This is a genomic window from uncultured Neglectibacter sp. (assembly GCA_937958185.1).
Lineage (GTDB): Bacteria > Bacillota > Clostridia > Oscillospirales > Acutalibacteraceae > Acutalibacter.
In genome coordinates, this window is the sequence record CALFFN010000013.1 from 55,523 (window position 1) to 148,038 (window position 92,516).

The 92,516-nt window shown below is 51.1% G+C and carries 89 protein-coding genes, 5 tRNA genes, 1 riboswitch and 1 other annotated feature (1 of these 96 cut by a window edge); of the genes, 59 read left to right on the plus strand and 35 right to left on the minus strand.

Features of this window, described 5'->3' with window-relative positions:
• From AB8996_RS03765 to AB8996_RS03830, 14 genes are all read left to right on the plus strand, one after another.
• Nucleotides 1–486 carry the 3' portion of a YicC/YloC family endoribonuclease gene (locus tag AB8996_RS03765; protein ID WP_369297635.1) on the plus strand. The gene continues 393 nt to the left of window position 1, outside the view, so the window shows 486 of its 879 coding nt (coding positions 394–879); its start codon lies beyond the left edge, outside the window; its stop codon occupies nt 484–486.
• 10 nt (nt 487–496) lie between these two features.
• Nucleotides 497–763, plus strand: a complete 267-nt coding sequence (locus AB8996_RS03770) for a DUF370 domain-containing protein (RefSeq protein WP_369297636.1) — start codon at nt 497–499, stop codon at nt 761–763.
• An 18-nt stretch (nt 764–781) separates the two neighbouring features.
• Nucleotides 782–1,402 carry a guanylate kinase gene (gmk, locus tag AB8996_RS03775; RefSeq protein WP_369297637.1) on the plus strand — a complete coding sequence of 207 codons (621 nt, stop codon included), beginning with the start codon at nt 782–784 and terminating at the stop codon, nt 1,400–1,402.
• Nucleotides 1,386–1,595, plus strand: coding sequence for a DNA-directed RNA polymerase subunit omega (locus AB8996_RS03780; protein WP_369297638.1), 210 nt, complete (start codon nt 1,386–1,388; stop codon nt 1,593–1,595). The genes gmk and AB8996_RS03780 overlap by 17 nt, the downstream gene beginning before the upstream one ends.
• Complete coding sequence (gene priA / locus AB8996_RS03785; RefSeq protein ID WP_369297639.1) at nt 1,588–4,038, plus strand: primosomal protein N'; 2,451 nt, start codon at nt 1,588–1,590, stop codon at nt 4,036–4,038. Before AB8996_RS03780 ends, priA begins: the two co-directional genes overlap by 8 nt.
• A gap of 28 nt (nt 4,039–4,066) precedes the next feature.
• Complete coding sequence (gene def / locus AB8996_RS03790) at nt 4,067–4,558, plus strand: peptide deformylase (protein WP_369297640.1); 492 nt, start codon at nt 4,067–4,069, stop codon at nt 4,556–4,558.
• Between the two features lie 3 nt (nt 4,559–4,561).
• Complete coding sequence (fmt, locus tag AB8996_RS03795) at nt 4,562–5,482, plus strand: methionyl-tRNA formyltransferase (RefSeq protein WP_369297641.1); 921 nt, start codon at nt 4,562–4,564, stop codon at nt 5,480–5,482.
• 18 nt (nt 5,483–5,500) lie between these two features.
• Nucleotides 5,501–6,829 carry a 16S rRNA (cytosine(967)-C(5))-methyltransferase RsmB gene (rsmB, locus tag AB8996_RS03800; RefSeq protein WP_369297642.1) on the plus strand — a complete coding sequence of 443 codons (1,329 nt, stop codon included), beginning with the start codon at nt 5,501–5,503 and terminating at the stop codon, nt 6,827–6,829.
• A gap of 25 nt (nt 6,830–6,854) precedes the next feature.
• Entirely contained in the window at nt 6,855–7,901 is a 1,047-nt protein-coding gene (rlmN, locus tag AB8996_RS03805) for a 23S rRNA (adenine(2503)-C(2))-methyltransferase RlmN (protein WP_369297643.1), read from the plus strand.
• Nucleotides 7,891–8,628 carry a Stp1/IreP family PP2C-type Ser/Thr phosphatase gene (locus AB8996_RS03810; RefSeq protein ID WP_369297644.1) on the plus strand — a complete coding sequence of 246 codons (738 nt, stop codon included), beginning with the start codon at nt 7,891–7,893 and terminating at the stop codon, nt 8,626–8,628. Before rlmN ends, AB8996_RS03810 begins: the two co-directional genes overlap by 11 nt.
• 62 nt (nt 8,629–8,690) lie before the next feature.
• Nucleotides 8,691–10,721, plus strand: a complete 2,031-nt coding sequence (pknB, locus tag AB8996_RS03815; RefSeq protein WP_369297645.1) for a Stk1 family PASTA domain-containing Ser/Thr kinase — start codon at nt 8,691–8,693, stop codon at nt 10,719–10,721.
• 5 nt (nt 10,722–10,726) lie between these two features.
• Entirely contained in the window at nt 10,727–11,623 is an 897-nt protein-coding gene (gene rsgA, locus AB8996_RS03820; protein ID WP_369297646.1) for a ribosome small subunit-dependent GTPase A, read from the plus strand.
• Entirely contained in the window at nt 11,596–12,240 is a 645-nt protein-coding gene (locus tag AB8996_RS03825; RefSeq protein ID WP_369297647.1) for a thiamine diphosphokinase, read from the plus strand. Before rsgA ends, AB8996_RS03825 begins: the two co-directional genes overlap by 28 nt.
• 70 nt (nt 12,241–12,310) lie before the next feature.
• On the plus strand, nt 12,311–12,502 hold the full coding sequence (locus AB8996_RS03830) for a hypothetical protein (protein ID WP_369297648.1): 192 nt from the start codon (nt 12,311–12,313) through the stop codon (nt 12,500–12,502).
• Nucleotides 12,503–12,676: 174 nt separating this feature from the next.
• Here AB8996_RS03830 and AB8996_RS03835 read toward each other — a convergent pair whose 3' ends face one another.
• Complete coding sequence (locus tag AB8996_RS03835) at nt 12,677–12,868, minus strand: hypothetical protein (RefSeq protein WP_369297649.1); 192 nt, start codon at nt 12,866–12,868, stop codon at nt 12,677–12,679.
• Here AB8996_RS03835 and AB8996_RS03840 point away from each other — a divergent pair.
• The 29 genes from AB8996_RS03840 to AB8996_RS03980 all read left to right on the plus strand — a co-directional run bounded on the left by AB8996_RS03840 (nt 12,859) and on the right by AB8996_RS03980 (nt 37,690).
• Complete coding sequence (locus AB8996_RS03840; protein WP_369297650.1) at nt 12,859–14,394, plus strand: DUF3794 domain-containing protein; 1,536 nt, start codon at nt 12,859–12,861, stop codon at nt 14,392–14,394. The genes AB8996_RS03835 and AB8996_RS03840 overlap by 10 nt on opposite strands.
• Before the next feature lie 14 nt (nt 14,395–14,408).
• Nucleotides 14,409–15,884: a stage IV sporulation protein A gene (spoIVA, locus tag AB8996_RS03845; RefSeq protein ID WP_369297651.1), complete on the plus strand. Its 1,476-nt coding sequence runs from the start codon at nt 14,409–14,411 to the stop codon at nt 15,882–15,884.
• Nucleotides 15,884–16,237, plus strand: coding sequence for a hypothetical protein (locus tag AB8996_RS03850; RefSeq protein WP_369297652.1), 354 nt, complete (start codon nt 15,884–15,886; stop codon nt 16,235–16,237). The genes spoIVA and AB8996_RS03850 overlap by 1 nt, the downstream gene beginning before the upstream one ends.
• 143 nt (nt 16,238–16,380) lie before the next feature.
• A complete protein-coding gene (locus tag AB8996_RS03855; RefSeq protein ID WP_369297653.1) occupies nt 16,381–16,833 on the plus strand; it encodes a site-2 protease family protein in 453 nt (150 codons plus the stop codon).
• Nucleotides 16,834–17,040: 207 nt separating this feature from the next.
• Nucleotides 17,041–18,897, plus strand: coding sequence for a TIGR03960 family B12-binding radical SAM protein (locus tag AB8996_RS03860; protein WP_369297654.1), 1,857 nt, complete (start codon nt 17,041–17,043; stop codon nt 18,895–18,897).
• Nucleotides 18,881–19,525 carry a TIGR03936 family radical SAM-associated protein gene (locus tag AB8996_RS03865; RefSeq protein ID WP_369297719.1) on the plus strand — a complete coding sequence of 215 codons (645 nt, stop codon included), beginning with the start codon at nt 18,881–18,883 and terminating at the stop codon, nt 19,523–19,525. The genes AB8996_RS03860 and AB8996_RS03865 overlap by 17 nt, the downstream gene beginning before the upstream one ends.
• Before the next feature lie 180 nt (nt 19,526–19,705).
• The gene (gene rplS, locus AB8996_RS03870) at nt 19,706–20,050 is read left to right on the plus strand and encodes a 50S ribosomal protein L19 (RefSeq protein WP_369297720.1); all 345 of its coding nucleotides are present in this window, start codon (nt 19,706–19,708) and stop codon (nt 20,048–20,050) included.
• Between the two features lie 87 nt (nt 20,051–20,137).
• Entirely contained in the window at nt 20,138–20,722 is a 585-nt protein-coding gene (lepB, locus tag AB8996_RS03875; protein ID WP_369297655.1) for a signal peptidase I, read from the plus strand.
• A 30-nt stretch (nt 20,723–20,752) separates the two neighbouring features.
• Nucleotides 20,753–21,385 carry a signal peptidase I gene (gene lepB, locus AB8996_RS03880; protein ID WP_369297656.1) on the plus strand — a complete coding sequence of 211 codons (633 nt, stop codon included), beginning with the start codon at nt 20,753–20,755 and terminating at the stop codon, nt 21,383–21,385.
• Nucleotides 21,386–21,408: 23 nt separating this feature from the next.
• Entirely contained in the window at nt 21,409–22,296 is an 888-nt protein-coding gene (gene ylqF / locus AB8996_RS03885) for a ribosome biogenesis GTPase YlqF (RefSeq protein WP_369297657.1), read from the plus strand.
• Between the two features lie 2 nt (nt 22,297–22,298).
• Nucleotides 22,299–22,901 carry a ribonuclease HII gene (locus AB8996_RS03890; RefSeq protein WP_369297658.1) on the plus strand — a complete coding sequence of 201 codons (603 nt, stop codon included), beginning with the start codon at nt 22,299–22,301 and terminating at the stop codon, nt 22,899–22,901.
• 9 nt (nt 22,902–22,910) lie between these two features.
• Nucleotides 22,911–23,267, plus strand: a complete 357-nt coding sequence (locus tag AB8996_RS03895; RefSeq protein WP_369297659.1) for a YraN family protein — start codon at nt 22,911–22,913, stop codon at nt 23,265–23,267.
• Between the two features lie 44 nt (nt 23,268–23,311).
• Nucleotides 23,312–24,253, plus strand: a complete 942-nt coding sequence (locus tag AB8996_RS03900; protein WP_369297660.1) for a dipeptidase — start codon at nt 23,312–23,314, stop codon at nt 24,251–24,253.
• A 63-nt stretch (nt 24,254–24,316) separates the two neighbouring features.
• Nucleotides 24,317–25,825: a threonine synthase gene (thrC, locus tag AB8996_RS03905; RefSeq protein ID WP_369297661.1), complete on the plus strand. Its 1,509-nt coding sequence runs from the start codon at nt 24,317–24,319 to the stop codon at nt 25,823–25,825.
• Between the two features lies 1 nt (nt 25,826).
• Nucleotides 25,827–26,519 (plus strand): metallophosphoesterase, encoded by a 693-nt coding sequence (locus AB8996_RS03910; RefSeq protein WP_369297662.1) that lies wholly within the window; start codon nt 25,827–25,829, stop codon nt 26,517–26,519.
• 205 nt (nt 26,520–26,724) lie between these two features.
• Nucleotides 26,725–28,170 carry a trigger factor gene (tig, locus tag AB8996_RS03915; protein ID WP_369297663.1) on the plus strand — a complete coding sequence of 482 codons (1,446 nt, stop codon included), beginning with the start codon at nt 26,725–26,727 and terminating at the stop codon, nt 28,168–28,170.
• A 72-nt stretch (nt 28,171–28,242) separates the two neighbouring features.
• Nucleotides 28,243–28,824, plus strand: coding sequence for an ATP-dependent Clp endopeptidase proteolytic subunit ClpP (gene clpP, locus AB8996_RS03920; protein WP_369297664.1), 582 nt, complete (start codon nt 28,243–28,245; stop codon nt 28,822–28,824).
• Nucleotides 28,825–28,843: 19 nt separating this feature from the next.
• Nucleotides 28,844–30,145, plus strand: a complete 1,302-nt coding sequence (clpX, locus tag AB8996_RS03925) for an ATP-dependent Clp protease ATP-binding subunit ClpX (RefSeq protein ID WP_369297665.1) — start codon at nt 28,844–28,846, stop codon at nt 30,143–30,145.
• A gap of 121 nt (nt 30,146–30,266) precedes the next feature.
• On the plus strand, nt 30,267–32,666 hold the full coding sequence (gene lon, locus AB8996_RS03930; protein WP_369297666.1) for an endopeptidase La: 2,400 nt from the start codon (nt 30,267–30,269) through the stop codon (nt 32,664–32,666).
• An 18-nt stretch (nt 32,667–32,684) separates the two neighbouring features.
• The gene (yihA, locus tag AB8996_RS03935) at nt 32,685–33,281 is read left to right on the plus strand and encodes a ribosome biogenesis GTP-binding protein YihA/YsxC (protein WP_369297667.1); all 597 of its coding nucleotides are present in this window, start codon (nt 32,685–32,687) and stop codon (nt 33,279–33,281) included.
• Between the two features lie 12 nt (nt 33,282–33,293).
• Nucleotides 33,294–34,592, plus strand: coding sequence for a diaminopimelate decarboxylase (gene lysA / locus AB8996_RS03940; RefSeq protein WP_369297721.1), 1,299 nt, complete (start codon nt 33,294–33,296; stop codon nt 34,590–34,592).
• Between the two features lie 85 nt (nt 34,593–34,677).
• Complete coding sequence (locus AB8996_RS03945) at nt 34,678–34,983, plus strand: YerC/YecD family TrpR-related protein (protein WP_369297668.1); 306 nt, start codon at nt 34,678–34,680, stop codon at nt 34,981–34,983.
• Nucleotide 34,984: 1 nt separating this feature from the next.
• Nucleotides 34,985–35,764, plus strand: coding sequence for a class I SAM-dependent methyltransferase (locus AB8996_RS03950; protein ID WP_369297669.1), 780 nt, complete (start codon nt 34,985–34,987; stop codon nt 35,762–35,764).
• The gene (gene hslO, locus AB8996_RS03955) at nt 35,752–36,648 is read left to right on the plus strand and encodes an Hsp33 family molecular chaperone HslO (RefSeq protein WP_369297670.1); all 897 of its coding nucleotides are present in this window, start codon (nt 35,752–35,754) and stop codon (nt 36,646–36,648) included. Before AB8996_RS03950 ends, hslO begins: the two co-directional genes overlap by 13 nt.
• A 98-nt stretch (nt 36,649–36,746) precedes the next feature.
• Nucleotides 36,747–36,823 (plus strand) — tRNA-Val (locus AB8996_RS03960).
• Between the two features lie 35 nt (nt 36,824–36,858).
• Nucleotides 36,859–36,935: transfer RNA gene (locus AB8996_RS03965), tRNA-Asp, on the plus strand.
• Between the two features lie 5 nt (nt 36,936–36,940).
• A tRNA-Phe gene (locus tag AB8996_RS03970) sits at nt 36,941–37,016 on the plus strand.
• A gap of 157 nt (nt 37,017–37,173) precedes the next feature.
• A tRNA-Gly gene (locus tag AB8996_RS03975) sits at nt 37,174–37,249 on the plus strand.
• 366 nt (nt 37,250–37,615) lie between these two features.
• A tRNA-Cys gene (locus tag AB8996_RS03980) sits at nt 37,616–37,690 on the plus strand.
• A gap of 139 nt (nt 37,691–37,829) precedes the next feature.
• Here AB8996_RS03980 and AB8996_RS03985 read toward each other — a convergent pair.
• A complete protein-coding gene (locus AB8996_RS03985) occupies nt 37,830–38,759 on the minus strand; it encodes a S1 RNA-binding domain-containing protein (RefSeq protein ID WP_369297671.1) in 930 nt (309 codons plus the stop codon).
• A gap of 198 nt (nt 38,760–38,957) precedes the next feature.
• Here AB8996_RS03985 and AB8996_RS03990 point away from each other — a divergent pair, with 198 nt between their 5' ends.
• On the plus strand, nt 38,958–39,788 hold the full coding sequence (locus tag AB8996_RS03990) for a peptidylprolyl isomerase (protein WP_369297672.1): 831 nt from the start codon (nt 38,958–38,960) through the stop codon (nt 39,786–39,788).
• Between the two features lie 186 nt (nt 39,789–39,974).
• On the opposite strand, the gene AB8996_RS03995 is transcribed toward AB8996_RS03990, so the two are convergent.
• From AB8996_RS03995 to AB8996_RS04015, 5 genes are read right to left on the minus strand one after another with little or no spacing between them, the layout of a single operon-like run.
• Nucleotides 39,975–40,472: an AAA family ATPase gene (locus tag AB8996_RS03995; RefSeq protein WP_369297673.1), complete on the minus strand. Its 498-nt coding sequence runs from the start codon at nt 40,470–40,472 to the stop codon at nt 39,975–39,977.
• 24 nt (nt 40,473–40,496) lie between these two features.
• Nucleotides 40,497–41,144, minus strand: a complete 648-nt coding sequence (locus AB8996_RS04000; RefSeq protein ID WP_369297674.1) for a redox-sensing transcriptional repressor Rex — start codon at nt 41,142–41,144, stop codon at nt 40,497–40,499.
• A 35-nt stretch (nt 41,145–41,179) separates the two neighbouring features.
• Nucleotides 41,180–42,400, minus strand: a complete 1,221-nt coding sequence (locus tag AB8996_RS04005; RefSeq protein ID WP_369297675.1) for an NADP-dependent isocitrate dehydrogenase — start codon at nt 42,398–42,400, stop codon at nt 41,180–41,182.
• A gap of 22 nt (nt 42,401–42,422) precedes the next feature.
• Nucleotides 42,423–44,357, minus strand: coding sequence for an aconitate hydratase (locus AB8996_RS04010; protein ID WP_369297676.1), 1,935 nt, complete (start codon nt 44,355–44,357; stop codon nt 42,423–42,425).
• A 48-nt stretch (nt 44,358–44,405) separates the two neighbouring features.
• Nucleotides 44,406–45,359: an AEC family transporter gene (locus tag AB8996_RS04015; protein ID WP_369297722.1), complete on the minus strand. Its 954-nt coding sequence runs from the start codon at nt 45,357–45,359 to the stop codon at nt 44,406–44,408.
• A 247-nt stretch (nt 45,360–45,606) separates the two neighbouring features.
• On the opposite strand from AB8996_RS04015, the gene AB8996_RS04020 reads away from it, so the two are divergent.
• The 5 genes from AB8996_RS04020 to AB8996_RS04040 all read left to right on the plus strand — a co-directional run bounded on the left by AB8996_RS04020 (nt 45,607) and on the right by AB8996_RS04040 (nt 51,583).
• Nucleotides 45,607–46,401: a ClpP family protease gene (locus tag AB8996_RS04020; protein WP_369297677.1), complete on the plus strand. Its 795-nt coding sequence runs from the start codon at nt 45,607–45,609 to the stop codon at nt 46,399–46,401.
• Between the two features lie 49 nt (nt 46,402–46,450).
• The gene (locus AB8996_RS04025) at nt 46,451–47,395 is read left to right on the plus strand and encodes an undecaprenyl-diphosphate phosphatase (RefSeq protein ID WP_369297678.1); all 945 of its coding nucleotides are present in this window, start codon (nt 46,451–46,453) and stop codon (nt 47,393–47,395) included.
• A 157-nt stretch (nt 47,396–47,552) separates the two neighbouring features.
• Nucleotides 47,553–50,207, plus strand: coding sequence for a DNA translocase FtsK 4TM domain-containing protein (locus AB8996_RS04030; protein WP_369297679.1), 2,655 nt, complete (start codon nt 47,553–47,555; stop codon nt 50,205–50,207).
• A complete protein-coding gene (locus tag AB8996_RS04035) occupies nt 50,207–51,145 on the plus strand; it encodes a ComEC/Rec2 family competence protein (protein WP_369297680.1) in 939 nt (312 codons plus the stop codon). Before AB8996_RS04030 ends, AB8996_RS04035 begins: the two co-directional genes overlap by 1 nt.
• A gap of 213 nt (nt 51,146–51,358) precedes the next feature.
• The gene (locus AB8996_RS04040; protein WP_369297681.1) at nt 51,359–51,583 is read left to right on the plus strand and encodes a DUF3006 domain-containing protein; all 225 of its coding nucleotides are present in this window, start codon (nt 51,359–51,361) and stop codon (nt 51,581–51,583) included.
• 78 nt (nt 51,584–51,661) lie between these two features.
• On the opposite strand, the gene AB8996_RS04045 is transcribed toward AB8996_RS04040, so the two are convergent.
• The 3 genes from AB8996_RS04045 to metF are packed head-to-tail and all read right to left on the minus strand — an operon-like array spanning nt 51,662 to nt 55,562.
• Nucleotides 51,662–54,061 carry a homocysteine S-methyltransferase family protein gene (locus AB8996_RS04045; RefSeq protein WP_369297682.1) on the minus strand — a complete coding sequence of 800 codons (2,400 nt, stop codon included), beginning with the start codon at nt 54,059–54,061 and terminating at the stop codon, nt 51,662–51,664.
• Entirely contained in the window at nt 54,058–54,696 is a 639-nt protein-coding gene (locus AB8996_RS04050) for a vitamin B12 dependent-methionine synthase activation domain-containing protein (protein ID WP_369297683.1), read from the minus strand. Before AB8996_RS04050 ends, AB8996_RS04045 begins: the two co-directional genes overlap by 4 nt.
• A 2-nt stretch (nt 54,697–54,698) precedes the next feature.
• Nucleotides 54,699–55,562 (minus strand): methylenetetrahydrofolate reductase [NAD(P)H], encoded by an 864-nt coding sequence (gene metF / locus AB8996_RS04055; RefSeq protein WP_369297684.1) that lies wholly within the window; start codon nt 55,560–55,562, stop codon nt 54,699–54,701.
• A gap of 246 nt (nt 55,563–55,808) precedes the next feature.
• On the opposite strand from metF, the gene AB8996_RS04060 reads away from it, so the two are divergent.
• The 5 genes from AB8996_RS04060 (at nt 55,809) to AB8996_RS04080 (ending at nt 60,930) form a co-directional block, all read left to right on the plus strand.
• Nucleotides 55,809–56,570: an N-acetylmuramoyl-L-alanine amidase gene (locus AB8996_RS04060; RefSeq protein WP_369297685.1), complete on the plus strand. Its 762-nt coding sequence runs from the start codon at nt 55,809–55,811 to the stop codon at nt 56,568–56,570.
• A gap of 100 nt (nt 56,571–56,670) precedes the next feature.
• Nucleotides 56,671–58,044: a DNA repair protein RadA gene (gene radA, locus AB8996_RS04065; RefSeq protein ID WP_369297686.1), complete on the plus strand. Its 1,374-nt coding sequence runs from the start codon at nt 56,671–56,673 to the stop codon at nt 58,042–58,044.
• Nucleotides 58,041–58,781: a DUF6873 family GME fold protein gene (locus AB8996_RS04070; protein ID WP_369297687.1), complete on the plus strand. Its 741-nt coding sequence runs from the start codon at nt 58,041–58,043 to the stop codon at nt 58,779–58,781. The genes radA and AB8996_RS04070 overlap by 4 nt, the downstream gene beginning before the upstream one ends.
• Nucleotides 58,782–59,011: 230 nt before the next feature.
• A complete protein-coding gene (locus AB8996_RS04075) occupies nt 59,012–60,046 on the plus strand; it encodes a tyrosine recombinase XerC (protein WP_369297688.1) in 1,035 nt (344 codons plus the stop codon).
• A 68-nt stretch (nt 60,047–60,114) separates the two neighbouring features.
• Nucleotides 60,115–60,930, plus strand: coding sequence for a sugar phosphate isomerase/epimerase family protein (locus AB8996_RS04080; protein WP_369297689.1), 816 nt, complete (start codon nt 60,115–60,117; stop codon nt 60,928–60,930).
• Between the two features lie 75 nt (nt 60,931–61,005).
• Here the strand turns inward: AB8996_RS04080 and AB8996_RS04085 are convergent, their stop codons facing one another.
• From AB8996_RS04085 to queA, 9 genes are all read right to left on the minus strand, one after another.
• Nucleotides 61,006–62,028: a DUF624 domain-containing protein gene (locus AB8996_RS04085; RefSeq protein WP_369297690.1), complete on the minus strand. Its 1,023-nt coding sequence runs from the start codon at nt 62,026–62,028 to the stop codon at nt 61,006–61,008.
• Nucleotides 62,029–62,081: 53 nt separating this feature from the next.
• Nucleotides 62,082–62,954 (minus strand): site-specific tyrosine recombinase, encoded by an 873-nt coding sequence (locus AB8996_RS04090; RefSeq protein ID WP_369297691.1) that lies wholly within the window; start codon nt 62,952–62,954, stop codon nt 62,082–62,084.
• 46 nt (nt 62,955–63,000) lie between these two features.
• Nucleotides 63,001–63,618 carry a hypothetical protein gene (locus AB8996_RS04095; RefSeq protein ID WP_369297692.1) on the minus strand — a complete coding sequence of 206 codons (618 nt, stop codon included), beginning with the start codon at nt 63,616–63,618 and terminating at the stop codon, nt 63,001–63,003.
• Between the two features lie 593 nt (nt 63,619–64,211).
• The gene (locus AB8996_RS04100; RefSeq protein WP_369297693.1) at nt 64,212–64,589 is read right to left on the minus strand and encodes a TIGR04086 family membrane protein; all 378 of its coding nucleotides are present in this window, start codon (nt 64,587–64,589) and stop codon (nt 64,212–64,214) included.
• Between the two features lie 84 nt (nt 64,590–64,673).
• A complete protein-coding gene (locus tag AB8996_RS04105) occupies nt 64,674–66,365 on the minus strand; it encodes an ABC transporter ATP-binding protein (protein ID WP_369297694.1) in 1,692 nt (563 codons plus the stop codon).
• A gap of 255 nt (nt 66,366–66,620) precedes the next feature.
• Nucleotides 66,621–66,947 carry a preprotein translocase subunit YajC gene (yajC, locus tag AB8996_RS04110; protein WP_369297695.1) on the minus strand — a complete coding sequence of 109 codons (327 nt, stop codon included), beginning with the start codon at nt 66,945–66,947 and terminating at the stop codon, nt 66,621–66,623.
• An 88-nt stretch (nt 66,948–67,035) separates the two neighbouring features.
• Complete coding sequence (gene tgt, locus AB8996_RS04115; RefSeq protein WP_369297696.1) at nt 67,036–68,166, minus strand: tRNA guanosine(34) transglycosylase Tgt; 1,131 nt, start codon at nt 68,164–68,166, stop codon at nt 67,036–67,038.
• A 15-nt stretch (nt 68,167–68,181) separates the two neighbouring features.
• Nucleotides 68,182–68,946 carry an MBL fold metallo-hydrolase gene (locus tag AB8996_RS04120; RefSeq protein WP_369297697.1) on the minus strand — a complete coding sequence of 255 codons (765 nt, stop codon included), beginning with the start codon at nt 68,944–68,946 and terminating at the stop codon, nt 68,182–68,184.
• 10 nt (nt 68,947–68,956) lie between these two features.
• On the minus strand, nt 68,957–69,982 hold the full coding sequence (gene queA / locus AB8996_RS04125) for a tRNA preQ1(34) S-adenosylmethionine ribosyltransferase-isomerase QueA (protein ID WP_369297698.1): 1,026 nt from the start codon (nt 69,980–69,982) through the stop codon (nt 68,957–68,959).
• A 127-nt stretch (nt 69,983–70,109) separates the two neighbouring features.
• Nucleotides 70,110–70,282: riboswitch (Lysine riboswitch) on the plus strand.
• Between the two features lie 113 nt (nt 70,283–70,395).
• Here queA and asd point away from each other — a divergent pair.
• The 4 genes from asd to AB8996_RS04145 are packed head-to-tail and all read left to right on the plus strand — an operon-like array spanning nt 70,396 to nt 73,671.
• Nucleotides 70,396–71,475: an aspartate-semialdehyde dehydrogenase gene (gene asd / locus AB8996_RS04130; protein ID WP_369297699.1), complete on the plus strand. Its 1,080-nt coding sequence runs from the start codon at nt 70,396–70,398 to the stop codon at nt 71,473–71,475.
• 27 nt (nt 71,476–71,502) lie between these two features.
• A complete protein-coding gene (gene dapA, locus AB8996_RS04135) occupies nt 71,503–72,402 on the plus strand; it encodes a 4-hydroxy-tetrahydrodipicolinate synthase (RefSeq protein ID WP_369297700.1) in 900 nt (299 codons plus the stop codon).
• Nucleotides 72,403–72,447: 45 nt separating this feature from the next.
• Complete coding sequence (gene dapB, locus AB8996_RS04140) at nt 72,448–73,200, plus strand: 4-hydroxy-tetrahydrodipicolinate reductase (protein WP_369297701.1); 753 nt, start codon at nt 72,448–72,450, stop codon at nt 73,198–73,200.
• Nucleotides 73,201–73,212: 12 nt separating this feature from the next.
• Nucleotides 73,213–73,671: a hypothetical protein gene (locus AB8996_RS04145; RefSeq protein WP_369297702.1), complete on the plus strand. Its 459-nt coding sequence runs from the start codon at nt 73,213–73,215 to the stop codon at nt 73,669–73,671.
• 137 nt (nt 73,672–73,808) lie between these two features.
• Here the strand turns inward: AB8996_RS04145 and AB8996_RS04150 are convergent, their stop codons facing one another.
• Nucleotides 73,809–76,463 (minus strand): calcium-translocating P-type ATPase, PMCA-type, encoded by a 2,655-nt coding sequence (locus AB8996_RS04150; RefSeq protein ID WP_369297703.1) that lies wholly within the window; start codon nt 76,461–76,463, stop codon nt 73,809–73,811.
• Between the two features lie 214 nt (nt 76,464–76,677).
• Between AB8996_RS04150 and AB8996_RS04155 the strand changes: the two genes are divergently transcribed.
• The gene (locus AB8996_RS04155; protein WP_369297704.1) at nt 76,678–77,226 is read left to right on the plus strand and encodes a phosphatase PAP2 family protein; all 549 of its coding nucleotides are present in this window, start codon (nt 76,678–76,680) and stop codon (nt 77,224–77,226) included.
• Between the two features lie 225 nt (nt 77,227–77,451).
• On the opposite strand, the gene AB8996_RS04160 is transcribed toward AB8996_RS04155, so the two are convergent.
• From AB8996_RS04160 to AB8996_RS04230, 15 genes are all read right to left on the minus strand, one after another.
• On the minus strand, nt 77,452–78,402 hold the full coding sequence (locus AB8996_RS04160; RefSeq protein ID WP_369297705.1) for a GNAT family N-acetyltransferase: 951 nt from the start codon (nt 78,400–78,402) through the stop codon (nt 77,452–77,454).
• Nucleotides 78,403–78,603: 201 nt separating this feature from the next.
• Nucleotides 78,604–79,830 (minus strand): tyrosine--tRNA ligase, encoded by a 1,227-nt coding sequence (gene tyrS, locus AB8996_RS04165; RefSeq protein WP_369297706.1) that lies wholly within the window; start codon nt 79,828–79,830, stop codon nt 78,604–78,606.
• Nucleotides 79,817–80,323, minus strand: coding sequence for a GNAT family N-acetyltransferase (locus tag AB8996_RS04170; RefSeq protein WP_369297707.1), 507 nt, complete (start codon nt 80,321–80,323; stop codon nt 79,817–79,819). Before AB8996_RS04170 ends, tyrS begins: the two co-directional genes overlap by 14 nt.
• A 42-nt stretch (nt 80,324–80,365) precedes the next feature.
• Nucleotides 80,366–80,613: a binding site (T-box leader), on the minus strand.
• A gap of 30 nt (nt 80,614–80,643) precedes the next feature.
• Entirely contained in the window at nt 80,644–82,302 is a 1,659-nt protein-coding gene (gene recN / locus AB8996_RS04175) for a DNA repair protein RecN (protein ID WP_369297708.1), read from the minus strand.
• Nucleotides 82,303–82,308: 6 nt separating this feature from the next.
• A complete protein-coding gene (argR, locus tag AB8996_RS04180) occupies nt 82,309–82,761 on the minus strand; it encodes an arginine repressor (RefSeq protein WP_369297709.1) in 453 nt (150 codons plus the stop codon).
• Nucleotides 82,762–82,809: 48 nt separating this feature from the next.
• Nucleotides 82,810–83,646, minus strand: coding sequence for an NAD(+)/NADH kinase (locus AB8996_RS04185; RefSeq protein ID WP_369297710.1), 837 nt, complete (start codon nt 83,644–83,646; stop codon nt 82,810–82,812).
• 22 nt (nt 83,647–83,668) lie between these two features.
• Entirely contained in the window at nt 83,669–84,475 is an 807-nt protein-coding gene (locus AB8996_RS04190; protein WP_369297723.1) for a TlyA family RNA methyltransferase, read from the minus strand.
• Nucleotides 84,459–86,348 carry a 1-deoxy-D-xylulose-5-phosphate synthase gene (dxs, locus tag AB8996_RS04195; protein WP_369297711.1) on the minus strand — a complete coding sequence of 630 codons (1,890 nt, stop codon included), beginning with the start codon at nt 86,346–86,348 and terminating at the stop codon, nt 84,459–84,461. Before dxs ends, AB8996_RS04190 begins: the two co-directional genes overlap by 17 nt.
• Nucleotides 86,349–86,364: 16 nt before the next feature.
• Nucleotides 86,365–87,222 carry a bifunctional methylenetetrahydrofolate dehydrogenase/methenyltetrahydrofolate cyclohydrolase FolD gene (folD, locus tag AB8996_RS04200; protein WP_369297712.1) on the minus strand — a complete coding sequence of 286 codons (858 nt, stop codon included), beginning with the start codon at nt 87,220–87,222 and terminating at the stop codon, nt 86,365–86,367.
• Between the two features lie 17 nt (nt 87,223–87,239).
• A complete protein-coding gene (gene lgt, locus AB8996_RS04205) occupies nt 87,240–88,244 on the minus strand; it encodes a prolipoprotein diacylglyceryl transferase (RefSeq protein WP_369297713.1) in 1,005 nt (334 codons plus the stop codon).
• A 27-nt stretch (nt 88,245–88,271) separates the two neighbouring features.
• Nucleotides 88,272–89,552 (minus strand): M16 family metallopeptidase, encoded by a 1,281-nt coding sequence (locus AB8996_RS04210; protein WP_369297714.1) that lies wholly within the window; start codon nt 89,550–89,552, stop codon nt 88,272–88,274.
• Nucleotides 89,545–90,807 (minus strand): M16 family metallopeptidase, encoded by a 1,263-nt coding sequence (locus AB8996_RS04215; protein ID WP_369297715.1) that lies wholly within the window; start codon nt 90,805–90,807, stop codon nt 89,545–89,547. Before AB8996_RS04215 ends, AB8996_RS04210 begins: the two co-directional genes overlap by 8 nt.
• Before the next feature lie 399 nt (nt 90,808–91,206).
• The gene (gene upp, locus AB8996_RS04220) at nt 91,207–91,836 is read right to left on the minus strand and encodes a uracil phosphoribosyltransferase (RefSeq protein ID WP_369297716.1); all 630 of its coding nucleotides are present in this window, start codon (nt 91,834–91,836) and stop codon (nt 91,207–91,209) included.
• Between the two features lie 19 nt (nt 91,837–91,855).
• Entirely contained in the window at nt 91,856–92,284 is a 429-nt protein-coding gene (rpiB, locus tag AB8996_RS04225) for a ribose 5-phosphate isomerase B (RefSeq protein ID WP_033140989.1), read from the minus strand.
• Between the two features lie 104 nt (nt 92,285–92,388).
• Nucleotides 92,389–92,514: a Sua5 family C-terminal domain-containing protein gene (locus tag AB8996_RS04230; RefSeq protein ID WP_369297724.1), complete on the minus strand. Its 126-nt coding sequence runs from the start codon at nt 92,512–92,514 to the stop codon at nt 92,389–92,391.
• Between the last annotated feature and the right edge of the window lie 2 nt (nt 92,515–92,516).

Here is a 92,516-nt window from a genome sequence, read left to right on the forward strand (position 1 = left end):
GCGGTAGCCGAGGTAGCGGAAGCTGCGATCGAATCCTTTTTGGAAATGCGGAAAAGCGAGGGCGTTCGTCTGCAAAAGGATATTTTGGAAAAGGCCGGGCATTTGGAAGCGCTGGTGGACGAGGTGGAAAAAATCACCCCGGAAACCGTTGCCGAGTACCGGGAACGGTTACAGACGAAAATCGAGGAAATGCTGGGCGCCAATCATTTTGACGAGCAGCGGGTCTTAACGGAGGTCGCGGTGTTTGCGGACAAAGTGGCGGTCGATGAAGAGACCGTCCGCCTCAGGAGCCATATCCGCCAGCTGCGGCAGCTTTCCGAATCGGAAGAGCCGGTAGGCAGAAAGATCGATTTTCTGGTACAGGAAATGAACCGGGAAGCAAATACCATCGGCTCAAAATCTGTTAATTCCAAGATCGCCTATCTGGTGGTGGATATGAAGTCGGAAATTGAAAAAATCCGGGAACAAATCCAGAACGTGGAATAAAGGAGCTTTTATGAAGCTGATCAATATAGGATTTGGAAATATGGTCTCCGCTGAAAAGGTTGTTGCCGTGGTCAGTCCCGATTCCGCCCCGATCAAGCGTATCGTGCAGGAGGCGAAGGAGTCCGGCGTTTTGATAGACGCCACCTTTGGACGCAGGACAAAGGCCGTCCTCATCATGGACGGCGGCACGGTGGTGCTGTCCGCGATCCTGCCGGAAACAGTGGCAGGCAGATTCAATGGGAAAGAGGAAACTGTGGACAGCGGGGAAGAAAAGTAAGAGAAAGGAAGCTGTACGATGGCAGGAAAAGGATTGCTTCTGGTCGTTTCCGCCCCTTCAGGGGGAGGAAAAGGCACGATATTGAAAGAGCTTTTTGCTCAGGACGATAACCTCCGTCTTTCTGTATCCGCCACGACCCGGACGCCCCGTCCGGGAGAGGAGCACGGCAAACAGTATTATTTCATTTCCAGAGAAGAATTTGAAAGCCTGATCTCCCAAAACAAAATGCTGGAGCACGCCGAATATGTGGGAAACTATTACGGCACGCCCCGGGACCCGGTGGAGGAATGGCTGGCTGCGGGAAACGATGTGGTGCTGGAAATCGAGGTGCAGGGCGGCGCGCAGGTAAAAAAGCTCATGCCGGAGTGCGTTTCCATTTTCATTTTGCCCCCCTCCATGAAGGTTCTGGAGGAGCGCCTGCGCGGCAGGGGCACAGAAGCGGAAGAAACTGTGCAGAAGCGGCTTTCCACCGCCCGGCGGGAAATCCCCCAGGCGAAAGAGTATGATTACATTGTGTTCAATGATCGTTTGGAGGACGCTGTGGACGATATTCAGGCGATCCTGCGAGCGGAAAAATTGAAATACAGCAGAAATGCAGATTCTACAGAAAGGGTGTTGAACAATGCTGAAACCATCTGATAACATGATCCGTACCCCTCACAGGAGCTACTATTCTCTTGTGATCGCCGTGGCAAAGAGAGCCCGCCAGATCGCGGAGAAGGCGGAAGAGGAAGGAGAAATCCTCACCGATAAGCCCGTCGATATGGCAGTGCACGATTTTGTAGACAACAAATTCAAGATCATCGAGCCGGATTCCTTTGAGGATGAATGAGTTCCCTTTTGCCAGGATCGCGGTGGAAAATACCGTCTACCGCTTTGACAGGCTCTTTACCTATGCCATTCCTGAGCAGCTCCGCGGGCGCGTCGTCCCGGGTATCCGGGTGACCGTGCCCTTCGGCGCGGGAAACCGGGAACGGATAGGCGTGGTGTTTTCTTTGGAAGAAACCGCCGGGCAGGAAGTGAAAGAGATCCGCGCTGTGCCGGACAAAGAGCCGGTTCTGTCCGCCGAAATGCTGGAGCTTGCCCTTTGGATGAAAGAGCGGTACTACTGCACTTTTTTTGAAGCGGTAAAGCTGATGATCCCTGCCGGGCTGCAGTTCCGGCTGAAAGACAGCTTCGTGCTTTCTCCAGATTTCAAGGATTTCGACCGGGAAGAATATACGCCTGTCCAGTGGCAGTTGATCCTGCTCCTGCGGGAAGCGGGAAAATCTGTTCCCGCGGAGACGATTTCTTCCAGGCTGGGTATCACGGCGGATTCCCCGGATTTTGCCACTTTGCTGGAGCGCGGCATCGTCTGCAAGGTCAATGTTGCCGCAAGCAGGATCAAGGACGCCGTTTCCAAGATGGTGCGTCCCATCCTTGATTACAGCGGAAAGCTCACCCCGCGCCAGAAAGACGTGTACCAGGTCTTGCTGGACGTGGGCGAAGCTTCTGAAAAAGAGCTGTGCTACTTTACCGGCGCTTCCTCCTCTGTGGTCAAAGCGCTGACAGAAAAGGGAGCGGCTGAAGTTTTTGAATATGAAGTGTACCGCCGCCCTGAATCCTTCGGCGAACAGCCGGAGCAGCCGGAACAAATCAAGCTCTCTGCTTCCCAGCAAACGGTCTTTGACGGTTTACTGCGGGACTATCACGAGAAATCAGCCAATCGCTGCGCGCTGCTGTATGGCGTGACCGGCAGCGGGAAAACCTCGGTTTTTATGAAGCTGATCCAGACGGTACGGCAGGAGGGAAAAGGCGTCATCGTCATGGTGCCGGAAATTTCCCTGACCGGGCAGGCTATCCAACGGTTCCAGCGCATTTTCGGGGACGGCGTCGCTGTGTTCCACAGCGGGCTTTCTCTGGGAGAGCGCATGGACGAATGGAAGCGGGTCAGGCGGGGAGAAGCCTCCATTGTAGTTGGGACCCGTTCCGCAGTATTCGCGCCGGTGCAGCAGCTTGGGCTTATTGTGATCGACGAGGAGCAGGAGCACACCTATAAATCGGAATCCAGCCCGCGGTACGACGCGCGAGAGGTCGCACGGTATCGCTGCTGGAAGAACAACGCGTTTTGCCTGCTCTCTTCGGCAACGCCGTCGGTGGAGTCCTGCCGTATGGCAAAGGAGGGCAGGTACGGCTTTTACAAGCTTACCAGCCGTTTTGGAAAAGCGGAAATGCCGAAGGTAGAGCTGATTGACATGAATTTTGACAGTCTTCCCGGAGACGCGTATGCCATTGGCAACCGTCTGGCGGAAGCCTTGGTAGATAATTTCCAAAAAAAGAAGCAGTCCATTATTTTGTTGAACCGCCGTGGGTATCACACCTTTGCTTCCTGCACCGCCTGCCATGAGGTGGTCAGCTGCCCGAATTGCAGCATTTCCCTGACCTACCACAGCGCGAACCATAGATTGGTGTGCCACTATTGCGGCTATTCTGTCCCTTATTCCGTAAAATGCCCTTCCTGCGGCGGAGATACGGTCAGCTTTCGCGGGCTGGGGACGCAGCGGGCGGAGGAGCAGTTACAGGAGCTGCTGCCGGAGGCGAAGATACTGCGAATTGACACCGATTCTGTCGCAGCCCGTTTTTCTCTGGAAAAGAAGCTGGAACAATTTGCCAGAGGGGATTACGATGTGATGGTGGGCACGCAGATGGTGGCAAAGGGACTGGATTTTGAGAATGTTACCCTGGTAGGCGTACTTTCCGCCGACCAATCTCTATACAGCGATGATTTCCGCAGTAACGAGCGCACTTTTGATCTGCTCACTCAGGTAGTGGGCAGGGCGGGACGCGGCAAATATCCGGGTTCTGCCATTATTCAGACCTTTTCGCCGGAAAATCCTGTGCTGCATTTTGCGATGGAACAGGACTATTTCGGCTTTTACGAACAGGAGATCGCCTTTCGCCAGGCTCTGTTATATCCGCCTTTTGTAGACCTGCTGATCGTGGGCTTTGTAGGGGCGCAGGAAAGCCTTGTCAAAGAGGCGGCGGAAGCATTCCTGAAAATGACGGGAGAGCTTGCCGCCAGCGAGTATGGGGAACTGCCCCTGCGGGTGCTGCGACCTTCTCCGGCGGCGGTAGCCCGAATGGGCGGCAAGTACCGCTACAAGCTGATCATCAAGTGCCGGAATAACCGGCGGTTCCGTCAGATGGCTGGGCGGCTGCTGGCAGCCTTTGGCGAGTTGCGTGAATTTCAACAGGTGACGGCATATGCCGACGCCAACCCATACCATATTATGTGAAAGGAATCAGAGAAAGGAGCGTGTCAATATGGCGATCCGCAATATTGTACAGTTTGGAGACAGCGTGCTGGAAAAGGAATGCCGCAAGGTGGAAAATTTTGACGACAGGCTGCACCAGCTTTTGGACGATATGAAGGAAACGCTGGCAGACGCCAACGGCGCGGGGCTTGCCGCGCCGCAGGTAGGCGTACTGCGGGCAGTGTGCGTGGTAGATGTGGGAGAAGGTCCCATTGAGCTGGTAAACCCGGAGATCATCAAGACCTCCGGCGAACAGACGGGTGAGGAGGGCTGCCTTTCCTATCCCGATCATTGGGGCATTGTGACCCGCCCTATGAAGGTCACGGTCAAGGCGCAGGACAGAAACGGGAAATGGTTCCAGGTGACGGGGGAAGAGCTGTGCGCCAGAGCCTTTTGCCATGAGATAGATCATCTTCATGGCATTCTGTTCCGCTCCCATGCCACCCGCATGATGACTACCGCGGAACTGGAGGCAGAGCGCGCCGCCGCAAAGGAGGAGTAAGCCTTGCGGGTAATTTTTATGGGAACGCCCGATTTTGCCGTTCCGTCCCTGGAAAAGCTGCTGGAGCGCGGCGACGACGTCTGCGCCGTTTTTACTCAGCCGGACAAGCCCAAGGGCAGGGGGCATAAATTGCAGGCGCCGCCGGTGAAAGAACTGGCGCTTGCGCACAATATTCCCGTGTACCAGCCGGACACGCTGCGTTCAGAGGATATCCAGGCGAAGATCAAAGCCCTTGCGCCGGAAGCTATCATTGTGGCGGCATATGGAAAGCTGCTGCCCAAGGCTGTGCTGGATACGCCGAAATTTGGCTGCATCAATGTGCATGGTTCGCTGCTGCCTAAATACCGGGGAGCGGCTCCCATTCAGTGGGCTGTGATCCATGGGGAAAAAACCGTGGGCGTCACCACTATGTACATGGGAGAGGGCATGGATACCGGGGATATGCTCCTGAAGGCGGAAACTCCTCTTGGGGAAGAAGAAACCGCCGGGGAGCTGTTTGACCGATTGAAGCTTTTGGGCGCCGACCTGCTGGGGCAAACGCTGGACAAGCTGGAACGAGGCGTTTTGGAGCGGGTTCCCCAAAATGAGGAAGAAGCCACGAAAGCCCCCATGCTGACTAAGGAACTGTCTCAAATCGACTGGACCCGCCCGGCGCAGGAAATCCATGATTTGATCCGAGGGCTGAACCCGTGGCCTGGTGCCTGCGCAACGCTTGACGGCAAACGGCTGAAGCTGCTGGCTTCCCGGGTGCGGGAGACAGCGGGAAAGCCCGGCGCAGTGGTCTCCACGGCAGAGGGAATGCTTATATTCTGTGGGGACGGCTCCTTGCTTCTGACAGAGATTCAAACGGAAAACGGAAAACGCATGAGCGGAAAAGATTATCTTTTGGGGCACCCCTTGCAAAAAGACGCTCATCTGGACTGAAGACAATAGGAAAACAATATGAAACAAACAGCCCGCAGCGTAGCGCTGGACGCGCTGCTCTCCATGGAAAACAATGAGGGATACTCCAACCTCGTCATAGATCAGGCGCTGCGCTCTGCCAATTTGGACAGACGGGACGCCGCGTTGGCGTCCACCATTTTTTACGGCGTGTTGGAACGCAAGCTGACGCTGGACTACTATATCAAAAGCTGCCTGAAGGACCCGAAAAAGAAGCTGGACAAAACGGTTCGTATGGCGCTGCGCTGTGGAGCATATCAAATTTTTTATCTGGACCGCATTCCCGATTCCGCCGCCGTCAATGAGACGGTAAATTCCGTCAAGGCAAGGGGAAAGGGAAGCCTTTCCGGCTTTGCAAACGGTGTGCTGCGCGGTCTGCTTCGCCGGAAAGAAGAATTGCGATTGCCCGATGGCGACGATCCCCGTTCTTTGAGCCTGCGGTACTCCATTCCCCAGGAGCTGATCCTGCTTTGGCAGCGTTCCTATGGGCAAGAGCTTACATTACAGCTTTTGGAAGCATTTCAGAAAAAATCAGAACTGTACCTTCGGGTAAACAATTTGAAAACCACCGCAGAAAAGCTGAAAGAATCTCTGGCGGAGAAAGAAATCGTTTTGGAGGAGCTGACCTTTCCAACCGGCGGCGCTTTGGCGCAGGGTTGCGGTTCCCCGGCGTCGCTGCCGCAGTTTGCAGAGGGGCTGTTCCATGTGCAGGACCTTTCGGCGCAGCTGATTTGCGAGATCGTAAACCCTCAACCGGGGGAAAATATTTGCGATTGCTGCGCGGCTCCGGGCGGCAAAAGCTTCACACTGGCAGAGAAAATGAAAGCAACGGGCACTGTGACCGCCTTAGACATTTATCCCAACAGGGTCAAGCTGATTTCCGAGGGCGCGACACGGCTGGGGCTTCCCAATATCATCACAAAAACAGCGGACGCCGCAAAACCGCTTTCCGGGCTGCCGCAAATGGACAAGGTGCTGTGCGACGTGCCCTGCTCCGGCTTTGGCGTTATCCGCAGGAAGCCGGAAATACGATATAAGAGCCTTGCCTCTGTTTCAGAGCTGCCGCAGCTTCAATATGATATTCTGCGAAACGCAGCTGGTCTTCTGAAGCCCGGCGGTGTGCTGGTATATTCGACCTGTACGCTGAATCCCGCTGAAAACGGGGAAGTGGCACAGCGCTTTTTAAGAGAAAATCCGGGCTTTTCGCCCTTCATCATAGAGCTGCCGGGAATCCGGCGCAGCATTTCCGAGCCGGAGAACCAATTGACCATGATGCCCTTTGCCGGGGCTTCCGACGGTTTCTTTGCAGCATCATTTTTGAAAAATTAGACAACGACCTATGGGAGACAGTTTTTTGGAAAAAATAGATATCAAATCCTTTACTTTGCCAGAGCTGACGGAAGCTCTGCAAAAGGAGGGGCTGCCCAAATACCGGGCAGCGCAGGTGTACCGCTGGCTGCACCGGGGCGTCACCGGCTTTTCCCAAATGTCCGACCTGTCAAAGGAACTTCGGGAGCGGCTTTCACAGGAATATGAGATCAGATGGGCAGCGGTGGAGTTGAAACGCGAATCAAAAGATGGTACAATAAAATATCTTTTCCGCTTAAACGATGGGGAATATGTAGAATCTGTGCTGATGAGCTACCACCACGGATATTCCATTTGCATTTCTACCCAGGTTGGGTGTAAAATGGGGTGTAGCTTTTGCGCCACAGGGCAGCAGGGCTTTACCCGGAACCTGACGGCTTCGGAAATCCTGTCTCAGGTACAGGCGGCTTCTTTAGACACGGGGGTACGCATTTCCAATATCGTGCTGATGGGTATGGGCGAGCCTTTGGACAATTACGAAAACGTCCTGCGGTTCCTGGAGCTTGTTTCTTCCCCTGAGGGCATGAACATTGGAATGCGGCATATTTCTCTTTCTACCTGCGGGCTTGTGGATAAGATATACGATCTGGCAGACCGAAAATTGCAGCTCACCCTGTCTGTTTCACTTCACGCGCCAAACGATGAGATACGAAACAGGACCATGCCGGTGAACCGCCGCTGGAACGTGGAGGAGCTTCTGAAAGCCTGTAGGTATTATTCTGATACCACCGGGCGCAGAATATCTTTTGAGTATGCCATGATACGCGGGATAAACGATTCAGATAAGTGCGCAAATGAACTGGCAGCCCGGCTGCGGGGAATTTTGGCCCATGTCAATTTGATCCCTGTCAACGATGTGACAGGGACGGGATATCAAAAAAGCAATATGGATCGTCAAAAACGATTTGTTTCTATTTTGGAGTCCAGAGGGATCACTGCCACAGTAAGGCGGACTCTGGGGTCAGATATCGAGGCTTCCTGCGGGCAGCTGAGAGGTCAACGCGAAGGAGGGAACGGATCATATGAAAGTTGATTACAGTACGGACGTTGGAGCGGTTCGGGAATCCAATCAGGATTCCTGCGAATGCGGCTTGTTTTCGCAGGACAGCGCTTGGGTCATTGTATGCGACGGCATGGGCGGCGCCAATGGCGGCAATGTTGCCAGTGCTGTGGCGGCACAGGAGATCAAGTCTTTCCTCACTGCCGGGTTCGATGAAAACATGAGCCGGGAAAATATCAGGTCTTTGCTGCTGAACGCCGTCAGCCGTGCAAACGACGCGGTATATTCCATGTCCCTGGAGCGGGAAGACCTGCGGGGCATGGGCACTACAGCGGTGGTCCTTGTTGCCACAAAGGGAACGCTTCATGTGGCGCACGTGGGCGACAGCCGCGCATACCTGAAAAATCAGGACGGGCTGGAGCAGATCACCATGGACCACTCCTATGTGCAGGATTTGGTGAATATCGGGCAGATCACCCCGGAAGAAGCCAGGGTACACCCACAGCGCAACATTATCACGAGAGCGCTGGGTGCCCACGAGGTGGTGCGGTGCGATTATTCCTGTTTTGATTTTGCTCCCGGCGATGTGACGCTGGCGTGTTCCGACGGGCTTTCCAATTATGTGGACGAGAAGCTGTTGGCAAAGTATATGGAAAAATATGATAAAGACGGAAAAGCGCTGGCGGATAACCTGATCCAGTACGCTGTAAAGAGCGGCGGGTCTGACAATATTACCGTAGCCGTCATGAAAAACGGCTGAGCAGAACATTTTGCCCTGGCAAAATGTTCCGGCAAAACGAGAGAAAGGTTTGGTAACTGGATATGGAAGATAGATTTATTGGAAAACGGCTGGACGGCAGGTATGAGATACATGATCTCATCGGCGTCGGCGGTATGGCGTATGTGTACCGTGCTTATGACAGAGTGGAGGACCGCTGGGTCGCCATTAAAATATTGAAAGAAGAGTTTTCCAACAACAGCGAGTTTTTGCGCCGTTTCCGCAACGAATCCCGGGCGATCGCCATGCTGTCTCACCCCAACACGGTAAAGGTGTACGATGTGAGCTTCGGCGACCAGATTCAGTATATCGTCATGGAATATATCGACGGCATCACGCTCAAGCAGTATATTGAGCAGGAAGGCGCCATTCGCTGGAACGAGGCGGTCCATTTCACAGCCCAGATCCTGGCGGCACTGGAGCATGCCCACAGCAAGGGGATCATTCACCGGGACATCAAGCCCCAGAATATTATGCTGCTGCAAAATGGCACGATCAAGGTAGCCGATTTTGGAATCGCCAGATTCCTGCAAAGCGAAACCACGACCATGACCGACAAGGCGATCGGTTCAGTCCATTATATCGCGCCGGAGCAGGCAAGAGGGGATTATATCACCGATAAAGCGGACATCTATTCCGTTGGCGTTATGCTCTATGAAATGCTCACTGGGAAGCTGCCCTTTGAAGCGGATAACGCCGTATCCGTGGCGCTGATGCAGCTTCAGGCGAAGCCCGTCATGCCCCGGGAGCTGAACCCTGCCATTCCCAGAGGGCTGGAGCAGATCACCATGCGCGCTATGGAAAAGAACCCCATCGACAGGTTCCAGTCTGCCGGGGAAATGCTGGACGATCTGGAAGCGTTCCGCCGGAACCCCAATATGGTGTTCCATTATGATCTGCAGACCGGGGCAGCTCCCTATGATTCTTCCGCGCGTCTGGACGCTTATGACAATTCCCGGTTTACCCCTTCTTATGAAGACAATTACGAATACGAAGAAGAACTGGTCCGTTCCCGCAGAAGCGCGAAGGGAGCTATGGTCGTCAAGGGTATCCTTGCTGCTGTAATTATCGTCGGCGTGATCTTCGGCGGCTTCTATCTCATGAACAACTGGGAGACGCTGCTGGCGGGCGAAGTGGACGAACAGGTGGAAATGCCCCAGTTTGAAGGGCAGATATACCAGACTGTCCTTGAGAATCAGGAATATGTCAACAATTTTACTTTTAAGGTCCTGGAGGGCAACGACCCCGATAAGCAGCCGGGCGAGATTCTCAAGCAAAACCCGAAAGCCGGGATCATGGTGAAAAAGGGCAGAGAGGTAGAACTCACCATCAACGGCGAGGTCAAAAAGGTACAGGTTCCCGAATTGACAAATTATGCTCAGGACGACGCCATCAATGTTTTGAAGAGCTACAACCTTGGCTTCAAGTCGGAGACGGTCGCAGATGATAACATTGAGATCGGCAAGGTGGTTTCTACCGACCCGCCCGCCAATACGGAGGTAAGCGAGGGCACGGTGATCACGCTGAAGGTCAGCAAGGGACCCGCTAAGAAAAAGGTCGATGTTCCCGATGGTTTGAAGGGAGACCTGATTTACAATGTCACCGCAAAACTGGAAAATGCCGGGCTTGTAGTGGGTACCATCACCAAAGACGACAGTAGCACGCTGCCGGCGGATACTGTCATCAGCACCAGCCCCGATTCTGGCACCAAGGTTTCCGAGGGCGCGACAGTAGATATCCTGGTCAGCTCCGGCAAGGGCGCTGTCAAGGATTTGCACTATTCCGTGCCGCTGCCCGGCGATTACGATAGAGATATTCTTCTGCAGGTGTACTGCAACGGCACACTGGTGGAAAGCAGTACGGTAAATCCTGCCTACTCCGGCACGTACTCGCTCCTCTTCAGCGGTACGTCCGGCTCGGATACGATCGTGATACAGCTGGACGGGCAGAAATATATGGAATTGGAATTTAATTATGACTCCCAGCAGGTCCATGCCGGCGAAACGCTGGGCTATACGCCTCCCGGAGATGTGGAGCCGGATGTCAGCGGCTCCGGCGACGTTACTCCCGAATGACGGCAATGGAGCTTCAGGGATTCGTTCGGAAAGGGATCGGCGGCTTCTATTATGTGGAGGCCGGTGGAAAGCTGTATACCTGTACGGCACGGGGAAAGTTCCGCAAAGAGCGGATTTCCCCCTATGCCGGAGACAGGGTGCGTATTACCATAAAGCCGGACGGCACCGGCTCGCTGGACGAGATATTCCCGCGGAAGAACTTTTTGGTGCGCCCGCCGGTGGCAAATCTGGATTCCCTGTTTGTGGTCACTTCTGTCTGTGATCCTGCCCCTGTCGCACTGCTTTTGGACAAAACCATCGCGGCAGCGGAGGTAAGAGGGATCGAGCCGGTTCTGGTTCTGACAAAAACAGATTTGCAGGACGGCTCTGCCTGGGAAGAAATTTACCGCAGGGCGGGGATACCCTGTTTGACGGTCTCTTCGGAAACCGGGGAGGGCGTGGAAGAAGTGCGCAGGCTGCTCACAGGGAAAATTTCCGCGTTTACCGGAAATTCCGGGGTGGGGAAATCCACTTTGCTGAACGCCCTGTTTCCCGAATTTGAGCTGCGGACGGGAGAGATCAGCCAAAAGCTGGGCAGGGGGCGGCACACCACACGGGAGGTAGAGCTGTATCCCATTGGCGAAAACAGCTATGTGGCAGATACGCCGGGCTTTTCTACCTTTGATATTGAGCGCTATCATCTCACAGACAAGGAACAGCTGGTCTTCGGCTTTCGGGAATTTGTCCCGTATCTGGATCAATGTCAATTTGCCTCCTGCTCCCACACCTGTGAAAAGGGCTGTGCCGTGCTGCAGGCGGTAAAGGACGGGAAAATATCCCGGTCCCGTCACGAAAGCTATGTGAGCATGTATCAAGAAATAAAGGATGTCAAGCAATGGCAGCAGAAAAACAGGAATGTATGATCATCGGCGCGTCCCCCATTAAGAGCGGACGTATCTTTCAGGAGTTTGATCCAAAAAAATATTTTGTGATCTGTGCCGACGCAGGCTTTGAAACGGCGCAACGGTATCACATTGTTCCCGATATGATCGTAGGCGATTTTGATTCCGCGGGGCAGCGTCCAAAGGAAACGGAAAAGTGTTTTGTGCTGCCCACGGAAAAAGATGTGACTGACACAATGTTCGCTGTGCTGAAGGGCTTTTCTCTGGGCTTTCAAAGCTTTGTGCTGCTGGGCTGTCTTGGCGGCGCAAGATTCGACCATTCCATCGCAAATCTGGAAGTGCTGCAATATATCAGCACCCACGGGGGCAAAGCCGTGTTGGCGGACGAGCACACTAAGGTTTTCCTGCTTCACGACGGCAGGCTGCGGCTGACGGATAACAAGGGCGCTACTGTTTCTGTGTTTCCCTATAACGGCAAAGCCTGCAAGGTTTCCTATTCCGGCTTGGAATATCCCCTGGATCACGACACGCTGACCTGCGGCGGGCTTCTGATGGGCGTCAGCAACAGCGTGACGGAGGATACGGCGGAGATACGGGTACACGCCGGGTGGGCGCTGGTGATCGTCTATCAGGCGTAACACTTTTCCCGCTTCTGGATATACTGGTACTGAACGGTAAAATCGGCAGCCAGCCAAGCGGAGATGTGTTATGATGTCCAGATCAAATTGCTGCAACAAAGGCGGGAACTGTTCCTGCTTCAAAAACTACCAGAATCGGTGTATGTGCGCCATTTGTTTTGGGCTTGGAATGTCGCTCTCCTGCTTTTGTCCTGTGGGACTGACCCTGTTTCTTGCCGCCGTTATCATGGTGGCGCTGGGGATATCGCTGCTGCGGCATTAACGGAGGTAATGTCATGAAAGTGGTTGTGGTAGAGAAGCGCACAGGCTTTTGGGGATTTTTCCTGAGGAAGCTGTACGGCATTAAAAAAGTGACGGAATAAACCGAAAAGAATACTTAGTTTTTCACAAACAAAGCACCGCTGGAATTCCCGGCGGTGCTTTGTCATATCTGTTCTTATTCTTTGATGAGTACAAAATCAATATCATGTTCAGCACAGTATTGTGCGGCGGTAGAACCGGCATGACCGTGCATTTCCTCAAATTGTGCAAGCTTTTTTCCGATTTCCGGCACTGAAAGTCTAAAATCCATCTCTTTGGCATAGATATGGTGCAGAAAAGCAAAGGAGAGGATACTGTATGCAGGCAAAAATAAAGACTCAGCCCTACGAATATTTCGACCCCGTATTTGACGGCAGCTTTGAAGCGCCGATTGACACCGAATACAATCTTCCCGACTACTGCCCGGACATTCAGAAAATTTTGAAATGCCAGGCACTGCCGGAGATATCCTCCTATCTTATCACGGAGGATACCTTGACCTGTGACGGCGTCTGCGACATTCGAGTGCTGTATCTGGACTCTAAGGGCGACTGTGTTCGCTGCTGTGATTTCACCAAAGATTTTTCCGCTTCCGTCAAAATCAAGGCGACGGAGGAAAAGGCGGTGGCGTGGATCCAGGCGGCTGTGGATCACATGACCTGCCGGGCGGTCAGCGCCAGAAGGATCGACCTGCATATTGCCGTGTCCCTCAAGGCGCTGGCGGTGGTGCAAAAGCAGGAGCTGATCACCTGCGGCATTGAAGACGAGACGATCGAAAAGCTGTGCAGCACCTACTCCGCTTCCCAGGCGGTCAACGCTGTATGCCACCAGTTTACTACGGAAGATACCCTGTCCTTGAAAAACGGCAAGCCGCCCATTGAAACAATTCTGCGGAAAAGCGTTTCCTGCCGTGTGTCCGATACCCGTTTTTCCAACGGCAGAATGGAGGTTTCCGGCACAGCGGAGGTTTCCTTCCTGTATCTGTCCGCGGTGGACGGCGCCAGCTTGGAAAAAATGAGCGCTTCCATCGAATTCAGCCAGAGCATTGAGTGCAGCGGCGCTGAGGAAGGTTGTATCTGCGATTTGAAAGCCGTTGTGGGGGACAGCAGCATTCAACCCAGAGAGGACGATGTGGGAGAGAACACCACCGTCAGCATAGTGGCGAAAATTTTCCTGGTGGCATTTTTGTATAAGCCCTGCGAGATCGAAGTGATAGACGACGCCTATTCCGTCCGCGCGCCGCTGGAGCTGAGATATTCCCAGAATTCGTTCCTGCAGGTGGAGCGGACCCACACTGAGGTGCTGAAGAAGAAATGCGCCCTGACCGTTTCCGAGGACGAAATAGAAAAGGTTCTGGATATCTGGTGTGAACAGGATTCCGTGCAGTCCGTCTGCGACAAGGGAAAGCTGAATTTCCGGGTAAGATACACTGTCTGCATGCTGTACCAGAGCAGCGGCGGGAGGATACTGTATACGGAAAAACCCTTTGATTATAACGCCACTACCGAGCTGAACGACAGCCAAAGCCGAAAGAGCGACACGGTTTCCCGCACGGAGCTTTGGGAATACCGTATCACGGACAAAAACACAGTGGAGGTTTCCATAGAAACGCCCACCAGCACGTTCCTGTACAGCAGAACTACCCTGAAATATCTTACCGCCGCCGGAGTCAGCGAGGATACGCCTGATTTTGAGATCGATCCAAAGCTTCTGGTGTACTATGCTTCCGCTGGAGAACGGCTGTGGGATATTGCGAAAAATCATCGGGCGCTGCTGTCGGATATCCAGGCGCAAAACGACCTGTACGATGAAGTTGTGCCGGACGACCGCCCCATCATCATCTGCAACAGGTAACAGGAGGAAAAGATATGGAGAATTTTAACGTCTATAAAGACATTCAGAACAGGACGGGCGGCGAGATATACATTGGCGTGGTCGGTCCTGTCAGAACGGGAAAATCCACCTTTATCAAGAAATTCATGGATACGGTGGTGATCCCCAATATTCCCGACGGCGGACAGCGCGACAGGGCGATCGACGAACTGCCTCAGTCCTCAGCTGGCAGGACCATCATGACCACCGAGCCGAAATTTATCCCGGAGCAGGCGGTTTCCGTGCAGCTGGACGGCGACGCTTCCTTCAGCGTCCGTATGATAGACTGTGTGGGCTATATCGTTCCCAGCGCGATCGGCTACATAGAGGAGGACCAGCCCCGCATGGTGCGCACGCCCTGGTACGAGGAACCCATTCCTTTCAATATGGCGGCGGAGATCGGCACGAAAAAGGTCATTACAGAGCATTCCACCATCGGGCTTGTTATTACCACAGACGGCAGTATCAGCGATATTCCCAGAGAGGAATACGAAGAATCGGAAGAACGTGTCATTGACGAGCTGAACCAGTGCGGGCGCCCCTATGTGGTGCTTCTGAACTGTGTTGACCCGGAAACCCCTCAGGCAAAGGAGCTTGCGAACCGGCTGTCCCAGAAATACGAAGTCCCCGTTCTCCCGGTGAACTGCGTGGATATTACGGAGCAGGATATCAAGGGTGTGATCGCAAGCCTGTTGTATCAATTCCCCGTCAGGGAAATAGAATTGTCCATTCCTGGGTGGGTCACGTCCTTGGAATCCGATCACTGGCTGTTCGCCGGGCTGCTGGATACCGTCCGCAGCACCTGCAATATCAGCAGAATGCGGGAAGTCAGGGGCATGATGGACGGCATGAAGGAGTGCGAGTTCGTCAAGAACGTCAGCGTGGATTCCATTGATCTGGGCAGCGGCAGGGGAAAGGCGGAGCTGCTGCTGGACCAGTCCCTGTTCTATCGGATACTCAGCGAGAAAGCGGAGCTGGAAATCAAGAGCGAGTCGGAGCTGATGAGCCAGCTGATCGAAATGACAGCGATCCGCAAGCGCTTCAAAAAGCTTCAGCAGGCATATGACGACGTATTGGAAACGGGTTATGGTATCGTCATGCCCGATGTGGAGGAACTGACGCTGGAGGAACCTCAGATTTTGAAGCAGAACGGCAAATACGGGATCCGCCTGAAAGCCACCGCCCCCTCCATCCACATGATGCGCACGCAGATCAATACAGAGATCACGCCCATTGTAGGCTCGGAGCAGCAGTCGGAAGAGCTGGTGCTGTACCTGCTCAAGGAATTTGAGGAAAACCCCGTAAAAATTTGGGAATCCAATATTTTCGGAAAATCCCTGCATTCACTGGTCAACGAGGGAATGCACAACAAGCTGTACCGTATGCCACTTGACGCCAGGGAAAAGGTGCGGGAAACCATCGAGCGCATTATCAACGACGGCTGCAACGGGCTGCTGTGTATTATCCTGTGATGAGGGAGCCGAATGAATTTCAGGAAATTGAAAATCTGGGAGATACGGAGGAAGAGCTTGAGCCGTACCCCTATGAGGAACCTAAAAAGAGAGAAGGGGGCAGTATGCTGCCGCTGCTGCAAACTGCCCTGTGTGTTCTGGCGCTTCTTGCGCTGCTGATTTTGAAATTTGCGGATACGGAGACCTACGGCAAGGTGACGGACTGGTATAAAACCGAGGCTTCTCGGGAGATCGAGCTTCCAAAATGGAAAAGCGGCGGGGAAACGGTCTCCTCATTGCCCTCGGAGACTTCTTCGGAAGCGCCTGCCACGGTAGGCGTGAAAGACGAATCCCTGCAAAGGCTGTCATGCTGACCGTTTCTTTTCGGGGCTGCTGCCTGCATTTTAAGTTTTCCTTTTTTGCGCTGCTTGCGTTTTGCTGCCTGTTTACGGGCGCCACAAGCAGCGCATTTCTCCTGCTTGCCGTCATTCTCCATGAATCCGCACATCTTTTGACTATGATATTATTTGGTTCTCCGCCGAAAGCCGTTCAGTTTTCCGCGCTGGGCTGCCAAATCGTGCTCCCGGAAAAAAATCCGCTGAGCTATGGCAGGAGTGCGCTGGTTTCTCTGGCGGGACCCGCCTGCAATCTTCTTTGCTTTGGAATTATGGTGCTGTTTTCTCAGGGAAACCATATGTTTGCTGTTGTCAGCTTCACTCTGGGAATGTTCCACTGCCTGCCCATAGAGCCGCTGGACGGCGGGCTGGCGCTCCGGGCGATTCTCAGCAGTGTTTTAGAGTCGGAAAAGGCGGAAAAGATCACGTTCTTCCTTTCCCTCATTCTGCTGTTCCCATTGTCCGTACTGGGTTTTTTGATCCTTCTGCGCACCCGCTACAATTTTTCTCTCCTGTTTTTAAGCTTATATCTTATGCTTTATCTGGTGCTGAAGCGGGAGGGACCGAGCTATTAGGCATATTGCCAAAAGCCGAAAAGCAAGGTATAATAACCGTAAAGCGGTTATTATACGAATTTCAATTTGTCCCGCCCAGTTTGCGCCTTTGGCGCAACGGGCGATGGACACATTATACCAACGCGCCTGCGGCGCTTATGGTATAATAGCTGTAAGTAAAGGCGGCGCAAAAAGCTGCTCTTTCTCAAAAGAGAGGAAACCAGAACTATGTATCCAAAAGAAGTTGAAAAACTGCTGCTCAAGGTGCAAAAGCCCGGGCGTTACGTGGGCGGGGAATTGAACTCCACCGTAAAAGACAGGGAAAAGGTAGACGTACGGTTTGCTTTCTGCTTTCCCGATACCTACGAAATAGGCATGTCCCATCTCGGCATTAAAATCCTGTACGGCGCGATGAATGAGGTCCCCTATTTTTGGTGTGAGCGGGTGTTCGCGCCCTGGGTTGATATGGAAGAAAAGATGAAGGAGGAGCATATCCCTCTATACGCTTTGGAAAGCGGAGACCCGGTAAAGGATTTCGACTTCATCGGTTTTACACTGCAATATGAGCTGAGCTATACCAATGTGCTGAATATGCTGAAGCTTGCCGGGATCCCGCTGAAAAGCGCCGACCGCCACGACCTGTTCAATCTGGTAGTGGGCGGCGGACCATGCGTCTGCAATCCCGAGCCGCTGGCGGACTTTTTCGACCTGTTCTTTTTAGGGGACGGCGAGGAAGTGGATATTGAGGTGATGGAGCTGTACCGCCGCTGCAAGCGGGAAGGAAAGACCAAAGCGGAATTCCTGGAGCTTGCGGCGCAGATCGAGGGCGTGTATGTGCCGTCGCTGTACGACGTCGCTTACAATGAGGACGGTACGGTAAAGAGCTATACGCCCAAAAACGGCGCGCCAGCCACCGTGAAAAAGCGCGTGGTCAATGATATGGACAGCGCCTATTATCCCGATTCTTTTCCCGTACCCATGATAGACGTGGTGTTCAACCGCATTTCCGTAGAAGTGCTGCGGGGCTGTATTCGCGGCTGCCGGTTCTGTCAGGCAGGGTTCCTTTACCGACCTTTCCGGGAGAAATCCATTGAAACCATCAACGCTCAATGCAAGGCTCTTTGCGATTCCACGGGCTACGATGAGATTTCCCTCGCGTCCCTCAGCACCAGCGACTACAGCAGGCTGAATGAGCTTCTTGACCGTCTGCATTTGTGGACAGAACAGGAAAAGGTCAGTATCTCACTGCCGTCTCTCCGGGTAGACGGCTTTTCCCCGGAGCTGATGGAGCGCATCAATTCCGTGCGAAAAAGCGGGCTGACCTTCGCGCCGGAAGCGGGCTCTCAGCGAATGCGGGACGTTATCAATAAAAATGTGACGGAGGAAGAACTGCTGCACACGGTGAACGTTGCGTTTACCGAAGGGTGGAACAGGATCAAGCTCTATTTCATGATCGGTCTGCCCACCGAAACCATGGAGGACGTGCTGGCGATTTTGCAGCTGGGGCAGAAGGTGGTAGACGCCTTTTACGCCAACAAGGACAAGCCGAAAGGGAAGGCTGTGGAGGTCTCCCTCAGCGCCGCCGCATTTGTGCCCAAGCCTTTTACGCCGTTCCAGTGGTTCGGACAGGACACCATGGAAACGCTTCACGAAAAGCAGAAAGCACTGAAAGGGAATATCTCCTCCCGCCGCTTGAGCGTCAGCTATCACGGCGCGCAGACAAGCTTTTTGGAAGCGGTTTTTGCCAGAGGAGACAGAAAGCTCTGCGCGGTGATGGAAAAGGCTGCGGAGCGTGGGTTCCATTTTGACGGCTGGGACGAATGCTTTGATTTTGACCAGTGGATGGAGATTTTTGCCACCTGCGGCATCGACCCGGCGTTTTATGCCAACCGCCAGAGAAGCTTTGACGAGATTTTCCCCTGGGACCATCTGGATTACGGTATCCGCAAGGAATTTTTGCGGCAGGAATGTGAGCGAGCATACCGGGCGGAAACCACGCCCAACTGCCGGGAAAAATGCTCCAACTGCGGGGCAGCCTGCTATAAAGGAGGACTGTGCGTTGAAAAACGTGAGAATTTGGTTTGAGAAAAAAGGCGCAGCCCGATACATTTCCCATTTGGACCTGACCCATGCCATGAGCAGGGCTTTGAAGCTTTCCGGGCTGCCTGTCTGGTATACGGAAGGCTTTAACCCCCGCATTTATATGACGTACGCCATGCCCTTGTCCCTTGGGGTGCAGGGAGAGCACGAATGCATGGATATCCGTCTGACGGAAGACCGTGCGCTTTCCGATATCGTTTCCCGCTTAAATGAACGGCTTCCGGCAGATATCCGCGTTTTATCCGCCGCAGAGCCCTTGAAAAAATTTGAGGAGATCGCTTTTGCCGACTACGACATTTTTCTGGAATCGGAAAGCAGCGCGGCATTGGAAGAAAAAATTCAAAACCTGTTAAAAAGGGAACAGCTTCTCGTTATGAAGCACGGGAAAAAGGGAGATAAGGAGCTGGACATCAAGCCGTATTTTAAAGCTTCTGAAATTTGCCGGATAAGCGCGGGCACTCTGCGCATTTCCTTTCGGCTGCCCTGCAGTGCGTCCGGCTCTGTCAATCCAGCTTTGCTTTTAGACGCATTATTGAAGTATGACGGGGAAGAACCGACGGCTAAAATCGTTCGCAAAAGGCTTCTGATACAGGATTTTTCAGATTTTCAGTAAAAAATTCTTGCTTTTTTTCAAACCCTGTGCTAAACTATATAAGCATTTGAATTCCGCGGGGTTCCTTTCAGGCTTTCCCGCGGGGCTTGAAGCATGGCTCTGCTGTGTGTAGAGGCGGACAGTCCGCTGCCGGTTCCGGCATGAATGTCTGAATTTTATGAATTTTTGGAGGAATATCAAATGGACGCGATCAAAACAATTTCTCAGGATTCCCTGAAAAGCGAGATTCCCCAGTTTTCTGTGGGCGACACCGTGAAGGTGGACGTAAACATTCGCGAAGGTGACAGAGAGAGGATCCAGCAGTTTGAAGGCACCGTTATTGCCCGCAAGGGCAGCGGCATCAGCGAGACCTTTACCGTGCGCCGCGTTTCCTATGGCGTCGGTGTGGAGAGAGTTTTCCCGCTGCATTCGCCCAATGTAAAAGCTGTTCAGGTCGTCCGTCAGGGTCGTGTACGCCGGGCGAAGCTGTATTATCTGCGTGACCGCGTGGGCAAGGCTGCCAAGGTCAAGGAGCAGATTCGCTAAACAGCTACTATAACAACGCTTTTAAGGGACATCTATTGTCCCTTTTTTGCTATCATTTTTCGCTTTTGAGACAGACAGGAGATTTTCATGGATATCCAGACCGCGCCGCAGGCTGCGCCTGAAGCAAAAAAGAAAAAGACCGTCCCCGAAATCGTACTGGAATGGGCAGAGGAGCTGGTCATTGCAGTTGTAATCATCGCGTTGGCTTTTACATTTTTGTTCCGTGTCATTACCGTGACGGGAACATCTATGGTGCCTAATTACAACGATGGGGACCGTGTACTGGTGACCGGGCTTTCTTTCGGCTTACAGCAGGGAGATGTGGTAGTGATTACCAACGTATTGGAGGAGCCTATTATCAAGCGCGTCATTGCCACGGAAGGGCAGACCGTCGATTTTGACTACGACATGAAAAGCGTGGTGGTAGACGGAAAGCCTGTAGATGAGACGAAATTCGGGCTGCAGAACGGGATCACCGACCTGCCATTTACTTCTTTTGAGCTTTTGGAATTCCCGCAAACTGTGCCGGAGGGCTGCATTTTTGTGTTGGGGGATAACCGGGCGGTTTCCGAGGACAGCAGATATCAGATCGTCGGTATGATAGACAGGCGAAATGTATTGGGAAAAGCGCTGTTTCATCTTTTTCCCTTTGGAGATTCCTCCGAGGGATAGCAGCCGAGGAGAGAAAGGAAGGCTTTTTCAATGGACGAGGAACAAAAACAGAGCATAGTAGAAGAACAATCGGAGATCGCTGAAGAAATGCCGGGAGAAGCGGAGGAAAAAGAACTGCCTCTCAGCGAAAGGTTCCGCCGCTCTGTATTGGATTGGACGGAAACGATCGTAATGGCAATCACCATTGTCACGCTGGCGTTTACCTTTCTTGGTCGTATCATCACGGTGGACGGTACTTCTATGGTGCCTACCTATCATAACGGCGACCGTGTACTGGTCACAGAGCTTGCCGGAGAAGCCGAACAGGGGGACGTTGTAATCATCGTCAACACTCTGGACAAGCCAATTATCAAACGCGTCGTGGCAACCGGCGGGCAGGTAGTTGACTTTGACGAAAGTTTGGGCGAAGTGCTCATCAACGGCGTACCGCTCAAAGGGGAAGTCTTCGGCATTGAAAATGGCATTACGGAGCTGCCGCAATACGCCAATGTACTACAATTTCCCCAAACCGTGCCGGAGGGGTGCGTATTTGTGTTGGGCGATAACCGGGGAAATTCCACCGACAGCCGCTTTACCGACGTCGGCATGGTGGACCGGCGGAATATTTTAGGCAAAGTGGTGTTTAATCTGTACCCCTTCTCAAAGATAGGAATTGTGAAGTAACCTGAAGAGAGAAAAGGAAACAAATGAACGAGAGAAATTCTGAAGAAATCAATATCCAGTGGTTCCCCGGGCATATGGCGAAGACCCGCCGAAGGATCACAGAGGATTTGAAGCTGGTAGACGTGGTGGCGGAAATTCTGGACGCACGCATTCCAAAAAGCAGCTCCAACCCTGTGCTGCGGGACATTATCCAATCTAAGCCCCGGGTAGTGCTGCTGAACAAGAGCGATATGGCAGACCCGGAGAAGACCTCTCTCTGGGTAAATTTTTATGGGAAAAGCAATTTGAAAGCCATTCCGCTGGACTGCAAAACAGGGAAAGGAATCCCTGCTTTTTATTCCGGGATCCGTGAGGTTTTGCAGGAACGCATTGCCGCTTGGGAGAAAAAGGGCATGACAGGCCGCCCGATCCGTATTATGGTGGTGGGGATACCCAATGTGGGAAAATCTTCGCTTATCAACCGTCTGGTCAAAGTAAAGGGTAAGGCGGAGGTGCAGGATAAGCCCGGCGTTACCAGGCAGAACCATTGGTTCACTGTGGGAAAGGGCTTCGAGCTGTTGGACACTCCCGGTGTGCTGTGGCCGAAATTTGAAGACCCCATCGTGGGAGAACATTTGGCTTTTACAGGCGCGGTAAAAGATGAAATTCTAGACAGGGAAGGGCTTGCCTGCCGGCTGCTGGAGCTTTTGATGAAGCTGTATCCCAATGCTGTAAATACCCGCTATAAGCTGGATGTCCGCCCGGAGGAGAATTTGCCGGGCTATGAAATTTTAGAGCGTGTTGGAAGGAAGCGTGGAATGCTGATTTCCGGCGGTGAAGTGGATACCGAACGGGCGGCGAATACCGTATTGGACGAATATCGTGGCGGGCTTTTGGGGCGGATCACTCTGGAAACCCCCGAGGGGGGATAAAAATGGACTGGTTTTCCTATGAACGAAAAGCCGCTGAAAAGGGCTTTTCCGCTGTTTGCGGCATTGACGAAGCCGGACGGGGTCCGCTGTTGGGTCCTGTATATGCTGCGGCTGTCATTTTGCCAATAGATTGTGAGATCGAGGGCTTGAACGACTCAAAAAAGGTTTCCGAAAAGAAGCGGGAGCGGCTTTTTGATGTGATCCGGGAAAAGGCGGTCGCTTATGGAATAGGCTCTGCCAGCGCGGCGGAAATCGACGAGATCAATATTTTGCAGGCGACTTTTTTGGCAATGAAACGCGCTGTAGAGGCAATGGCGGTTTCAGCGGATTGGGCGCTGGTGGACGGCAACAGAATGCCGCCCCTGTCTATCCCGGGAGAAACAGTCGTTCATGGAGACGCCCGGTGCGCCAGCATCGCGGCAGCGTCTATTTTAGCCAAGGTCAGCCGTGACAGAGTGCTACGGGAACTGGATCTGCAATATCCCCAGTACGGCTTTGCCAAGCATAAAGGGTACGGCACGAAAGCGCATTATGAGGCAATCAAGCAATTCGGAATTTTGCCGGAGCACCGAAAGACCTTTTTGAAAAATCTTTCGGAAAAGTGAGGGAGTTCGATGGATTTCGGAACCGGGCAAGCCGGGGAAAAGCATATTGCAAAGCTTCTGAAACACCACGGCTACCGCATTTTAGAGCAGAATTATCACAGCCGCTTTGGAGAAATCGACATCATCGCGGAAAATGACCAGTATATTGTATTCGTAGAGGTGAAAACCCGGGAGAAGGGCGGGCTGGTCGCTCCGTTTGAAGCTATTACGCCGGAAAAGCAGCGCCGCTTGATTCTGACAGCGGAGGACTACCTTGCAAAGTACAATGTGACCACTCAGCCACGGTTTGACGCGGCGGCGGTCTATACGGAGCGGGGGAAAATAGTTGGCGAGGAATATCTGGAAAACGCCTTTGGCGTCGGTTGATTTCGTCTTTCCAGAAACTTTTTCCTTTAGAAAGGTGTGGTTTGATGCGCTATTTTGATTTGCATTGCGATACGATGACGGAGTGCTCCCTCAAGGGGCTTTCTTTACGGCAGAACGAGCTGCACGTCAATTTGGAAAAGGCAAAGGTGCTCGATTCTTTTGTGCAGTGCTATGCGGTATGGATTCCCGATACGCTGCGGGGGCAGGAAGCCTTTGACCGCTTCTGCCAGGTGGCAGGGAAGCTCCAAAAGGAAACAGCGGAAAATCAAGACGTCCTTATGCAGTGCAAGAAGCCGGCGGATTTACAGAAAATGGAGAACGATCAGCTGCACGGCGCGATCCTAACGGTAGAAAACGGCGCTGCTTTGGGTGGAAAACTGGAAAATATCGCCCTGTGGAAAGAATGGGGCGTGAAGATGTGTACCTTGACCTGGAACGGGGAAAACGAGCTGGGGCGCGGCGTAGGCGCTGACGGTACATACGGGCTTTCCGGATTTGGCAGGGAAGCTGTGCGAAAAATGGAAGAAGCCGGCATTCTGGTGGATATTTCCCATGCCAGCCCGGAGCTGTTTTGGGACGTGGTAAAGGAAGCGAAAAAGCCGCTGGTGGCTTCTCATTCCAACGCGCAGGCACTGTGCAGGCACCCAAGGAATCTTACAGACGAGCAGTTTGCCGCTGTGAAGGCTTCCGGCGGGCTGGTGGGACTCAATTTCTATACAGCTTTTCTCAATGACGTCCCGGAGCGGTCCTCTATGGAGGATATTCTCCGCCATGCGGAGCATTTCCTGTCGCTGGGCGGCGAAGATGTTCTCGCCATGGGCGGTGATATGGACGGCTCGACCTTGCCGGAAGACATGGCAGATGGGCTTGGGGCGATCCCGCGGCTGTATGAGCTTTTCCTGCGGCACAATTATTCGGAAAGCCTGCTTGAAAAAATATTCTATGGGAACGCCGCAGGATTTTTCCAGAGAAACGGTCTGCTTTGACAGAATCCCCAAAATGCTGTATAGTGAAAAAATAAAGTTAAAATTCAGGGTCAGGTGATGCAAATGCAGTATAAAAGCACCAGAAATTCCGACCTGCGCCGCAGCGCCGCGCAGGTCATCGCACAGGGCATTTCCGAAGAAGGCGGGCTGTTCGTGCCGGAAAGTCTGCCGGATTTAAGGGGCGAGCTGTCTACGCTTGCCGTGATGGATTATTCCACCTTGGCAAAACGCATTTTTTCTTATTTTCTGACGGATTTTTCCCAGGAAGAAATCGACCGCTGCGTCAACAATGCCTATATCGCGGAAAAATTTGACGGGGAAGATCCTGTGAAGCTTGTTCCCTTGACAACTGCGGGCGAAAATAAGTATTTGCTGGAGCTGTGGCACGGTCCGACCTGTGCCTTTAAGGATATGGCGCTGCAAATTTTGCCTTATTTTCTGACAAAATCCATGGCGAAAGCAGTTCCGGGCAAACAGGCGGTGATCCTGACCGCCACCTCCGGCGATACGGGAAAGGCGGCGCTGGAGGGATTCCGCGACGTTCCCGGCGTGAATATCTTAGTTTTTTATCCTCGCAGCGGCGTCAGCGTCATGCAGCAGCGCCAGATGGAAACGCAGGAAGGGGAAAATGTCGCGGTCTGCGCCATTGAGGGAAATTTTGACGATGCCCAGACTGCGGTGAAGCGGGTGTTCACCGACCCGGCTATGAAAGCAGCTTTGCACGACCATGGCATGGTGTTTTCCAGTGCTAATTCTATTAACTGGGGCAGGCTGCTCCCGCAGATCGTTTACTATTTTTACGCTTATTTTGAGTTGGTGCGCTCGGAGAAGATCTCTTTGGGAGATGTTATCAACGTAACTGTCCCTACCGGGAATTTCGGCAACATTCTGGCTGCATACTACGCTTCCAAAATGGGGCTGCCAATCAAGAAATTTATCTGCGCCTCCAACGCGAACCGCGTGCTGACCGATTTTATCCGTACGGGAGTTTATGATAAACGGCGGGACTTTTTTACCACCACATCTCCGTCAATGGATATTCTGGTGTCCAGCAATTTGGAGCGGTTGCTTTATGCCCTTTCCGGCGAAAACGCGGAAATGCTTTCCAACTGGATGTCGGAGCTTTCAGAAACCGGCGCGTATCATGTCACGCCGGGGGTTTTGCAGAAGGTGCAAAGTGCATTCTTCGGCGGCGCCTGTGAAGACGCTGCCGCCGCCCAAACGATCTTTGAGCTTTTGGAGCGGGAAAACTATCTTTGCGACCCCCACACGGCGGTTGCCGTCGATGTGTACCGCCAATATGTAAAGGAAACCGGGGATATTGATACGCCCACAGTGATAGCCTCTACCGCCAGCCCCTATAAATTCACCAGGAGCGTACTGGAAGCCTTGGGCGCGGTTGTGCCGGAGGACGAGTTTGAAGCCATGGCAGAGCTGCAAAAGCTCTCCCATCTGCAAATACCGAAACAGCTTTTGGCATTGCGGGAAAAGCCCGTCCGCTTCCGGGAGTGCATTTCACCAGAACAGGCGGAGCAATTCATCCGGGCTTCTGTGGGAATTGAGGAGTCCTGATATGGCACTGTTTGTCATTGCGGACCTGCACCTTTCTCTGGGAGAAGACAAGCCCATGGACGTGTTCAGGGGCTGGTCGGATTATGTGCAGAGGCTGGAAGAAAACTGGCGGAAAAATGTTCAGCCGGAAGATACCGTTGTCATTGCGGGAGATATTTCCTGGGCAATGGACTTAAACGGCGCATGGAAGGATTTCTCTTTTCTCCATTCCCTGCCGGGGGAAAAGATTCTCATGAAAGGGAACCACGATTACTGGTGGTCTACCCGGAACAAGGCGGATACATTCTTCGCAGAGCATGGGCTTACTACGCTCCATATCCTCCACAACTGTTCGTACCGGGTGGGAGACAGGGCGCTTTGCGGCACCCGCGGCTGGCTCTATAACTCCGAGACAGAGGAAGACAGAAAAATTGTTCTGCGGGAAGCCGGACGGCTGCAGGCTTCTATTGCGGAAGCCAGAAAGCTTGGGGGGAAGCTCACTGCATTTTTACACTACCCGCCTGTTTATGACGGCGCGGAGTGTAAAGAAATTCTGGATATTCTGGAAGAAAACGAGATCGAGGAGTGCTATTTTGGGCATATTCATGGGCAGTATGCCGCTCAAAAGGCACTGGTCGGAGAATATCATGGGATACATATGCAGTTGATTTCAGCGGATTTTGTGAAGTTTTGCCCAATTCTTATTCCCGATTGAGCAGTTTTTCAGGTAATTGCGGAATATTTCACAATTTTCCTGAAGATTTTGCGGAAAAGATATAGATTCTTTTGCACCGCTGTGCTATAATGTTCGCAAAGTTGTGCGCACACTGAGAAATCAGTCTTTTTCCTGATTTTTTAATGCGTGGAAAGCCCTGATTCAGCAGGTTTTTCAAAGTTTATTTTGAGAGGAAAAGAAAAGCATGGAACTGAAATCTACCAAAAACATTGAGACGAACAGGTATGAGCTTGCCATGGAGGTAAGTCCCGAGGAATTGAACGATGCGATAAACGCCGTCTTCAAGCGGGAAAGCAAAAAAATGAATATTCCCGGCTTCCGCAAGGGACACGCACCCAGAGCGTTCATTGAAAAATATTATGGGGAAGAAGTGTTCTTTGAGGCTGCGGTCGATCATCTGTACCGCCCCATGGTGATGGAAGCTGTGGAGAAATCCGAGCTGAAGGTCATCAGCATTGGCGAATTCAAAATTGATGAAATCGGCAAAGACAAGGGGATCAAATGCACCGTTACCGTTGTGACGAAGCCGGAAGCCTCCATCGAAGGCTATAAGGGCATCGAGGTGGCAAAGGAGCCAGTCGTCGTTACCGACGGTGATATCGACAGCGAGATCGAGCGCGTCAGGGAGCGCAATTCCAGGACCATTACGGTAGAGGACCGCAGCGCCGAAAACGGCGATATCACAGTCATCGACTTTGACGGGTATGTGGACGAGAAGCAGTTTGACGGCGGCAAGGCGGAGAACTACGAGCTGACCTTGGGCGCCGGGCAGTTCATTCCCGGTTTTGAGGAGCAGATCGTGGGGCATAAGACCGGCGAAGAATTTGACGTGAACGTCACTTTCCCGGAGGACTACCATGCCGAAGAGCTGAAAGGCAAGCCCGCTGTGTTCAAAATCAAGCTCCATGAGATCAAGAAGAAGGAGCTGCCTGAGGTCGATGACGAATTTGTCAAAGACGTCAGCGAGTTCGATACGCTGGACGAGTACCGCAAGGATTTGGAGAAACACCTGCTGTCCCGCAGGGAACAGGCTGCCGATTCCGATGTGGAGAACCAGTTGGTCGATGCTGTCATTGAAAAGACGGTAGCGGATATCCCGGAAGAGATGGTGGAAAACGAGATCGACGAGATGATCAATTCTTTTGCATATCGTTTGCAGTATCAGGGCTTAAAGCTGGAAACCTATCTTCAGTATACCAACATGACGGTGGAGAGCCTACGGGAAGAATACAAGGTCCAGGCGGAGCGTCAGGTGCGCCTGCGTCTGGGGCTGGAAAAGATCGCCCAGGCGGAGGATATCAAGCCTACTGAGGAAGAAACCGAAGAAGAGTACAAGAAGCTTTCCGAGGGCTACGGCATCCCGCTGGAGAACGTGAAAAAGATGGTGAATCCCGACGACTTGAACGCCGATATTGCCAATCGGAAGGTGATCGAGTTCCTGAAGGAGAACGCCAAGATCACCGAGCCGAAGAAGGATGAGGAAAAGAAGCCCGCCAAGAAGAAAGCTCCCGCCAAAAAGAATACCGGGGAAAAGGCGGAGAAGACAGAGGAAGGCGAGGAAAAGCCCGCGCCCAAGAAACGCGCCACCAAAAAGGCTGCGGAGCCCAAAGAGGAAAAGACTGAGGGCTAAAAGCCTGTTGCAGTGAATAAACCTTATTGGTTGCTAACATACTAACTCAGGATTTTGAAGGGAGCGACAATTTTGGAATTAGTACCTTATGTTGTGGAACAGACCAGCCGCGGGGAACGCTCGTATGATATTTTTTCCCGGCTGTTAAATGACAGGATCATTATGCTGAACGGCGAAGTGAACAATGTCTCTGCCAGTCTGGTGGTGGCTCAGCTTCTGTACCTGGAAGGGCAGGACCCGGAAAAGGATATTTCCCTGTACATCAACAGCCCCGGCGGCGTCATTACCGACGGTATGGCAATTTACGATACTATGCAGTACATCAAATGCGACGTTTCCACTATCTGTATCGGCATGGCTGCCAGCATGGGATCGTTCCTCCTGGCTGCGGGGACAAAGGGTAAGCGCTTTGCTTTGCCCAACAGCGAAGTGATGATCCATCAGCCCAGCGGCGGCGCACAGGGACAGGCGACAGATATCAGTATCCATGCAGACCATATCCTGCAGGTGAAAAAGAAGCTGAACGGCATTCTTGCCGAAAAGACCGGGCAGCCGCTGGAGGTCATCGAGCGCGATACCGAGCGCGACAATTTCATGACCGCTCAGCAGGCGCTGGAATATGGGCTTATCGACAAGGTGATCGAGCACAGATAAAGTTTGAGGGGGAAATCGAATGGCGGGCAACAATGAAACTGAAATTTGCTGTTCCTTTTGTGGGAAGCCGCAGCCGCTGGCTGGCAGATTGATTGCCGGTTCCGGGGTTTATATCTGCGATGCGTGTGTCCGGCTTTGTATGTCCATCATTCAGGACGAGGATAGGTTGAAAAAAGGCAGGAGCGATGAAAAAGAGGTAGGAATTCTTCTGCCCAAGCCTCAGGAAATCAAAAGCAAGCTGGACGAATACGTGGTAGGGCAGGACGATGCGAAAATTGCGTTGTCTGTGGCAGTGTACAACCATTACAAACGGATTTATTTTTCCTCCGACGAAGTCGAGTTGACCAAAAGCAACGTTTTGCTTCTGGGACCCACGGGCGTGGGAAAAACCTATCTGGCACAAACCCTGGCAAGATTGTTGGACGTTCCTTTTGCCATTGCGGACGCCACCACCTTGACCGAAGCAGGGTATGTGGGCGAGGATGTGGAAAATATTCTCCTGCGGCTGATCCAGGCGGCGGATTATGATGTTTTCAAGGCAGAACGCGGCATTATCTATATCGACGAGATAGATAAGATTTCCCGGAAGTCTGAGAACCAGTCCATCACCCGTGACGTCAGCGGCGAGGGCGTACAGCAGGCTCTGCTGAAAATTTTAGAAGGTACGGTTGCAGGTGTGCCGCCAAAGGGTGGGCGGAAGCACCCGCAGCAGGAGACCATCAATATCGACACCTCGAATATTCTCTTTATTTGCGGCGGCGCCTTTGACGGTTTGGAAAAAATCGTACAGAAGCGTGTTGCTTCAGCTTCACTGGGTTTTGGCGGTGAGGTGCATGGCAAGTCCGAGTTGGACGCCACCAACTGGATGAAAGATGTTACTCCCCACGATTTGGTGAAGTACGGACTGATTCCTGAATTGGTCGGTCGTATCCCGGTGATCACCTCGCTGGACGCTTTGGACGAACCTTCTCTGGTGCGTATTTTGAAAGAGCCGAAGAATTCCCTGGTCGCGCAGTACAAAAAGCTGTTTGATCTGGATAAGGTGGATTTGGAATTTACCGATGACGCGTTGAATGCCATAGCGAAAAAGACGCTTGAACGCAAAACCGGCGCCCGCGGCTTGAAGTCCATCATGGAAGGTGTTTTAATGCCTACCATGTACCGTGTGCCCAGCGATTACACGGTAGAAAAGGTCGTGATCACCAGAGAAATGGTGGAGGACGGCGCTCAGCCGGAGATCGTCTATAATAAAGACAGGAAGCCGGTAAAAATCAAGATAGCACAATCCAGACAGCGAAACCGCAAAGATTCCGTATCCTGACAAGTAACTCTGCTTTATGAAGCGTTGAACAAGAAAAGGCTGTTGTCGGCAGCGCCGACCGCAGTCTTTCCCTGATTTTAGGAGTACATATATGCAAAATTTTACAGAAGAAAGCAAGAAAATGGAAACCAGTATGGTGCTGCCGATTTTGGCGATCCGCGGACTGGTGTTTTTCCCCGGCATGATGCTGCAATTTGACGTAGCACGGAAAAAGTCGATTCTGGCAGCGTCGGAGGCTGTGGAAAAAGGCAGGCTGATTTTTCTTGTCACGCAGGTCAACCTGTCGGAAAACGAGCCTACCGGCGATGATCTGTACAAGACAGGCGTTATTGCCCGTGTCAAGCAGGTGATCCACCGCTCTGAAGAAGGGGTAAAGCTCCATGTGGAGGGGCTTTATCGCGGTGAAATTCTCTCTTTGATTCAGGAAAATCCCTATCTGCTGGGTGAGATCCGCAAAAGCCCGGTGATGACTTATCGGAAATCCTCCAAATCAGAAGCCCTGATCCGCATTGTCCATGAGAAATTTGACCAGTACCTGGGGCTGTTTAAGCGTGTGCCGCCCGATGTGCTGCTGGGCGTTTTACAGGAAAAGGACTGCGGGCGGCTGGCGGATTATCTCGCTTCCAATATTTCCATAGATTTTGAGCGCAAGCAATACATTTTGGACGAGCTGCGTCCCCTGCGGCGGATACAAAAGCTGATCGATGTTCTCACTGAGGAAATCCAGATCCTGCAGGTGGAGGAGGAGATCAACCAAAAAGCGCAGGCGCAGATAGACGAGAACCAGCGGGAATACTTTTTGAAGGAGCAGCTGCGCGCCATCAGCAGCGAGCTGGGAGAGGACGATAACCCCCAGCAGGAAGCTGAAGAGCTGCGGGAAAAGATTCAGGAAATGAAGCTGCCCCAGCTCTGTGAGGAAAAGCTCCTGAAGGAATGCGACAAGCTGTGCAGAATGCCCTACGGTTCCCATGAAGCCAGCGTTCTCCGAATGTATGTGGACACCTGTTTAGAGCTGCCGTGGAATATTTCCGGCAAGGAACGGCTGGATCTGAAGCGTGCCCAGCGCATTCTGGACCGCGACCATTATGGCTTGGAGAAGGTAAAAGAACGGTTTTTGGAGATTTTGGCGGTCAAGAGCCTGTCCCGGAAAAATTCCGGGCAGATCATCTGCCTGGTGGGTCCTCCCGGCGTGGGCAAAACCTCCATCGCCCGTTCGATCGCCGAAGCCACCGGGCGGAAATACGTCCGGGTATCCTTGGGCGGCGTCAGCGATGAAGCGGAAATCATGGGGCACCGGCGTACTTACGTGGGCTCCATGCCCGGGCGGATCATCAATGCCATGAAACAGGCAGGAACCAATAATCCTCTGATTTTGCTGGACGAAATCGACAAGCTGGGGCAGAATTTCAAGGGAGACCCGTCTTCCGCGCTTTTGGAGGTGCTTGACCCGGAGCAGAATAAGGAATTTTGCGACCACTATATTGATATGCCTTTCGATTTGAGCAACGTTCTGTTCATTACCACCGCCAATGACGCGTCCCGTATTCCCGGTCCGCTGTATGACCGCATGGATATCATTGAGCTGGGAAGCTATACGCTGGACGAAAAGCAGAATATCGCTACCCGCCATCTGGTGAAAAAACAGCTGGAAAAGCACGGCTTGCAGCCAAGCCAGTTGAAATTTACAAAAGCTGCTGTAAAAGAAATCATCGAGGGCTATACCAGAGAAGCCGGCGTGCGGAATTTGGAGCGCTCGCTGGCGGCAATTTGCCGAAAGGTCGCTAAAATGGCTGTCACCCAGGAGGATTTCCAGCTTTATACGGTCAAGCCTGAAAACTTAGAGGAATTGCTGGGTCCCCGGAAATTCCTTCGCGACGTACCGCAGGGGGAAGACGTTGTAGGTCTGGTCAATGGGCTGGCGTGGACCAGCGTCGGCGGGGAATTGCTGCCGATCGAAGTGGCGGTAATGGAGGGCACTGGAAAAATTCAGCTGACAGGCTCTTTGGGAGATGTGATGAAGGAATCCGCCAATGCCGCTATCACCTGTATCCGCACCAGAGCCAATTCTCTGGGCATTTCCCCAAAGTTCTATGAAAAATGCGATATCCATATTCACGCGCCGGAAGGAGCGGTTCCCAAGGACGGTCCTTCCGCCGGTATCGCTATGGCAACTGCGATCACCTCTGCGTTGTCTGAAATCCCTGTTCGCCGGGATATTGCCATGACCGGGGAAATTACCTTGCAGGGCAGGGTGTTGCCCATTGGCGGGCTGCGGGAAAAAGCCATGGCTGCCTATAAAAATGGCATTAAGACGATTTTGTTCCCTGCGGATAATGTGCCGGATCTGGCAGAGGTAGATGAAGTTGTCAAAAAGAATGTTTCCTTTGTGCCTGTAAAGCGCATCGACACTGTGCTGATAACAGCGCTGACCAAAGCGCCTTGTGCCGATATCCCAGAAGACAGACCCATGCCAGGTGAAACAGGGAAATCCCGTCCCGGTACATCGGAATTTTATCAATAAGGAAAAACGGAGGAGCCCGTGAATTTTCAAAAGGCAAGCTTTGAGCTTTCGGCAGGAAAAAAGGAGCAATTGCCCAGCTCTGATTTGCCGGAGATCGTTTTTTCCGGCAGGTCAAACGTTGGGAAATCTTCCCTGATCAATAAGCTGGTCAACCGTAAGGCGCTGGCAAGAACCAGCTCTACGCCCGGCAAAACCGCCACGATCAATTTCTTTCAGGTGGATACCTGCCGATTTGTAGACTTGCCCGGTTACGGTTACGCGAAGGTCTCCAAAAGCGAAAAGGAGCGTTGGGCGGACCTGGTGGAGGGGTATTTTGCTCAGAACCGCCGGGTGGCTCTGGTGTTCCAGCTTGTGGATATGCGCCGCGAGCCCACGGACGACGATTTTGACATGATAGAATTTTTGTTGGATTTTGCCGTCCCATTTGTCGTGGTAGGCACCAAATGCGACAAATTGAATAAATCTGAAACTGCTGCCATGCTGGAAAGATACCAAAAGATATTTGGAGAAAATGACATTTCTTTTTTCCCTTTTTCTGCGGTTTCCGGGGTAGGCGTGGAAGAACTGAGGGCATTGCTTACCGATGCAGTTGAAAATATTAAGGGTCAGGAATAAGGAAGGGGAAGTATTGTGATTTCACCATGTCTTTCTGTCAATGAAAAGGGTCATCTATCTATCAGCGGCTGTGATACTGTAGAGCTGGCAGAGCGCTACGGTACGCCCCTTTATGTGATGAGCGAGGACGGGGTCCGCAGCGTGTGCCGGCGGTACCGTTCCTCTTTTGAAACGTATTATCACGGGAACGGAAAACCGATCTATGCCAGCAAGGCTTTTTGCTGCAAGGAAATATGCCGTATCGTCACTGAAGATGGGCTTGACCTGGAGGTGGTGTCCGGCGGCGAGCTGTACACCGCACTACAGGCAGGTGTTCCGGCAGGCAATATTCATTTCCAGGGCAACAATAAAACGATTGCCGAACTGGAATTTGCCGTAGAGAACAACGTGGGCGACATTGTGGTGGACAACCTTTCCGAGCTGTATAAGCTTCAGAAAATCGCCGCAAAGCACGGCAAAACCGTTCCAATCTCTCTGCGTATCAAGCCCGGTATCGATGCTCATACCCACGAATTTATCCGTACCGGGCAAATCGATTCCAAATTCGGCATTGACCTGACCAGCGGGGAAGCGCTGGAAATCGTCAGGCTGGCGTCTGAGATGAAGGAAGTCTCCCTTCATGGGCTGCACTGCCACATCGGTTCTCAAATCTTTGACAAAGAGCCTTTTGTCCACGCTGCTGAGGTCATGCTGACCTTCTTTGCAGAGATCAAAGAGAAATTGCAGGTGGAACTGGAATTCCTGAATCTGGGCGGTGGCTTCGGCATTCATTATACGGAACGGGATAACGCCAGCCCTTACGAGGAATACATGGCGGCGGTTTCTGACATGGTGCATAAGACCTGTGAGAAATTCGGACTTACCACACCGAGAATCTATATTGAGCCAGGTCGATCCATTGTGGGAGAGGCAGGGATCACCCTTTACACGGTAGGGAATATCCGGGAGATACCCAATGTGCGCAGCTATGTGTCCATTGATGGCGGTATGTATGAAAATCCCCGGTACGCGCTGTACCACTCCGACTATACCTGCTTGATCGCCAACAAAGCGGATCAGCCTGCCGACTACATAGCGACTGTAGCAGGAAAGTGCTGTGAGAGCGGTGATTTGATCCAGGAGCATACGCCCATACAGCACCCGCAGGAAGGAGACATTCTGGCGGTGCTTTCCACCGGGGCGTACAACTACTCTATGGCGTCCAATTACAATCGCAATTGCCGCCCTGCCTGCGTGATGGTCTCCCAGGGAAAATCCCGGATCGTGATAAAGGGGGAAACCTTTGAAGACCTGGTGCGCAATGATATTTGATTCTCTGGTTTACTTTTTTGATTTCCTGTGATAAAATGATAAAGCATGAAAATCAGGAAATCTTTTTGGGAGAGGCAGCGATACGATGAACGATAAACTTCATGATGAAAACATTGATTTTTTGTTTCAGGCAGTTTTGACACTGAAATCAGTGGAGGAATGTTATCGCTTTTTTGATGACCTTTGCACTATGCCGGAGCTGAAAGCCATGTCCCAGCGGCTGGCAGTTGCCAAAATGCTGAGCAGAAAACAGGTTTACAGCGATATTGTGGCAGAAACAGGTGCGTCTACCGCCACCATCAGCCGTGTAAACCGCAGCCTCAATTATGGCAGCGATGGCTACGAACTGGTATTTGATCGTTTGAATAAAGAGAAGACGCAGGAAAAGTGACATGGAAGCATATTCTGTTTTTGCCCAGTATTACGATGCCTTGACCGGGAACGTGGGCTATGCCGGGCAGGCCGACTATTTTTTGGAGCTGATGAAGCGCCTGGAGCACGAACCCGGTTTGACACTGGATTTGGCGTGTGGGACAGGCTCTTTAACCCTGGAGCTGTTTCGGCGGGGCATAGATGTGTACGGCGTGGACGCTTCCGTGGAGATGCTGTCGGAAGCCAGGGCAAAGTGTGCCGACGCCGGGGCAGATATTCTATTTTTGCGGCAAAAAATGCAGCAGCTCGATTTATACGGCACTGTGGACACGGTGCTTTGTACGTTGGATAGCCTGAACCATCTGCACAATGAAAAGGAAGTGCAGAAGACCTTTGACCGGGTGTCTCTGTTTATGAATCCCGGCGGCTGGTTCCTGTTTGACATGAATACGCCCTTCAAACACAAACAGGTGTTGGGTGACAATGTGTTCGTCTATGATACCGACGAAGTTTATTGCGTATGGCAAAACAGGTATTCCGCATCAGAATGTAAAGTCGATATTCAACTGGATTTCTTTCAACAGGAAGAAGGAGCATATTTTCGCAGCTCAGAGCATTTTTCCGAACGGGCATATCCTATGGAAAAAGTGCTCGCTATGCTGGAGCAGAGCGGTTTTGGAAATTGCAAAGCTTATGGGGAACTGACCTTTGATCCGCCCAATGAAACAGACCAGCGTATTGTCTATGCGGCTCAGAAAATTCACCGACAAAAGGGACAGAAAAAATTATGGACAGGATAATTCGCACCATTACTTCGGACGGCAGCCTGATGGCAGCCGCTATTGATTCTTCCACCATTGTATCTACCGCCCAGCAGCTTCACGGGCTGTCAAAGACTGCCTGTGCCGCCTTGGGTCGCTTATTGACAGGCGCGTCTTTGATGGGCGCTATGCTGAAAAGCGATAAGGCTTCTCTGACATTGAAGGTCAACGGCGGCGGTCCTTTGGGAAATCTGGTTGCCATTTCCGATTCCCGGGGCAATGTCCGCGGTTATGTGGATTCTCCCGAAGTGGAGCTGCCCCTGAAGCCCAATGGGAAAATCGACGTTGGCGGCGGCGTTGGCACAGATGGACGCCTGGCTGTCATGCGCGATTTTGGAGAACGCGACCCCTACATCGGGCAGATCGAACTGGTCAGCGGGGAAATCGCGGAGGATTTGACTCAGTATTATGCGCAGAGCGAGCAGATCCCCACCGTGTGCGCTTTAGGCGTGCTGGTAAATAAGGATTCGGGAAAGGCTATGCTGTCCGGCGGGCTGTTGGTCCAAGTGCTGCCGGGCGCGGAAGAGTCTGCGATTTCCAGGCTGGAAGAAAACGTTGGGAAGCTGGATTCCGTCACTACTATGCTGGCAAAGGGGATCAGCCTGGAGGATATGTGCAAGCTGGTGCTTGACGGCTTTTCTATGGAGATTTTGGACGAATTTCAGGTCCATTACGCCTGCCCCTGCAATAAAGAACGGTTCTCCAATGCTTTATTGACCCTGGGGGAGAAAGAAATCCTCTCTCTGCCATCGAATGAAGAGGGGAAAGTGGAAACAGTATGCCAATACTGCGGGAGGAAATACTATTTTTCCAGAAACGAGCTGGAAGCGCTGGCAAAGCGCGCAGGGGAACGAAAAAAGTAGTTTCCAATTTTGCCGGAAAATGCGAAAAAAGAACTTGACAAATGAAATAGAATCCTGTAAAATGTAGAAGTCGCTGGAAAGCGTGTTCTGTGGAACATGGGGGCATAGCTCAGCTGGTTAGAGCACCTGCCTTACAAGCAGGGGGTCATAGGTTCGAGTCCTATTGTCCCCACCAGAGAGATACTTCCTTGTAGGTTCACATAGATACTTGGCCCGGTAGTTCAGTTGGTTAGAACGCTAGCCTGTCACGCTAGAGGTCGACGGTTCGAGCCCGTTCCGGGTCGCCATATTTGCCTCTGTAGCTCAGTTGGTAGAGCAGAGGACTGAAAATCCTCGTGTCATTGGTTCGATTCCGATCGGAGGCACCAGAAAAAAGACTTGCCGAGCGCAGGTCTTTTTTCTTATCCTATAATCCGGCAGCAGGTAGGAATCATGGCGCTTTCGAGAGAAAATTTCCCGGTTTCGCCAATTAGTAGTTGACAAATCGCCGGAAACTGCATATAATATAAAAGCTGTCACGAAAATGCGGACGTAGCTCATCTGGTAGAGCGCCACCTTGCCAAGGTGGAGGTAGCGAGTTCGAGCCTCGTCGTCCGCTCCAAAGAATCAAAATGGAAATTTTGATTCTTCCAAATGACGAGGTTCGAACTCGCGTTATATTAGGAGAAGAATCGCAAAGCGATTCTTTGAACAGATTTTGCTTGCAAAATCTGTTGCCTCGTTCGTCCGCTCCATAGAATCATAACGAGAAGGTTCATTCTCGTTTGGTTCTTTCAAATGACGAGGTTTCGAACTCGCGTTATATTAGGAGAAGAATCGCAAAGCGATTCTTTGAACAGATTTTGCTTGCAAAATCTGCTGCCTCGATCGTCCGCTCCAAAGAATCAAATGGTGTTCCTTTCTATTTGGTTCTTTCAAATCCGTAGAATCAAGAGGAATCTTTCATTCTTGTTTGGTTCTTCTAAACGGTGACATAGCCAAGTGGTAAGGCATGGGTCTGCAAAACCCTGATTCCCCGGTTCAAATCCGGGTGTCACCTCCATACCTGCAGTGAGCATATTGCAAACTGCAGGTTTTTTCTTTACATTGCTTTTTGGAACGTGATAAAATAGGCTTTTTTGCAAAAAAAGAATCTCCCAGATACTCTAATTGAGCTATCCGGGAGATTCCTTTTTTATGAATTAAGTTTCATTAAACTTTGTCGCCATGTATTTTTCACTTTGAGCCGGAGAGTAGATAAATTCGTCCATGTGAGTGCCATGAAAATAGTATTCCGGCAGGGCGGGCTTTGTTGGTTCTGCGTCAAAGGTGTCGATAATGATAAGCTTTATCTTCATTCTGGGGTACAGAATGTTCTTGATAAACACGCTTGCCTGCTGACCGGGAAAAATATTTTCCCTCACTTCGGCAAGCCCAGCCAGATTTGGGGTCAGCTCTACAAACACCCCATAGCTTTCAATGCTGCGAATGATACCCGACACCGTTTCGCCGGGACGGAAATTCGCCGCGTTTTCCTCCCAGGTCCCCAACAGCTCCTTGTGGGACAAAGTGATGCGGTTGTTTTCCCTGGACCGCACTACCGCCTTGATATCCATGCCCACAGAAAAACGCTCTCTGGGGTGTTCAATGCGGGAAATGGAAATCGCGTCAATGGGAAGCAGCGAAACGACCCCGCAGCCGATATCCACAAATACGCCGAAGGGCTCTATATGGGTAATGCGTGCGTCTATCACATCACCGGGAATCAAGCTGCTAATATATTCCTGCTGGCATTTTTCCTGGGCTGCCCGGCGAGATAACAGCGCCGTGACTCTGCCTTCCTCGTCCCGGATAAAATCCTGCACCAGAAAACACACAGGACGGTTGACCCGGGAAATGATCGCGATATCCCGCACATTTCCTTCTCGAATGCCAATAGCGCCTTCTTCTCGGGGAATAATACCCTTCATAAACTTGAAGTCCACAATGAGATTGTGGTCGCTGTCGCACATGATGGCACGCGCTTCCAGTATTTTCTGTTCCCGCATGGCTTCCGACAGGGCGGTGGGGGACTGCAGAGCAGCTTTATTTTCAAACGTATCTAATAAATGACCTTCCGGGTAAAAATTCATCTGATTGACCATTCCTTTCTAAGGTGGAAAACGTCCAGCCTGTTTCACTACAAAAGAATATATGAGGAATCAGCACATAAAATGACGGTCAAAAGGCAGGGCTTGCAAGTTTCCGAAGTTTGCGGTAAAATAGGCATGTTCCAGAGAAAGATTGTCCGGGCGGAAGATTTCTGCCCCTTTTGAAAGCGAGGCTTTTTCATGAAAAAAATTGCAGTATTCCTCTCTGCGGTGCTTCTTGTTTTTTCCTGCTCCGCCTGTTCCACCAAGAATTCCCCGGCCACTGCTGTACTGAGCCAATCTGGCGAACTGATTAGCAAAGAGGAACTGAAGCCCGCCGCCAGCCACGATAAAATCGGTTATCAGCTGGATCTGCCGGAAAAAGGGGAGGAGATCGCGGTGGTCACCATGGCGACCGGCGAAACCTTTAAGCTGCGCTTTTTCCCGAATGAAGCCCCAAAAGCTGTCTATAACTTCAAACGCCATGCAATCGACGGTTATTACGACGGGCTTACCTTCCATCGGATCATAGAAAATTTCATGATCCAGGGAGGAGACCCGGACGGAAACGGAACGGGCGGGGAAAGCGTTTGGGGAGAAGCGTTTGAAGACGAGTTCAATTCTAACCTTCTGAATATTGACGGTGCTGTTTCCATGGCGAACAGCGGCGCCAACACCAACGGCAGCCAGTTTTTCATCAATGCCACTAACGGCGCCAAGGTGGATTGGGCAAACTACGAGGAAGGCTACAAATACTATCAGGAAGACCCCGATGCCTTTTCCTCTACCTATGGCAGATGGATCAAGATGGATATTGTCCCGGAGGAAATGAAAACTCTCTATGATGAACATGGCGGCAATGCCCATCTGGACGGCTATTATTCGACCATGGGGATCGGTCATACGGTGTTTGCCCAGGTATTCGAGGGCATGGATAATGTGATAAAGCTGTCTCAAACAGAAGTGGGGGAAGACGGGAGCACTCCGCTAAACAGCGTCGTCATTGAGAAAATTGAAATCACAACGTATTAAAGTGAAAAGGAAAGTGGTACTGGGGAAACAAGAAATCACTTTCTAACTGCCGCTGCGGCAAGTCTTTTGAAAACTGTACTGCCGGCGGCAGGAAGAGAAATGTGCCCCAGCACATTTCTAAAATCGGAAAAAGAAAAGGTTTCGCTTATCCGGAATTGGATCGTGCGAAACCTTCTTTTTGTTTATTCATTTTGTCACATCATCGTAAATTCGCTGTACCGCTTCGGAAAAGCCCAAATCCTTTTGAAAAACCGTTTCGCGGATATTTGGCAAAAAATCCTTTTCCTGCCACCATCTTCTCATTTCAACCTCGCCAAACTCTGCTTGATTTGGCTTTGTAGCATGGCGCAGTAAGGTTTCTTCAAAGGGCAGGTCGTAATAATAGGCAAAAATATTTTCGCCGTATTCCTGAACGGCAGTCTCAAACAGGGGCAAATAATCTACAACAGGTAAGATTCCCTCTACAATGGAAAATTCAGAGTTCTTTCTGCCATATCTCATGAGTGCGATCATCAGGGGCAAAGAGCGTTCAACGCCTTCCTTTCCCCGGGTGTGCAGTACCTGCATACGGATCATATCGTGAGAGATCAGCATAGTATTTGAGCCCAATTTTTCCTGCAAAGCTTTGGCAACCGTGGTTTTTCCGCTGCCGGAATTACCCCTGAGAACGATAAGCTTTGGCATTTCCCGCCCCCCCTTTCGGCAAAATCAGTCGGAAAGCTCCTGCAGCTGGCTCAGCTTGTAGCACAGGGTCATCATGCTGTCATTCATATGTACATTTTCCACGATAGCGTCCGGGTGCTTCAAAGAAATATCGTAATGGCTGAAATTCCAAAAAGAACGAATACCCAGCTCATACAGCCCATCGGAAATTTCCTCTACAGATTCTCTGGGAATACAGAGGATCGCCATAATGGGCGCTTCTTTCTGATAAAACCTTTTGATCTCTTTATAATCCAGCACCTGATAATCGCCGATCGCAGTGCCGATCACCTTGGGCGAATTATCAAATATGCCGATCAGCTGAAAACCCAATTGCTCAAAAGGCATATGGCGAATAATAGCCCTGCCAAGATTTCCGGCGCCAATGAGGACACATTTGAATTTGTTTTGGATTCCCAGAATTTTTCCAATCTCTATGCAGAGCTGGGGAACATTGTAGCCATAGCCCTGTTGACCAAAACCGCCGAAACAGTTCAGATCCTGCCGGATCTGGGAAGCGGTCAGCCCCATTCGCTCGGAAAGCTCTTTAGAGGAAATTCGGGTGACGCCGTTCTTTTCCAGTTCGGACAAAAACCTGTAATATCTGGGAAGACGGCGAATAACGGACATGGAAATGTTTTCTTTCTTTTGCATGATAGTAATACTTCCTAAAACTGAAATTGAAATGATTACAACAGTTTCTGAAGGTTTTCATTGATTGCCCGCAGAAACCCTTCTGTATCTACCGACCTTACCTCTGGCAGCGTGGACATCGCAGCTAAATCTCCAGTCATAATACCGCTTTCAATGGTGTCAAGAGTGGCACGCTCCAGCTTATCGGCAAAATCAGAGAGAGCAGTATTTTCATCCAGCTCGCCGCGTTTCCGTAAAGCGCCTGTCCACGCAAAGATGGTCGCCACAGAATTGGTGGAAGTGGATTCTCCCTTCAGATGCTTGTAATAATGGCGCTGCACCGTTCCATGGGCGGCTTCGTACTCATAAACGCCGTCCGGGGAGACAAGCACGGAAGTCATCATCGCAAGGCTCCCAAAGGCTGTGGCGATCATATCGCTCATTACATCGCCATCATAGTTTTTGCACGCCCAGATATATCCGCCGCGGCTGCGGATCACTCTGGCAACAGCGTCATCGATCAGCGTATAGAAATACTCGATCCCGACCTTGCGGAACTTTTCTTCGTATTCCTTTTCAAAAATCTCCTGGAAAATATCCTTGAACCGATGGTCGTAAGTCTTGGAAATGGTGTCTTTTGTGGCAAACCAAAGGTCTTCCTTTGCGTCCAGCGCAAAATTAAAGCAGGAGCGGGCAAAGCTTTCAATACTCTTATCCAGATTATGCAAGCCTTGAATGATGCCATTGCTCTCGGCAAAGGTGTGAATGGGATATTTTTCTTCCGTGCCGTCCGCTTTTGTCACAAGAAGCTCCGCTTTCGCACCGGCGGGAACAGCAGCTTCCACATTTTTATACACATCGCCATAGGCGTGCCGCGCAATGGTGATCGGGAGCTTCCAACTGGGGATATAAGGCGTGATGCCGCGCACCAGAATCGGCGTGCGGAAGACGGTGCCGTCCAAGATAGCCCGAATGGTCCCATTGGGAGATTTCCACATTTTTTTCAGGTGGTATTCTTCTACTCTGGCAGCATTCGGCGTAATGGTGGCGCATTTCACGGCAACGCCATACTTTTTCGTTGCCATGGCAGAATCCACTGTCACCTGGTCATCGGTCTTATCCCGGTTTTCCAGCCCCAAATCGTAATAGTCAACATTCAAATCTACATAGGGGAGGATCAGGATATCTTTGATCAGTTTCCAGATGACCCGGGTCATTTCATCGCCGTCCATTTCCACTAACGGCGTCTTCATCTCGATCCTTTTCCAATCAGCCATACTTTTTTCCTTTCTGTGCCTCTTATTTTGCAGTTTGCCTGGTGTAATTCAGCAGCCCGCCCGCTAAGACCATTTCCCGCTGGCGTGGGGTCAATACAGCGGTCAGTTTGATTTCCATATTCTTTGTCAAATCCACCATGGTAACATCACAGCCCTGCTCCAGCTCCCTACGGATATTGGGCAGGCACAAATCGTCCATCTGGTCAATTTTGTCATAGTCTGCTTCATTTTGGAACTGCAAAGGGATCAGCCCGGCGTTTGCCAGGTTGGCACAGTGTATCCTTGCGTAGGATTTTGCCACCACTGCTTTGATCCCCAGATATAGCGGGACAAGCGCGGCGTGTTCTCTGGAAGACCCCTGACCGTAGTTGTGACCGCCAATGATGATCCCGCCCTTTTCCTTCCTGCAGCGGGCGGGAAAATCTTTATCGCACACGCCAAAGCAGAAATTGGACAGATAGGGGATATTGGAACGGTAGGGCAATATCTTTGCCCCGGCGGGCATGATGTGGTCCGTGGTAATATTGTCGCCGACCTTCAAAACAGCTTTCTTCTCCACACTGCTTTCCAGTGCTTCTGAGATGGGGAAGGGCTTGATATTGGGACCGCGTTCGATTTCCACCGTCTCCATCAGCGCCTCCGAAACAGGGGGAACAATGAGATTGTCGTTGATGAGAAATTCCTCCGGCATGGGAATTTCCACCGATCCTCCCAAGGTGCGGGGGTCGGTAAAAACGCCTGTCAATGCAGAGACGGCGGCAGTTTCAGGGCTGACCAAATAAACCTGCGCGTCTGCCGTGCCGCTGCGTCCTTCAAAGTTTCGGTTAAAGGTGCGCAGGGAAACTCCGCCGGACCTGGGAGCCTGTCCCATGCCGATACAGGGACCGCAGGCGCATTCCAGCACCCGGGCTCCCGCGGCGATAATATCTGCCAGCGCGCCGTTTTTCGCCAGCATATTGTATACCTGCTTCGAGCCACAGCCAATCGTCAGGCTCACGTCGGGGTGGACGGTTTTGCCCTTCAAAATGGCAGCCACCCGCATCATGTCCAGATAAGAAGAATTGGTACAGGAACCGATACAGCACTGGTCTATCTTGATGCCGGAAAGCTCCCGCACAGGCTTTACCGCATCGGGGCTGTGGGGGCAGGCCGCCAAAGACTCTATGGAAGAAAGGTCAAGGTCAATGACCTCATCATACTCCGCGTCTTCGTCAGATTTCAATTCAACCCAGCAATCCTCACGACCCTGCGCTTTCAGAAATTCCAGGGTAATTTCATCGGAAGGGAAGATGGAGGTGGTCGCGCCCAATTCAGTGCCCATGTTGGTGATGGTCGCCCGCTCCGGCACAGTCAGCGTGGCAATGCCTTCGCCGCCGTATTCAATGATTTTTCCCACGCCGCCCTTGACGCTGAGCTTTTGCAGAACCGCCAAAATCACGTCTTTTGCGGAAACCCAGGGAGAAAGCCGCCCGGTCAGGTTTATTTTTACCATTTTCGGCATAGTGATGTGATACTCGCCGCCGCCCATTGCCACAGCAACGTCCAGTCCGCCGGCGCCGAATGCCAGCATGCCGATACCGCCGCCGGTAGGCGTATGGCTGTCCGAGCCGATCAGGGTCTTGCCGGGAATGCCAAAACGCTCCAAATGCAGTTGATGGCAGATACCATTGCCGGGACGGGAAAAGTATATTCCGTGCTTTTTGGCAATGGACTGGATATATCTGTGGTCGTCGGCATTTTCAAAGCCGCTTTGCAGGGTGTTGTGGTCGATATACGCCACGCTGCGCTCTGTTTTGACCCGGGGGACCCCCATCGCCTCAAACTCGAGATACGCCATGGTCCCGGTAGCGTCCTGGGTCAAAGTCTGGTCTATCCGCAAACCGATGTCCTCGCCGGCATGCATTTCGCCGCTGACCAGATGACTGCGAATGATTTTTTCTGCAATTGTTGCGCCCATAGGTTTTGCTCCTTATTTTAATAATTTTTATGTCGTAAACTTTTTCCGTCACAGAAGCCCGAACCACTGCAACAGGAAAATGAATAGGAACACGGTCCCGATGGAAAGCAGGGAACTGAAAACTACAAGCTGGCTTGCCAGAGACTCGTCTCCGTCCATTTCTCCAGCCATGGTAAAGGAAGAAACCGCCACGGGGGAAGCAAACACAGCAAGCAGAATTGCCAGGGAAACTCCCCGGAAGCCCAGCAGTACGGCAAGCAGCAGGAAGAAGGCTGGGAAGAACAGTAGCTTTACTCCCAATGCAATACACAGGCTTTTCGCACAGCTGCCGACTTTGCGAAAACTGAAAGCCGCTCCCAAAACCACAAACGCCAGCGGCGTGGCAACAGAAGCAAGATTGGACACCGTTACGGAAATGGCATAAGGAAGCCGGATACGGAATATCAGGCATAAAATCCCCGCAATAGACGCCAGGATCAGCGGGTTTGTAAAAATCCCTTTCAGAATGCGGAAAAAGCCTGGTCGTCCGCCACGGAACAATTCCAAAGAAATAACTGCCAAAATGTAGTACAGGGGCAAAATCACAGCGACCAGAACGGAAGCGGGACCAGCAGCGTCATCGCCAAAAAGCGCGTTGCATATCGGAATGCCGAACAGCACGAAATTCCCATAGAACATTCCCTGCAGCATTACGCCGCGCCGGGAACCGTCCGATTCTACCAAAAACGCAATGCACAGCGCGATCAGGAATTGCAGCGTAACGCCGCCCAGCGTGTAAAACAGCGTGTAAGAATCAAAATGATACCATAAATCGTCTCTGTCCAGGGAATAGATATTCTGGAACACAAGCGCGGAAAGGAATACGGTGAAAACCATTCGGTTCATTTGATGAGCCGCCGTCTCGCTGACAACGCCTGTCAGCCGCACAACATAGCCCACTGCCATCAATAAAAAAAGGGGCAGAATGATTTCCAGGGCAATTTGCAGGCTCTCTATGGAAATCCCTCCCTTGTCAACATGATGTAAATATTAGTATACCACGAATCTTTCCGGCAGGCAATGAACTTTTTTCAGGTTTTTACATGTTTTTTCTTGAAGCCGCCGAAAACAAATGATATAATGGAAAAAGATTATTGTAAACCAATCTGTGTGGGAGAGCATCTTTCGGGACTTATCCTGTGATTTCTTGTGTCCTCTGTATGAATCTTTTCATTTCTGGCAGACTATCCTTGTAAAAGGAGGTACTGTCATGAAAAAGGAAGAGACAAGAAAAAATCAGTATAGATATTCAGAAGATGCCGACGACCAGAACCAGAACAACGATCAGGAGTTCAGCTCCGAGCAGCAGAAACAGATCACAGAAAGCGGCTCGGTCACTACGAAAAACAACGGGCACACGGTCCATTGCCTGACCATCATCGGGCAGATCGAGGGGCATTACATTTTACCCTCTCAGAACAAGACCACAAAATATGAGCACGTGATCCCCCAAATCGTAGCGGTTGAGGAAGACCCGCAAATCGACGGGCTCTTAATGCTGCTCAATACGGTTGGCGGCGATGTGGAGGCCGGGCTCGCTTTGGCAGAGCTGGTAGCCGGAATGAAAAAACCCACCGTTTCGTTGGTACTGGGCGGGGGACACTCTATCGGCGTACCTCTGGCGGTGGCGGCAAAGCGCTCCTTCATTGCGGAATCCGCTTCCATGACCATTCACCCGGTCCGCATGAATGGATTGGTGCTGGGGATCCCTCAAACGCTGGAATATTTTCAGCGAATGCAGGACCGCATTACAAATTTTGTGATTCAAAATTCCAATATCAGTAAGGAGCGCTTTATGACGCTGGCGATGAATACCCAGGAGCTTGTCATGGACGTGGGTACAGTGCTGGACGGTCCCGACGCGGTGGAGGAAGGGCTGATAGATTCGTTAGGTTCGCTTTCCGACGCGATGGATTGTCTGGATCGTATGATAGAAAAGGAAAAGCGCAAAAGAAAGCCGAAAACAGAAGCCGTAAAGGCTCACACCAAGAAAAAATCAAACTGAATACCTGCGGCGTCTTGCCGCTACATAATTTGTACATAGGAGGGACGTTATGTCTATTTTTGATGCGATCATTCAAGGGATCATTCAGGGAGCTACCGAATTTCTTCCGGTTTCCAGCAGCGGGCATTTATCCATTTCCCAGCATATTTTCGGCATTGAGCTTCCGGGGATACTTTTCGACATCATGCTTCATCTTGGCACGCTGATCGCTGTGATCTTTGTCTATCGCAATCTTGTATGGCGGCTGATCAAGGAATTTTTCTCGCTGTGCCGCGATTTGATCCACCGCGAGTTCAAATGGAGTGAAATGAGCCATGACCGTCGGCTGCTCATGATGCTGGTAATTGGCTTGCTGCCGTTGTTTTTGCTGTTCCTTCCCATTCCGGGAACCGGCATGAAGGTCAAGGATTTCTCTGAAATGCTGGCGTCCGACAAGGGCATGGTAGCAGAGGGCCTGGCTCTGCTTGCTACCAGCGCGTTGCTGTTTTTGGGAATTGCCGCCAACAAGCGTATGAAGCAGGAGAAAACCGTAGTCAACCGGGAGGGAAAGCGCGTTCCCGCACAGGGGCGAAAAAAAATACATACGATAGACGCCGTTTTGATTGGCATTACCCAATGCCTTGCGGCGATTTTTCCGGGGCTTTCCCGTTCAGGCTCTACCTTGTCTGTCGGACTGCTGCGGGGAATCAACCAGCAGACCGCCCTGGATTATTCTTTCGTGCTGGGGATACCCTCCATCGCGGCGGCGGCGCTTGTTTCTTTGAAAGACCTGGGCTCTGAAGGCGCGGCAATTGGGGCTGCGCCCCTGATTATCGGAATGCTGACCGCCATGGTGGTGGGCTTCCTTGCCATTAAATTATTGAAATGGATCGTTACTACAAATAAGCTGGAAATATTTGCTTACTATACATTGATAGTAGGCGGCGTTGTGACGATTTTGGGCATTATCGAACACATCATGCACCAGAATCTGTTTACGGGAAACCCGCTGTAACGGGAAAAGCTGTACGAGGAACGGAGTGAGAGATTTGGCAGGAAAACAAACTACATCTGCCGGAAAGAAGAAAACGGCAGCAAAGAAGCCGGCGTCTTCTTCTGCAAAAAAGAAGTCTACACAGACTGGGCGGGGACATACAGGCAGTTCCCGCCATATGACAGCGGAATCTATCCGGCAGCGCAATCAGATGCGGGCAGTGATACTGTTTGCCTGCGCTATTTTTCTGGGCTGCCTGGTGCTGATTCCCGGCGATAATTTGTGGAAATGGGCGCACGGCGCAGTTCTTGGTATTTTCGGCAGTTGGGCGGTGCTGTGGCCCGTTTTAATCATCTATGTGGCGGTCGTCACCGCGTTGGACAACCCGAAAGGCTCTATCGGCGGCAAGGTTTGGATGACGGTGCTTATCATTATCCTGTTTTGTGCTACCGGGTATGTGTTCAGTACAGAAACGCCGACACAGGGCATGAAAGTATGGGATTACATAGTTTCCCTGTACTATCAGAATTCCGGTATAGGCGGCGGTGTGATCGGTGGTATGCTGGGTCTGCCGCTCTTAAAAGCCGTGGGAACAGTCGGCGCGAGGATCATCGTGCTCCTGCTGTTGTTCGTTTCTATTATGCTGCTGACCGGCACTACGCTCATCAGCCTGTTCCGCACGTTGAAAAAGCCTGTGGACGTCGTATCGGAGGGGCTGCAAAACGCCAGACAGCGCAGGGAAGAGGAGCGCCTGATTTTAGAGGAGGACAGAGCGGCGTCCGCTGCGGCGATAGACATTCCCTTGGAACCGCACCCTGTAACGGATTCTTCCCCGAACTCGGAGGCTTCTAAGCTTTTCCCGAAAACGGAGCCAAAACGAAAGAAAAAGGAAAAGAATGAAACATTGGACAAGCTGGGAGAAGTGTTTGGCTTTGAAGACCCGGCGCTGCCATCTCCTGCGGAGCTTCCCCTGCCGGAAGAAATCCCCTTGCCGACAGAAGCTGCCGCCACGGCGCAAAATTCCAGTCTTGTTTCGGAAGCGCATACATCAATGGCAAATTCTGCCGAAGCCGCCTTTACCGACCTGCAGGAGACGGAAGACTTTTTGGCAGAAGCTATGCAGCCCATTGTGCCGGATACAGCGGCTTCCTCTATAACGGGACCTGTTCCGGCAGCTTCGGAAGAACCTGCCGTTCCTGACGAGGTGCAAAACCTCACGGAAGATTTCATGAGAAAGAAAGAGGAAAACGACCTCCGGGAAGCGACTACAGAACAGCAGGCGCTGTATCAGGCAGCAGAGCAGTTCAAAACAGAGTATTGTTATCCGCCTGTTACCATGCTGGCTGCCAGCCCGTTTTCCGACCCCGCACAGGAAACAGAGGAATTGCAGACCAATGGCCGCATTTTGGTAGACACGCTGAAAAGCTTTGGCGTGCAGACGAAAATCCTGGATATCTGCCGCGGTCCCTCCGTTACGCGGTATGAAATACAGCCTGCCGCCGGAGTGAAAATCAGCAAGATCACCAATCTTTCCGACGATCTGGCGCTGAATCTTGCCGCCACCGGCGTGCGTATCGAAGCGCCAATTCCCGGCAAAGCTGCCGTGGGCATTGAAGTTCCGAACAAGACCAGGAATACGGTGCGTATGCGGGAATTGATCGAGTCCAATTCCTTCCAGACCTCGAAAGGGAAGCTTTCAGTCGCGCTGGGGCGCGATATTGCCGGACAGCCTGTAGTGGCGGATCTTTCTAAAATGCCCCATTTGCTCATAGCGGGTACGACAGGCTCCGGCAAGTCGGTGTGTATCAACTCTCTGATTATCAGTATGTTGTACAAGGCAAGCCCTGATGAAGTGCGCTTTTTGATGATAGACCCCAAAGCTGTGGAGTTGACCGAGTATAATGGAATGCCCCATATGCTGGTGCCTGTGGTGACAGACCCACGGAAAGCTTCCGGCGCGCTTGGCTGGGCAGTGTCCGAAATGATGAACCGTTATAAAATTTTCTCGGAATTTAACGTCAGGAACCTGAAGGGCTATAATTCTTTAGCGGAGTCTCAGGATTTCCAGGATGAAAACGGTCAGCCCATGCCGTTCATGCCGCAAATCGTCATTATCATTGACGAGCTGGCTGATTTGATGATGGCGGCGCCCAAAGAGGTGGAGGATTCCATCTGCCGTTTGGCACAGCTTGCCCGCGCCGCGGGAATGCACCTTGTCGTAGCGACTCAGCGCCCTTCTGTAGACGTGGTGACCGGTCTCATCAAAGCAAATATCCCCAGCCGGATCGCGTTGACTGTTTCCAACGCTGTGGATTCCCGCACTATTTTGGACGCGGGCGGCGCAGAAAAGCTGTTGGGGAATGGCGATATGCTGTTTTCTCCCGTGGGCGCCAATAAACCCGTCCGTGTACAGGGCTGCTATGTCAGCGATGAAGAAATTTCCTCTATTGTAGAGTTTGTAAAAAAGACAAAAGTCATTGAATATGACGAAAGTGTGATCCAGGAGATCGAGCGCAACGCTGCCAGCGAAGGGGACAAGGGAGAGGCTTCCGAAAGTGATGGTGGATCTGCCGATCCCATGATGGACGAAGCCATTCGCTGTGTGGTGGAAGCCGGGCAGGCGTCTACCTCTCTGCTTCAGCGGCGATTACGATTAGGCTATGCCAGAGCCGGACGGTTGATTGACGAAATGGAGCAGCTGGGCATAGTAGGTCCCCATGAAGGCTCTAAACCCCGGCAGGTCTTGATGACCCAGGCGCAGTGGGCAGAGCGGAACATGCAAAAGCCTGACCCGGAAATTGTCAATCGAACAGATGACGGAATGGAGCTTTGATGGCAAAGCAGAAAAAGGCTGTCGAAAGCAGAAAGCCGGAATTTGAAAAGCGCGCGGAAAAACGCCGGTTTGCCCGCCAGATGGGGTTATTGCTGCTGGCGTTTATATTGGTCCTTTCCTGTACCTCTCAAGGTCGGCGGTTCTGGGCGCAGATGTTTCATTTGTCGAAGCTTGGCGGGAAAGTGGACGCGCCACTCAATATTCACGTGCTTGATGTGGGAAAGGCGGACGCTATTTTGATCGAATGCAACGGCCACGCAGCCCTGCTGGACGCCGGAACAGAGGTTTATGGAGAAACCATAATAGACTATATGGCACGAAGAAATATCGTTTCTTTGGACTATGCCATCGTCTCCCACCCGGACAAGGACCATCTGGGGGGCATGGCACAGGTGCTTTCCGAAGTGCCGACACAGGCTTTTGTCCGCTCCTGCTATTTTGAAGAAAAATACGAGGATACACGGAAAGCGGCTCGAGAAAAATCCATTTCAGAGCAAATTGTTGCGCCCGGTGAAACGTTAGCCCTGGGACAAGCTACGTTACGCATTCTTGCGCCGCTGACAGAGTACAGGGATACCAACAACGCATCTCTTGTCATTCGTCTGGAATATCCGGGTTTCACCGCGCTGTTTTGCGGAGATATCGAGGAAGAAGCGGAAAACGATCTGGTCGATAAGGTCAACCCCTTGCTTTCCGCTGATTTGTTGAAAGTCCCTCATCATGGCAGTAAGTCCTCCTGTACGGATCATTTTTTGCAGGCAGTATCGCCCCGATACGCGGTGATCTCCGTGGGAAACGACAACAATAAGCTTCCTTCAGAAAAGACTTTGCGAAAGCTGGACGATTGCTGCGAAAAAGTGTATCGCACCGATACAGACGGAACCGTGATCTTTTCCTTTACCGGGACAGAAGTGCAAATTTTTACCAAACAGTCTTAGCTGAAACTTTCTTTCATGACCGGCTGCTACACTTTACAGCACTAAAATACGGATTACAAACAGAACTTGTCAAAATCTCTACATTGATTTTCCCGGCGGACTCCGTTATAATAAAGTGACTGAGCTGGGATTCCTTGGGTGCAGAGTGTTTGTATTGTAAAGCCGCCAGGTTTCTCAAAACCATATTTCAGATAGAATTACAGGAGGAGAACTATGCCGAAACAGCTAATCATTGATCGGTTTGAAGGAAAATATGCCATTTGTGAGGACGCAGAGCAGAAATATTTCGCGATAGAAACCGCGGAGCTGCCGCCGGACGCCGAGGAGGGTGGCGTACTGGCAATTTCCGATGAGGGAGAACTGACGGTAGATACCGAAGAAACCCAGCGTCGCAGGGCGGAGATGGCGGAAAAGCAGCGCCGGGCATTTGGCAATTGAAGCCTGTTTTCAAAAATTGAGCCGAGCGGGAGATTTCCTTTTTCCCGCTCGGCTTTTCTTCTTTTCTTTGTAAATTTTTCAAGATGGCTTAAGCTCTTTTGCCAGCCTTTCTGCATAACGGACAGATGCCATCGCGTCTTTTCCGTAAAAATCGGCTCCAATGCTGTCGGAATATTCCTGAGTTAGTACAGCGCCGCCCACCATGATTTTGCACTGGGGCGCTTCCCGGCGCAGCAGGTCAATAGTTTCCTTCATGTTGGAAACCGTGGTGGTCATCAGGGCGCTCAAGCCCACCAGTTCAGCTTTTTCCCGCAAGACGGCTTCCAAAACTGTCTCCGGGGATACGTCCTTGCCCAAATCGATCACACGAAAGCCGTAGTTTTCCAGCAGTACTTTCACGATATTCTTCCCGATATCGTGAACGTCGCCTTTCACAGTGGCAATGACAATGGTCAAAGCGTTTCCCTGCTTGTCGCTTTCCTGCCCCATATGGCTTTTGATGGCTTCAAAGGCAGCTTTGGCGGCTTCCGCGCTCATGAGAAGCTGGGGGAGAAACAGCGTCTTTTTTTCAAATTTCTCACCCACCGTATCCAGTGCCGGAACAATGTATTGGTTGATCACATTCAGTCCTGTGGCGCCGTCCTGCAGCAGCTTTTCTGCCCCTTGAAACGCTGCGTTTTTTAAGCCCTTTTCAATAGAAGTTTTCAAATCCTGCTGTTCTATATTGGACGCATGGGGAGCAGGAGCAGTCTCGCCATTGGAACAGGCGGAAATATACGCCATGCAGTTATCGTCCAAGCCGGATAAGGCGCAGAAGGAACGACAGGCATGCATCATGATGTCGGACTTGGGGTTCATGATAGCGGCGTTTAAGCCGCTTTGCAGCGCCATAACAAAAAAAGCAGAGGTCACATTTTCCCGCTGGGGCAGCCCAAAGGAAACATTTGACACGCCCAGGGAGGTAAAGACCCCAAGCTCCTGCCGAATCAGCTTCAGAGCCTTCAGTGTGACCAGCGCCGCGTCCTGCCCGGCACTGATCGCCATGGTCAGCGGGTCTATCACAATATCGCTTTTTGCAATGCCGTATTCCGCGGCGGTTTCCACAATGAGCCGCGCCGCTTCCAGCCGCTCCTCCGCCGTTTCAGGGATCCCGTTTTCCGTGATGGTCAGACCAATCACAACGCCGCCGTACTTTTTTACCAGCGGGAAAATAGCTTCCATGGAAGCTTTCTTTGCGGTCACGGAATTGACCAGCGGCTTTCCGTTATACAGCCGCATAGCGCGTTCCATCGTGAGCGGGTCCGATGTGTCGATCTGCAAAGGCAGGGGAGAGATCGCCTGCAATTCCTGAACGACCTCGCACATCAAAGCAGGTTCGTCAATTTCCGGCAGCCCTACGTTCACGTCCAAGATATGTGCCCCGGCGTCCTGCTGAGAAATGCCTTCCCGCAGCAGGTAGGGGATATCGTGTTCGCGCAGGGCTTGTTTGAACCGGGATTTTCCCGTGGGGTTGATCCGTTCTCCGATAATGATGGGGCTTTTTCCAAATTCCACCGTTCTGCTGCCGGAGGACACTACAGTTTCAGGGGAAACGGCGGGGATAGGGCAGCTCTTTCCGCGACAGGTCTGCACCATGGCGGAAATGTGAGCCGGAGTTGTGCCGCAGCAGCCGCCGATAGCCTGCGCGCCTGCTTCCAGTATCATTTCCATATGCGCGGCAAATTCCTCCGCGGACACATCGTAAACAGTTTTCCCTTTTTCTTCTCTGGGCAGCCCGGCGTTTGGGTTGACAATGATCGGCAGCTTTGTCAGCGGGCGGAGCTGTTTTATCAAAGCGCACATCTGCGCGGGACCCAAGCCGCAGTTTAAGCCCAGCGCGTCTACCTTCAAGCCTTCCAGTACGGCAGCCATCACGGACAAATCTCCGCCCGTCAGCAGCTTCCCGGCTTCATCGAAGGTCATGGTGACGAAAACAGGCAGAGCGGAATTTTCCTTTGCAGCCAGCACAGCAGCCTTGGCTTCATAAATATCGGTCATGGTTTCGATGAGAACGCAGTCCGCTCCGGCTTCCGAACCGGCTCGCACCATTTCGCCAAAGGCACTTACAGCGCCCTCAAACGCCAAACCGCCCAAGGGCTGCAGCAGCTTTCCCGTCGGTCCGATATCCAGCGCCACCCAGCCGTGCCCGGCAGCACCCACAGTCTGCTTCGCCAATGCGATTCCCCGGGAAATTACATCTTTCACATCATGACCGCAATTTGCCAATTTGTAACGGTTCGCCCCGAAGGTATTTGCTTTCAGGATATCCGCTCCGGCGCGCAAATAGGCGGCATGAATGCTTCGGATCGTATCCGAATGGGTGAGATTCCACAATTCCGGCAATTCTCCGGGCATCAGCCCTTCTGCCTGCAGCATGGTCCCCATAGCGCCATCGAAAAATAGTAATTCACGTCCCAATTTTTTCAGTAATGTATTCATGCTTGTTCTTCCTTTCTAAAAGGACAGTCAGCGGCAGTGCAGGTCATGCATTTTCCAACATGGCACAAGGAAGGGTCAGGGGACAGACCGATAATGGCTGTAACTGATTTGAAAGGTATCATCAAGCAGTCGTCCGTCAGGCTGACGCCGATTTTTTTGGAAATATCCAGCGCCGCGAACAGAAATTTCTGATATTCCAGCTTAAAATCCCCATAACCCGGGCTGTACCGGGGACGAAGGTACAGGTTTTCCGCCCTGGCGATCTGTTCGATTTCCCGCTGTGCCACATCGGCGCATTCCTCAGTATAAGCGGCGGAGCAGGCTTGCAGCACAGGGACAAGGGGCATTTCTGTCAAGGAATAGCGTCGGATCAAAGAATCTATTCCTGCGCCCAATGTCATAGCAAACAGAAAAACCTCGGAGCAGCCCTGCAAATGCGCCGCCAGGTCCCTGCTGACAAGCTCCGTGCCGCCGATAGTGACGGTGCTTTCCCTTACCATGGCGGGAAAGCGCTGAAATACATGACGGGGAACAGCGGCAGCCGTAACTTCCCGTTCTGCCTTGGCAATCAAATCATCTAGCTGCTCCGTATCAGGCGCCGCGCCCAGATAGCGCAGAATTTCACGCTTATTCATAATTACCTCAAAATGCAGCTGAGATTTTGGAAAATCTTTTCTGCTGTTTCCGGGCGGTTCATGGTGTAAATATGGATATATTTCACGCCGTTGGCGATCAGGTCGATGATCTGCTCTGTAGCATAGGCAACGCCAGCCTGTTCCATAGCCAACGGATCGTCGGAAAATTTATCTGCAATGGCTTGAAAACGGGGAGGGAGCCGGGTGTTGGAAAGCTCACAGCTGCGCTTGATCTGCCGGGCGTTGATGACAGGCATAATGCCGGGAATTACCGGCACGGTGATCCCTGCCGCCAGAACACGGTAACGGAAATTGTAGTATACATTATTGTCAAAGAACATCTGGGTGGTAAGGAAATCACACCCGGCGTCCACTTTTTCCTTTAGAAAGCCGATGTCCGTTTCCTTATGCTCACACTCGATGTGACCTTCCGGGTAGCAGGCGCCGCCAATGCAGAAATCCCCCTGGGAACGGATATCCCGGATCAACTCAATGGCGTATTTATAATCCCCCTCGTCTCCCGTAAAGTCTTTTGGCTTGTCACCTCGGAGCGCCAGAATATTTTCAATTCCGTTTGCTTTCATTTCTGCCAGACGGTTTCTGATATCCTCTTTCCGGGAAGCGACACAGGTCATGTGCGCCAGCGCCGGAGTGTGCATTTCATTTTGAATATGGGAAGCGATGTCCACTGTTTTTTTAGAGGTGCTGCCGCCGGCGCCGTAGGTCACGCTGACAAAATCAGCGCCCAGCTGGCAAATGCGGTCTGCCACCTGGATCACATTGTCAAACCCGTTTTCCTTTTTGGGCGGGAAAATCTCACAGGAAACTGTGATTTTGTCCCTCTGGAGCAAATCTTTGATTCTCATTTTCTTTCCCTCGTCGTTTTTCTTTTGAATATATTTATACCATAAGCGCTAAAGGCGCGTTGGTGTAATGTGCCGATTTCCCGTTGTGCATAGCACAGGCTGGGCAAGGCAGATGAAATGCTGTAATACCTGAAGACCTTTGCAGATATTATAGCATAATTGAGAATTTTTTCAATGAAAAAGAAATGTGAATAAGGCTTTTGGAAAAAACATAAACCTTTACGAAAAGATTCGGAGGGGAGAGCTATGAAAAAAAGAGCCGGAAAGAAATTTATGTTTTTCTTGCTGTTCTGCGCATCGCTGGCGCTGTTTGTCGTGCAGACGATGCAGGCGTTTGGCATTGTACAGTTCCATGCGGACCTGTTTGAAAAGAAAGGCACCGTGGTGCTGGACGCCGGGCACGGCGGAGAAGACGGGGGCGCTGTAGGAACAAACGGCAAGCTGGAAAAGGATATCAACCTTGCCATAGCGCTGGAACTGGAAAAATATCTGAAACAGAACAATTTTGACGTGGTGATGATACGCTCCGGCGATTATTCCGTAGGCGACCAGAGCCTTTCCACCATTTCCGAGCGCAAAAGGTCCGATACCAAAAACCGCCTGCGCACTATTGAAGAAACAGGCGAGTGTATCTTTATCAGCATTCACCAAAATCATTTTTCAGAAAGCAAGTACGACGGCGCGCAGGTGTTCTATTCGGGAAATCGGGAGGAAAGCGCTGTTCTGGCGGAAAGTATCCGTCAAAATATCGTTTCTTCCTTACAGCCGGAAAACCACCGGGAAAACAAGCAGGCGGAAAAAAGCATTTACCTGCTGTACCATTGTCAGGTGCCGTCCGTTCTGGTAGAGTGCGGATTTCTCTCCAATCCTGCCGAAGCGGAAAAGCTGAGCCAGGAAAGCTATCAAAAATCCATGGCGGCGGCAATCTATAATGGTCTGATAGACTACCTGCAAACTGTAAAAGAATCGCTTTCAGCCAGCTCAAACGTTGGCAGCGATCTTTCTTAAAATATTTCCCGATTGGCAAACCGGGAAAACTGTGATATACTATATCTTGTAATAAATAGGGGAGAAACACCTATCTTTGCAGGAACGGAGCAGGAAACCAATGGCAGGGAAAAGCAAAATTACTTACGAATGCACCAAATGCGGCTATCAGTCTGCAAAATGGCTGGGAAGGTGCCCGGATTGCGGCGAATGGAACAGCATGGAAGAAACGGTGGCGGAGCCTGTGACCTCCACTCGTAGCGCCGCGGTTCGTACGGCAGGCGGGGGAGCGCTGGTGCGCGCTACGTCCATCAATGAGATCAGTACGGAAGACGAGCACCGCTACCACACCGGGCTGTCAGAGCTGGACAGAGTGCTGGGCGGCGGAATTGTAAAAGGCTCGCTGGTGCTGATATCCGGCGACCCCGGTATCGGAAAATCCACGCTGTTGCTGCAAATTTGTGAGTTTATGGGGCAAACGCTGAAGATCCTTTACGTATCGGGAGAGGAATCAGCCCGGCAAATCAAGCTGAGAGCAACCAGGCTCGGAGTGCAAAGCCCGAATTTGAAGATTTTGACCCAGACCGATGTGCAGTATATCACGGAGGAAATTCGGGAAGAAAAGCCCGATCTCGTTATGATAGACTCTATCCAGACTATGAACCATACCGATTTATCCTCTTCGCCGGGCAGCATCACCCAAGTGCGGGAATGCACCAACACCATGATGCGCTGCGCAAAATCTCTGGATATTCCCGTTATCATCGTAGGGCACGTCAACAAAGACGGCGCCATTGCAGGTCCAAAGGTACTGGAGCACATTGTAGACGCCGTGCTGTATTTTGAGGGAGACCGGCAGATGACTTACCGCATTCTGCGGGCTGTGAAGAACCGTTATGGCTCCACCAATGAAATTGGCGTGTTCGATATGGGGGAAAGCGGTCTGCAGCAGGTGGAAAATCCATCTCAGGCAATGCTTTCCGGCAGACCAAAGGACGTTTCCGGCACCTGCGTTACCGCCGTGATGGAGGGTTCCCGCCCAATCTTGGCAGAGATCCAGGGCTTGGCGACCACCTCCGGCTTTGGCACGCCGCGCCGAATGTCAACAGGCTTCGATTATAACCGTATGGCGCTGATTTTGGCGGTTCTGGAAAAGCGGGCAGGATATTATTTTTCCAATCTGGACGCTTATCTGAACGTGGTCGGCGGGCTGCGGCTGGACGAACCCTCTGTTGACCTTGCGGTAGCCATGGCGCTGATTTCCAGCCTGAAGGACAAGCCTATCAGGGAAGATACTGTGGTGTTTGGAGAAATCGGTCTGGCAGGGGAGCTGCGCAGCGTGAACCGGGCAGAGCTCCGCATTTCCGAAGCCTCGCGGCTGGGGTTTACCCGCTGCATTGTTCCGTATCACAATTTGAAGGGGATCAATCACCCTCAGGAAATTGAGGTAATTGGCGCAAAAAATATCCGTGACGCCTATGAAGCTGCCACATGAAAACTTTATTTTCCATTCCAAGGCTGCCAAACACGACGGCAAAGCTGGTGCTGATATCCGGCGAATATCCTGCCTTTGCGCAGAAGCTGCGGGAAATGCAGATAGATACTATTGAAACAGAGCGGGACAGTAGGCTGCCGCCACCAGTAGCTTTCCACCCGGATATGCAGGCGTGTATCCTAAGCAAGGAAATTATGTTCGTTTTGCAGGGAAGCCCTTTAGTACAGAAGCTGTCAGGTTATGGGATATACCCAGAAGAAACAGAACGGGAGCCGGGAAATGTCTATCCGGCTGATGTTTTATGCAATGCCTTTGTTTGGAACAAATTTTTGTGCGGGAATTTGCCGGTACTTGATGGTAGACTGCGGAGAGCCTCCAAACAGCTGGGATACAGGGAAATATTTGTTCGACAAGGGTATGCAGCTTGTTCTGTGGCGTTGGTGAATGAAAAAGCCGCCATAACATCGGACAGGGGAATCGCAAAGGCTTTGCGCCAATTTGGCGCTGACGTTTTAGAGATTCAGCCGGGTCATATTGAGCTGCCAGGGTACAGCACAGGCTTTACCGGCGGCTGCTGCGGGAAATTGTCACCGGGGCTGATGGCGTTTTCCGGGAGTCTGGAAAGTCACCCGGACGGTTTGCGGATCAAAAGCTTTCTTACAGACCGGGGAATAAAAACTGTAGAACTGAGCAGCGACAGGTTGCTGGACATTGGCGGAATTATTCCACTGCAATAATGAACAGGTACTTGCAGGAAACAAAGTGCGTGTGGAGGAACAGAAGCGATTCATGAAATTTCCACTTGGCATGCATGAAGAAAAACGTTTCTCTGAAAAAAGGAAGCAATTTATAAAGGAAGCGTCCCAAAATGGGCAGGTAAAAAACGAAATCCTAAATTATAGAAAATGAATATTTTCTATAATTTAGGAGAGATTAAAAACAGAAATAAGGAGGTTATCCTACAGAAATGAGCTTTTCCATTAAAGACGATATGCCATACGTGGTACAGGAATATGCCATGTATTTGCGCAACATCAAGGGTTTATCCGCAAAAACCGTGGAACAGTATTGCAAAGACCTGCGGACTTTTTTTCGATTTATCAAATTGGACCGCGGTCTTTGTGGCGAGATTCCCATGTCTGAAACTCCTGTGCAAGACGTGGATATTGATTTTATCAAATCCATTCGAGCCTACGACGTATTTTCTTTTATGAACTTCGTGGCTGACGAGCGAAATAATATGGCGTCTACCCGGCAGCGAAAATCCACCTCGCTGAAATCCTTTTTCAATTATCTGACGGTCCATGAGAAGCTGCTAAATGAAAATCCCACAGAGAACCTGACTCCCCCAAAAAAGAAGAAGTCTCTTCCCCATTTTTTATCTCTCGAACAAAGTATCGAACTATTGAACGCAGTAGAAGGACCCAATGCGGAGCGCGACCGCTGCATTCTGACGCTGTTTCTAAACTGTGGAATGCGGCTTTCCGAGCTGGTTTCCATCAATCTTTCCGACGTGATACACAACAATTCTACCCTGCGGATTCTGGGCAAAGGCAATAAAGAGCGCATTGTGTACTTAAATCAGGCGTGCCTGGAAGCAATCGACGCCTATCTGGCTGTGCGCCCAAAAGACAATGTGATAGACCGAAACGCCCTGTTTCTCAGTAACCGCGGCACCCGAATAAAGCCTATCACAGTGGAGCTTATGGTCAAGAAATACCTGGACAAAATCGGCCTCAGCGGTCCTGGATATTCTGTTCACAAGCTGCGCCACACCGCCGCCACGCTCATGTATCGGTATGGCGGCGTAGATATCCGCGTCCTTCAGGATATTCTGGGTCATGCCAATCTGGGCACTACAGAAATTTATACCCATACCTCCAGCGACCAGATGGAACAGGCAATCAACGCAAACCCTCTGGCAAATGTCACGAAGCGAAAATCAAAGCCCAGTAGTAAAGCCGTTTTACTTGACGGCGAACAGGACGAACCAGATGAATAACCCGATCGAACTCTGTTTTCCTTTCAGATTTCAAAAAGCTATGAGGAGACGCTATCATGCAATTCGGAATGCCAACGTTAGTGGAAAATCGAACATTGGAAGAAAATATTGCTTTGTGCAAAAGATTGGGTTTAAGCTTCATCGAGTTGAACATGAATTTTCCAGAATACCAACTAAACCGACTGGAAAGGGTAAATGCTTTACTGGAAGCCGCAAGTTCGGCAGGGATCTATTACACCATACACCTTGATGAAAATCTGGATATCGCAAATTTCAATCAGCTTGTGTCTTCCGCGTACCTTGAAACGGTTCAAAGAACCATTGATGTCGCAAAGAAGCTGATCGGTCTGCGCGATAGATACGGAGACGTATCCCAGCCTCTTGTCCTTAATATGCACATAAACCACGGTATCTATATTACCCTTCCTAATCAAAAGGTCCAGATGTATGAGCGAAATTTTGATACCTACAAAAGCTCTTATTTGCTTTTCCGAAAGCTGTGTGAAAAGTGGATCGGCAGTGCAGATATCGTGATTTCTATTGAAAACACCGACCTCTTTCGGTATTATGAGAGAAAGGTGATTGAACAGTTGCTGCAAAGCCCTGCATTTTGCTTGACCTGGGATATTGGGCATTCCAAAGCAGCCGGAGAAAGAGATCGTTCTTTTCTTGAGACACACCAGCCAAAGCTGTGCCATTTCCATATTCATGACGGCACAGAAGCTCCTCCTAAAAACCATCTTGCCCTTGGCGACGGTGAAATAGAGTTGGAGAAAAGGCTTCAGCTTGCAAAAAAACGCAATGCCAGGTGTGTGCTGGAAACAAAAACTGCCGCAGCTTTGGAAAAATCCGTGCACTGGCTGAAACAAAGAAATTATCTCTAACGCTAAAAAAGGAACCCGGAATCAACATGATTTTCCGGGTTCCTTTTTTATATGAGAGTTCCTTGCTTCGGTTCTTTACAAATTGTGTTCTTCTCTTTCCTGCTCTGTCAACTGAGACTGCTTTACAAGCTTCCCGTTGATATACACGTATTTGTCTTCGTCAGAGCGCTGCTCCCTGGAAGGCTCTTTGAATATTCCCGGAAAGCTCGCCGTTACGGAATCGCCCTCCGCCGGATTTTTCCTGCCGGCATTTTTCTCTTCCTCCAGCTTTCTCTGATAAGGCTGGATCAAATATTGGTCAATGACGGGATATATAGTGAAATTGATAAGGTAGCTGACAAAGGAAAACAGCAGTAAAATCACTATCCAGAAGAAAATCATTACGGTCAGCGGCATAATGGGAATCAACAGCACCGCAATGACCAAAGCTGCCAAAACCAAAGTGATCAGTAGATTCCTGCCAAACCCGGCAAGAACGAAAATCAGGGCGTTTTTATAAACTTGCCCGAATTTCAGATCAAAGGTCACAAACATAACGGGAATATAATACTGCGCCCATAAGAACGTCACTGCAACCACGATACAGACCCAGAAGGGCACATACAGCAAGGCGTTTGACACCGCGTTGTTGTAATAATATATCATAGCAAAGCTCAGTACCACGTACAGCAAGTACGTGACGAAGCCGTTCAGCAGGAAGTATTTCCAGTTGTTTTTTACGGCGCTCCAAAAATCGGACCAGACAAAAGCGTGCTCCTCACGGGCAAAGTTCCGCGTCACATAGGTCAGCCCGGCGGTAAAAGGAGCTAACATCACCACAGGCAGCGGCACAACGTACAAGTTCCAGATATCCAGCGTGACCTTCCCGCTGGCAGTCATTATCTGTATGACGATATGCGGCAAAAACAGGTAGATACAAGCCATCAGGACAGCTACCACTACGGCAGGTATCATAAAGATCAGATTCAGTTGGAGCAGTTTAGTGAATTTTCTGCCGTATATTTCAAAAAAGCGGATCGGCGCAGCCTTGGGGATCTCGTCTTTTTCCACGCCGGGTCCCGGCTTATTGTAGCTCCCCCAAAAGTTAAAAAGACCCATATTTCTCTCCTAACTGAAACTGATTTATTGTTTGGAATGCTTGTCCGGCAGGCTTATCCTATCTTCGCCTTGGGGTGGCAGTCCTGATAGACGCGCTTCACATGGTTGTCCAACAGCTGGACGTACACCTGCGTGGAGGAAATATCCGCATGACCCATCATGGTCTGGATATCTTTCACAGAAGCGCCGTTTTCCAGCAGATGCAGCGCAAAGGAATGGCGCAGCGTATGGGGCGTGATTTCCTTACTGATACCGGCTTCCGTGGCATAGCCTTTTACGATCTTCCAGAAGCCCTGGCGGGTCAGCCTGCCGCCGTTCAAATTGACAAACAGGGCGTTTTCGCTTTCAGGACCTGCGATCAGACCGCGCATTCGATAGATATAATCGGAAACCGCCACTACCGCAGACGGATAAATGGGGATTGGGCGGATTCCTTTGCTCCCCCTGCAGTACAGCACGCCGGAGCGGAGATTGATGTCCTTGATATTCAAATTGATAAGCTCGGAAACGCGAATGCCGGTAGCGTAAAGAAGCTCCAGCATCGCCTTGTCCCGGCAGCCCTTGGGCTCAGTGATATCCGGCTGCGCCAGCAGACGTTCGATATCTTCCCCGGAAAGCACCTGAGGAAGCTTTTTCACCGTTTTTTCCAGCTTGATCCCCTTTGCGGGGTTATAATCCAGCATTCCCCGGAAAATGAGAAACTTGTAAAAGCAGCGTACAGACGCCAGGTTCCGGGAAATCGTGGTGGGAGACCGTTTCAGGTCGTGCAGGTGGTCAATATATTCCTGAATGACTGCCTCGTCTGCCTCAACAGGCGCAACGCCACGCTCAGACAAAAACTCCAAAAAAGACATCACATCACGGAGATAAGACTCCCGTGTGTTTGCCGAGTTGGACTTCTGGTTTGTCAGATAATCGCTAAACATCGAATAATAGTCATTCATCCCTTACTTCCCCACTTTCTACAGACCTCTATACAAAGAACAGGACGCCGAGCATTGCCAAACCACCGCACAGAAAAGAAGATACGACCAAAATACAGAGAAAGGCAATATAGTCTTTCCAATAGCTGCGGAAATCAAGTGTTGCCGATTTCCGAAAATCATCGGAAAATTGTACCGCCCGTACTCCAAATAGCAGGAGCAGAATGGACGAGACGGCAGCGCCGGGCAAATATATCAACGCAAATTTCCCCAAACCATACAGCCCGTCCGCCCAAAGGGCGGAAGAAACTGCGATCCCCATAGCAGCGCCCTTACATAAGAGCAGACAGGGCGTCAGGAAACAGCCAAAAGCTGTAAAGCCAGAGAGAAATATTACAGTCAGGAAAATAAGCGAATGAAGCAAAAGTGTGGAAAAACAGGACAAAAAACCTGCTGCAGGCTGCGGAACGCCGGAAAAGAATAAGGGAAATAAATTTCGCTCCCGCAGCCCGTCAGGGATAAGAAACAGAAACGAACCTGCCAGCACTCCGGCAAAAAGCAATAACGATAAACAGAGAAACGTTCCCTTTCGATGGGAACACTTGTCCCAAAAAACTGTGCTCTCCAATCTGGGGCAGTCAGGCAGTGAAACAATTTTTCTTTTCATAGAGGTTGACTTCCTTTCCGGCAAAAACATAAAAGCGCTCTAAGTCATCTCTATGAAAAAAGAAGAAAAAGTATACTGAAAAAGGATGGAAACGTATAAATTCAAATCTTGTTTTTGAAACCAAGGTTAACAAATTATTGGAAACCAGTTTCAAGAGGGCAAAAAAATGAAAGTAAATAAATTATGGAGAAGCATTGAGCGGAAAAAGTGGGAAAATCAAGTGAAAAATCTGGTCGAAAATACAAAATATGCGATTTTTAAGCTTCTGCAACAGCACATCTTGTGATTTTTGGAATACTGAAATTTCCAGATTTTAAGCGGATTTTCAGGTTTCCTATTCCTTGTCTCAGCAAAAATCAGAAAACTTTCCTCGTGTTTTTATACTATAATACAATTCTCTGGATTTTGCAAGAGAAAAAATGAATATTTTCTCAGGATTTATTTTAAACTGCAAAAATTATGTAATATACATTATGTAAACTAATGTATATTATGCGAAGATGGTTATGTCGTCTATTCAAGATTTTGTGTGTATAAAAATACACGCAGCTACACTGTGTGTATTTGCGCTTCCCTATTTTCATAAGGATTGATTAAAATTTCACCCGGTCTTTTCGGTTTACCCCTAAAATTCCGCCGATAGAACCGCTGAGCAAAATTGCGGCAAATTTTCCAACGCTGGCAATGGAAAAATCATTTTTGAGCAGAAGAACGGAGACCAGCGCAACACAGAACGAGAAAATCAGCCCGCTTATTATGCCGAAAATCAGTCCTTTTTCTCTGGCGTAGGCGGCAGAAATCAACCCGCCTAAGAAGACAGCGAGACAGCCGATGACAGTCGTGATGATAGGGATGATCCCCCGCGGCAGTGCTTTCATCTTTCCGAAAATCAGTGCAAACAGTACCAATAGAGCCGCGCCTGTAATAACCATTACGCTCACGGACAATAAAATCGCTTTTCCTTTTTTCATAAAAAGAACCTCACAACTCTGAGATATCCATATCCTTTGCTATGGTAATCTCTATGAGCTGTGAGGCGTTTTTATGTGTGAACTTTAGGTTGGCTTTTTCTGATTGACCCGATAAAGCTGGGCGAAATACCCGTTTTGCTCCATCAGCTCTGCAAAGCTGCCTTCTTCTACAATGCTCCCCTCTCGGAAAACAACAATTTTGTCAAAGCTTTGCACTGCGTCCAATTTGTGGGTAACTGCAATTACTGTTTTGTCGTGAAGCAGCGCAAGCACCCTGTCTATCACGGATTTTTCCGTTAAGTTGTCCAGCGCGGAGGTGGCTTCGTCAAGAATGGTCAGCCCGGATTGCTGAAACCAAAGGCGGCACAGTGCTGTTCTCTGGCGCTCCCCGCCGGAAAGAACGGCTCCTCTTTCCCCTACCGGAGTGTCAAAGCCCTGCTCCATGGTGTGGAACAGACTGGTAAGCTCCACCTGCTCAATGGCGTGCAGCAGCTGTTCCTCGGAAGCCTCTTTTTCAAACAGGATATTTTCCCGCAGGCTCCCATCAAACACGGTAGAATCCTGAGAAAGATAGCTGATTTTTTCATAAAAGCCTGTCAGGGAAATTTCTTTCAGCTCGCTGTTATCTATCCATATGGAGCCGTTGGAATATTTCAGCAGCCCTGCGATCAGCTTCAGCAGCGTGGATTTTCCTGAGCCGCTCTCTCCTACAAACGCCACCTTTTCCCCGTGTTGTATCTCCAGATTCAGGTCGTGAAACAGGGTTCGTTCGCCATAGGAAAAGGAAAGGTTCTTGATGGAAATTCTGCCCGTGCAGCTTGGCAGCTCTTTTCCCGTTTGCAGTTGCTCGTCCTCTCTGCTGGAAAGAAATTCCTTATATCTCTGGAAGGAGGCTTTATCCAGTTTATACTGAACATAAAGAACATTAAAGATGGCAATTGGTGTGTAGGCATTGTTCAGCAGTGTAAGCAGCGCCACAGCAGAACCGATGGTAAGTTCGCCCGTCTGCCAGGCATAGACCAGGATCAAAACGTCCAGCACAGCCACCAGCAAAGCGAAAATCGTGAAAAACGCTTCATGGATCATGGTCATTTTTGTTTTCGCGGTGACGATCTGCTCCTTTGCCCGTGCTGCTTTGCGGATTTCACTGGGAAACTGCCGTGCCAGGCGGAATATGGGCATTTCCATGAATCCGCGCACCAGATAATGGTTCAGTCTCTCCTCGTTGGTCAAAATCCGTTCCTTGATGCGATACAGCGATTTCAGCAGCAGATTGGTGACAAGAAACACCAACACATATCCCAGTAACACGGCATACGTGATGGGTGCGCTGATCCTCCAAATGAAATAGACGCTGAACAGCATATTGGGCAGCTGTTCCCGAATGATAGAAAACCAAAAGTGGAATAAAATGTTCCGCCCGGCTTCCGCGCCGTTTTCAATGCGCTGGATCAGCTGCCCTGTGCCGAGCGTTTGGTACACCGCGTAGTCAATTCTGCTGATCTTCTCCAGCGCTAAGAGCTTAAAGTCCAGATAAATACCATGTTCCAGCTTCTTTTCCGGGTAATTTTCCAGATAATTTGCCAGATAGCTTATCACCAATAGACCGCCATAACATAAAATAGCCCCCAATGTGATAGAACGATTGGAAAGACCGTCAATAACGGTTTGAAAGTAGTGCGCCTGAAAATTTGTCAGGAACGCACAAAAGACACCGAGGACTAAGTAAAAAGCTGTCGTCCTCCGATTTTTCGTAAAATTTCTTTTTGATAACACATTTTGCTGTACTCCCGTAAAAAATTATTTTTCCGATTTTGGGTACAGTACAGCCGTGGTCTGAAGGCGTTTTTAATCTTTTCGCTCAGTACAATCCGCCAACAGGGAATCACAACTGTACTGAGCAGTTAATTCGCGGGGTTCGCAAAGCTGCGCGCCACCTTTCTAAAGAGAAAATGAGTAAAAAGCCTGTCTATACAAAAACGCCGAAGCCCAAATAGGCTGCGGCGCCTGTACAGTCAGTTCTGAAGCAGATCAGGCATCGTCCTCATGGACAGTATCCACACTGCCGATCGCCCAGCGCTTCACACGCATTCTGGACTTGTCGCTGCCGGTCTCGATCACAACGGAATCGCTTTCGTCCTTGACGGCAACAATACGACCGCAAATGCCGCCGATGGTGGTAACCTCATCTCCCACCTGAGCATTTTTCCGCATTTCAGCTTCCTTTTTCTTTTTCTTGTTCTGAGGGCGGAAGAAAACCAAATACAGAATCAGGAAAAAGGCGCCGTAAACCAGCAGCATAACGATCAGGCTCATGCTGTTGCCGGTCTGTTGAGACAAACGCATCATTGAGTTCATTCTTTTTTGACCTCCTAAAGTAAGTAAGTATGATTATACCAATAAAGGAAGAAACTTGCAAGCAAAATTCCTGAGTTTTGCAGATTTCTTAAATTCTTTTTCCGAGGGTTTCGATATTGTCCCGGTAAAACATCTCAAAATCCCCACGGTCAAGCGCTTCACGGATCTTCAAGAGCAGGGTGTTGTAAAAATGGAGGTTATGCATAACCATCAGCCGCATCGCCAGCATTTCCCCGGCTTTGAACAAATGGTGCAGGTATGCCCGGCTGAAATTCCGGCAGGTTGGACAATCACAGTGCTCGTCTAATGGGGCTTCGTCCAGTTCATATTTTGCGTTCATCAGGTTGCGGCAGCCCTCCCATGTAAAGGCGTGACCGTGCCGGGCGTTTCTGCTGGGCATCACGCAGTCGAACAAATCCACGCCCCGGCGGACGCTTTCCAGAATATTGGCGGGGGTCCCCACCCCCATTAAATAACGTATCTTATTCTTTGGCATGTAAGGCTCCACCGCTTCGATGATACGGTACATTTCTTCCGTGGGCTCCCCAACTGCCAGACCGCCGATGGCATAGCCGTCCAGGTCCATGTCGGCAATGCGCTTCATATGCTCGATACGCAGGTCGGCATAGGTGCAGCCCTGATTGATCCCAAACAAAAGCTGCTGCGGGTTTACCGTTCCCTCCTGAGCGTTCAATCGGTTCATCTCCGCTTTGCAACGTTCAAGCCACCGGGCAGTACGCTCGCAGGACGCTTTTGCATACTCGTAAGCAGCCGGGTTTTCTACACATTCGTCAAACGCCATGGCAATCGTAGAACCCAGATTGGACTGGATTTTCATGCTTTCCTCAGGTCCCATAAAGATACGGTGCCCATCAATATGGGAGGCAAAGGTAACGCCTTCTTCCGTAATATTCCGCAGCTTTGCCAGCGAAAACACCTGAAACCCGCCGCTGTCTGTCAGCACGGGACCTTCCCAGCCGGTAAATTTCCGAATTCCGCCCATCTTTTTCACCGTTTCGTCGCCGGGGCGCAGATGAAGATGGTAGGTATTACAAAGCTGTACCTGGCAATGCAGGTCTTTCAAATCATAGGCGGAAACAGCTCCCTTGATCGCTCCGGCTGTGGCAACATTCATAAACGCCGGGGTCTGCACGGTTCCGTGCACGGTATGAAGCTCTCCCCGCCTGGCGGATCCTTCCGTTTTCAGCAAATGATACATAGCATTTCTCCGTTTTCAAATATGGATTTGGAAGCTTCCAAAATCGAACAGCCCATTTCCCTGCTTTAGTTTGTCCTGACATTCCAGAGAAGAAAAGCCTTCTTCAATTTCTTCCGCCAGCCTGACCGGGATTTCCAAGTCATGGTGCCCAGGAAACAGTCTGCTGACGGGGCGCCGGTTGACCTTTTGGACCGATTGGTAAAACAAGAGCGGGTCCGTTGTAGGATAAAACGCATACAGGCAGCCCCGGTAAAGCAGGTCGCCGGAAAAAAGGTATTGACGCTCCGGCTCGTAAAAGCAGCAATGGCCGGGAGAATGCCCAGGCGTGTAAATGGTTTGGATTATTCGATTGCCCAAATCAAACTCTGTTCCATCTTCTAAAAGAAGCTGAGGTTCACCCTGAAAAATTTGATAAGCATTGGGTGAAAAATCCGGCGGAAAATCACAAGCTTTCTGAAGCAGGCTTCCTTTTACCGCCGCAAGAGGAATGGGAAATTTCTCAGCAAGCCAGTTCCTTTCCAGCCGATGGACGGCAATGCTGCCAAACAGCCCGTGACCGCCGATGTGATCCCAATGGGCGTGGGTCGTTGCTACAGTAATGGGCAAATCAGTAAGCTTGTCTACCTCTTCCTTTATATTGGAAACACCCAGCCCGGTATCAATCAGCAGAGCGGAACTCGTCCCCAACAGCAAATAGCAGTGAGTTTCCTCCCAATGCCTATACTCGCTGATTGCATAAGTATCTTTGTCCAAGGGTTCTATAGTAAACCAGTCATTCATTTTTTGCCCTCTACCGAACAAACATTGCGTCGCCAAAGCTGAAGAAGCGGTATTTTTCTCTGACCGCTTCGCGGTACGCGTTCAGCACGTGTTCCCTGCCTGCCAAAGCGGAAACCAGCATGATGAGGGTGCTTTCCGGCAGGTGAAAATTGGTGATAAGGGCGTCCAGCCCTTTGAATTCATAACCGGGATAGATAAAAATATCTGTCCAGCCTTCGCTTTCCCGGAAACAGCCCTCCTTTTGGGCGACCGATTCAATGGTGCGGCAGCTTGTAGTGCCCACTGCCACCACCCGCCCGCCGCTTCTTTTCGTCTCATTGATAAGGTCGGCGGTTTCCTGGGGCATATAGTAATGCTCCGCGTGCATTTTGTGATCGGTGATCCGTTCCGCGCTGACCGGGCGGAAGGTGCCCAGTCCCACATGGAGGGTGACAAAGCCGGTTTTTACGCCCTTTTCCCTGATCTTTTCCAGCAGCTCCGGGGTAAAGTGCAAGCCCGCCGTGGGCGCGGCGGCAGAGCCTATCTCCCGGGAATAGACTGTCTGGTACCGTTCTTTATCCTGTAATTTTGCCTTGATATACGGAGGCAGGGGCATTTGCCCAATTTGATCTAACAGCGCGAAAAAAACGCCGCTGTACTGGAATTTTACCAGCCGGTTGCCGTCCTCCCGCACCTGGAGCACTTCACAGCGCAGCTGCCCCTCGCCGAAAGTGAAAGTAGTTCCAGGCTTTGCCCGTTTTCCCGGCTTTGCAAGGACCTCCCAGACATCGCCACCTTTGTTTTCCAGCAAAAGAAACTCTACATGGGCGCCGGTATCGTCCTTGACGCCATAAATCCTGGCAGGCAGCACACGGGAATCGTTCAGGATCAGGCAATCGTTCGGAGACAGCATATCCACAATATCCCGGAAATAATAGTGCCCGGTCTCCCCCGTCTTTTTGTCTAGGGTCATCAAGCGGGAGCTGTCTCTGGGCTCCACAGGGGTTTGGGCGATCAGTTCCTCCGGCAGATCAAAACTGAAATCGCTGGTTTTCATAGAGCTTTCCATTCAGAGAATCCTTCTTTTCTATAATGTGGTCTGAGAAATATTTCACGGAATTCGGAAATTTTCATAGAATATAAGAACGAAAAATTGACAACGGAGATAAACTAGGGTATGATTAGGAAGAAATAGAGGCGCAGCTTTCATCAGTAACGGAACGGAGGTCGCCAAAACCGTGGAACTTCCGCGAAAGGGAACGCTGCCGAAGAAAATATCCGGCAAATGTTTTCTGGTTGCCGCGGCGAACAGCCCTGCGACTGTCATCTTTATTTAAGATGGAGTGCTATTATGTTTTTGAGATTTATCTCGAAAAGCAGCATTCCTATTATAAAAGATTGACAGCCGGTTTTCAACCGGTTTTTTTCTGCCTCATATTTTGCAGCCTGACACAGAAAGGATATGTCAATATGAAACAGTATCGTGTAGGAATTATCGGATGCACAGGAATGGTGGGACAGCGGTTTGCCACCATCTTGGAAAACCACCCCTGGTTCAAGGTGACGGCAGTGGCAGCAAGCGCTAAATCCGCCGGGAAAACATATCAGGAAGCAGTGGAAGGGCGCTGGGCAATGAAGACGCCTCTTCCCGCCAGCATGGCAAATTTGACCGTTTATGACGCGGAAAAGGACATTGACACCGTTGTCTCTCTGGTGGATTTCGTGTTCTGCGCCGTCAATATGAAATCGGAAGAAATTCTCGCCCTGGAAGAAGCCTACGCTAAGAAGGAATGCCCCGTGCTGTCCAACAACAAGCAGCACCGCGGCTTTCCCGACGTTCCCATGATCGTGCCGGAATTGAATGCCGACCATGCCCAGGTCATTGAGACCCAGCGGAAGCGTTTGGGCACCAGGCGCGGCTTTATCGCCGTCAAGAGCAACTGCTCCCTGCAAAGCTATGTACCGGCGATTCATCCCCTGCTGGATCTGGGCGTCACCAAGGTGCTCGCCTGCACCTATCAGGCGATTTCCGGCGCTGGTAAGACCTTTGAGACCATGCCGGAAATCATCGACAACGTGATCCCCTACATCGGCGGCGAGGAAGAAAAATCCGAGCAGGAGCCTTTGAAGATCTGGGGCAAGGTGGAAAACGGCGTGATCGTCAACGCCACCTCCCCCTCCATCACCTCCCAGTGCCTGCGCGTGCCTGTTTCCGACGGTCACATGGCGGCGGTGTTCTTCTCCATGGAGCACAAGATTTCCAAGGAGGAGATCATTCAGCGCTGGACCGATTTTAAGGGGCCTGCTCAGGAGCTGGAGCTGCCCAGCGCACCCAAACAGTTTATCCACTATTTTACGGAAGACAATCGTCCCCAGACTAAACTGGATCGAGATTTGGAAGGCGGCATGGCTATTTCCGTCGGTCGTCTCCGCCCTGACACCCAGTATGATTACAAATTTGTCTGCCTGTCGCACAACACCTTGCGGGGCGCTGCCGGCGGCGGACTGCTGATGGCAGAGCTGCTCTGCAAGCTCGGTTATTTGGACTGATATTACTTTTTCGGAGGTTGCAGCCTTATGAAAGAATTGCTTTTTTCCGGCGCAGGAACTGCCCTGATCACTCCCTTTGACAAAGAGGGGAACATTCTCTGGGAAGAACTGGAACAGCTGGTGGAATTTCAAATAGAGAACGGCATTGATTCCATCATTGCCTGCGGCACCACAGGCGAAGCCGCCACAATGACTGCAGAAGAACATCTGAAGACCATTGAATTTATCATTCAAAAGGTCCGTGGGCGCGTGCCTGTGATTGCTGGCACCGGCAGCAATGACACCCGGTTCTGTGTGGAGCTGTCTCTGGAAGCAAAAAAGCTTGGCGCGGACGGTTTGCTGCTGGTCACCCCCTACTATAACAAGACCTCACAGAAAGGGTTGGAGGAGAACTTCAACTTCATCGCCGACAGTGTGAAAATGCCCTGCGTTTTGTATAATGTTCCCGCCCGCACCGGCTGCAATATCCAGCCTGCCACTTATCAGAAGCTCTCAAAAAACCCATACATTGTAGCAGTAAAGGAAGCAAACGGCGACACCGCCTCCGTAGCAAGGACCCTTGCCCTCTGCGGAGATGATTTGACGGTGTATTCCGGCGAGGACAATGAAACCCTCCCCATTTTGGCATTGGGCGGCAAGGGCGTGATCTCCGTCTTTTCCAATGCCCTGCCCCGCCAGCTCCACGATCTGTCCACCGCAGTGCTCCATAACGATCTGGAAACTGCCCGAAAGCTGAACACGGAATATCTTGATTTGATGGACGGCTTCTTTATGGACGTGAACCCCATTCCCATCAAGGAAGCGCTGTACCGCATGGGCATGATCAGCACCAATTACTGCCGTATGCCCCTGACCACCATGACCGAAGCCAATACGGAAAAACTGATAGCTCTTTTGCAAAAGCACAATTTGCCGGTTCGCGCGTAAAGCGCACGTAAATCGTGCAGGAAGTGACAAGGAAAGGAAGACAATATGGTCGATATCATTTTGTGCGGCTGCAACGGAAAAATGGGCGCCGCAGTACAGGCGGCGATCAGCCAGCGGGAAGACTGCCGTATCGTTGCCGGTGTAGATGTGACCGGGCAAGCCCGCTCGGAATTCCCCGTATATGCCGCGCCTGAGGAAGTTCGGGAAAGCGCCGACGTGCTCATTGATTTTTCCCACCCCACCGCATTAAAGCCTATTTTGGACTATTGCCGTACCCATTCCGGCACGGCTGCCGTTCTGTGTACCACCGGATACGACCAGGAGCAGGTGGAGCAAATTAAAAAAGCAGCTGAAACGACGCCTGTTTTTTATTCCCGAAATATGTCTCTGGGGATCAATCTTCTGATAGAGCTTGCAAAAAAAGCAGAAGCCGTGCTGGGAGATTCCTTTGACGTGGAGATCGTGGAAATGCACCACAATCAGAAGCTGGACGCTCCCAGCGGAACGGCGCTTATGCTTGCCGACGCCATAAACAATGTGCGGGACGACCAGATGAAATATACCTATGACCGCCACTCTCAACGGAAAAAGCGGGAAAAAAGTGAAATCGGGCTGCATTCTGTACGGGGCGGCACCATTGTGGGAGAACACCAGGTCATTTTTTCCGGGCTGCATGAAGTCATCACCCTTTCCCATTCTGCCCAGTCCAAGGAGCTGTTCGCTTCCGGCGCGGTGCGGGCGGCAGTGTTTATGAAGCAGCAAAGCCCAGGGCTGTACGATATGTCCAATTTGATTTAAGGAGATATTTTCATGAGTAAAACAACGGTCGTCAGCACAGTGGATAATATCACGCTGGTCACGCTGCAGGGCTTCCCTGCCAATGCTGATTCCATCGCGAAAATTTTTGACGCCATTTCCGGCTATGATATCAACATCGACATGATCTCCATGGCGCCTACTCACGGCGCTTTGACGGGGCTTTCCTTCACCATTTCCGATAACGATCTGATCGACATTCTTTCCTTTACCTCTTCCCTCAAAAAGGAGACAAATGTAAATGTCATCGTCAGCAGCGTCAATCACAAAATTTCCGTGTATGACCCTGTCATGAAGAATACGCCCGGTATTGCAGCCAAGGTGTTTAACGCTATTCGCACCACAGACGCCGATATCCGGCTCATCACCACCTCAGAGGTAGAGATATCCCTGCTTGTGACAGAGGCCGATTTTGACACGGTGTACAACGCCATTGTCAAGGCAATGGAATAATATTCTGTTATCATAAAAACCATTAAAACGAAAAAGCCTCCTGCGGTAGAATGGGTAACTACCACAGGAGGCTTTGCTATGCCAATTTGAGAAGTGAATTAGAGAACGGGTTTTCCAGGCACATTTTAGCGGAAATTTCACTTTTTTCCTTTTTTCCGGCGGCGGTTGCTGGAAAATGCTTCCAACAGCAACTTTTCTCCCTCCACGGCAAGAAGCGGAAACAGGGAAAACAGGAAAACGATAAGCCACTGAAAGCTGGTCAGAGTGGCGGTTTTAAACATAGCGGATAAAGGCGGGACCAAAATCACACTGACCATCAGCAGGGCGCATACCCCACAGGCGGCAAGGAGCTTCTTGTTGCCAAAAACCCCTAATTTCAGCACCGAATGCTCTGAACGCATATTGAAGCTGTGCACCAACTGGGACAGGCTCAGCACGGCAAAGCCCATGGTACGACCTATCCAGGGCTCCATGGGGTCGGTGTCGAACCAGACCCGCCCGATGGTGTAGGCAAGCAGTGCCAACGCGCCGACAAGGCAGCCCTCAGCCGCCACGGAAAATCCCATTCCCCCGGAAAAAATGCCTTCATTTTTCTTGTGGGGCGGCTCTTCCATCACGTCATGCTGGATCGGGTCTGCTCCCAGCGCCAATGCCGGCAGGGAATCTGTCACAAGGTTGACCCATAGAAGCTGTATCGCCAGAAGCGGCGCAGGGGCGCGAAGCAAAAAAGCCACAAAGACCACCAGGATTTCCCCGATATTACAGGAAAGCAGAAAATGAATGGTTTTGCGAATATTTTTGTAGATTCCCCTGCCCTCCCGGACCGCAGACACAATGGTGGAGAAATTGTCGTCCGTCAGCACCATATCCGCGGCGGATTTTGCTACCTCGGTGCCGTTTTTCCCCATAGCGCAGCCGATATCGGCGCTTTTCAAAGCCGGGGCGTCGTTTACGCCGTCCCCTGTCATGGCGACTACCATATCTCTGCGCTGGAACGCCTTGACGATCTTTACCTTGTGCTCCGGCGAGACCCGGGCAAAAATGCGGTAATCGAAAATCTTTTTACTGAGCTCCGCTTCGCTGAGACGGTCCAATTCCGCGCCGGTCATCACGCCGCTGGTATCGTCGGCAATCCCAATGCGTTTTCCGATAGCAAGGGCTGTAGCGGCATGGTCCCCTGTGATCATCACGGGTAAAATGCCTGCCCTCTTGCACTCGGATACCGCCGCTTTTACACCCTGCCTGGGCGGGTCTTCCATACCGATCAGCCCGCAGAATATCAGCCCGCTTTCCGTTTCCCGGTCATCGCCCGGCAGGCTGGAAACGTCCTTATACGCCACCGCAAGTACACGCAGGGCGCGCGCCGCTAAAGCGGTATTGTCGGCTAAAATCTTCGCCTTCTGTGATCCGCTGAAAGGAACGACAGTGCTGCCCTTCTGCATTTGGGTGCACCGGGCGATCAGAACGTCCGGCGCGCCCTTGGAAATAATACGGTAGCCCTGGGCAGTGCGGTGGGCGGTGGTCATCATCTTTCGAGCGGAAGTAAAGGCGATCTCCCCGGCTCTGGGAAAGCTTTCCTCCAGTGTGGCTTTCGAGCTATGACACGCCCGCAGAAAGGCTGTTTCCGTGGGGTCGCCAAAAAGCTTTCCCTCCTGTTCCTCGGAATTATTGCAGAGGGTGGCAAGCTCCAGCGCGAACTGCGCGGCGGCGCCGTCGATCCGTTCCTCCCCATAAGCGCTGGAAAAGGTGGTGACAGTCATTTTGTTCTGTGTCAAAGTTCCCGTTTTGTCGGAGCATATCACCTGGGTGCTGCCCAGCGCTTCCACTGCGGGCATATGGCGCACGATCGCGCGCTTTTGCGCCATGCGTTTGATCCCCATGGCAAGGACGATAGTGACCACCGCTGTAAGTCCTTCGGGAATGGCGGCAACGCCCAGGCTGATAGCGATCATAAACATTTCCAGTGGCTCGATTTTCTGAATCAGCCCCAGTGTGAAAATCACGGCGCAGATGATGACAACGCCGATCCCCAGCACCTTGCCGGTCTGCTTCATTTTCTGCTGCAACGGCGTAACAGGAGCTTTTTCATGCTCCAGCATTTTGGCGATCTGCCCCATGCCTGTGTCCATTCCTGTAGCGGTGACGATACCCACCCCCGCGCCGGAGGCGACCCCTGTGGAGGCAAACACCATATTTTTCCGCTCGGCTAAGGTGGCGTCCTCCGGGCAGATAGCGTTTGCGTCCTTTTCCGCCGGGACTGATTCTCCTGTGAGAGCGGATTCCTCCGCCTGCAGCTCCACACTTTTGATGAGCCGGATATCCGCCGGAACAAGGTCACCTGCTTTGAGGATCACCACATCGCCCGGAACAAGCTCCCAGCTTTCCACGGTGCGCTTCCTGCCGTCCCGCAAAACTCTGGCATGGGGGGAAGACATTTTTTTCAGGGCTTCTATCGCCTGATCCGCCCGAAGCTCCTGCACCATGCTTATCACCGCGTTGCACACCACAATGGCAAGGATAATAATGGAATCGATAAAGTCGTTGTCCCCGCGCAGGCGGGAAACAAAAAAGGAAATGCCTGCCGCTGCCAGAAGGATCAGCACCATAAAATCCTTGAACTGGCTCAAAAACCGCACAATAAGGTTTTGCCGCTTTGTTTCCTTGATCTCATTTTTTCCGTATTGCTGCCGCCGCTTTTGCACCTCGGCAGTGGTAAGACCGCGATTGCCGTCTGTTTCCAGCCTTTCCGCAGCTTCCCGCCAGCCAATGCTGTAAAGCCCCATTTTTATCATCACTTTCCTCTCTTTGCTCAGTGGGAGGTCCTTTTATGGCTTAGCAGGGTCCATTCCAGCCTTTTTCCATTGCTGGAACGCAAAACCTCTTCCCTGATTTCGCCATTTGGAAATCTATACGCTTTCCAGATACTTTTTATGTATTTCCAAATGGGGAGCCTTGTGCTATAATAATCGCAAATCATAACACGAAAAAAACACCGAAGGAGCTTTCATGAACGGGATTAACGCATTTGACGGAACGATAATGGATTTCATACAGCGGTGGTTTCACAACATTGTGACGGACAGCGTGTTTCCGGTGATAACGTATTTGGGAGAAGCGGGGGCTGTATGGCTCCTGCTGGCAGCGGCATTTTTGCTGCAAAAAAGCACCCGGCGGCGGGGCATACTGATGGTTTGCGCTATTGCAGCAGGTTTTCTGACAGGTGAGGTACTGTTGAAAAATATCGTCTGCCGGGAAAGACCGTTCCAGATGTTTCCGAATTATACATCCCTACTGATTTCCCCACCCTCAGGATTCTCCTTTCCCTCCGGGCACACCTGCGCTTCCTTTGCCGCCGCCACCGTACTGTGTCGGGAATCCCGCAAATGGGGCGTTCCGGCGCTGGTTCTCGCGTTGCTGATCGGTTTTTCCAGAATTTTTCTTTTTGTTCACTGGACCACCGATGTACTTGCGGGAATGGCGTTAGGTATCTTCTTTGGGCTGCTGACCTGCTGGGTCGCTGCAAAATTGGAGCAGCGAAAAGCGATAAAAAATTAGTAAGAGGAAATACCTTTTTGCAAATACAATAGAAAAACACAAACAACACCTCCTATGGCAGAATGAAAAACTGCCATAGGAGGTGTTGTTATACGAAAATAGAGGTCAAAAGCATTTTATGCTTTTGACCTTCACTGAATACCTGCAAACAGGAATAGACAAGTCCATCAACAGCGGTGACACCCATATTTTTCGCTAAAGAGAATATTTGGCAAAGTACGTTTATCATCTACGCTGCGTAATTCGTTCGTCGATCCTGCGTACTACGCTGTTGGTATAAGCGGCAAAATATTTCAGCCAAAAACCGCGAGCCGTCGAATTAAAGCTTTCAAAATTCACGCCAAGCTTGGTATAGCCTTCTCTTTTCAGAATAGAAATGGTAAAATTCAATAAATTTTGGTACAGCCCTTTACCCCTGTGCTCCGGCAGGCAATATGCCCCGGTAATATGGCGGTAGCTATTTCCCGTTGCTACAAATGCTTCGCCGGAAGCTGAAATCTTCAAAAATGCGCACAATTTGCCGTTCTGCTTTGCCGCGAAGTACCGTCCCCCGTCCTGCACGGAGGATATCTCAAACTCCTCTTGTGTTTCGGGTTTCCGATTCATAAAGAATGGGCTTTCGCAGTAGTGGCGGTTTAGTGCCAAATAGAGTGGATAGACAAAGTGATATTGAGAGTTTGGCAATTCGGTAAAATCATAGCCTGTGCAAGGCTTACAGTCAATCAGTTCCATCGGACGAATAGCATCTAAACAGCGCAGACCAAAACCATAACGGTAAAATTGCCGCTGAAGCTCTTCATCATGGGCATATAGGCAGATCGCATGGGAAACCGCCCCGGACTTTACCCATTTTTCTCCTGCCGCCTGATACATGGCGGCATAAATTTTGGAACGGTTTCTAGCAATAGCTGCGTTTGCGCCCATCGGAGAAAAAACACCTCTCACATCTGTCGCGCGAAACGCATGTTCAAAAGGTTCGCAACAACACAAAAACCCAACCAGCTTTTCATTTTCAATTGTGGCAACGCCCAACCTATTCTCTGCAAAACCATTTAAGTCTGGAATAACGCGCACTTGCGGCAATTCTTTTACAAATTGCCGTTCATCATAATAGTTTGCAAGCGCAAGCGCCATTGCTTCCTCGATATGCTGCTTTTCAAAATCTAAAATATTCATCAATCTCTCCTCTGTTTCACTGCCGGAGAGCTAAGCTGTAGTCGCCCTCCGCATTGGAATTGTACGCAGCAATAATTTTCATATCACATCATCTCCTTTGCGTAAGAATACTATCTTTTGCCGTTCAAACTGCCGTTTGTTCTGCCCGCACTATCAGAGAAGGGCGGTCTAATCACTCAGACCACCCTTTTACGGTTGTTTTTACTGCAAAACCACTTTGTGGAACACCTTTTTCCCCTTTTTGATGATAAGCTGCCCCTCGGCAAAATCTGCTGCGGTAAGCTCCTTCATCACATCGGTGACCTTTTCGTCATTGATGGTGACGCCGCCCTGCTGGACAAGGCGTCTGCCCTCCCCTTTCGACGCGGTCAACTTTACCTTTAAGAGCAAATCTAGCACGCCAATCTTTCCGTCAGTCAAATCGGCTGTGGAAAGCTGGGTAGTGGGCATATTTTCGGTGTTCGCTCCTGCGCTGAACAGTGCCCTCGCGCCTTCCTGTGCCTTTCTGGCTTCCTCTTCTCCGTGCACCATTTTGGTAAGCTCGAAAGCAAGTATCTCCTTTGCTTCATTGAGCCTTTCCCCTTCCCAGTGATCCATTTCATTGATCTGTTCCAGCGGAAGGAAGGTCAGCATACGCAGGAACTTCAGCACGTCGGCGTCGTACACGTTGCGCCAATACTGATAGAATTCAAAGGGAGAGGTCTTGTTCGGGTTCAGCCAAATGGCGTTTCCGGCGGTTTTTCCCATTTTTTTGCCGTCCTTGTCCGTCAGCAGCGTGATGGTCATAGCGTGGGCGTCCTTCCCCAGCTTCCGGCGGATCAACTCCGTACCACCCAGCATATTGCTCCACTGGTCGTCCCCGCCAAACTGCATATTGCAGCCGTATGCCTGAAACAGATGGTAAAAGTCATAGCTCTGCATGATCATGTAGTTAAATTCCAGGAAGGAAAGCCCTTTCTCCATGCGCTGTTTGTAGCATTCCGCGCGAAGCATATTGTTGACGGAGAAGCAGGCGCCGACCTCACGGAGCAGCTCGACATAGTTCAGGCTCAGCAGCCAGTCGGCATTATTTACCATCATTGCCTTATCATCTCCAAATTCGATAAAGCTTTCCATCTGGCGCTTAAAGCATTCGGCGTTGTGGTCAATGTCTTCTCTCGTCAGCATTTTACGCATATCCGTGCGCCCGCTGGGGTCCCCGATCAGGGTGGTGCCGCCGCCGATCAGGGCAATGGGTCTGTTCCCCGCCATTTGCAGGCGTTTCATCAGGGTCAATGCCATAAAATGCCCGGCGGTCAGGCTGTCGGCTGTGCAGTCAAAGCCAATATAAAAGGTGGCTTTACCGCTGTTTATCATCGTGCGTATCTCTTCCTCGTTTGTCACCTGAGCAAGCAGTCCTCTTGCCTGCAGTTCTTCATAAATTCCCATGTCCCTTTTTCTCCTTTTCCGTATTTTCCATTATTTTTTCGTACTCGATGAGGGTCATTCTCAAACCCAGTTTCTTTTTTATGCCCGTTGGGCGGTAGCCCAGCTTTTCATAAAAATAGCACAGTTTGGATTCCTCTTTGATCGTTTCCAGCTCCCAGCGGTGGATTTTCGGATACCGTTCCTCTAACATTCGCATTGCCGCCTGCGCATAACCATTGTCTTGATAGTAAGGCAGAATGCAGATCAGGGAAAGGCGGCAGTAATCCTTGAAGACATAGACCCGTATCGCGCCGATATGTTTTCCGTCCAGCAGGATAAAATAATAGTCCGTGTTCTTCCATTCCTGCCTTGTTCGGACCATTTCCATAGGCTCAGAGGCAGGGTTTGTCATATAATCTCCGTATTTTTGCAGCAGCGGCTGAAAAGACCATTTTTGCAGGTCATATAAATCCTTAATATCCTTTTCACCTGCGAGAGCCAATGACATACTCATTTTTTCACCCCCAAAGAAATTAAAAATCGCCCTCTGCATTTTGCAGAGGGCGATTTGATCGCGGTACCACCTCTATTCGCTGCAGCCTCACAGCTACAGCCTCATCAGGCATATTTCACGTATGCCCCTGCAGAATAACGCCTGCCACACGGCTGTCTCTACTGACCATTGCGTTCCAGACAGCGGCTCGGAAAGGTAACTTCAGCGTCTGCCATGGTCCTGCTTTCACCAGCCGCAGGCTCTCTTTGCCAGTTCGGACAGAGCTTACTTCATTTCGTCATAGCCGTTATCAGACATTATAAAGGTGAATGGAAGAAAAGTCAAGTAGATTTCAGCATTTCTTCTGCCATTTTCAGCTGCAGGTCAGTGACATTCTCTCCGCCGATAATGCGGGCAAGTTCCTGCTTCCTGCCTTCAAAATCCAGCAGCTTCACATCTGTGAAGGTCCGTTCCTTCTCCACATGCTTGCTGATTTGGAAATGATTGTCCGCCAGCGCGGCGATTTGCGCCAGATGGGTGATACACAGCACCTGGCGGTTTTGAGAAACCTGCTTCAGCTTCTGCCCTACTTTATTGGCAGCGGCGCCGCTGATGCCGGTGTCCACCTCGTCAAAAATCAGGGTTTCCACCTTATCCTTGCCGGAAAGCACGGTCTTTATTGCCAGCATGATCCGGGAAAGCTCGCCGCCGGAAGCAATTTTCGACATAGGCTTGGGCGGCTCTCCCTTATTGGCGGAAACGAGGAACTGCATTTTATCACAGCCCATGGCATAGAGCGGCACGCGCTCCATTTCCACAAGAAACTCAATTCCAGGCATATTCAGGAAACCGAGCTCCTGCTTTACCATTTCCACAAAGGTTTTTCCGGCAGCCTTTCGTCTTTCGGAAAGCTGTTTTGCCAGGGTGATCGCCTGCTTTTTTTCGGCTTCGTATTGGCTTTCCAGTTCTGCTCTGGCTTCATCGGAAAATTCTATCTCGTGGATCTCCTTTTGGGCATTTTCCAAAAATGCCAGCATTTTTTCTTCCGTATCCCCATATTTCAAGCTCAGCCGATACAATAAATCAAGCCGGTCTTCCACGGTCTCCTGTAAAGCGGGGTCAAATTCCACGCCCATGCTTTGCAGCGCTGAATCCACGTCCTCCAGCAAATATTTGGCGTCTCGCAGCTTTTGGGTCGGCTCTTCCGCGTCGGATAAAAATTCTGCCGCCCGTTCCATTTCGGAAACCGCCTGGGAAACCCCGGAAAGCAGACCGTTGGCGTTCTCGTCGCCAATCAGAAGGTCACGGACAATTTCCAGAGAAGCCGCGATTTTCTCACTGTTACGCATCGCGTCCCGCTGGCGGGTCAATTCTTCCCGCTCGCCGGGCTGAATATCGGCTGCTTCCAGCTCATCAATCTGATAACGCAGCAGATCCAGCCGCCGGGCTTTTTCCCCTTCGTCGGTGTTGAAGCTTTCCAGCTTTTGCTGAATGCGCCGAAGCTTTCGATAGCTTTCCTGATATTCCTCCAACAGCTTTTCCAGCCCGCCAAAGCTGTCAACATAGGTCATGTGGACCTCCGGCGACAGCAGCTCGTAGCTCTCGTGCTGCCCATGAATGCTGATAAGACGGGTCCCCAGTTCCCGCAGCATGGAAACAGTAGCGGGAACGCCGTTCAATTTGCAGAGTGATCTTCCTTCCAGACGGATTTCCCTTTGAATTAGAAGAGAATTGTCCTCTTCTCTGGGAATGGACATTTCGTCCAGCGCTTTCAGCGTGTCCTGATCCAAATCGACAAACAGGGCGGAAACTGAGGCTGTGTCTGTTCCCGTGCGCACCAGCTCTTTGGAGGTCCTTTCGCCCAGCACTGCGTGAATGGCGTCAATAATGATTGACTTGCCCGCGCCGGTTTCTCCTGTCAGTACGGTAAAGCCCTGATCCAGCTCGATAGACGCCCGCTCGATAACCGCAATATTGTTGATAAAAAGTTGTGCAAGCATCTTCTATCACCTGCTAATCAATTTCCGAAATTCTTCCTGAGTTTCCAGAGCGATTTCTTCATTTTTGCACACAATGAAAATCGTATCTTCACCGGCAAGTGTCCCTACAAAATGCTGAGGATAAGCGGCGTCCATGGCGGCGCAGACCGCCTGTGCCATACCGTTTATGGACTTGATAACGATAAGATTCATCGCCGCTTCTACGGAAATGACCGAATCGGAAAACAGAGAATAGAATTTAGAAGACATATCGTTTCCGCTGTCACCGCCGGTAGAATACTTGTAAGCGCCGGAACGGGAAAGGGTCTTTACAAGCCGCAGCTCCTTGATATCCCGGGAAACGGTGGCCTGGGTCACGTCGAACCCGCTCTCCCGAAGATAATTGAGAAGCTCGTCCTGTGTGTCAATGTCATGCTCCTTGATAAGCTCCAAAATTTTTGCATGGCGTCTGGTTTTCATAAACAGTGTACTCCTTTCGTCCTGATGGAATTCGTATCGCTGCGAGACTTACCTCGTCTCGATGATCTTTTGGTTCAGTACATCATAAAAATCCCTGTGGTCCAGCTTCAAAAAGCGCGCGGAACGTTCTGAGCGGGAAAAAACAAGCTTATCCCCGGAGCTGAGCGTGATAGGCGTTTCGCCATCCACGGTCAAGAACAGCTTCCGCACATTTTCGGGAATCGTTACTGTCAAGCGCGTGTCTCCGCCAAACACCACGCTGCGGTTAAAGAGCGCATGCGGACAAACCGGAGTATACACCAGGCACTCCATGTCCGGCTGAATAACAGGTCCTCCGGCAGAAAGAGAATAGGCGGTGGAACCGGTGGGCGTGGCCACGATAAAGCCGTCCGCCCTGCAGTGATAGCCCTTATTTTCTCCCAGTGCCATCCAATAATCTATAATTGAGGACAGCTCCCCCGATACCACAGCATCGTTCAAAGCCTTATATGAGGCCGTTTTTCCCTGGGAAGTCAGTTTTACGGATACCATCAGGCGGTTTTCTTCCCGATAGTCTCCCCGTAACAAATTGAGCAGCAAAGGCAGCTCATTCAATTCCAACCCGGCGGTAAAGCCCAGAGTTCCCGCATTGATGCCCAAAATCGGCTTGCCATATTCTGCTGCCAGCTTTGCGGTATGAATGATCGTGCCGTCGCCGCCGATCGCGATAAACAGGTCGCAGGAATCCATGGAATCCTCAAAGGTTTCGTGATACACGCCGTTCTCATCGAACAGGTCGGACTTCAATTGTATTTCGCAGCCATGGGACTCCAGGATCGCCACCGTTTCCTCGGTACACGCCATAGCTTCCTTTTTTGTCAAATTCGGTACGACTGCAATTTTCACAAGAAGGTCTCCCTTGACATTTTTAGCGATCCAGCTCCCGATGGGACTGTTCTACAACTGCCGCGGTCTCCGGCACGGTATCCGCTGTAAAAGGGGATTCGGAACGCTGCAGATAAATCAGATATTCAATGTTCCCCTCGGGCCCCTTCACCGGGGAAAAGGTCAGCCCCAACACAGAGAATCCGTTTTGAAGAGAAAAATCACGAATTTTCTCTATTACCTCGCAGTGTACGAGCTTATCCCGCACCACGCCCTTTTTTCCCACCTTTTCCCTGCCTGCCTCAAATTGGGGCTTTATCAGGCAGACCGCCCGCCCGTTCTCAGACAAAAGCTTTCTCAGCGTGGGAAGGATCAAAGTAAGCGATATAAAAGACACATCAATAGAGAAAAAATCTATCGGTTCGGGGATGTTTTCTTCTGTGAGGTATCGGGCGTTGGTGCGCTCCAGATTGACGACCCTCTCGTCTGTGCGGAGCTTCCAGGCAAGCTGTCCATACCCCACGTCCACGGCATAGACTTTGACCGCGCCGTTTTGCAGCATACAGTCGGTAAATCCGCCGGTGGAAGCACCGATATCCATGCAAACAGCCCCGGAAAGCTGCAAATCAAATTCTTTCATGGCTTTTTCCAGCTTCAGCCCGCCGCGGCTCACATATTGCAGTCCCGCTCCCCGCAGCTCCAGGGAAACGTCTTCCGGGAACATATCTCCGGGCTTGTCGGCTTTTTGATTGTCTGCGTAGATCAGCCCGGACATAATGACTGTTTTTGCCTTTTCCCTGCTTTCTGCCAAACCATGCTCCACAACTAAAACATCAAGCCTCTTTTTCAGAAAAACCAGCCTCCCGTTCTATCATGCCGCGAACTGCTGTTTCGATCCCCTCCGCATTTAGTCCGAGCTTTTCCAAAGCGCGGAACATGGGCGCGTGTTCAATGTAAGGGTCGTCGATTGCCCGTAGCTCATATTTGCCGGAAAAATCTGATTGACTCAACAAAAACGCAAAATGCTCCCCGATACCGCCCCGGCGAACGCCTTCCTCCAGAAAAAGCACTTTTTGACATGGGAGCGCTTCTTTCACAGCAGCCGGGTCCACAGGGATAATGCGGTTCAATTTGACGAGCTTAACAAAAATCCCCTCTGACCGCAAATGCTCTACAGCCTCTGCCGCAAAGGAAAAAAGCCTGCCATAAGTGACGATACACAAATCCGAGCCAAGCCGGCTTCCATACACCTGGTAAGATTTCGTATTGCTTTGAAACCAATCCGGCTTGTACAGCTCCTTTCCTCTGGGATACCGAATGGCACACAGCCCCGTCCCCTCACGCACCAACAATTCCAGCTGTATCCGCAATTCCCCGAAAAAGCTTGGGGAATATACCGTCGCGTTGGGGATCGTCTGCAAATAGGCGGCGTCAAACAGCCCCTGATGGGTCTTGCCGTCTTCCCCTACGATTCCAGCGCGGTCTATCGCTAAAAGCACTTTGACGCCCTGCAGGGAAACATCGTGGAGCAGTTCGTCATAAGAACGCTGCAAAAAGGTGGAGTACACGGCAAACACGGGGAGCATTCCCCCTGCCGCCAGCCCGCCTGCAAAGGTAACAGCGTGTTCTTCCGCAATGCCCACGTCAAAAAATCGGTCGGGAAAACGTTCCCGAAACTCTGAAAGCCCTGTGCCGTCCTGCATTGCCGCCGTGATCGCGCAGATTTCAGGAGACTCCTGCGCCAATTGGCACAGGGCTTCCCCGAATACATCGGAAAAGCTCTGGGATTTTTCCCCGGTATTCCCCGTATCCACGTCAAAGCCGGACAGGCCATGGTAAATGCTGGGAGCCTGCTCGGCGTACTGATATCCCTTTCCCTTATAGGTGCGGACATGAAGCAGCACAGGCTTTTGGATCAGCTTGGCGCTTTCCAGCGTTTCCCGCAGCTCGCGGATATTGTGCCCGTCAAAAGGACCATAATAGGCAAAGCCAAAATCCTCAAAAATCGTGGAGTTATAGAAAAATTTCTTGATCGTTCCCTTGATATGGCGCAGTACGGCGGAAATCCCCCTGCCGATCACCGGCAGCTTATTCAGGGAATTTTCCAAATTGCTTTTGATTTTGATATAGGAGGGCTTTGTGCGGATATAGGTGAGATACCGCGCCATGGAACCCACATTTCGGGAAATGGACATTTTATTGTCGTTTAGGATCACAATGAGATTTCTATGCAGTCTCCCGGCATTATTTAAGCCTTCATAGGCAAGCCCGCCGGAAAGTGCTCCGTCGCCTATTACCGCTATGGCGTAGCCGTCCCGGTTTTGCAGATGGTTCGCTTCGGACACACCCATTGCCATGGAAATAGATGTGCTGCTGTGCCCGGTGGTGAACTTATCATACTCGCTTTCCTCCCGGCTGGGAAAGCCGGAAATGCCGCCCTCCCTGCGAATGGTGGAAAAAGTGTCGTAGCGCCCTGTCAAGAGCTTGTATGGATAGCTCTGGTGTCCCACGTCCCACACAATGGTATCCTTAGGCGGGTCGAATGTCAGTGCCAGTGCTACTGTCAGCTCCACCACCCCTAAATTGGACGCAAGGTGTCCGCCGTTATTGGAAACAGTGCCGATAATAATTTCCCGAATTTCCTCGCACAGAGAGGAAAGCTCCTCGTCTGTGAACCCTTTCAAATCCTGCGGAGCATGGATCCTATCCAACAAATTTCCCATAAAGAGACATCTCCCGTCAGAGCGCCACCCCATTTTGCAGCTTTGCCGCAGTGACCGTATTCTGCATCAAAATAGCTATCGTCATTGGACCCACCCCGCCGGGGACGGGCGTGATCCAGGAAGCAAGCGGCTCTACTCCGGCAAAATCCACATCGCCGCACAGCTTTCCGGCATTGTCCCGGTTCATTCCCACATCAATGACCACCGCGCCGGGCTTTACCATATCAGCCGTCACAAAGCCCGCTTCCCCCACGGCGGAGACCAAAATATCGGCTTGCCGGGCGATTTCAGGCAGATTTTCTGTCCTGCTGTGACAGATAGTCACCGTGCCGTTGTGCTGTAAAAGCAGCATTGCCATGGGCTTTCCCACAATATCGCTGCGTCCGATCACCACACAGTGCTTCCCGGAGATTTCCGTTCCCGTAGAACGGATCAGCTCTATGACGCCAGCCGGCGTGCAGGGCTGGAAAATCGGGCTGCCCTGCATAAGCTTGCCCACGTTGTATGCATGAAAGGCATCTACGTCCTTTTTCGGCGAAATAGCTTCTACCACAGCAGCTTCGTCCAGTCCCTTTGGCAAGGGGGACTGCACCAAAATGCCGTGAATATCTTCCTTTTCATTGAGACGGTACACCAATTCCAGCAGTTCCTGCTGAGAAGCACTATTGGGAAGAAGGTACTCTTCGGAATGTATCCCAGTGGCTTCGCACGCTTTTTTCTTATTATTTACATAGATCCGGGAAGCGGGATCATCTCCCACCAGCACCACTGCCAGTCCGGGGCATATTCCCAGTGCTTTCAGCTTCTCCACTTCCGTGCCGACCTTTGCCTTGACCGCGGCGGAAACAGCTTTTCCATCAATCAAATTTGCCATTTGCGGGAACCTCCCGATTACTTTTCTTCCTGCGTCCCGTCAGAATCCTGTTTCGGCTCTTCCTCCTGCTTCTCTCCATCGTCCATATCCAGAGAAAGCTCTTCGGGGGACAAATCGCCGAAAATCGTGCTGAATTCATTTACAGGTTCTGCCTTTTCTTCTCCGTCTGCGCCAATTCCCACGCCTTCCATCACCCGTGCGCTGCCGCAGCCTGTCAGGCTTGTCTTGTGGCGGAACGCAAACAACAGGATCAAGCCCACGATCACGCACGCGGCGGCGAGGACCTGGGACACACGCAGATTCAAGAAGTGCAGCATAAGGCTGTCCGTACGCAGCCCCTCCAGGAAAAAGCGGCACGCGCCATACCACACTATGTAAAGCAGGAAGGTCTGCCCATCGTAGCGGCGGAATTTCCGGGTGAAAATGTGCAGTAAAATGAAGCCCAGCAAACACAAAAGCGATTCATACAAAAAGCAGGGGTGCACCGGGCTGCCGGGGACAACTAAAGAGGTGTTGTCACTCTGCATTCCCCAAGGCAGGTCGGTAGCACTGCCAAAGGCTTCCTGATTTACAAAGTTCCCCCATCTGCCCACGCACTGACCAATCAGGAAACCCAGGGAGGCAATATCCAGCACGGCAGGTACCTTCAGCTTGCGGATTTTTGCCATAATACCGCCGAAAAGCATTGCGCCAATAATACCGCCGTAGATGGCAAGCCCGCCCTCATGGATTTTGAAAATCTCTAAAGGGTTCTGCCAATACTTATCCCCCGGATAGAACGCGACGTAGTACAAACGGGCGCCGATAACGCTGCCGATCAAGCCGACGATCACAGCGTCGATCAACCTGCCCATGTCAATGTTCATTTTTTTCGCGCTGACAGACGCGTATAAAATCGCCAGCAAAAAGCCGATTGCAATGATGATGCCGTACCAGCGCACCTGAAAGCTTCCTATGGAAAAGGCTACCTCATGGACAACAAAGCTCAAGCCTAAACCCGGAAATTCTACTACATGGTTCATAAATCATTCTTCCTTTCTGAATAACGGTCAGAGTGGACGGACAACAGACAGTACGCTCTTATCTTTTTGGAATACACTGAGCTTTTTTTCCACGTCTTCCATCGTCAGCTCTGCAAGGGCGTCAATATAGGTGAACAGCTCTCTGCCCTTGAAGGTAAAGGTCAGCAGAGCGTTGGCAATGCTCGCCGTGCTGTTCAAAGCGGAAATAATATCTCCATACAGCGCCCTCTTCGAGCGCCCAAACACGTCCTGTGCGATGCCCTCCCGGCAGAACCGCTGGACCTCCTCCGCAATGGCGTCCGCCACCGCCTGGGGATTTTTTGATTCCCCGCTGAAACAGGCAGTCGCATAGTTTGCACCCTCAAAATATTCATAGTCAAAGCTGGACTCATTGACAAGGTCCGGCGCCAGAAGCTTTTGGAACAGCGGCGAAGCGTCCGACGCCAGACATTCCAGCAAAACCTCCATGGCAGCAATGTCTTTTTCAGTCCTGCTGTTTTCTGCCGGTTCCTTATAGCCAAACTGGAACAGCGGCATTGCCACGGAAAGCTGTGTTTCCACATAGGACTGCACCACGCTGTCAGGCTCCGGCGGGAAGATACGCTTCACGTTCACCGGCTCTGAGGGTTTTAAGAGCCTGTCGCAGATAGCGAGCACCTTTTCAATGTCAAAATTGCCGCAGACCGCCAGCGCCATATTATGAAGATTATAAAATGTGTAATAGCAGCGGTACAGGTACTCCGGCGTAATTTTCGCAATGCTTTCCACGGTTCCGGCAGTATCTACCCGCACCGGGTGCGCATGGTACATCGCACGAAGATAATGGAACATCACCTGCCATTGAGGCTCGTCATCGTACATTCGTATCTCCTGCCCGATGATCCCCTGCTCCTTTTGCACCGTCTGTTCGGTGAAATAGGGCGATTGAACAAAATCTAATAGAATTTCCAGCGAATCGTACAGCCTGTCCGTGCAGGAAAACAGATAGCAGGTGGATTCAAACCCGGTAAAGGCATTGGCGCTGGCGCCCGTTTTCGCGTATCGCTGAAAAGCGTCGCCGTCCTCGCTTTCAAAGAGCTTGTGCTCCAGAAAATGGGCAATTCCCTCAGGGACCGTTTCCGGCTGTGCTTCATCGCTGCGCTGGAAACAATTGTCGATAGAGCCGTATTTTGTACCAAAAATGGCATAAGTGGAAGTAAAGCCTTCCTTTGGGTACAGAAAAATGTCAAGCCCGGTAGGGTGGCTGATTTTATAATAACTGTCCCCTACTCGCTTTCCCGTTATCTTTTGAAGCTCCATATCAGCCATCGTCACGTCCTTTCAAGCGATACACCACGGCAGGGACAAGCCTTCCCGCCGCCTCCACAACCTCGGCTGCCGTATAATGCATAACCTGCTCGGCTGCCTGTTCCGGGGTTACGGTGTTTTCGGAAAGGAGCTGACCCAAATACCAGATTTCCATTGCGTGGAGAGAATCCCTGATGGAACGGAAAGAATTGCACAGTGCCAGCTTGGCGGAAAGCAGCTCTTCTTCCGTGATTTCACCTGCCTGCAGCATTTGAAGCTGGCGGAAAATCTCCTGCTCAGCCTGTTCCAGATTGGCAGTTTCCACACCGCTTTCCACATACAGGCTGCGCCCGGGAATTGAGAAATTCGAAGAACAGTAATAGCAAAGGCCCATTCTTTCCCGAACATTCTGGAAAAGCTTGGAACTGGGCGTACCGCCGAACACAGCGCTCATCAGCTGGAACAAAAACCGCTCCTCCGGCTTGGAGTCCACCCGGAAGCCCAAAGAAAGCTTCGACTGGGATACTGCCTGTTCTTCGGTCACCCTGCGGATCCCATCGGGCTTTTGATAAGGCAGAGGCGATAGGGAACGGGGCGTCCCCATTTGAGAAAAATGCTTTTGAAAAAGCTCTGGCACAGGGACGCAGTCTCCCAGAGTAAATACCTCGAACCGGGCGGAAGAAAGCACCTCCTGCCAGGCGTCAGATACCTGTTTTCTGTCCAACGCGGCAATTTGCGTTCTGCTGCCGTAACGGTCGATTTCCGCATTTTGCCCGGCAAACAGCAATTCTTCGCAGCGCTGATGGGCGTAAGTGATCTTATCACTGAATTCCGTGTCTTTCAGCTCCAGCAGCTGGCGCTGCTCCTGCCGGAAATTCTCCTCCGGGAAACAGCCGTCCTCGTCCAGAAGAGGAGAAAACAAAGCGCTGAAAAGCAGCCCGGAAAGCTCGGAAAACATATCATCTTTCCCAAACGCATATCGGTTTGAAATGCCTGCCACGGAAATGGTCAGGCACTGGAAGCCGCCCAGCTTCATCACCCTTGTGCTCAGAGACGCCCCGTACAGCTCGGACAGCCTTCTGTTTAAGGAGAGAAAGTCGGGGTATTCCCGGGTAGCTCTCGTTACCAAACTGGGTAAAATTCCGTAAACCGCCGCAGTTTCTCTGGTAAGCGGCAGCAGCATATTTACGGAAATCTTCATGGTCTTAAATCTGGAATCTGTGCGGCTTGTCAATGTTGCAGAATCGCACAGCCGCCATATTTTATTTTCATTCATTCCGATTTGCCCTTTCTAATTATCCAGGATTCAGAATCCATTATGACCCACTGATTGGAGAAACCCGGTCTTTCCGAAGGAAAGACATATGCTTCTTGCAAAGCAAAAGAGAAGCGTTTTCCGAAGAAAGACACAGGCTTTCTTCTGCTCAGGGGTTCTCTCTGATGATTGCTTTGCAATCATTTTCACCTGGCGGTGGGCACTCGTGAAGCGTCCTTGCACAAACCACAGGTAAATCGCCCGACCACGGATTTTGTTTTTCCAACATCTTGAATCCAGAATCTAGAATCTATTATATCACAAAGAAGCAAGTTTTCAAAGGAAAACAGAAAAAATAATGAAAAAGGTCACGGCGTTGGAAAAAGCACCATGACCTTTTTGAAGTATCGTGATATAAAGTTACAGCGTGCCGAAAATCCGGTCTCCGGCATCTCCCAAGCCGGGCAGGATATAGCCGTTCTCATTCAGCTTTTCATCTACGGACGCGCAATAAATGTGAACGTCGGGGTGGGCTTCCGTCAGCGCCTTTAATCCCTCAGGGGCAGCAATGATGCAGAGGAATTTAATGCTCTTAGGACGGCTGCGCTTCACGATGGTGATAGCGTCAATGGCAGAACCGCCGGTTGCCAGCATGGGATCGAGAACGATCACGTCGCGTTCTTCAATATCCTGAGGCAGTTTATTGTAATATTCCACGGGCTTCAGGGTGTCGTGGTCACGGTACAAGCCGATATGACCGACCTTTGCGGAAGGAACGAGGTTCAGCATACCGTCCACCATGCCTAAGCCGGCGCGGAGAATGGGCACAAAAGCCAGCTTACGCCCGGCGATCACCTTGGTAACGGTTTTCTGCATGGGCGTTTCAATTTCCACGTCCATCAAGGGAAGGTCGCGGGTGGCTTCGTAACACATCAGGGTGGCGATCTCGTTCACCAGTTCCCGGAAATGCTTGGTGCCCGTTTCAGCGTTCCGCAAAAAGGTAAGCTTGTGCTGAATGAGCGGATGCTCCATTACCTGTATTTTACCCATTTGTTTTCTCCTTTGTCTTCTATTCTTCGATCAGATCGATTCTTCTCTGATGTCTCTCCTCACCGGAAAACTCTGTATTCAAAAAGGTATCCACAATCTTTACAGCCAGCCCCGGTCCTACCACGCGGCCGCCAAGAGCCAGTACATTGGCATTGTTGTGCTGTCTGGTGGCCTCAGCGCAGAAGCAGTCTGTGCACAGCGCCGCACGGATTCCTTTCATCTTATTTGCCGCTATGGAAATGCCGATGCCTGTGCCGCAGATCAAGATCCCCTTGTCACACTCTCCGCTCTGAATGGCCTTCCCGACTTTTCTCGCGTAGACGGGATAGTCCACTGACTTGTTGCTGTCACATCCGAAGTCCTTGTATGGAATCTTGTGTTCCTCCAGATATCCGATGATCTCCTGTTTCAGCTCAAATCCGCCATGGTCACAGCCTAATGCTAACATTTAAATTTCCTCCTGTATTTTCATTTTTTATCGCTCTGCAGTTTATGTGCCTGCACACGGAAACGGCTTGTCCGGCATATGTCTGCCCACCGCCCGCAGGCCTGTTAAACATGTATCAGATGATGCCCTGCCGCCTTGAGAAGCCGGTTCATAATGGCCTGTCCCATTCTGGGCGTATCAAAGGACTCTGAAAAAATATGATCTACCTGCTCCTCATCAAACTCTCTCAAAA

What these genes read in the sequence shown, in the direction of transcription:
- AB8996_RS04210 (WP_369297714.1), bottom strand. Translation starts at nt 89,552, where the DNA reads ATGGCTGATATGGAGCTTCAAAAGATAACGGGAAAGCGAGTAGGGGAC.
- AB8996_RS03810 (WP_369297644.1), top strand. Translation starts at nt 7,891, where the DNA reads ATGAAAGTTGATTACAGTACGGACGTTGGAGCGGTTCGGGAATCCAAT.
- radA (WP_369297686.1), top strand. Translation starts at nt 56,671, where the DNA reads ATGGCAGGGAAAAGCAAAATTACTTACGAATGCACCAAATGCGGCTAT.
- AB8996_RS03825 (WP_369297647.1), top strand. Translation starts at nt 11,596, where the DNA reads ATGGCAGCAGAAAAACAGGAATGTATGATCATCGGCGCGTCCCCCATT.
- AB8996_RS03780 (WP_369297638.1), top strand. Translation starts at nt 1,386, where the DNA reads ATGCTGAAACCATCTGATAACATGATCCGTACCCCTCACAGGAGCTAC.
- AB8996_RS03855 (WP_369297653.1), top strand. Translation starts at nt 16,381, where the DNA reads ATGATATTATTTGGTTCTCCGCCGAAAGCCGTTCAGTTTTCCGCGCTG.
- upp (WP_369297716.1), bottom strand. Translation starts at nt 91,836, where the DNA reads ATGGGTAAAATACAGGTAATGGAGCATCCGCTCATTCAGCACAAGCTT.
- AB8996_RS03895 (WP_369297659.1), top strand. Translation starts at nt 22,911, where the DNA reads ATGGATTTCGGAACCGGGCAAGCCGGGGAAAAGCATATTGCAAAGCTT.
- AB8996_RS04025 (WP_369297678.1), top strand. Translation starts at nt 46,451, where the DNA reads ATGTCTATTTTTGATGCGATCATTCAAGGGATCATTCAGGGAGCTACC.
- dapB (WP_369297701.1), top strand. Translation starts at nt 72,448, where the DNA reads ATGGTCGATATCATTTTGTGCGGCTGCAACGGAAAAATGGGCGCCGCA.
- AB8996_RS04040 (WP_369297681.1), top strand. Translation starts at nt 51,359, where the DNA reads ATGCCGAAACAGCTAATCATTGATCGGTTTGAAGGAAAATATGCCATT.
- metF (WP_369297684.1), bottom strand. Translation starts at nt 55,562, where the DNA reads ATGAGAATCAAAGATTTGCTCCAGAGGGACAAAATCACAGTTTCCTGT.
- AB8996_RS04000 (WP_369297674.1), bottom strand. Translation starts at nt 41,144, where the DNA reads ATGCAAAAGAAAGAAAACATTTCCATGTCCGTTATTCGCCGTCTTCCC.
- hslO (WP_369297670.1), top strand. Translation starts at nt 35,752, where the DNA reads ATGGACAGGATAATTCGCACCATTACTTCGGACGGCAGCCTGATGGCA.
- pknB (WP_369297645.1), top strand. Translation starts at nt 8,691, where the DNA reads ATGGAAGATAGATTTATTGGAAAACGGCTGGACGGCAGGTATGAGATA.
- AB8996_RS03770 (WP_369297636.1), top strand. Translation starts at nt 497, where the DNA reads ATGAAGCTGATCAATATAGGATTTGGAAATATGGTCTCCGCTGAAAAG.
- AB8996_RS04080 (WP_369297689.1), top strand. Translation starts at nt 60,115, where the DNA reads ATGCCAACGTTAGTGGAAAATCGAACATTGGAAGAAAATATTGCTTTG.
- AB8996_RS04215 (WP_369297715.1), bottom strand. Translation starts at nt 90,807, where the DNA reads ATGAATGAAAATAAAATATGGCGGCTGTGCGATTCTGCAACATTGACA.
- AB8996_RS03900 (WP_369297660.1), top strand. Translation starts at nt 23,312, where the DNA reads ATGCGCTATTTTGATTTGCATTGCGATACGATGACGGAGTGCTCCCTC.
- asd (WP_369297699.1), top strand. Translation starts at nt 70,396, where the DNA reads ATGAAACAGTATCGTGTAGGAATTATCGGATGCACAGGAATGGTGGGA.
- rsmB (WP_369297642.1), top strand. Translation starts at nt 5,501, where the DNA reads ATGAAACAAACAGCCCGCAGCGTAGCGCTGGACGCGCTGCTCTCCATG.
- def (WP_369297640.1), top strand. Translation starts at nt 4,067, where the DNA reads ATGGCGATCCGCAATATTGTACAGTTTGGAGACAGCGTGCTGGAAAAG.
- ylqF (WP_369297657.1), top strand. Translation starts at nt 21,409, where the DNA reads ATGAACGAGAGAAATTCTGAAGAAATCAATATCCAGTGGTTCCCCGGG.
- AB8996_RS03910 (WP_369297662.1), top strand. Translation starts at nt 25,827, where the DNA reads ATGGCACTGTTTGTCATTGCGGACCTGCACCTTTCTCTGGGAGAAGAC.
- rplS (WP_369297720.1), top strand. Translation starts at nt 19,706, where the DNA reads ATGGACGCGATCAAAACAATTTCTCAGGATTCCCTGAAAAGCGAGATT.
- rpiB (WP_033140989.1), bottom strand. Translation starts at nt 92,284, where the DNA reads ATGTTAGCATTAGGCTGTGACCATGGCGGATTTGAGCTGAAACAGGAG.
- AB8996_RS04075 (WP_369297688.1), top strand. Translation starts at nt 59,012, where the DNA reads ATGAGCTTTTCCATTAAAGACGATATGCCATACGTGGTACAGGAATAT.
- spoIVA (WP_369297651.1), top strand. Translation starts at nt 14,409, where the DNA reads ATGGAGAATTTTAACGTCTATAAAGACATTCAGAACAGGACGGGCGGC.
- AB8996_RS04160 (WP_369297705.1), bottom strand. Translation starts at nt 78,402, where the DNA reads ATGAATATTTTAGATTTTGAAAAGCAGCATATCGAGGAAGCAATGGCG.
- AB8996_RS04150 (WP_369297703.1), bottom strand. Translation starts at nt 76,463, where the DNA reads ATGATAAAAATGGGGCTTTACAGCATTGGCTGGCGGGAAGCTGCGGAA.
- tgt (WP_369297696.1), bottom strand. Translation starts at nt 68,166, where the DNA reads ATGTATCATTTGCTGAAAACGGAAGGATCCGCCAGGCGGGGAGAGCTT.
- AB8996_RS03840 (WP_369297650.1), top strand. Translation starts at nt 12,859, where the DNA reads ATGCAGGCAAAAATAAAGACTCAGCCCTACGAATATTTCGACCCCGTA.
- AB8996_RS03950 (WP_369297669.1), top strand. Translation starts at nt 34,985, where the DNA reads ATGGAAGCATATTCTGTTTTTGCCCAGTATTACGATGCCTTGACCGGG.
- thrC (WP_369297661.1), top strand. Translation starts at nt 24,317, where the DNA reads ATGCAGTATAAAAGCACCAGAAATTCCGACCTGCGCCGCAGCGCCGCG.
- tig (WP_369297663.1), top strand. Translation starts at nt 26,725, where the DNA reads ATGGAACTGAAATCTACCAAAAACATTGAGACGAACAGGTATGAGCTT.
- AB8996_RS03945 (WP_369297668.1), top strand. Translation starts at nt 34,678, where the DNA reads ATGAACGATAAACTTCATGATGAAAACATTGATTTTTTGTTTCAGGCA.
- AB8996_RS04120 (WP_369297697.1), bottom strand. Translation starts at nt 68,946, where the DNA reads ATGAATGACTGGTTTACTATAGAACCCTTGGACAAAGATACTTATGCA.
- clpX (WP_369297665.1), top strand. Translation starts at nt 28,844, where the DNA reads ATGGCGGGCAACAATGAAACTGAAATTTGCTGTTCCTTTTGTGGGAAG.
- tyrS (WP_369297706.1), bottom strand. Translation starts at nt 79,830, where the DNA reads ATGGGAATTTATGAAGAACTGCAGGCAAGAGGACTGCTTGCTCAGGTG.
- AB8996_RS03890 (WP_369297658.1), top strand. Translation starts at nt 22,299, where the DNA reads ATGGACTGGTTTTCCTATGAACGAAAAGCCGCTGAAAAGGGCTTTTCC.
- AB8996_RS04090 (WP_369297691.1), bottom strand. Translation starts at nt 62,954, where the DNA reads ATGTTTAGCGATTATCTGACAAACCAGAAGTCCAACTCGGCAAACACA.
- dapA (WP_369297700.1), top strand. Translation starts at nt 71,503, where the DNA reads ATGAAAGAATTGCTTTTTTCCGGCGCAGGAACTGCCCTGATCACTCCC.
- AB8996_RS04060 (WP_369297685.1), top strand. Translation starts at nt 55,809, where the DNA reads ATGAAAAAAAGAGCCGGAAAGAAATTTATGTTTTTCTTGCTGTTCTGC.
- dxs (WP_369297711.1), bottom strand. Translation starts at nt 86,348, where the DNA reads ATGGGAAATTTGTTGGATAGGATCCATGCTCCGCAGGATTTGAAAGGG.
- yajC (WP_369297695.1), bottom strand. Translation starts at nt 66,947, where the DNA reads ATGAACTCAATGATGCGTTTGTCTCAACAGACCGGCAACAGCATGAGC.
- AB8996_RS03860 (WP_369297654.1), top strand. Translation starts at nt 17,041, where the DNA reads ATGTATCCAAAAGAAGTTGAAAAACTGCTGCTCAAGGTGCAAAAGCCC.
- recN (WP_369297708.1), bottom strand. Translation starts at nt 82,302, where the DNA reads ATGCTTGCACAACTTTTTATCAACAATATTGCGGTTATCGAGCGGGCG.
- argR (WP_369297709.1), bottom strand. Translation starts at nt 82,761, where the DNA reads ATGAAAACCAGACGCCATGCAAAAATTTTGGAGCTTATCAAGGAGCAT.
- lon (WP_369297666.1), top strand. Translation starts at nt 30,267, where the DNA reads ATGGAAACCAGTATGGTGCTGCCGATTTTGGCGATCCGCGGACTGGTG.
- AB8996_RS03830 (WP_369297648.1), top strand. Translation starts at nt 12,311, where the DNA reads ATGATGTCCAGATCAAATTGCTGCAACAAAGGCGGGAACTGTTCCTGC.
- AB8996_RS04145 (WP_369297702.1), top strand. Translation starts at nt 73,213, where the DNA reads ATGAGTAAAACAACGGTCGTCAGCACAGTGGATAATATCACGCTGGTC.
- AB8996_RS04005 (WP_369297675.1), bottom strand. Translation starts at nt 42,400, where the DNA reads ATGGCTGATTGGAAAAGGATCGAGATGAAGACGCCGTTAGTGGAAATG.
- queA (WP_369297698.1), bottom strand. Translation starts at nt 69,982, where the DNA reads ATGAAAACCAGCGATTTCAGTTTTGATCTGCCGGAGGAACTGATCGCC.
- AB8996_RS04020 (WP_369297677.1), top strand. Translation starts at nt 45,607, where the DNA reads ATGAAAAAGGAAGAGACAAGAAAAAATCAGTATAGATATTCAGAAGAT.
- lgt (WP_369297713.1), bottom strand. Translation starts at nt 88,244, where the DNA reads ATGAACCATGTAGTAGAATTTCCGGGTTTAGGCTTGAGCTTTGTTGTC.
- folD (WP_369297712.1), bottom strand. Translation starts at nt 87,222, where the DNA reads ATGGCAAATTTGATTGATGGAAAAGCTGTTTCCGCCGCGGTCAAGGCA.
- AB8996_RS04070 (WP_369297687.1), top strand. Translation starts at nt 58,041, where the DNA reads ATGAAAACTTTATTTTCCATTCCAAGGCTGCCAAACACGACGGCAAAG.
- AB8996_RS04085 (WP_369297690.1), bottom strand. Translation starts at nt 62,028, where the DNA reads ATGGGTCTTTTTAACTTTTGGGGGAGCTACAATAAGCCGGGACCCGGC.
- AB8996_RS04030 (WP_369297679.1), top strand. Translation starts at nt 47,553, where the DNA reads ATGACAGCGGAATCTATCCGGCAGCGCAATCAGATGCGGGCAGTGATA.
- lepB (WP_369297655.1), top strand. Translation starts at nt 20,138, where the DNA reads ATGGATATCCAGACCGCGCCGCAGGCTGCGCCTGAAGCAAAAAAGAAA.
- gmk (WP_369297637.1), top strand. Translation starts at nt 782, where the DNA reads ATGGCAGGAAAAGGATTGCTTCTGGTCGTTTCCGCCCCTTCAGGGGGA.
- priA (WP_369297639.1), top strand. Translation starts at nt 1,588, where the DNA reads ATGAATGAGTTCCCTTTTGCCAGGATCGCGGTGGAAAATACCGTCTAC.
- AB8996_RS03990 (WP_369297672.1), top strand. Translation starts at nt 38,958, where the DNA reads ATGAAAAAAATTGCAGTATTCCTCTCTGCGGTGCTTCTTGTTTTTTCC.
- AB8996_RS03995 (WP_369297673.1), bottom strand. Translation starts at nt 40,472, where the DNA reads ATGCCAAAGCTTATCGTTCTCAGGGGTAATTCCGGCAGCGGAAAAACC.
- lepB (WP_369297656.1), top strand. Translation starts at nt 20,753, where the DNA reads ATGGACGAGGAACAAAAACAGAGCATAGTAGAAGAACAATCGGAGATC.
- AB8996_RS04050 (WP_369297683.1), bottom strand. Translation starts at nt 54,696, where the DNA reads ATGAATAAGCGTGAAATTCTGCGCTATCTGGGCGCGGCGCCTGATACG.
- AB8996_RS04010 (WP_369297676.1), bottom strand. Translation starts at nt 44,357, where the DNA reads ATGGGCGCAACAATTGCAGAAAAAATCATTCGCAGTCATCTGGTCAGC.
- AB8996_RS04095 (WP_369297692.1), bottom strand. Translation starts at nt 63,618, where the DNA reads ATGAAAAGAAAAATTGTTTCACTGCCTGACTGCCCCAGATTGGAGAGC.
- rsgA (WP_369297646.1), top strand. Translation starts at nt 10,727, where the DNA reads ATGGAGCTTCAGGGATTCGTTCGGAAAGGGATCGGCGGCTTCTATTAT.
- AB8996_RS04100 (WP_369297693.1), bottom strand. Translation starts at nt 64,589, where the DNA reads ATGAAAAAAGGAAAAGCGATTTTATTGTCCGTGAGCGTAATGGTTATT.
- AB8996_RS04035 (WP_369297680.1), top strand. Translation starts at nt 50,207, where the DNA reads ATGGCAAAGCAGAAAAAGGCTGTCGAAAGCAGAAAGCCGGAATTTGAA.
- AB8996_RS04155 (WP_369297704.1), top strand. Translation starts at nt 76,678, where the DNA reads ATGAACGGGATTAACGCATTTGACGGAACGATAATGGATTTCATACAG.
- AB8996_RS03985 (WP_369297671.1), bottom strand. Translation starts at nt 38,759, where the DNA reads ATGAATTTTTACCCGGAAGGTCATTTATTAGATACGTTTGAAAATAAA.
- AB8996_RS04170 (WP_369297707.1), bottom strand. Translation starts at nt 80,323, where the DNA reads ATGAGTATGTCATTGGCTCTCGCAGGTGAAAAGGATATTAAGGATTTA.
- AB8996_RS04045 (WP_369297682.1), bottom strand. Translation starts at nt 54,061, where the DNA reads ATGAATACATTACTGAAAAAATTGGGACGTGAATTACTATTTTTCGAT.
- AB8996_RS03850 (WP_369297652.1), top strand. Translation starts at nt 15,884, where the DNA reads ATGAGGGAGCCGAATGAATTTCAGGAAATTGAAAATCTGGGAGATACG.